The sequence below is a fragment of the Desmonostoc vinosum genome (assembly GCF_059505385.1).
In genome coordinates, this window is record NZ_JCACKM010000234.1 from 1 (window position 1) to 105,575 (window position 105,575).

The window sequence follows — 105,575 nt, forward strand, 5'->3', positions numbered from 1 at the left end:
TGAGGCGACTTGCATAAAATTTTACCCTTCAAAACTTTTCAAACAGCCTCTAATATAAAAACAAAAAGCGCTTTCAGAGAAAGCCGCTTTCATAAAATTACAACAATTAGATTTTTGTTTCTAAAATTAATTGAAGCTGCTACGTAACAGCATTTAAAAAGCTACCAAACATCAGTGCTTGAAATATTTGATAAGCTAATAATCATTCAAATTGCATCCCCGCGTCTCCCCTTAAGCGCGTCCTCCGAAGTTTGCTCAACGGGGGGAACCCCCGCACGCAACTTCTCTCCGCGTCTTTCTGAGGCAAAGGATTATGCAAGTTAAAGGCAGATTAGCTTATTCTCAGTAGCAGCTCAATTGGCAATATGTAATGTTTAACCAAATCTGCCACTGACGTAATCTCTAGTGTCTTCCTGCTTAGGATTGTTAAAAATTACTTCTGTTGAATCGTATTCTACTAAATAGCCAGTACGACCTCCTTCAGAGGTGCGAACGTTAAAAAAGGCTGTTTTATCAGATACCCGTGCTGCTTGTTGCATGTTGTGGGTAACGATGACGATGGTGTATAGCTCTTTTAGTTCGTGAATTAGTTCTTCAACGCGCAGGGTAGAGATGGGGTCTAGAGCAGAGCAAGGTTCATCCATTAATATAACCTCTGGCTGAGTAGCGATCGCTCGCGCAATGCACAACCGCTGTTGTTGTCCACCAGATAGGGAGGAACCGCTTTGCCGCAGTTTATCTTTGACTTCATCCCACAAAGCTGCTTGTCGCAGGCTCCGTTCTACCAATTCGTCAAAGTTACCTTTGTAGCCGTTGATTTTAGCACCGAAAGTAATATTGTCGTAAATTGATTTAGGGAATGGGTTAGGTCTTTGAAACACCATCCCAATTCGCCGACGCACTTCTACAGCATCAATGTCGGGTGCATACAAGTTTTTATCATAAAAATAAACTTGACCTTCTGCCCGAAATGACTCAATCAAATCATTGAGACGGTTATAGCATCGCAGTAACGTACTCTTACCACAGCCTGAAGGGCCAATAAAAGCTGTTACCCGATTTTTCGGGATATCTAGCCAGATATTCTGTAAGGCGAGAAACTTACCGTAGTAAACGTTGAGGTTTTCTGTGCGTAAGACGGTTCCAGTGTCGTTTACTGTGTCAATATTAGTAGCCATAAATGCTCGCTTGTGAATTTTAGCGGTGAAAATGCGCTTTTTAAGACTATTTGACTATGCTTTCTGGCGAGTTGCCCAGCGAGCAATAATACTTGTAATCAGAACCATCAATACTAAGATTAAAGATGCTGCCCAAGCTAATGACTGCCAATTTTTAAACGGAGAAATCGCATATTTGTAAACCAAGACAGCAAGAGAGGCTGTTGGTTGGAATATGCTATCTGGCCAAAAGTTAGAGAACAAAGCTGTAAATAGTAATGGTGCAGTTTCCCCAGATGCCCGTGCGATCGCTAGGGTTGCCCCAGTTACAATTGCTGGTAAAGCTGCTGGTAATACTACCTGACTCACTGTTTGAAAGTTAGTTGCTCCTAATCCCACTGACGCTTGTCGCAAATCTTGTGAGACTAACTGTAATGCTTCATCAGTAGTTCTGACAATAATCGGTAGCATCAAGATTGCTAGCGCAAATCCTCCACCTAAAGCTGAATATGAGCCTAGATTGAGTTTTACTAATGTCAAAACTATGATCCCATATGCAAATACCCCAGCAATAATCGAAGGAACTCCACTAAGAACGTTGGCAGCAAAACGTATCCATCTAGCTGTTTGAGCAGAACTAAATTCTGTTAAATAAATTGCTGCTATTATACCAAGCGGGATACTAATTAATCCCCCAATTCCTACCATTAGCAACGTCCCCAATATTGCATTACCAAAGCCTCCTCCTTTTTGTAGGGCTTTGGGTGGTAGTTCAAAAAAAACGCTGGGACTAAGACTGCTAAAGCCTTGAATCAAGACATAAGAAAGTACAGCCAATAAAGGCAACAGCGCTAATGCTCCACAGATAAATGCTACTACAGTCATCACCGTGTTAAATAATGTCCGGGGAGATGACGCAGAGCGAGTTAAACTGCGTTCAGGATAACTAGAAGTCATAATTCAATCCACAATTATGCTAAATTCGCTTGACTCTCAGAACAACCAACTCTGCTAAAACATTGACGACAAGCGTCAAGAAAAATAGAACTAAAGCGGCATACATTAAAGCTCCAACTTGTAGTCCACTGGCTTCAGCGAATTGATTTGCTAGTAGAGAAGAAATGGTGTTAGCTGGTGCGAAAAGTGAGATATTGATGTTATTGGAGTTTCCAATTAACATCGTTACAGCCATTGTTTCTCCCATTGCTCTACCAAGCGCTAGCATTACAGCACTAACGATACCCGAAAATGCAGCTGGAATCAGAACCTGCAAAATAGTTTCCCAACGCGTTGCACCTAGCCCCACAGATGCTTGACGTAAACTTGATGGTACTGAGATCAAAGCATCACGAGATATGGCTGTGATGATAGGCAAAGTCATAATTCCTAAAATGACTCCCGCAGGCAGCATTCCTGGCCCTGTTGGTGAGGTGCTAAAAATTGGCAACCAACCAAAGGAACCGTTAAGCCATTTTCCTAAATTGTTTAAAATCGGAATTAAAACAAAAATTCCCCAGACTCCGTAAACAACACTGGGAATAGCTGCAAGTAGTTCTACTAAAAACACTAATACTAGCCGTGCTTTTGAGGGAAGAAAATTCTCACTCAGTAAAACAGCAGTACCAACACCGATTGGTACTGCTATCAAAAGACCAATTAAAGAACTCACAAGAGTTCCGTAAATATGAGGTAGTACCCCATACTCATCATTGACTGGGTTCCAAGTACTTTTAACTAGAAAGGCGGCACCAAATTCTTGAATAGCAGGCCAAGCGCCGATTGCCACTTGCGCTGCAATCCATAATAAAGTGCCTGCGATCGCCAAAGCAAAAACTTTTGTGAGTAAAATAAAGCCGCGATCTAGCGACTTTTCTACTTCGGAGCGATTTTTAATCGCTGAAGATAAATTTTGAGCAGGTGCAGTCATGACTACCGACAGAAACAACTAAAATCTAAGAAAATGTGGGAGCAAGCTAAACTACTAGCATAATTTGTGCTTGTTTTTTTGAAAGACTTCAGCAACTTGGAATTTCAAATTGCCAACCTCATCAAGCCACATGTTTAGAGAAAGCATAAAATGACTATTGCTTGAGGCTATTTGCTGGCGCTAGGGCCATCGCTAACGGCAATTTTGTACTCTGGACTGATTTGATCAGCAGCAGCAGCCACTTTGGAAATTACATTTTTGGGTAGACGAACATAACCTAGCTTGGTAGCTTCATTTTGACCTTCATTCAAGCCATACTCAATCGCCACTTCTACTGCCTTGGCTTTGGCTGCATCTGGATATTTCTTGTAAACCATAACCCACGTGTAGGTGACGATGGGATAAGAATCAGCTCCCTCTGGATCTGTAATGAAGGCACGAAGATTCTCTGGTAAAGTTACTGATTCAAGTGTTTTAGATGCTGACTCGTCATTAGCAGTAATAAATTTACCACCTTTATTTTCTAAAGCAGCAAATTTGAGATCATTTTGTTTAGCGTAGCCATACTCAACATAACCAATAGAACCTTGGGTTTGTTGGACTTGAGCGGTAACACCCTCATTTCCTTTAGCACCAACTCCTACAGGCCAGTTGACAGTTTTACCTTCGCCGACTTTATCTTTCCATTCCGGATTAATAGCGCTGAGATGTTTTGTAAACACACCTGTAGTACCGCTACCATCGGAACGATAAACAACCGTAATGGGCTGGTTAGGAAGCTTAGCATTGGGGTTAGCGGCAGCTATTTTGGCATCATTCCAATTTTTAATTTTGCCTAGTAAGATGTCAGTATAGACTGCTCGTGGTAACTTGAGTTCTGGAACATCTGGTAAGTTGTAAGCCAAGACAATGCTGCCAGCTGTCATCGGCAACATAATCACGCCTTTATCTTGTGGAACTTTCTTGATTTCATCGTCTTTCATGGCAACATCGCTAGCACCAAAGTCCACAGTGCCTTTGATAAATTGCTCAACTCCAGCACCACTACCAACTGACTCGTAGTTAACTTGCAGGTTCGGATATTTTTTGTTTAAATCAGTAAACCAGGTTTGGTACAGCGGTGCTGGAAAAGAGGCACCTGCTCCTGTCAACTTGACGTTCCCGCCCAAATCTAACTTGGAGGGGCTAGAAGCTGTGGTATCTTTAGCTGTGCCAGAAGAAGTGTCCTTTGTAGTTGTATTGTCTGAAGCTTGCTGTCCATTACAAGCAGCTAGTCCGAGTGTCAGTGCTAACACTGATATTAAAGCTGTAATGCGGTTATTTTTTATTGTGCTGAGAGGTGGAAACATTGCTGTCAATTTTTTAGTAAATTTCCAGGTTAGCGTATCTAAGATACCCTTAAAGTGTAGTGAAGAAGGTAAACAAAAGGTTAACAAAATCAAAAATGCATACTTTTTTAAAGAAATCTTAAATATTTATTTTTGTCGTATTTGATATATTTTATACTTTTACTCTAGTGTTTTAGTGATAAATAGCACTTAATAAAAATCTTATTTACATATTTACAAAATTCACTTATTGGTGTATGTGAATGTCAGATGTGAAAGTTTATGTCAACAGATAAAAAAGTATGATATCTTGATATATTTAATAAGCTTTAGAAATTTAAAGAATACTTATTTTAGTTACAGAACCTACGTAATCTGGAAGCAAATATATAATTGCGAGGATTAAGTGATGCGATCGCTCAAACTCAAATAGAAATAAATTTAGCAACTAAACAAAAACACTGTGCATATTAGGCAGTGGGTCTCTTGTAATAGTTGAATTTTGTTTTACTAGATTAAGTTTAAGTTAAGTACCAAAAGTAAAGCTCAGCTTTACTCAAAAAATCAAACTACAGACTTTGAAGCTGAGATTTTTCCAACTAGAAAGCTACATGCTAAACAAACAATCTGCTAGCTCTTAAGATATCTGAATAATATTTGTGCAGATACTAAATATTTAATACTGACCGCTGTTAATTTTCTTTTTTGCCTTTCCCCTTTTGCTTAACATAATAGATGTTTGCTGCTTCTAATCAATTACTATGGTCTATGATTGGCTTGCTCCTGACAATGGGCGGCACATTTCTAGAAGCTTATGGTATTGCCTTACCCTGGAATTGGAGTAAGCAAGGAATTCAAATTTTTTCTCTAGGCGTAACTTTTCAAGTTGGTGCTGTACTACTCGTAGGTTGTTTGGGAGGTAAAAGCGCTGGCGCTCTCTCGCAAATTGCTTATTTAGTCATGGGATTAACTTTGTTACCTGTATTTGCTGATGGCGGCGGTATTGGTTACGTTAAGTTATCACAGTTTGGTTACTTGCTAGGCTTTATACCCGGCGCTTGGATTTGTGGCTTTTTCGCTTTTAAAGCTAGACCTCGATTGGAAACTCTTGCTTTTAGTTGTATTTGTGGCTTGTTAACTGTCCATCTATGCGGTATTACTTATTTGATTATTAGCTATATTTTTCAGTGGAAAGGTACAGAAAATCTACCCTTAGCACAGGCAATTCTTAAGTATTCTTGGTTTGCTCTACCGGGACAATTGGCTGTAGTCTGCTCCATTGCCCTGATAGCATATGTGCTACGACACTTAATGTTTTATTAGTCGTTAGTTCATAGTTCAGAGTCTGTAGTTTTATAGCAGTTCCCATCACATGAGGTACAGTCTAGTCTCTAATTTCTAGCCTCTAGCCTCTAACCTCAACGAAATGTACCTCACTCAAACAAGAAACGCTATAAGATTGACTGTTGAATCTTGACTGTTGATTTTGACTCTTGACTCTATAACTAATTCATGATGTTTTTATTCAAAAATCTCCTTTTTTGGGCTGCTGCTTTCTTAGCCGTTATTTTAGACCGACTAACAAAAAACTGGGTAGTAGGAGTGTATAAATCTTGGCCTTTAGAAAGCGTAATTGATCCCAAAACAGGCAATATTATATACAGGCATTCCCTACCATTAATACAAAGTATATTTCACTTTACCTATATTACAAATGATGGTGCAGCTTTTAGTATACTTAGTGGACGGGTGGATTTATTACGTTGGCTATCATTGGCAGTGAGTTTAGTATTGATAGCATTCGCATTGTTTGGCCCCGCTTTAGATCTTTGGGAACAGTTGGGTTATGGTCTAATTTTAGGTGGAGCTATAGGAAATGGTATTGATCGCTTTATGTTAAGCTACGTTATCGATTTTCTAGATTTTCGCTTGATTAATTTTGCTGTATTTAATGTGGCGGATTCATTTATTAGTATTGGTATTGTTTGCCTACTAATTGCTTCTTTTAAGAAAACACCGAATTCTAGCCGTAGGTCTCGCTAACCAAAATCTTATACTAATTCGTATTTATTAAGTGTAAAGCCTGGAGTTATCAACCCCAGGCTTTACACTTATGAACTAAATTTTTTTTAGTGCTAGATACAAGAACTTGAGCTATTAAACCTAGCGCTTTTTATCGCTGAGTAACTAATGCTGTCTATGTAATTAGCCAGATGCACCAATGATCTTTGATGGCAAGGTTATTATATTTCGCCCAAGCTTTTAATTACCCGTAGGGGAAGTATTTGGTACACCAGAGTCAGGAACTGTACCAGGAGAAGTGCTACCTGGTTCGGTAGTGCTGCTAGGGCTAGGCTCAGGTGTGGTTCCTGGTGTCATGTTGCTAGGGCTAGGCTCAGGTGTGGTTCCTGGTGTTATGTTGCTAGGGCTAGTCTCAGGTGTGGTTCCTGGGGTAGGAGTTACGCTACCAGGAATGGTGGTATCCGGTGTGGTTCCTGGGGTAGGAGTTACGCTACCAGGAATGGTGGTATCCGGTGTGGTTCCTGGTGTGGGAGTTATGCTACCAGGAGTGGTAGTATCCGGTGTGGTTCCTGGGGTAGGAGTTACGCTACCAGGAATGGTGGTATCCGGTGTGGGAGTTACGCTACCAGGAATAGTGGTATCCGGTGTAGTTCCTGGTGTAGGAGTTACGCTATCAGGATTGGTGGTTTCCGAAGGTGTACTTTCTGGTACTGTGGTGCTACCGGGAGTGGTGGGCGTAACTGCTGTGCCACCTGAACAACGGGAATTGAGTGGGTAATTTTTACATAGAATTCTTAGCCCTTCTTCTGAGAGCTGGAATTCTTCCGGTTTTTCCGTTGGCGAACTAGTGGATGAGTTATTGGATTCGGTGGGGGAGTTACTGGATTGGGCGACAGCAACACCGCCAGCGGTGAGCGCCAAGGATAGAGCTGTACCAATCAAAGACAGAGATTTTCCCTTCATTCTAAAATTAACCTCAACGGAACACTCCGCTTATTAAATCAGACAACAGAATTTATAAAATCTTCCTAAATGTAGATGTATAGATTTACTTCAGAATATGTGGATATATTAAAGCGGTAAAAAATAAATCCTTTGTTTATTGATCACTAGTTGCTAGAAATACAAAATTAAAGTATTAAATTTCTATGTTAAACTGACACAACTATGATAAAGTAAGCGTTTTAAGAAATAATATAAAATTGATACTTAATCTAGAAAGTAATCATCAATGATTACTGAAACTACGGAAAACTATTAATTTGAAAGTCAAAATTAAATCAACAATAATTCAGTACAGCCAATTTCTACTTTGGCTTATGAGTAAAATGGTGAAAGACTAGCTTCAAAGTTGTAAGCCGCTCGATTCTGCACTAGCAAAATGTGATGTAGATAGCCAATGAGTTCTCCCCAGCCCCCTCAAAAGCCACAAACGTTCCTTGGTCAACTGACTCAAGCAGTACATACTGTACAAGCCAGGGTAGATTTTTCCAAACTGGCGCTAAAACCAAATGCCAAAGTCCCAGAACTTTGGGTGCAGGATGCGGGGGCGGACAAAGCGGAGGTATATCCGCTGTTGGGCGATCGCTATAAACTAGGTCGCAGTTCTAAATCTTGCGATATCGTTATTCGTAACCCTGTTGTTAGCCAAACTCATTTGTCACTAACGCGGGATTCCACTCAACGCAAATCAGTTTTCGTCATCAAAGACGAAAATTCCACTAATGGCATTTATCGTGGTAAGCGTCGCGTCAATTCATTAGAATTGCGTCACGGCGATATTTTGACATTAGGGCCGCCAGAACTTGCTGCTTCCGTGCGGTTACAATATGTAGACCCACCACCTTGGTATGTCAAAGCCGCAACTTGGACTGGTTATGGTATTGGTGGTGCGAGTGCCTTACTAGCATTGGTAATTGGCGTTGAATGGTTGAAATTTTCTGTAAGACCTCTACCCACAGCCACTCGTGCGCCAGTAATTGTTTATGCCCGTGATGGTTCTACCCCATTACGCGAGCCTCGCACAACCTCCCACGTCGATATGAAGCGATTGGAGGATTTTGGCCCTTATTTGCCTGCTGCTGTGGTAGCCTCTGAGGATAGCCGTTATTACTGGCACTTTGGCGTCGATCCACTGGGAATTTTACGAGCCATATTAATCAACAGCCGCACTGGAGATGTCCAACAAGGAGCTAGTACTGTTACCCAGCAAGTTGCTCGCAGTTTGTTCCGTGATTATGTAGGTAGGCAAGATACCCTCGGACGCAAATTACGCGAGGCGGTAGTCTCCCTAAAGCTGGAAGCGTTTTACAGTAAAGACGAGATTTTACTAACCTACTTAAATCGGGTTTTTTTAGGAGCAGATACCTCTGGTTTTGAGGATGCAGCCCGATATTACTTTGAAAAGTCTGCGAAAGATTTAAGTTTGGCGGAAGCTGCCACACTAGTGGGAATTTTACCTGCTCCCAATGCGTTCGATTTTTGTGGCGATGGGCCGAACAAACTAGAAGCAGCTGAATACCGCAATCGCGTAATTAAGCGGTTGCAAGAGATGGGAAAAATTAAACAAGAGGAAGCAAATAGAGCTAGACGCTCTACTGTGCAAGTTAGTTCTAAAGTTTGCGAACAGCAAGCTAAAACGATCGCTCCCTATTTTTACAGTTATGTCTTTCAAGAACTCGAATCAATCTTGGGAGAAGGAGCGGCAAAAGAGGGTAATTATATCATAGAAACCCAGCTTGATCCCGCAATCCAAGCCCAAGCAGAGGTAGCATTACGTAATTCAGTTAACCGTACTGGTGCAAGTTTGAAATATTCTCAAGGGGCGATCGTTACCCTTGACTCTAGTACGGGTGGTATTTTGGCAATGGTGGGTGGAACTGATTATAAAAAAAGTCAGTTTAATCGGGCTGTTCAAGCCAAAAGACAACCAGGTTCCACTTTCAAAATTTTTGCTTATACTGCCGCTATCCAACAGGGTTTTTCCCCATCTAGAACTTATTCTTGCGCTCCCTTAACCTGGCAAGGCTTCACATACAAACCCTGCCGTGTCGGTGCTGAAACTAGCTTAGATATTGCCACAGGGTTGGCTTTATCAGAAAATCCAATCGCCTTACGAGTCGCTCAAGATGTAGGGTTAGATAAAGTGGTAGCGATGGCCCAGCGTTTAGGAATCAAATCTTCCCTCGACCCCGTTCCAGGGCTGGTATTGGGTCAAAGCGTAGTCAATGTTTTAGAAATGACAGGTGCTTTTGGCGCTATTGGTAATCGTGGTGTCTGGAATCCTCCCCACGCAATTAGCCGGATTTTAGATAGTGGTGATTGCAAAGACCGCAACGATATCAAAACCTGCCGTGTGATTTACTCCTTTGATCAAAATCCCGACGCCAACAAACGAGTACTCAGGTCTAGCATCACCGATGATATGACAGATTTAATGCGCGGAGTTGTTACCAGAGGTACTGGTAGAAGTGCTGCCATTGGAGAAGGGGAAGCTGGCAAAACAGGCACAACTAACGATAACGTTGACTTGTGGTTTATTGGCTTTATTCCCAGTCGGCGACTTGTAACTGGTATTTGGTTAGGAAATGATGATAATTCTCCAACCAGAGGCAGCAGTGCCCAAGCAGCACTACTCTGGGGAAATTATATGGGTAGGATTACAAGGTGAATTGGAGAATGGGGAATGGGGAATGGGGAATTTTCACTTGTCATTGATTATTCCCCGCGTCCCCGCGTCCCCGCGTCCCCGTGTCCCCAATCCCCAATCCCCAATCACTGATACCCTCGCCAAGGAGTTACTTCTAATTTCCCACTAGGCTTGAATATGACTTGGAAGTGGGCAAGAGGCTCTTTATTGTTTGGAGCAGCTACATTAGAGCCATAAATTTCTTGATATAACTTAGGCAAGGGTGTTTGTTTAGCATAATCATAGGCTGCGGGATTGAGCGTTTCATAATCCGTGAGCTTACCATCTTTATTAACTGCAACTCGATACCTTAAGTCTCCGGTAAAGGTAGGAGTACCACCCCATCTTTGGCGAACTGTACTATAAAGCTTTTGGTTGAGGCTTTTGATTGTATTTGCATCAGTAATTTTTGTCCCAATTACATCTGGTTTGCCAGTGTATCCTAACCAAGGACTAACTTCTGGCACACCTCTTCTAGTAAAGACTACTCGGAATTGGGCTATTGGTTCGTTAGCACCAAGAGCGCGTTTAGCAGGGTTGTAAAGTAAATTAGGTAAAGGTGTTTGGTCTACTGCCTCATTTGCTAACTCATTCACAGCTTTATAGCCAACGATCGCACCATCAGCAGCCACACCTACACGATAGACTAAATCCTGTTTAATTTGAGAGCGATTGATCCAAGCTGGATGAATTTGGTTCCAAAGTTGACGTTTTAAGAAGTGTAGCTGAGATGCATCAGTAATTTCCGGGACTGTCTTTAAAAGTGCTTCTAAGTCCTTAACTGCTGGTGTTGTAGTTGTGGTGGGGGTGGGGGTGGGGGTTGGTGCTGCTATTGGTGTTGTTTTGCCGATTGATGCTGCTGTAGTTGATGCAGGGGAAGATATCGGATTGGGTGTTGTCGAGCTAGTTTGCTCACTTGTTTGAGGCTGCGGCCGTACTTGGGGCGGAGGAATCAAGTTAAAGGCGATCGCCGCTACTGCTAAACTGGAGACTCCGATAGTAGCAGGCACTGCTTGCTTGAGTAATGCCTGGCTAGCGCCACCATAGCGCCTAGTAACTGGTTGCAGTTCTAGTGAAAGTTCAGGCAAAGTTTGAGTGTCAGCAAAAAACTGATCAACGGCTTCGATTAAGTCAAATAACTGTACTGTGTTCAAATCTAGTTGCGTGGATCTTTGAGCATAGCTATGAGGATTAGACTTAAAACCCTCTGGATTTCCCTCCGAATACACAACTAGCCTGTGTCGATTGCTACTAATTTTCTGAAATTCTACTAGCTCTGACTCTTGATTATGTGCTTGTGGGTTTGGGACACTACTGAGAAATTCTTGGGCATAACCGCTAACTGCTCTAACCAAACTTTCAAAAAATTCTCTTCCACCCGCTAAGGGTTGATAACCAGATAAACAGCATTCTGCATTTACTAGTATGGACAGTTCTGGGCGTAGTTCTTGAAAGTGTGCAGCTCTTGTAACATCGCTTAATCCTTCTAAAAGCAGCGTACAATTAGGTAGACTGTACTTACGTTGGATATTCATTCCACTTCACCGTCAAATAAACTGATCCAGAACCGCTGCATTCCAGCTGTACCAGTACAAAATAGTAATTTTCCTAATAGAGTTATCGCTAGATCATCCAATTTTTCATCGGAAGTTAACGCTAGCACGCCAGAACGTCGAGTATTCATCCGACTCTTAAAATGCGCTCTAAATCGCTCTAGGTAATTGGATAGCCGCAAATTCTGTTCTAATGGAATCTGCTTTTCATCCATTTGTTGATAAATCATTAGCAACTGGCGGATAACAACAGTTAAACGTCGCGCTATGTAGCAAGCAATGATCACCAAAGCTTTCGCTTCCATAATAGTCAAAGGGCGGCGCATATGCGCTCGTCGCAGCGGGTTAGAGCTACGCATCCGCCATAAATTTACTCTGTCCTTAATAATTCCTTTGAGATCCAACTCTTGAGCAAAAGCTAAAATCGCTTCCGAACCACCAAGCTCTAAAGCTTCTATTGCCAGTAAAATGAGGTCAATCTGCAACCGTGTTCTTTGGGGACATTCCTTGGTAGCGATCGCAGGATCTGGTAGAGTGTCCAGAATCATTGGTAGTGACTGAGAGGTTGGACTGTTGAACGGCGTTAAACTTGCGGAGACATTCATTCTATAAAATACCTTGTGCGGTTCCAACAGACTAGTACCGCTTTGTGGAATTCAAAATTCAAAACTTAACACCTCGGATACGCTCGGTGTTGACCTGAGCTTAGTCGAAGGGTCAAAATTCAAAAACTCGTAACTAAAAAGTTTTTGAGCTTTTGTCAGAATATATCTCTATTTCCACCGTGATGTACTAGGTAAAACAAATTTAAGATAGGCAGACAGACAAGAATATTCAGACTTGTATCGCCAGTAATATTACTTAATGTATACATGACTTACGCTTTCTGCTCAAAAGTTTCCGTATACTGAGACCAAAATTTTAAAGCATCAGTTAATCACCTCGTTTGCCAGTGCAATATTGTTTCTAGCTTGGTTTAAATTCTAATTATCGTCAATGAATGACAAAACTTTAGCGTTGAACCCCAGCGTATGACATTATAGTGTACGATTTTTCAGATAATGGGGACTGGGTACTGGGTACTGGGTACTGGTGACTGGGGACTGGGTAATTATCTATCTCCCTCATCTTCCTACTCCCTACTCCCTACTCCCCACTCCCTACTCCCCATTCCCTACTTTATGAATTTAAAATCTCTTATTCGTGAAATCCCAGATTTTCCCAAACCCGGAATTTTATTTCGGGATATTACTACATTACTACGAGATTCAGAGGGTTTGCGCTATACAATTGACTTTTTTGCCCAAAAATGCATCGAAGCTGAACTGAGAGCAGATTACGTTTTAGGGATGGAGTCACGAGGTTTTATTTTTGGTTCACCTCTAGCTTATAAATTGGGAGCAGGTTTTATTCCTGTTCGCAAAAGAGGTAAGTTACCAGCAGCAGTACACTCAGTTGAGTATGAACTAGAGTATGGTACAGATTGCTTGGAGGTGCATCAAGACGCTTTAGATCGAGGCAGCCGCGTTTTGATTGTAGACGATCTGATCGCTACAGGTGGAACTGCGAGTGCAACAGCAAGGTTAGTACAACAGATTGGCTGTGAACTCGTGGGATTTGGGTTTATTATCGAGCTACAGGATTTACAAGGGCGTAAACATTTACCAGATGTACCAATTATTACTTTGGTTGAATATTAGTCATTAGTCATTAGTCATTGGTATTGACCAAATAAAATTGGCAAAGGACAAGGGACAGAGGACAAATGACAACTACGAAAATTTCCTTAGAAACAAGTTGGAATTGGCTAATTAGGCTAGTCACAAGTGAAACTTTTATATACGTAGTGAAGCGGTTGTTGCAAGCGCTGCTGACTCTGTTTTTGGCGTCGGCAGTGTCGTTTCTAGTGATGCAACTTGCACCAGGGGATTTTGTCACTCAGTTAGAAGCAGATCCCAAAAAATCCAGAGATCAAATTAATGCTTTACGGAAATTTTGGGGCTTGGATAAGTCTTGGTTGGAACAATATTGGCTTTGGCTGTGGAATATTGTGTTGCGAGGGGATTTTGGCCCAAGTTTTTCTTACAAACGGTCAGTAGTATCTTTGTTATGGGAGCGAGTTCCGGCAACTTTGCTATTGGCGATCGCTTCTTTAATTATGACCTGGGCGATCGCCATTCCTTTGGGTATAGTCGCTGCGATTAGGCAAAATCGCTGGACTGATCGCATCCTACAGGTCATTAGTTACACCGGACAAGGATTTCCCAGTTTTATTACCGCCCTACTGCTACTTTTCTTTGCTCAAATCACCTCACCACTATTTCCAGTGGGAGGCATGACTAGCATCAACCACGCAGAACTCAATTGGTTTGGCAAAATTTTAGATATTGGTTGGCACTTAATTTTACCCACAGTTGCCCTTTCGATTACTAGCTTTGCTGGTTTGCAACGCATCACTCGCGGCGAATTATTAGATGTTCTGCGTCAAGATTACATCCAAACCGCACGTGCTAAAGGACTGCCAGAAAACCGGGTAATATATGTTCACGCTCTCCGCAATGCCATCAACCCTTTAATTACTTTGTTGGGATTCGAGTTAGCTAGTTTATTAGGTGGTGCATTCATTGCCGAACAATTCTTTAACTGGCCTGGTTTAGGACGATTGACTTTACAAGCCGTATTGGCTCAAGATTTATATTTAGTTATGGCTAGTTTAGTGATGAGTGCAGTTTTGCTGATTATTGGCAACTTAATTGCTGACTTGATGCTCAAAGCTGCCGATCCGCGTATTCGTCTAGAAGATTTAAATTAGTTGGTTGTTATTGGGAATGGGGAGTAGGGAGTGGGGAGTGGGGAATTGGATTGATATTGCTTATTTCTCACCCAACTTGCTCATCCCCCTCATCCCCCTCATCCCCCTCATCCCCCACACTCCTCATGCTGTCCGAAGTCTACTACCTGGTGCGTTCAAGAACTGATGGTCGTTACCTTACAGCTCGCCCTGATGCTTCGGCATCAGGTTATCTTTTGTTGTTTAGGGAAAACTTTGATGCGATGAGCTATCTCAATACCCATGCAGCAGAAGTGGCAAACCGCTTTACTGTAGAATCGATTCCTGGTACACAGTTGGGAAGTTTGCTCAAACGCTGGGGTTTTATTGGTGTAGGGATTGTTACAGACCCTTTATTACCCAAAGTCGATTTTTTGCAGCATGGTTAAAATCAAGTGAATAAGGGTGCGATCGCACAGGTAAAATTAGGTAATATTGGTGAATTTAGTTCATCACCATTGAATAACGTAGCAACTAACTTTAAAATTCCTTGTTCGCGTTGATAAACCTCTACTTGTTGCTTACGCCAATCCACAATCCAATATTCCCTCACTCCGCGTGAAGAGTACAGCTTTAGTTTAAGTTCTCGATCCCGCTTCTCATTCTCACTACCAACAGATAGTACCTCTACTACTAATTCTGGGGCACCAGTCAAATGTCCCGCCTCATCTAAAAGTAGAGACAATCTCTCATTACTAACCCAGACAACATCAGGAATCACATTATCATTGTCGCCAAAAATTACTCCTGGAGCCGTCACAACTTCTCCAAGACCAGTAGTTTGTGACCAAGTATCTAGGAAAGTGCTAATTCGGACACAGGCTTTTTGATGATTCCAGTGAGGCGCTCTGGTCACAAACAATTCTCCGTCAATAATTTCATAGCGGTTTCCGTTATCTGGAAACAGCTCTAAGTCGGCGGTAGTCCAGCGCACTTTTTCAGTTATCGGCTGGTTCATAAACCATCTTTTAGTTAGAGGATTTACCTATTTTAACTTGGACTGAAACGGGAGTGGGGCGTAGCCCGTGCTGAGTGAGTGTTATTTCTTCTCTGCCTCTGCCTCCCCAGTCCCCAGTCCTTACACCACTACCTTTTCTTTTTCTAAGCTCAACTTAGAACGCTTCACTTGCTCAGGAATCGCTACAGGATAATCTCCAGTGAAACAAGCAGAACAAAAACTATTGGTGTCTTCTCGCGTTGCCTGTAGCATTCCTTCCCAACTGAGATAAGCTAAAGTGTCTACTTCTAACTGTTTGGCAATTTCTTCTACAGACTTGGTAGCAGCAACGAGCTGATCCTGTGTATCGGTGTCAATGCCATAGAAGCAGGGATGAGTCACTGGTGGTGAGGAAATTCGCATATGCACTTCTATTGCACCTGCATCTCGCACCGTCTTGACCAGTTTACGGCTAGTTGTACCTCGGACAATAGAATCATCCACAATCACTACTCGTTTGCCATACAGCACATCTTTGAGGGGATTGAGTTTCATCCGAATACCAGACTCACGCATCGCTTGAGTAGGCTGAATAAAGGTTCGCCCAACATAACGATTCTTAATCAGTCCTTCCGCGTAGGGTATGCCAGAAGCTTGAGAAAATCCAATAGCAGCAGGTACACCAGAATCGGGCACTCCAAAGACAATATCAGCATCTATGAGGGATTCTTCAGCTAGTTGCCGTCCTAATCGCATTCGATAGCTGTACAAACTCTCGCTATTCATGATGCTATCAGGGCGGGCAAAATAAATCATTTCAAAGATACACAGTTTCCTTTGGGGCTTTTGACTCCAATGATAGGAAGCTAAACCTTCGTCGTTAATCCAAACTAATTCACCCGGTTCCACATCCCGTAGGTATTCTGCACCAATAATGTCTAAACCACATGTTTCAGAAGCGAGAACATACCGGACTGGATGATCACCCAAGGTACCAATCACTAGGGGGCGAATGCCATTGGGGTCGCGCACACCCATAAGACCGCTAGGAGTGCCAATTGCTAAGCTAAAAGCTCCTTGACAGCGGTTAAATGCCCGAATTGAACCTTCTAGCCAATCTGCACCAGCATTGATTTCTTGGGCGATCGCAAAAGCAATCATTTCTGAGTCTGTAGACGTAACCAAGTTACATTTATTCTTGAGCAACTCTTCTCGTAACTGTACGGTATTGACTAGATTGCCATTGTGTGATAATGCTAGTGAACCTAAACGAGTTTCGACCACAGCAGGTTGGGCATTAACTCTACGGCTAGAGCCGGTGGTGGAATAACGAGTATGACCAATGGCCAGATCACCAGGTAATTGGCTCAAATTGGATTCATTAAATACCTGTGACACCAACCCCATATCTTTGTGGAGGTGTACTTGATCTCCTGCAAATGTAGCAATCCCAGCTGATTCTTGACCCCTGTGTTGGAGGGCATACAATCCAAAGTAGGTGAGTTTAGCAACATCTTCTTTTGGTGCGTAGATGCCAAAAACCCCACAAGCCTCTTCTGGCTTATCAGGGCGACTTTCATGACTATTGATTGAGTCATGAGTTTGTTGAGAGTATTCATCCAAAGTGACGGGATGGATGGGAATCATGCTAGCTTTGCTCCTGGTGGGGGGTGTGTCAAGTCACCGGCATTGTGTTGATACATGGTCACAACAATCTTAATAAATTGTTAACCACACATTAAAACAGTACCGTACTTATGCTCAGCGATGCCAATATTTGGGAAATGGGGAGTAGGGAGTAGGGAATTGGGAATTGGGAATTGGGATTTTAAGAATTCTTTCCTAGTACCCAGTACCTAGTACCCAGTCCCCAGTCCCCAGTCCCCAGCCTTTACTCTCTCAAAACTTTTGCTAAACGTTCAGAGATGGCGTTGTAATAGCGATCGCTGATATCTTCGATCCTAACTTTGATTAGTGTTTGGTTATCAGTGGTCAAAACCACCAAACCAATGTCGAGATTACCAACTGTACCTATTTTTTGCCAGTCTTGCTCAAGATGTTCTTGTAAGTAGGATTCCCAAATTTCTTGTTGTTCTGAGGCTACAGAAACTACAATTCGCGCCCCACTTTCGCCGAATAGAATTTCATCAAGGCGTTGTAAATGATTACCCGAAATTTCTAAATGAATTTCGGCACCGAGGTTGCCAGCAATGCAACATTCTGCCAAGGTAACTGCCAATCCTCCCTCTGCACAATCATGAGCTGAACGTACCCAACCTGCACGAATTCCCTCGCGGCAAACTTGTTGTACACGGCGTTCTAAATCAAAATTTACCCGTGGCGGTCTTCCGGCGGCAATACTATGAATGGTAGCTAAATACTCAGATGCTCCCAATTCAATTTTAGATTTGGGATTGGGGATTGGGGATAATCCCAGTAAATAAATCACATCGCCACTTGCTTGCCAACCTTGACCGCAAATTTTTGTAATATCAGGAATCAGTCCTACCATCCCAACAACAGGGGTAGGATAAATCGGCTGTGGAACACCTTGGGAATCGAGAGTTTCGTTATATAACGAAACATTCCCGCCTGTAACTGGTGTTGCTAACTCGCGACAACCTTCAGCCAAGCCACGACATGCTTCGGCTAACTGCCAGTAACCAATGGGTTTTTCTGGACTACCAAAATTCAGGTTATCAGTTACTGCCAGAGGTTCTGCACCCACACAGCTAAGATTACGTGCAGCTTCTGCCACTACTGCCTTTGCTCCCTCATAGGGATCAAGGTAAACATAACGAGGATTGCAATCTACTGTAGCCGCCACCCCAGATTGAGGATTGAAACTTTCCCCCTGCTCCCCTGCTCCCCTGCTCCCCTGCCCTTCAAGGGGGCGTAGACGGACAACGGCGGCATCTGCACCACCTGGTAAGATTACGGTATTGTTTTGTACTTGATGGTCATATTGACGATAGACCCAGCGTTTAGAGGCGATCGTAGGCGTACTTAGCAAAGTTAAAAGGATATCGTTCCAACTTTGCAGGCGTCCCTGGATTTCAATACCAGTATTTGTACACTCAGGTAAGGAATCGGGTGTCCACTCCCAAGCTTGACGAGCATATTCTGGTGGTTCTGTCAATAAATCTCGATGGTAAAGTGGGGTATTCTCAGCCAACGCCTCAGCGGGGATTTCTGCTGCTACTTCCCCTCGGAAGAGAATTCGCACGATAGGTTCTGCAATGACTGTACCAGCGACAACAGCCTGAAGCCCCCAACGATGGAAAATGTCAATTAATTCCTGTTCGCGTCCTTTTTGAGCGACGAATAGCATCCGTTCTTGAGATTCTGAAAGCAGGTATTCATAAGGAACCATCTCTGTTTCCCGCACAGGAATCTTATCTAAATCCAGTTCGATTCCTACACCCCCTTTTGCGGCCATTTCTGATGTTGAACAGGTGATCCCTGCTGCACCCATATCTTGGGCGGCGACAACTGCACCTGTCTTGAATGCTTCCAGACAAGCCTCAATTAACGATTTTTCCAAAAACGGATCGCCTACTTGCACAGCAGGACGGTCATCTATTGACTCATTACTCAATTCGGCACTGGCAAAACTCGCACCTCCCATACCATCACGTCCGGTAGTAGAACCAACATACAGCACAGGATTGCCTAAGCCAGAGGCTCCTGATTTGACGATTTCTGCTGTTTCCATTAATCCTAGTGCCATGACGTTCACTAAAGGATTACCAGAGTAAGCCGGGTCAAAGTAAACTTCGCCGCCAACGGTGGGTACTCCGACACTATTACCATAGTGGGCAATCCCTGCTACTACACCGTGGAATAATCGTTGTGTTTTAGCATCTTCTAGAGAGCCGAAGCGCAGCGAGTTTAAGATAGCAATGGGACGCGCCCCCATTGTAAATATATCTCTGAGGATGCCACCTACTCCTGTTGCAGCCCCTTGAAAGGGTTCGACAGCCGAGGGGTGGTTATGAGATTCTATCTTAAACGCTAATTGCAATCCTTTTCCCAGGTCTACAACACCAGCATTTTCACCAGGCCCTACAAGGATACGGGGCCCTGTTGTGGGAAACTGTTTGAGTAAGGGGCGAGAATTTTTGTAACAACAATGCTCTGACCACATCACCCCAAACATTCCCAGTTCAGCTTTGTTAGGATGACGCCCTAAACGACGGACAATTTCTTCGTATTCTTCTGGCTTTATACCTTCAGCGGCAATTTCTTGGGCGGAAAAGGGAGCTTTTGAGGTAGCAGTCATGGAAGTAATGCACCAAGAGGACAGAGCATTATTCTATCGATTTACTTGCCATGGTTGTAGCGCGTTGTTCTCAAAGTTTCTGATCACAGTGCAATCAATACGACAAATGCGATCGCTCAGCTTCAACTCAAACCATAAAAACTTTGATGGCAAATTTTGTGTTAGAGATTGATTTTATAATCCATAGTCAAATTATCACTTGATCTTACGCAGAACTCTACCGCCAGCTATAAATTATTGGGGTAAATGCAGTTTAGCTGTAACAATCAAGTGATGAAAATCACAAATGTTCTTGATTAAGATCGCCTACCTACAATAACTAATTTGGCATAGTTATATACAACTGAACTCTAGCCGAGTCATTAATAGGGAACACACTAGTTGCCGACAGCTTTAATAACTGTCGGCTTTTTGTATTGGGAGGTCGTTTGTCATTGGTCGGTTGTCATTTGCGAATTACCCATAATCACCAGCTACTAGCCACTGACCAATAGCATAAAATTTCCCCACAACTGGTTAATAACTTGACAGAGATTTTGCCATAGCCACTACCAAATGTGGGGAAGTTATGATCAAATTAGAGATTTTATGGATGTCGAGTGTTAATGCCTTGTACTCACTCTTACAGAAGCAGAGTTCATGCTGGAACTAGCACACACTTTGGCTCAAGACATAGCTTGAGCGATGTAATCAAAGTAAGGTGCTGCTTCAGCAGCATCTTGTGCGCTTAGGAGGTCAAGAGAAGCTGTTTTGAGAGAATTGATTGCTTCTACCATTCCTGGCACAGGAACACCCAAAGAGTTATACATTTCCCGCACGCCAATCAAACCAATTTTTTCAATCGGTTCTTTATCACCAGCAAGTACGCCATAGGTAATTAGGCGTAAGTACCAGCCAAAATCGCGGACGCACAGAGTACGTTGACGTTCTCCATAAGCATTCCCGCCGGGTGCGATAAAATCAGGACGCTTCTGCCAAAGTTTTTTGGTTGCTTCCTGAACTATCTTTTTTTCGTTTTCAGCTAAGGTCGCAGCAATGCGCGTCCTTTGCTCGCCGGTTTGCAAAAATTCTTTGATACTCTTGAGTTCGCCACTGCTGGGATAACGCAGTTCGTCGTCAGCTTTGAGAATAACTTGGCTAATTACAGTCATGATTATTACAATCACGCGAAGAAATATTATCTGCTAGTTTAACGAGTCTGAGGTACAGAAGTGAAGCGATTTGGGGAAGATGAGGAAGCAGGGGGCAGGGGAAGAGAATAACTCTTGACTATCCCCAATCCCCAATCCCCAATCCCCAATCCCCAATCCCCAATCCCCAATCCCCAATAACAAATGACTAATACAGTTTGGCGACAGGGTGAATTAATTGAAGTTGCAATCACTGATTTGAGTGATACGGGCGATGGTGTCGGTCGCTGTGATCAGCGTGTGGTGTTTGTCGCGGATACTGTACCAGGCGATCGCGTTATGATCCGCTTGGTAAGTGTTAAACCTAAATATGCTCACGGTAAGCTTCAGCAAATTATCCAACCATCCCCTCACCGGATCAGACCTGGTTGCATTGTGGCTGATAAATGCGGTGGTTGTCAGTGGCAGCATATTGATTATGATTATCAGCTTGTGGCTAAGCGCAATCAGGTGATTCAGGCTTTAGAACGAATTGGTGGTTTTGTGCAACCACCAGTAGACCCCGTACTTGCAGCTGCTTCTGCTTTTGGCTACCGCAATAAAGCTACTTATCCTTTGAGCAAATCGGCAACAGGACAAGTACAAGCTGGTTACTATCAAAAAAGTAGCCATCAATTAATAAACCTGAATCAATGCCCAGTTCAAGACCTGCGATTAAATCCTTTGCTGGCTGAAGTCAAGCAGGACATCCAACAGCGAGGTTGGCAAATCTACAATGAACAGCGTCATCAAGGACAGATTCGCCATCTGAGTTTACGCATTGGACGACGCACAGGAGAAATGTTGCTGACTTTGGTGGTTAAAGATTGGAATTTGGCAGGAATTGAAAATCAAGCCCAAGCATGGTTAAAACGCTATTCTCAGTTAGTCGGAGTCTCACTCAATCGCAACCCTGAGCGCACAAATGCCATCTTTGGTGCTGACACTCGTTGCGTTGCTGGAGTTCCTTACCTACGAGAAAAATTCGCTGGATTAGAATTTCAAGTCCGCCCCGATACATTTTTTCAAATTTATACCGAAACAGCAGAAGAATTATTACAAATAATTCAGTCACAATTAAATCTTTTGGGGCATGAAGTACTAGTTGATGCATATTGTGGTATCGGAACTTTAACTTTACCTTTAGCAAAACAAGTACGCCAAGTTACAGGTTTAGAAGTGCAACCAAAGGCAGTAGAACAAGCAATAGTCAATGCTCAGATCAACGGGATAAATAACGTAACATTTCAAGTTGGCGCAGTAGAGAAATTGTTACCAAAAATGGGCACACTACCAGAAGTGGTACTAATCGACCCACCACGTAAGGGGTGCGATCGCGCTGTCATTGACACTTTACTGCGCTCGAAACCATCTCAGATTGTTTACGTCAGCTGTAAAGTAGCAACCCTCGCGCGTGACCTCAAATTACTTTGTCAAGAAGGGCAATACACTCTCACACGAGTACAACCTGCTGATTTTTTTCCTCAAACAGCTCACGTGGAAACTGCTGCTTTTCTGGTGTTACCACATTTGGGCTAGGATACTGAATCCTTTACAAAAGCTCAAATTTCAAATTTGTAGTCTATTGCATAATAAAAATGCTAAAATTGAATTAAGCTAAAAATAGAAATTCATTTTGTTTAAAGAATTCAAGTTGCATAGGCTCTTCAAAATATGAAGTAGATTGCACAAATTATCAGTCGGCAACTAACAAGAGTATCAATGTACTCTTTTGTATTTTAAGCATCTTCCATTAAGTTGCTAACTGTATTAGCAAATTAATTACAGCCGTTCTATGTTAAAGCAATTTAAACTCATTTATAGAGTCAATGCTCCCTAGCATTTTCACAATTTAGTTTAAAAGACGCAAGTTTGAAGGCAGCATGACCACCTCAATTTCTATCAGGGTGCCTGTTATAGCAAACTGATGTCTAGCTAACTGAAAGCTATGGGGTTTCTCTTGTGATTACCATTTCGCTCCGTCCGGTTGGACGATACTGGGGCACAATTAGTTTCGCCTCAACTCTCTATCTTTGTCCAATACTAGATTTACTGTTGGCAGAGATTCCAGCAAAGCTACAAGCAGAACTGCGGCTAGGACTTCAAGAAGCCCTGGTAAATGCAGCTAAACATGGTAATAATCTTGATCCCAGTAAAACTGTTGTAGTACGTTTTTCTCTTATTAATGATCAGTACTGGTGGATAATATCAGACCAGGGTAGTGGTTTTATTCCCGAATGCGTTTGTGATAGCGATCCCATAGACTATCTACCACCAGACGAAGCAGAAAGTGGTCGCGGTCTATCTCTGCTACATCAAATTTTTGATCAGGTAGAGTGGAACCGCAAAGGGACGGAGTTAAGACTTTGTAAACAATTAGAAAACCGCCCCAGGCTGTCTTTGAGACGGTGAGAGGGGAGTAGTGAGTGGTGAGTAGGCAGTAGGGTTAATCAGTATTAAACTGGTTTTTTCCTAGTTCTATTCTCCACTTATTTGCTTTGATGGGGGTGTAGGGGAAGAAAAAATGTTTCTTTAATTACAAATTACGCGCTTCGCAGCGGTAGCGACGTAGGAGCGTCATTACGAATTACGAATTATCTCCTTACTCCCATGTGTTGGACAAGGCGGGGCTGAAATAGACCGATTTAACCAACCAGCAGCTTGTTCTAATCTGGCAAGGGCTTCTTGTGGCTGATTTTTGAGGAGAAATACAATTGCTGCTGCTGCTTGTTCATTGGCGCGAGAATTGCGGTTAGACTTGAGGCGATGCCAATCATCAGGGGAAATGCTTAACCTCTCCATTAGGGCTTGGGCTAGTTCTAAGGTACTTAATTCATTTAGTAGAGTAGTTTTAGGCAATTGGGTAGGTTGAGACATATATTAGAGTCCTTTGTCCTTTGTCTTTTGACAAATGACTATTAACTGGCATTTTATCCTAGTTTACTACTTACTAAATGAAGCCGTCTAAACAATCGCACCCCTCAGAGGAAAACCAAGAACCAGATTTTGAACAAGAACTTGCACAAGTAGAGCGATCGCTTTCTTCTTTAAAAGAGCGTTACACTCAAGTACAACGCGATCGCTCCTTAAAATCAGAATATCAACAACACTTAAACAAACTCAATAAAAATAAACATCAGACGCCAGAAATCAAAGCCGAGTTACGGCAAATCAAGCAGCAATTGGAAGTGTTAGAAATAAACTTAGAAAGCCAGTTATTTTCTTGGGGTAGTCTCAAGGAACCTTTCTGGCAAGCTGTCCGCTTTGGTGGAATGGGCGTTATTATAGGCTGGATATTAAAATCCTGTACCGGGTAGATATGGTAAATCGACGAATTGCAGAAATATTACGAAGTGGTCAACCTGATGAGTCCCTGCAAGTTCAAGGTTGGGTACGGACAAAGCGTGAGTCCAAAGGGTTTGCTTTTATTGAAGTTAATGACGGCTCATCCTTGGCTAATTTGCAAGTCGTCATTAATCAAGATTTGCCAGATTATGAAGCTAGCTTGAAAAAGCTGAATACAGGTGCGGCGGTAGAAGTGGCTGGGGTGCTAGTGGCTTCCCAAGGTAAAGGACAGCGGATTGAATTAAAAGCACAGACGCTGAAAGTCTACGGTGAAGCTGATCCCGAAACATATCCCCTACAAAAGAAACGCCATTCCTTTGAGTTTCTGCGAACCATTGGACATTTGCGATCGCGGACTAATTCGTTTGGTGCAGTTTTCCGTGTGAGAAATGCCTGTTCTACAGCGATTCATCAATTCTTTCACGAAAGAGGCTTTTTGTGGGTACATACTCCAATTATCACTGCTAGCGATTGCGAGGGTGCGGGTGAACTTTTTAGCGTCACCAGTTTGGATCTCAAGAATATTCCCCGCACAGACAATCAAGCGATAGATTACACGCAGGACTTTTTTGGTAAACCCACATATCTCACTGTTAGTGGCCAGTTGGAAGCGGAAGTGATGGCGATGGCGTTTTCTAACGTTTACACCTTCGGCCCTACCTTCCGTGCAGAAAATTCTAACACTTCCCGCCATTTAGCAGAATTTTGGATGGTGGAGCCAGAAATGGCTTTTTGTGATTTGGAAGGTGATATGGATTTAGCTGAGGCGTTTCTCAAACATATTTTTAAATATGTGATGGAAACTTGCCCAGAGGACATGGAATTTTTCAATCAGCGGATTGATGATACTGTGTTGGCAACAGCTGAGAATATAGTTAATAATCAATTTGAGCGCTTGAGTTATACAGATGCGATCGCGCTTTTAGAAAAAGCTGATGTCAAATTTGAATATCTCGTGAGTTGGGGATTAGATTTACAATCAGAACATGAGCGTTATCTGGCTGAACAGCTTTTCAAAAAGCCTGTAATTGTTACCGATTATCCAGCGCAGATTAAAGCTTTTTATATGCGTTTGAACGATGATGAGAAAACCGTTCGCGCCATGGATATTCTTGCACCGAAAATAGGTGAAATTATTGGTGGTTCGCAACGGGAAGAACGGTTAGAAGTTTTAGAACGCCGTGTGATAGCGCAAGGAATGCAACCAGAGGATTTGTGGTGGTATCTTGACTTGCGTCGTTATGGTACTGTTCCTCACGCGGGTTTTGGCTTGGGTTTTGAAAGACTTGTGCAATTCATGACGGGTATGGCAAATATTCGTGATGTCATTCCGTTTCCACGCACACCGCAAAGCGCCGAATTTTAGTTTTCGTACAAAGGTGTAAGTTTTCTTTCCCAGGTTGAAGCCTGGGAAGAGAATCTCACAAGTTGTATCTCTAATTTATACTGCATGGGTTTATCAAGAAAAGTCAGAAAACTCCAAAAAAACAATTAGATTTAGCTTTGCAACGTAAACAGATATTGGAGGCGCAAGTATGACAGAAAATCCATATATTGGTTCTTCTTTTGATGCGTTTTTAGAAGAAGATGGAACATTAGATGAAATCAACTTAATAGCTATCAAGAGAGTGATTGCTTGGCAAATTAGAGAAGCAATGGCACAAAAAAAGATCACTAAAACAGCTATGGCAGAGAAGATGAAAACTAGTAGATCATCTGTTGATAGACTCTTAGACCCTGATAACCCTTCTGTGACTTTAGATACGATTGATAAGGCTGCCAGAGATTGGTAAGAAAATACGTTTTGAGTTAGTAGATATTGTTTAGAACAAAAAGTAGAGATTAAATTAGATTTAAATGTAGAAAAGCCTGATGAATAGAGACCTATAATCTTTATTTTTAATAAAACTTAATTTTAAATTTAGGATTTTAGATTGCCAATCTAAAATCCTAAATCAGAAAGTACTAATGCCTGGAGGTCACAATGGGTTTGATTTGACTTCAGATAGTCGCTTTACCCTGGAATTCTGAAGAAAAATATTCCCTATTGCAAGCGCCCTAATAACCCAACTGGACAACTCTAGGGAGAAATTTTTGACAAATTCACCTTGCAACCATAAAGCTTTGTAACTAAGTTATCAGCATTCAGCAGTCAGTTAAGCACCGAAAACCTGACGGCTGAATGCTAATAGCTATTTATGCCATTTGATTTTCAATCGCCCACCGTGCTAGTTCAGTGCGGTTATGGAGATTAGTTTTGCCCAACATATTGGACACATGGCTTTCAACTGTACGTTGACTAACGTTTAGTTCTTCGGCAATTTCCCGGTTAGCTAAACCCCTAGCAACAAACTGTACTACTTTCAGTTCGGTTGGGGTTAACTGCACATCGAAGGGAACTTGGATGCGGGAACCGTTTTCGCCTCCTTTGGCTTGGTGTTCTTTCCAACGGATGGTTTGCTTGAGTGAAGATTCTACTTGCGCTACGAGTTCTTCTGGCTCAAAGGGTTTGACCATGTATACATCAGCCCCTTTATTTAGCCCTTTGACTCGGTCTGCGCTTTGTCCTTTGGCTGAAAGGAAAAGAACAGGAATCCAACTGGTACGTTCATTTTGCCGGACTTGTTCTACAAAAGTATATCCGTCCATTTCCGGCATCATCACGTCGCAGATGATCATGTCTGGAACATCATGTTCTAAAATTTCCAGAGCTTCTCGTCCGTTTTCAGCGGTGATAACTTCATATCCCCGGAATTCTAAGTAGTCCTTCACCAGCAAGATGAGGTTAGGGTCATCATCAATCAATAGAAGTCGTTTGTGATCTTTCATGCTGGGCTCTTTCATAGCAGTGGCACTTGTCGCGCTTCGTTCCATCAATGTCTTGATTAGTTATCCTCTATGGTGGTTATTTGAGATGTTGTCGTTTCTCCCGCTTAACTTGCCTTTGCTACCTCGAAATCTCAAAAGCGGCGATCGCTTTTAACAAACTAGTAGCTCACTGGCGACAGTCCAGTAAGGATACGTAGAGCAGTAGTATTTATAATGCGCTATTATATATCGCTTTGAAAGTAGCGGGTTAAAAACACTGATTCAATAATAGTCCTTCTGGTTCACAAGTTAAGTATTGGCTTATGATGACCCTAGCCCAAAACCAACCCGCGCTTTCATCCGCATTACTACTGTACCTTATCCTGACTGAGGTCAAGCTTCTACGAGCTGTTCACAAGAAACTGGGGGAGTTTCTGGCAAAGGATGGATCAAAAATGCATGTTCTTCTACCACCTTATTGCCTATCAAGTGTTCTTGGATGATCCGCTCGATGACTTCCGGGTTTGCTTGGAAATACCAGACCCCATCCGGGTAAACAACCATTATCGGCCCAGAACTACAAACACGCAAGCAGTTGACTTTAGTTCTAAAGACATAAATGGGACGACCGTCTTGCGGCTGGTCGAGCTTTAGCTCTTTGAGTCGCTTTTTTAAGTATTCCCAGGATTCCAGACTAGCTTGTTTTGAACAGCAGTTAGCAACTGTCTGGTCAGCGCATATAAAAATATGTCGCTGAATCTTTGCCAGACCTAAAGCTTCTACGCAATTACTCAGGGCTTTACGTTCTAAAGACTTAGTAGTTTTGGGGATTGGATGGCTTTTCTGGATCACTGTGTTGTTACTCATCGAGCGGCTCCCTGATTACAGTTCTATAACAATTTCCCAGCTTTGCAAATAAAGTTGTCCATATAAAAATATTCGTAACTTATAGAAAAAAACCTGAAATATTACAATAATTAAGTATTTATACTTACGCAAATGAATAATTATAGAGTTCGGGAACCCGTACTACAGAGATTGTTGCCATTATATGCCGCTGTTCGGTAGATTAGCACTCAGGAGTTGAGAGTGCTAACTCTGGAGAAATTTTTTATGGCAGCTGTATCTCTGAGCGTTTCCACAGTTAAACCTTTAGGCGATCGCGTTTTCGTAAAAGTGAACGCCTCTGAAGAAAAGACCGCAGGTGGTCTTTATTTGCCCGATACCGCCAAGGAAAAGCCCCAGGTAGGGGAAGTAGTCGCCCTTGGCCCTGGCAAGCGTAACGACGACGGTAGCCGTCAGGAATTAGAAGTTAAAGTCGGCGATAGAGTGCTGTACTCCAAGTACGCTGGCACCGATATCAAGCTCGGCACCGAAGAATATGTACTGCTTTCTGAAAAAGACATTTTAGCAGTGGTTGCGTAAAGGTCATTAGTCATTGGTCATTAGTTGTTGGACGAAGGACAAATGACAAAGCGCAAAGTCTGGGCGCTGGCTTCCAGCGAACAGAACTTTGTAAGAGAGGACAAATGACAGACAAATGACAAAGGATAATTAACAATTATGGCAAAGCGCATTATCTACAACGAAAACGCCCGTCGTGCCCTAGAGCGAGGCATTGACATCTTAGCTGAAGCTGTAGCTGTTACCCTTGGCCCCAAAGGTCGTAACGTAGTCCTAGAGAAGAAGTTTGGCGCACCACAAATTGTTAATGACGGTGTTACCATCGCCAAAGAAATCGAATTAGAAGACCACATCGAAAATACTGGTGTGTCTTTGATCCGTCAAGCTGCTTCTAAGACCAACGACGCTGCGGGTGATGGTACAACCACGGCTACTGTTTTAGCTCACGCCATTGTTAAGGAAGGCTTGCGGAACGTTGCAGCCGGTGCAAATGCAATTTTGCTCAAGCGCGGTATTGATAAAGCTACCGCTTTTCTTGTAGACAAGATTGCTGAACATGCTCGCCCTGTAGAAGATTCTAAAGCGATCGCTCAAGTTGGCGCAATTTCAGCTGGTAACGACGAAGAAGTCGGTCAGATGATTGCCCAAGCCATGGATAAGGTTGGTAAAGAAGGTGTAATTTCCCTAGAAGAAGGGAAATCCATGACTACAGAATTGGAAATCACCGAAGGGATGCGCTTCGATAAAGGGTACATCTCTCCCTACTTTGCCACCGATCCTGAGCGGATGGAAGCAATTTTTGATGAGCCTTACATTCTGCTGACCGATAAGAAAATCGCCTTAGTACAAGACCTTGTACCAGTTCTAGAACAAGTAGCTCGTGCTGGTCGTCCTTTGGTGATTATCGCTGAAGATATCGAAAAAGAAGCTTTAGCAACCTTAGTGGTTAACCGCCTGCGCGGTGTGCTGAATGTGGCTGCTGTGAAAGCGCCTGGATTTGGCGATCGCCGCAAAGCTATGCTAGAAGATATCGCCGTGTTAACTGGTGGTCAGCTAATCACTGAAGATGCTGGTCTCAAGCTGGAAAATACCAAGCTGGATATGCTCGGTAAGGCTCGCCGCATCACCATTACCAAAGACAACACCACAATTGTTGCTGAAGGTAACGAAGCTGCTGTCAAAGCTCGGATTGACCAAATTCGTCGTCAAATCGAAGAAACTGAATCTTCCTACGACAAAGAAAAATTGCAAGAACGTCTAGCCAAGCTAGCTGGTGGTGTTGCAGTGGTGAAAGTGGGTGCAGCCACTGAAACCGAAATGAAAGACAAAAAACTGCGCTTGGAAGATGCTATCAACGCTACTAAAGCTGCTGTTGAAGAAGGTATCGTTCCTGGTGGTGGTACAACTCTAGCTCACCTCACCCCTCAACTCGAAGACTGGGCGAATGGCAACCTCACCGGTGAAGAGTTGATTGGTGCGTTAATTGTATCTCGTGCCTTACCCGCACCTTTGAAGCGGATTGCTGAAAATGCTGGTCAGAATGGTGCTGTAATTGCTGAACGAGTCAAAGAGAAGGAATTCAACGTTGGTTACAATGCCGCGACAAATGAATTTGTTGATTTATTTGACGCTGGTATTGTTGACCCCGCTAAGGTCACTCGTTCTGCTTTGCAAAATGCTGCTTCCATCGCTGGCATGGTGTTGACAACCGAATGTATTGTAGTGGACAAGCCTGAGCCTAAGGATGGCGCTCCTGCTGCGGGCGCTGGTATGGGTGGCGGTGATTTCGATTACTAATTCTTTATAATCTCCTATTGCTTGAAACAGCTGCTTCCTAGTGGAGGTGGCTGTTTTTTTGAGGTGCTACGTCACGGGCAATTTTTCACTTAATATTAAGTAATTTTGCCATTAGTGTATACAAAGTTTAATTTTTTAGGCTATTGGTTAACATCTTATCGCTTTTTGGAAACAGAGCGATCGCTTGCTCTTTTGCTCCCATATATTAAATATTGATTCTTGAGTCGTGCAGAAACATACATGAGCGAAACTCATACCACACCCCTACACACCCTGAACCCTTTAAACAGATTTTCCAATAGAGCAGAAGACTATGTAAAATACCGTCCAAGTTATCCAGCAGCAGTAATTGATATTATCTTGAAAGATCTACCTCCAACTTCGCAACTTTTAGCAGCAGATATTGGTGCGGGTACAGGTATTTCCTCTCGATTATTAGCAGAACGTGGAGTAAATGTTATTGCTATTGAACCAAATGCGGCAATGAGAGAAGCTGCTGCACCTCACCCTTTGGTAGAGTTTCGTGATGGAACAGCAGAATCTATCCAAATACCCGATCAATCTGTAGATATAGTTACTTGTTTTCAAGCTTTCCACTGGTTTAACCCAGAACCGACTTTATTAGAATTCCGCCGCATTTTGAAACCATTAGGACGTTTAGCAGTAGTTTGGAATAACCGCGATCAAGAAGATGCTTTGACTGCCGAATATAGCCAAATTGTACGTACAGCATCTAATAATCACCCAGCAGAATCGCGGATGCAATCTGTAAAACCGCTGTTAGCAACTCCCTATTTTGGGAATATTCGAGAATATACATTTGTTTATAGACAAGAGTTAGATTTAACTGGATTAATTGGCCGAGCAATGAGCGTTTCTTATGTGCCGCGTGAAGGTTTAATATATGAACAACTTATTCATAATTTACAGGCTTTATATCAAAGCTTTCGTGATGAATGTGGTTTTATCTATATGGTTTATCGCACGAGCGTACATCTAGGTGAACTAAAGAATTTGTGAAATATTTTTCTCTTGGCTGTTATTAGTCATTTGTCATTACAAAGGACTAATGACATGATAAAGATAATTTTTATAACTCAAGTATAATTGCTGTAGCATAATTAACAAATAACGGTCAAAAAAATTTACTTTTCTTCCCTAAGACTCAATGAGTTCACCATCTTCTCGCTCTGACAAAATTTTAGTTGTCGATGACTCTCCTGATAACGTGTTTTTGATCAAAACTATTTTGGAGGAAGAAGGTTATATAATCAGTACGGCAGAAAATGGTATTTCAGCCTTGGCACAACTGCAAGCATCGCCTTGTGACTTAGTTTTGCTGGATTTGATGATGCCAGGCATGGATGGTTACGAAGTCACCAAGCACATTCGTGGAGAGATGAAATTACAGCAATATATCCCGATATTGCTGATTACTGCTCATGATGCGCCCAATGTTGCTAAAGGATTAGATTTGGGTGCTGATGATTTTATCCGCAAACCGGTGACAGTAGACGAGTTGTTGGCACGGGTGCGATCGCTTTTGCGGTTGAAGCATAGCATGGATGAACGTGATGAAATCGCCCGTCAGCGAGAAGATTTTGTCTCTCGTCTCACCCATGACTTACGCACCCCATTGGTAGCAGCCGATCGCATGTTGATATTATTTCAGCAAGGTGCGTTAGGAAACTTATCACCGCAAATGCAAGAGGTAATCACGATCATGGCTCGTAGCAATACTAATTTGCTATCCATGGTCAATACCTTATTAGAAGTTTACCGCTTTGAAGCAGGTCGCAAAACTTTAGCATTTCAGCCAGTTAATCTCGTCCAGTTGTTAAAAGAAGTCACTGGAGAATTAACACCCCTAGCTCAAGACAAAAAATTGCTTCTCAATCTAGATTTTACAGAAGAGTCCAGCACTAAAAAAGTGATGGGCGATCGCTTAGAACTGCATCGCTTATTTACTAATCTGATCGGTAATGCGATCAAGTTTACTGAAATTGGCTCTGTAAATATCCGTCTTCACTCTCAACCTCAGTTTAATAAAAGTTATTTGCCTCGATTTTCTCTTAATTTCCATGCTGATGACTACCTGAGTATCGAGATAGCTGATACAGGGCCAGGTATTCCCCCTGAAGAACAAATCACTATCTTTGAAAGGTTTCGTCAAGGTAGTCACAATAGTTCGGGTAGCGGTTTAGGATTATACCTTTCTCGCAGGATTGTTGAGGCACATCAAGGCACTATTTTGCTCGATTCAGAGTTGAATAAAGGTAGTGTATTTATTGTGCTTTTACCTATTCAATCATGAGTAAAATAAATGATTAATACTGAATCGTCAAATATTACTGAGATAATTCTTAGCCAGCGGAGTTTTTTTCAAACAGGCAAAACTAAAGATATTGCTTTTCGCCTTGAACAACTCAAAACTCTCAAGCAAGCAGTCACCCTGAATCAACAGGCAATCACTCAAGCTTTACAGGCAGATTTAAATAAACCAGAATTTGAGGCTTACGCTACAGAAATTAGCGTTCTTAAAGAGATTGATTATGCAATCAAACATCTCAATACTTGGACTAAGCCTAAAAAAGTCCCTGTTTCGGTAGAATTTTTTTACTACTCAGCCAGAATTTATCCAGAACCATTAGGAGTTGTTTTAATTATTGGTGCTTGGAACTATCCATTTAATTTGAGTATCTCACCTTTGGTTGGTGCGATCGCAGCAGGTAATTGTGCAATTATTAAACCTTCAGAATTAGCCCCTCATACCTCCCATCTCATTGCTGATCTCATCACAAAATATTTCGATTCAGCTTATATTGCAGTGGTAGAAGGAGGTGTCGAAATCAGTCAAAAACTTATTGCAGAAAAATTTGACCATATCTTTTTTACTGGTGGTACAGCTATCGGCAAAATCATTATGGGGGCAGCAGCACAAAATCTTACTCCAGTTACTTTGGAATTAGGTGGTAAAAGCCCTTGCATTGTAGATAATGAGATTAATCTCCAACACACTGCTAGGCGAATTGTTTGGGGCAAATTTATCAATGCGGGACAAACTTGTATCGCTCCTGACTATCTTTTAGTTGATCAAAAAATCAAAAAAGATTTAGTAAATGAGCTACAAAAATGCTTAAAAGAATTTTATAGCGAACAACCATTTAATAGTCCTGATTATGCCAGAATTATTAGCCAAAAACACTTTGAACGTTTAGTTAATTTCCTCAAAAATGGAGAAATTATTATTGGTGGTGAAACTAACCTTTCAGAGCTTTATATTGCTCCTACATTGATTGATCATGTCTCTGTGATTGATCCAATCATGCAAGAAGAAATCTTTGGCCCCATTCTGCCGATAATTGAATATACTGACATTGCAGAAGCGATCGCCTTGATTAACTCTAGACCAAAACCTCTAGCTTTATACCTATTTTCTCAAAACAAAAAACTGCAAAACTCGCTTTTGCAGGAAACCTCATCTGGTGGGGTGTGCCTCAATGACACAATAGTACATTGTGGTATCTCATCTTTACCGTTTGGTGGCGTAGGGGATAGCGGTATTGGTAGCTATCACGGCAAAGCTGGTTTTGATACCTTTTCTCATTACAAAAGTGTAATGCAAAATTCTTTTTTACTCGATTTAAAATGGAGATATGCCCCCTACAAAGGCAAATTATCGCTGCTCAAACGATTCTTGGGTTAAAAGACGCTGGCAAGGCGCGTCTCGATTAAAACCCAAAAGCACTGCTGTAGCGTTCTTCTGCCCAAGGTTCGCCACGGCTGTGATAGCCATTACGCTCCCAAAAACCGAGATCTTCACGTTCTAAAAACTCTAAACCATTAATCCACTTGGCACTTTTCCAAGCATAGAGGTGAGGGACAACTAACCGCATCGGGCCGCCATGTTCCGCTGGTAATGGTTCATCAAAGACTTTAAACGCAAAAAAGTTTTCTTCTCGTACAAAGTCTGCCATTGAGATATTGGTAGTGTAACCGCCATAGCAATGTTCCATAATGTAGGATGCTTTGAGATTGATCTCTAGCAGACTCATAAAGTCTATGACTTTAATTCCAGTCCATTTAACATCTAGTTTTGACCAGCGGGTTACACAGTGAAAATCTGCTGTAAATTCGTGTTGCGGAAGCTTCATAAAATCCGCCCAAGTGAAAGTAGCAGATTTCGCCAAACCCCAAACTCGAAATTCCCATTCGTCAGTACTGACTTGTGGAGTTGCACCATAAGTTAATACAGGAAAGCCCTTGGCTAAATGTTGTCCTGGAGGAACGCGATCGCCTTCTTCTTTATTTGGTTTCTGAAAAAATTTTCCTAGCATAATCGTAGAAAAATTAATTTTACAATGTGGTTACAAGCTTTTTTACTAAGCAATAAAAAGCTAGAATAATTAGCTAATTTACTCTTTATCTGATTAATTTACCATCAGTCATAAGTAATAAGGTGATTTCTAATTAAAAAAATACCCATGATGACGAGTTTCGACTCCGCTCAACTCTCGACCCCTTAGTTGGTTGAGTGAAGTCGAAACCAACGGTTCTAGTAAATTCTTTCCTAGAAATTACCTAAGTAATAAATTATTAGTTTTACGAATTGCAAATTACCAATTTCTTAAAACATTTTCATCATGTCATCAGGAAAGCCAAGAATAATTTTATATTTTGATAGCCAGAAACTTGAACAGCTACTTGCTGCTCAAATCTTCAATGCTGTTCATGCTTTCCTGAGTTGGTAGTTATGATTCTTCTTCCTCTTCTTCAGCAGCAGGATAGACAAATGTAGAGCGTCCAGACAAAATAGATTTGCCTAAAGAGAGAGCTTTTTGAGCTTCAACAGCAGCTTTATGTCTCCAAGTAGCCCGGCGTTTATCTCTCTTTGACTTAGATGTTTTCTTCTTTGGAACAGCCATGGTAGCGGATATCGCAATTTTTGACAACCTTTTTATTCTAAGTCATGAAATGGGGAATGGGGAATGGGGAATGGGGAATTGGGGAATTGGGGATGGGGACACGGAGACGCGGGGACGCGGAGAAAATTTCTCCCTCATCCCCCTCATCCCCCTCATCTCATCATTTAGCTGGTGCTGAAGTCGAGGTTGTAGGCTGTCCAAAGTACAGTAATGCTCGCGCTGTTTTGAAGTAAGTCGCCCAACGTTGAGCATCAGGACGCGATCGCCATTGGGGGCGACTAACTTCTAATGCCAAAACTGGTGCGATCGCTCCCTGACTCTGTACGGATACGATAATTGAAACATCTGTTACTAAAATATCTTGGTCAAAGCTGCGTTGAGTAGCTGCCCTCGCAACCGCTTCCGCCCTCCGCAACATGGTTTCATAATTTTCCTCGCTCAAGCGATCAATTGCTAAGTCAAGTCTGGCGGTGTAAGCTCGCACAATTCCAGGGGCGATCGCTTCTGTCAAAAACCAAGTAGGAACAGGAGATAAGAGTAAAACTGCTAACGGAATTATCCGGATCTTTGTGGCAATTTGGCTAATAACTGATAAGGGAATGATCGATGATGGTTGGTGAGCAGAACTTTTGCTCATGACCTTGTAGCTCCTTACTGATGATTTGTACTTGAAATTAGGTGATAGTATTTTCCGAACTTTTAACGTAATAAAAACTACATCTTACTTTAAGGTTCGATGAGAATCACCAAGACTACAAGACACAGGTTAGCTTTGTTTTTTTAACAAAGCCAACCGCAATTTTAAGCAAGCAAACAATAACCGACAAAGAGCGGGATGGTAAACTACTGGGCGATCGCGATCGGCATCAATCAATATCAGTTATTTCAGCCTTTAAGTTGGGCCCAAGCCGATGCTGAAGCGCTAAAGAATTTTTTGGTGACAGAGGCAGGTTTTGTACCCGAAAATTGTCTGCTGATGACGGATACTGCGCCGCCAATTGGGGATAGATCTACTTATCCAACTAGAGAAAATATTTTGCTGTGGCTAGAGGAGTTGACAGCAAAACGTTGGCAACCACAAGACCATCTGTGGTTTTTCTTTAGTGGTTATGGTGTCAATTACAAGGGAAAAGATTATTTGATGCCGATGGAGGGAAACCCCGAACTTGTAGCTGAGACTGGCATAGAAATGCGATCGCTTTTGCAAAGTTTGCAACTTGCTAATCTAAATGTTTTGCTACTACTCGATATCAACCGGGCTTTTGGCACTCAAGCGGATGCTCCTGTTGGCGAAGAAACAATCGAACTAGCCCAAGAACTACAATTAGCGACCATTCTCTCTTGCCAACCAGAGCAATTTTCTCATGAAAGTGGCGAGCTAGGCCACGGATTTTTTACAGCAGCATTGTTAGAAGCTTTGCGCTCTGATCATGGTAGCAGTTTGGCAGATCTAGAAAGCTACCTGAGCCAGCTAATGCCAAAGTTATGTCAGCATCACTGGCGTCCTGTTCAAAACCCTGCCATTATCATCCCTTCACAGCAGCAAGCAATCTTGCCGCGATTGGCAGAAGAAAACGACTTTGAGCCAGAGCCAATTATTTATCCAGAAGAATCTTTTGCCATTGTGCGTGCAGCTCCTTCTCTGGATGACAATCCCCCCAACAATTCAGCAGTGCGAGCTGTAGAAACTACTATTAGCCAATCTTCACCAGAGACGAAAGCTCAAAATTTATCAACAGAGATTAAAAATCCTCCAAATCAAGAAGTTGTTTTAGAGTCAAGTTCTGAACCAGATAACAATCCACCACAGGAAACTTCCTCGGAGTCGAGTCCCAAGGGAAGATATCTCCCTTCTTCTCCTCAAGCTTATGTTTCTCGAGCGCCATCAAATCAACTAAATACCCCATTGTGGCAACAGTTTATTTTGTGGGGTGGCGGCACTATGATAGTGGTGGGTTTAATGACAGTAGTGTTTCTTCGCAATCAAGCCAGTTTTAGAATTAACGATAACTTGAGAACATCGCCTAATAATGCGACTAGCGATCCTGATGTGGTAAGAAATTTACCCAATAGCCGATCTGTTGAAGACACTCCACCTCGTCAACCAAGAAATCAATCTAATAAGCGCATACCTAGTAATCCTCAATTTCAAAAGCGCAATCAAGCGGTGTTAGATTTAGCGAAGATGTCATTGAGACAAACTCAGGCTAGTGATCTGAGATTAGCGATCGCCACAGCAAAAAAAATTCAGCCTGGTGAACCACTCTACGAACAGGCTCAGGAAAATATCAAGATTTGGAGCCGGATGATTTTAGATTTAGCTGAAGGTCGCGCTCAGCAGAGACAATATGCTTATGCGATCGCTGCCGCACAGTTAATCAGCAAAGATGAACCATCCTATGCCAAGGCACAAGCAGCAATTAACCAATGGCGGTTAGAAGCTAAGCAATATGTCAGCAATAAAACTTTGCTAGATGCAGCTAACGCCTTGATAAAACCTGGGCAGGCATCTAGCTATAATCGGGCGATCGAAGTTGCTAAAAAAGTACCGCCAAATCAACCAGGCTATGATACTGCCCAGAAATCGATTAATAAATGGAGTGAAAGAATTCTGGATTTAGCCAAGAATCGCGCTAACGAAGGTAATTTCCAAGCAGCGATCGCCACTGCAACTTTGGTACCAGAAGTGACAGCCGCTTATGAAGATGCTCAAGATGCCATTCAAAAATGGCAGGACAGAAGAAGTCGAAATTAGCAGTCAATAATCAACCGAATAATTCGTAATGACGCTCCTACGTTGCTACCGCTGCGAAGCGCGTAATTCGTAATTCGTAATTTCTGGTTTCAAGCCCTCAGTTGCAAAGTTCTGTTCGCCCTTGACGTTGGCGAAGGCAGGCGCTCGAGAGCGAGTGCGTCTCGCAACGGGAGAAGACTCGCTCTAAGCGAATCTATGCCGTTCGCCCTTGGCGTCTTTGTTAGGAGAAGGCTTTACGCTACGCTAACGCCGCAAGCCTGCGCTCAGACTTTGCGCTTAATTTATGAATGGGTAATAATTACGAATTACGAATTGCAGGGTAGCGACTTGACCAAGTATCAACAGTAGTGTGAGATGTCCTCACCACACTCATCAGCTAGATAACACATGGCTCGAAAGCGTAAGCCAACTACTTCTTCATAAAGAGGGTTGAGCTTGCACATTGGCGGAATGTGAAATATGGTTTTCCCAAATAATTTGACATCACGCTCAAAGGGACACTGAGACGGAATCAGTTTGCATAAGCGATGAGCTAAGTGGCGATCGCGAACTTGAATGCTATCTACTCGCTGGCGTAAGGGTTGGAGAATATTCCAGTAGGATTTGGACGCAGAGTGGTTTCGCTGGTTTAAATTAACTTCACTAGTCTCTGATTGATTAATAGAAACCCAGCTGGCCAGAAAAATTTTTTTTGCGGTATTATCGAATACCTTCATGATTAGTCCTCTGTATTATTGAGGGTATTCACCTTTACGGTGAACATATACAACATGGAAACTTCTTTTCCCGGAAGAATCTTCTCCTGACTCAAATGCAATATGATATTTAGGTAGCTACCTAAATCGGAACCTATTTATTACTACGTCAAGTTAATCGCAATTTCCTGGGGATCGGTAGTGTAGTTATACCTATCTTGTTCATATCTTGACCCAAGTTAAATTCTAATAAAGACATCTATCTTTGGGTAGGTTCCATTGTAACATTTACGAAAATTAATATAAGAGAAATCTAAAAATAGTTTTGTTAAGTATAAGTACTTATAATTAATTACATATACCAACTTAATAGTTGTAGAGGCTGCTGCTGATTTAGGTTACAAGGTCACTTTTTGGGAACATCTGCGCTTTGGCGTGCCACTAACGCTGTGTACTCTCGTTCTGGCTTATCTTTGGATTCAGTGAAAAGGGATAGATATGGCATCATGAGAAAAGAGTCGAGTAAATCACATGATTCTAGTGTGGAATAACTCTATGACATCTCTTTCAGAAATCGAAGCTGCGATCGTCCAACTTTCAGAATTAGAAGCACGTCAGCTTGCAGATTGGCTACAAGGGTACTTAAATGATGCTTGGGACAAGCGAATAGCAGCAGATGCTAAATCTGGTCATTTGGATAAATTAATTCAGCTAGCTGAAGCTGATATAGATGCAAACCGCGTTAAGGCGCTTGATGAAGTCCTTGACAACCTCTGAATTCTGGCGTTCATATGCTGCACTTCCGCCTGAAGTGAAAGAACAAGCAAAAAAAGCCTATCGCCTGTGGATGAAAAATCAATTTCATCCCTCTCTACATTTTAAAAAAGTTGGTAATAATTTATGGTCTGTTCGCATCAGTATCGAATATAGGACATTAGCCCTAAAAAAGGGAGAAGATTTCTACTGGATTTGGATTGGAACACATAACGAGTACGATACGTTAATTGGGTAAAATACTCAGCAAGCAGCAACTAGCCTTGATTAACATCTACCTCCATGCAAAAACGCAAAGACAAACTCTGCGTCTTTGCGTCTTGGCGCGAAATTTTTCCTTTCCTACGATGCAACCTGTGCAGCGGTACGAGTCCGTCGTCTTCTGCCATCAGCAACTTTTACAGGCGGTTCTTCAGGAATTTGCATCAACAAAGTCAGAGATGGTTGACATTGCAACTCACGACGAATAGAACGCGCTAACTCTCGCTCTAAAGTCTCTTGCAATCCACCCCAGTCTACCTCAGATTGCTCACCATCTAAAGAAGCAAACTCCGACCAACGCACGCCTAATATTTCTTCAATCCGCTGTTGTACCCACTTTTGTAGCAGCGATCGCTCTATACTTGTGACGACACCACGCAGATGAATTTCTGGTTTGGCCATCAATTTACCACTCCAATCGATGGCGGCGGCAATTGTGACAATACCTTCCTCTGCCATACGTTGCCGTTCTTGCAGTACTTTAGCGCTGACCATGCCAGAACTAGAAGTATCTACTAGTTCGATTCCAGATTGAACTTTATCAGTTACCCGAATGGCGTCTTCTGTTAATTCAATCACATCGCCATTCTGAATAATTACCATATTCTCAGCGGGGACACCCATACTCTGAGCCGTTTCCGCGTGCTTCACCAGCATCCGATGTTCACCATGAACCGGTAAGAAGAACTTAGGACGAGTTAAGGCAATCATCAGTTTTTGGTCTTCCTGACAACCGTGACCAGAGACGTGAATTCCTTTTTCCCGACCGTAGACGACTTTTGCACCCTGAATCATCAGTTTATCAATGGTGTTGACGACTGCGATCGTGTTGCCGGGAATCGGGTTAGCAGAGAAGACAACCGTGTCTCCTTGACGAATTTTAATGTGAGGGTGTTCTTTGTTGGCGATGCGAGTCATTGCTGACATTGGTTCGCCTTGCGACCCTGTAGTCAAAATCAGCACACCTTCATCAGGAAGACTGCGGACGACATGCAATGGTTGGAGCAGGTTATCTTCACATTTGATGTAACCGAGATTGCGAGCATGAGCAATCAAGTTCAACATGGAACGACCGACAACTGTCACTACCCGGTTGTGCTTTCGCGCCAACTGTAAAATCATGTTGATCCGATGCACGCTAGAAGCGAAGGTAGTAACGAATAATCGCCCAGTGGCTTGGCTAAATACTCGGTCAAGATTAGGGTAAACTGAACGCTCTGAGGGTGTAAATCCTGGGACTTCGGAGTTAGTCGAGTCACTCAACAAGCAAAGCACACCTTTTTCACCGTGTTCGGCTAACCTTTGGATGTCAAAGTTCTCACCATCTACTGGAGTGTGGTCAAATTTAAAATCTCCAGTGTGAATAACAACACCTATAGGAGTATGAATAGCTACAGTAAAACTATCAGCAATTGAGTGAGTGTTGCGAATATATTCTACTAAAAAGTTTTTACCAATCCTGACCATATCACGCGGTCGGACTGTTTTTAGTTCTGTGCGATCGCGCACTCCTGCTTCTTCAAGTTTCCCTTCTAGCATTGCCATTGCTAGTCTTGGGCCAAACATCACAGGGATTTCAAATTGCTTGAGGTGAAAAGCAATCCCACCGATATGATCTTCATGACCGTGGGTAACGATCATACCTTTAATTTTGTGGCGATTTTCTCGTAGATAAGTTGTATCTGGTAATACAATATTTACTCCGTGCATCGCCTCTGTCGGAAAGGCCAAGCCTGCATCTAGTAAGATGATTTCGTCATCATACTCAAAAACACATGTATTTTTACCAATTTCGTGTAAACCGCCCAATGGAATAATTTTCAGGGCGGAGTTAGCTTCGTTTTTAGCCATTTTCTCCTGAGATTGTTGTTTTAAGTTAATCGGTTGATAGTTAGCGATCTTGTAGTAATAAAAAACACTAGCTGTTTGTTAAATCAGTTTGAAAGCAGCCAAGTTTTAATTCAAATGTTCAATTGTTTGTGCAATAAAATTGACTTTACATCAAGGATTCATAGTACATTTATCAGTTTAAAAGCAGGTATTTCAATGGCAATCTGGTAACAATTATGCCCATTTTTTATATCTATCTTTAGAAACTAGCCTGTTGCCAGCGCTCAATTAATTTGGTGCTTAGGTTAAACTCAGTTCTTTGAGAACTGCCTCTAGCTTTTGAGTGACTCCATCCTCAGCATCACAAAGCGGCGGACGAGTTGAACCTACTTCCCAACCCTGAAGTTTCAGCGCTACCTTAAGTGGTATGGGGTTTGTCGTGATAAATAAAGCTTTAAATAACGGGAAGAGTTTCAAATGTATTTCCGTAGCAACTTGAATTTTACCCGCACTAAAAGCTTGAATCATCTGCTGTAGTTGGTTGCCTACCAGATGAGAAGCCACACTCACTACACCTTTTGCCCCGATTGCTAACAAGGGCAAAGTCATGTAGTCATCACCAGAGTATATCTGGAATTGTTTGGGTGTCAAGCGGCGAATTTCGCTAGCTTGGTCTATATTACCAGTGGATTCTTTGATGCCAACAATGTTGCTAACCTCAGCTAACCGGGCAACTGTTTCTGGCTGGAGGTTTTGTCCGGTACGACCGGGGACGTTATATAACAACATTGGAAGGTCGGGACAGGCTTGTGCTATTGCCTGAAAGTGCGCTGCCAATCCCGCTTGCGGCGGTTTGTTGTAATATGGAACAACTTGTAAGGAACCATGTACTCCTATCTTAGCTGCTTTTTGGGTTGCAGCGATCGCTTCTTTTGTGGAATTGGAACCACATCCCGCGATTACTTTAGCTTTTCCTGCTACTGAGCGCAACACCTCAACAAATAATTGATATTCCTCCTCCCAACTCAGCGTAGGAGATTCTCCTGTTGTGCCGCATACCACCAATGTATCTGTTCCGTTATCAGCTAAATGTGCTGCCAGTTTTGCTGCGACATCGTAGTTAACACTACCGTCTGCTTTAAACGGCGTAATCATAGCGGTTAAAACACTGCCAAAATCTCCCACCCTTTTTTCACTCCTAATTTCCCTCTTGATCTTTAATATCTGGTGGATTCCTATTGTAATAGCCTATTTCCAAATTGCTTGTTTTGTTTTGTCATTTGTTCGTTGTCGGTTGCCAATGATTTCTGAACTAATGACTAATAACTACTTGAGCCGATTTAAGTAAACTTTTTTCTACCAATAATTCAGCAATTTGGATTGCGTTTAATGCTGCACCTTTACGGATTTGGTCGCCACACAACCATAGTTCCAAACCGCATGGATGAGAAATATCTTGACGAATTCTACCCACTAAAACCTCATCTTTACCAGTTGCTTCAATTGGCATGGGAAAATAGTTCATTTGCCAATCTTCTACTAATTTTACTCCGGGGGCACGACTTAAAATTTCTCTTGCTTCATCTGGATTAAAAGGTGTTTCAAATTCTAGATTAATTGCTTCTGAATGGGCGCGAAGTACGGGAACCCGTACACATGTAGCAGTTATTCTTATCTGCTGCGTACCAAAAATTTTTCTGGTTTCGTTGACCATTTTCATTTCTTCTTCACAGTACCCCAAATCGTTTAATGGAGAGTTATGTGGGAATAAATTAAACGCCAACGGATAGGGCAACACCTCGGCTACTGGTGGTTGTCCTTGTAATATAGCACTAGTTTGGGTTTTGACTTCTACCATTGCTTTTGCCCCGGCACCGCTAGCAGATTGGTAGGTTGAGGCGACAATGCGCTGTACTGGTTTCACTTGATGTAAGGGCCACACCGCGAGAGCCATTAATATTGTTGTGCAGTTGGGGTTGGCAATAAGTCCTTTGTGGTTGGCTGCGGCTAGGGGATTCACCTCTGGCACTACTAGGGGTACATCTGGGTTCATCCGAAAGGCGCTGGAATTGTCAATTACTACTGCGCCTTTTTCTATGGCTACTGCTGCCCAAGTTTTGGATATGGAACCACCTGCACTGGCTAACACTATATCTACACCTTCAAAGGCCTGATCGCTCACTGGCTCTACTAATATATTTTTTCCTTTAAAAGGCAGCGATCGCCCCGCACTCCGTTCTGATGCCAACAACTGCAAATCACCAACTGGAAAATTGCGACGCTCCAGTAACTCTAGCAACTCTGTGCCTACAGCACCAGTTGCCCCCAAAATAGCTACACGATAGGATTTTGACAAACTAATTTCCTCCTTTAAGAGGCTATGTGCATTTTGAAACAATTTACAATTTACGCATATTTAAATAGCAAGACTGGTCATTAATTTAACTTGGGATATTCTTAATTTTTCTATTTATTTTATCTCTTTATATAGTTTGGCTATTTTTAAGTTAAGTAATGTTGCAATTTACAATAATTAATGCTCAATTTTTTAATCAAAATAAACTATGTGTTGTTTTAGTATACAACAAACCGCCATTTGGCATAAATTATGATGATATCTGCACCCCAGCGCTCTCCAAGCTTGCGACATATCAAGTTAGCAGGCACTTATCTTGCCTGTAATATGGATGATCAAGGCAATGAATGTACTATGATCCAGTTAGATTGGACTCAAAACAGCGAGAGTGCAAGCTGTGCAGCCAGCAGCTACGCGTCTGTTCACAAGGTAACTATAATCCGATAGTGCAACCGTTAATTAGTCAGAACTGCTGGTTGAAACCAGAATATCATGGTCTGAGCCAGATTATGCTCAATCAATGAGTCTCAATCAAACAGTGCTGAGTCGGATTCTTACTCATGACTCTGCATTGAGAATACTCCTTAAAGATAACCAGGACTGATTACTAATTGTTATTGAACTAAAGTGTCAAGTTCTTTGTCATTGGCAGTAAACTGGATCTCTGCCTAAAGACGACCATCTATCTCCTTCTATGTTTAGGATTTGATGATATCTTGTGGTCATCTCCTATACCTGTAAGAGACATCAAGCTATAAACGCGAAAAATTGCGTCTTGTGTGTACTCGGAGTTTAAAATACCAGAAAACAGAGACAAAGCATGAAAGTTACCCAGGAAAAACTTCCCGCCAGCCAAATCGGGTTGGAAATAGAGATTACACCCGAAATTACCAAGCAAACTTACGAACAAGTTATTAGAAACCTAGCCAGTAGTGCTAATATTCCTGGGTTTCGTAAAGGCAAAGTGCCTCGGCAGATATTGCTACAGCGGCTAGGAATTACGCGAGTTAAGGCTACAGCACTCGAAGAACTTATCCAAGATGGTATTGAGCAGGCAGTAAAACAGGAAGCCATCGCCGCAATTGGTCAACCACAATTGCGTTCTTCGTTTGAAGATTTGATTAATAATTATGAACCAGGAAAACCTTTAACTTTTTCTGCGGCGGTGGATGTGGAGCCAGAAGTAAATTTAGTACAGTACACTGGTTTGCAAGCTCAAGCTGAGGAAATCAAGTATGAGGTATCCAAGGTAGAAGAAGTTCTAGAAAAGGAACGTCAAGAACTAGCAACACTAATTCCTGTCGAAGGACGTGCAGCTCAAATCGGTGATGTTGCCGTAGTCGATTTTAAAGGAGTACTGGTAAAAGCTGAGGGAGAAGACGAAACAACCGAACCAGAACCAATTCCAGGTGGAGAAGCGACGGATTTTCAAATAGAGTTACAAGAAGATAAGTTTATTCCCGGTTTTGTCTCTGGCATAGTGGGTATGAATCCTGGAGAAACCAAAGAAATAGCAGCTCAGTTTCCTGATCCATATGCTAGCGAAGAATTAGCTGGAAAAGCGGCTCTATTCACGGTGACAGTCAAAGAATTAAAGGAAAAAGAATTACCAGAGTTTAATGACGACTTTGCTCAAGAAGTCAGCGATTTTGAGACTTTGGAGGAATTGCGAACTTCTTTAGAAGAACGATATCAAAAAGAAGCTCAAGATAAGACCAAAACGAATCAGCACGAAGCCTTGTTAACAGAACTGCTGAAGCACGTAGAGATTGACTTACCTACGACCTTAATTGAGCAAGAAGTAGATGCAATGCTCACGCAAACAGCAATGCGGCTTTCTCAACAAGGACTAGACATCAGAAAATTGTTTACCCAAGATATTATTCCGCAATTGCGCGAGCGATCGCGTACAGAGGCAATTGAACGTCTAAAACGCTCTTTGTCCTTGCGGGAAGTAGGTAAACGCGAATCCATCGAAGTGACACCACAAGAAATTCAAGCTAAAGTGACAGAACTTTTACAGCAATATTCAGAGCAAGATATTGATGAAGAAAGACTGCGCTCAGCGGTGGAAAATGAACTCTTAACCGAAAAAATCATCGATTGGTTGCTAGAACACTCATCAGTGGAACTTGTACCCGAAGGTTCCTTAAGTACCACAGAAACAGAAGCAGAAACAGAAACAGCAGATGAGGTGACAGAATTAGATGCTGTAGCTGCTACACCCGAAACAGACCAAACAAGCACTGAAACCGCAGCACCCACAGAATGAGCATGAAAAGTCCCATAGCCAGCAATCAACTAGTCCTGATCAGCGTGACTATTGATTGAACTTGCTAGAGTATGGGGATATAGAGGAAAATCTCGGCTTTACACTCTTATCCCCTCACGGCCTTTTCTTTAGAGAAATGGGTAAGCTGAAAAAGAGGGAAATAATCACTCTGAAGACTTTCAGGTGAAAACTTAGTCTAAAAAAGACAAAAGAATTAAAAAATCTTCAACAAACGAAGGTACCGATTCCCGTCTCGGCTTGATACTGTATTAAACGAGAGCAATTTATATGAGGCATAATGGTTAACACGTAGCTCAAACAAAAATCCCATCCATTAAAAAGGCAGCCTCCGCCCACAATGATGGTTTTACTGACGCTGCTTGCACCCTGTCCTAGTAGTTATCAAATGTTGTTGTATGCTTGTATCGCATTCGGGAAATTACCCAATCAGCAGTTTGAGTCGAATCAACATTCACTCCCAGTTGAGCAGCCCTAGCAACATCGTGCCGATGGTGGTAGAACAATCAGGTATGGGAGAAAGAGCTTTTGATATTTACTCCCGTCTTTTGCGAGAACGAATTATCTTTTTGGGTACACCAATAGATGATGCGATCGCCAACTCAATTGTGGCTCAGTTGTTATTCTTAGATTCTGAAGACTCAGAAAAGGACATTCAATTGTACATTAATTCTCCTGGTGGTTCGGTCTACGCAGGGATGGCAATCTATGATACAATACAGCAAATTCGTCCCGATGTTGTTACCATCTGTTTTGGACTAGCCGCGAGCATGGGAGCATTTCTATTAACGGCAGGAGCTGCGGGTAAACGCATGTCTCTACCCGACTCCCGGATCATGATTCACCAACCTCTTGGTGGCGCTCAAGGTCAAGCCATTGACATAGAAATTCAAGCCAGGGAAATTCTTTATATTAAGGCGAAGTTGAATCAGTTGATGGCCCACCACACAGGTCAGCCTTTAGAAAGAATTGAAGCCGACACTGAGCGTGATTTATTCATGTCGGCAGAAGAAGCGAAAAACTACGGTTTGATCGATCAAGTTATTTCCAGGCAAAATCTTCCCACAGCAGGGGAAAACGTCACCATTCTGAAATAAGAGGCTGGTATGTCTAAGTACGACTCCCATTTAAAATGTTCATTTTGTGGTAAGTCTCAAGAGCAGGTGCGTAAGTTGATCGCAGGGCCGGGAGTCTATATCTGCGACGAGTGCGTGGACTTGTGTAATGAGATACTAGATGAGGAGTTACTGGACACGAATGGCGCGGCGTCGCAACCAGCACCAAGGTCAGAACCACCTCAAAAACGCCGTTCTCGTTCTGCTAATCTCTCCTTCAATCAGATACCCAAGCCGCGAGAGATTAAAAAATACCTAGACGAACACGTCATTGGACAAGACGAAGCCAAAAAAGTGCTTTCAGTAGCGGTTTATAACCATTACAAGCGGCTCGCAATCATTCAGTCTAAGAGTAACGGTAAAGCCGGAGTTGATGATGCAGTAGAACTGCAAAAGTCTAACATTTTGTTAATTGGCCCAACTGGCTGCGGCAAAACTCTGCTAGCGCAAACTCTAGCGAAGATTCTCGATGTACCCTTTGCTGTTGCTGATGCTACGACGCTGACGGAAGCCGGTTATGTCGGGGAAGATGTGGAAAATATCTTACTGCGACTCCTGCAAGTAGCAGATTTAGATGTAGAAGAAGCGCAACGAGGAATCATCTACATCGATGAAATTGACAAGATTGCCCGCAAGAGTGAGAACCCCTCAATTACACGCGATGTCTCTGGTGAAGGTGTGCAGCAAGCTTTGCTGAAAATGCTAGAAGGGACGATCGCTAATGTACCACCCCAAGGAGGGCGTAAGCATCCCTATCAAGACTGCATCCAAATTGATACCAGCAACATCTTGTTCGTCTGTGGCGGTGCCTTTGTTGGCTTAGAAAAGGTTGTGGATCAGAGAGTTGGTAAAAAGTCAATCGGCTTTGTGCAACCAGGAGAAGGCCAAACAAAAGAAAAGCGAGCTGCTGACACTCTCCGTTATCTAGAACCAGATGATTTAGTGAAATTTGGGATGATTCCAGAATTTATCGGACGAGTGCCAATGGTGGCGGTAGTAGAACCGCTGGATGAAGAGGCATTAATGGCTATTCTCACTCAACCACGTAGCGCCTTAGTCAAGCAGTACCAAAAACTGCTGAAGATGGATAATGTGCAGTTAGACTTCAAACAAGAGGCCCTAAAAGCGATCGCTCAAGAAGCTTACCGTCGCAAAACTGGCGCGAGAGCGTTGCGTGGTATTGTAGAAGAACTCATGTTAGATGTCATGTACGAGTTACCATCCCGTAAGGATGTAACCCGCTGCACAGTAACAAAGGAGATGGTCGAGAAACGATCCACTGCTGAGTTGTTGGTGCATCCATCTTCATTACCGAAGCCAGAATCAGCATAATGGTCATTAGTCATTAGTAAGAAAAAATGACTAATGACAAAGGATAAAGGACAAAGCACAAAGTTCTGATCGGAGGAAACCTTCAATCAGAACTTTGTAACAGAGGACAAGTCACAAATGCCTTACATTGATGTTCGTGGTGTTGAACATTATTACGAGTGGATGAAAAAAACATCTGGCACTTTGGTAAAGCCAGTGATGGTTTTTATCCATGGTTGGGCCGGTTCGGCTAGATATTGGAGAAGCACAGCTAATGCTTTGGTAGAAGATTTTGATTGTTTACTCTACGATTTGCGAGGATTTGGGCGTTCCCACGGTCGGCCAACCATAGTCCAAGCTAGCGAGTCTGTGGTTGAGTCCGAGACACCACAAGAGAAATCTGAAGCAATTAAAGAGTTGACTTATGAGTTAGAGGAATACGCTGAGGATTTGTTAGCTTTGCTTGATGGGTTACATCTCCAACGCGTTTATATTAATGCTCACTCGATGGGGGCTTCTATCGCTACATTATTTTTCAACCGCTATCCCCAGCGAGTAGAACGCGGGATTTTAACTTGTAGTGGGATTTTTGAATACGACGAAAAAGCTTTTGCGGCATTTCATAAATTTGGTGGCTATGTAGTTAAATATCGTCCCAAATGGTTAAGCAAAATCCCGTTGGCTGATCGCATGTTTATGGCGAGATTTCTGCATCGCTCGATACCAAATTCCGAACGACAGGCGTTTTTACAAGATTTTTTAGAAGCAGATTATGATGCAGCGCTAGGTACGATTTTTACTTCTGTGTGTAAGGCTCAAGCTGAATTGATGCCTGAAGAATTTGCTAAGTTAACGGTGCCGACTCTGCTGGTGGCGGGAGAGTATGACAAAATTATCCCCGCCGAGATGGGACGTCAAGCAGCAGCGCTAAACGACAAGGTTGAATTTGCGATGATTCCGAAGACGGCGCATTTTCCGATGTTGGAAGATGCTGTCAGTTATGTGCAGCGAGTGCGAGAGTTTTTGCAGGTTCCTACTCTTAAACCACAGGCGGTTTGATTTTTTCAACGCAGAGTCACGCGGAGGTTTTATCAGGTGATTAGGTGTATTTCCCTAAGCTCTTGTCTTCCCATCTTGCTTCTGTCTCTTCTATCTTTGGGATAATTAAATTAAACCTAGTTCTCGTTTGAGTAGGTTGATGGAGTTAGTACCGATGTAATTTTCGACTTTAATCAGCTTGGGTGGACGAATAATATCGTCAGCGGCAGCATGTACTGCTGCTTGTAGCATTGCAAAACTGGCTTGATCGCTGATAATCACTTCGGCTCGCTTGACCATTGCTAGCAGTTTATAATTATCTTTGGGTTGGCAAGTCATCACTAATAGTTCGTCTCCTCGCAAGCCGTGGAGGATGACTTCTGCTTGGCGACCAATCCCAGAACTGAGGCTAACTATACCGACACAATTATCTTTTGGCAGGTTTTTGAGCAGGTTAATTTCTTTGCTGTAGTCGTAGATGTCAAGAGGGATGACGCGTACAGCTTTCGGAGCAGCGATCGCTTCTACATTGCCGATAAAATATCTACTTGTAACTACGGTGGCAGAGGTAGTTTTATCTAGCACCGCTGCTAATTCTTCCATTGATACCAACTGGACTGGTATTTTTAAATATTGTTCTAATTCATACACCATTAATTCGCCTGCACCGAGGTCTTGAGACGGAACTGCTACTAGTACGCGGGCACTACAACGCAAGCGCCAGTCAACTTCCGAGAGAAATATCTCCCGCGCTTGATTGAGCGAGCAGCCTTGAGCGAGGAGTTCATCAAGTGCCTGCTGGACAACTTTATATGCTTCGGGATTTTGGTTGAGAATTGCTGATTGCAGCCTGCTACCACCCTCATGACCTTGAGCGCGGACATAAATCCCGGAACCAGCTAGGCTTTCGACTAAACCGTCTTCTTCTAGTTGGCGATAGACTTTGCTGATGGTATTACGGTGTAACCCGGTCTGCATCGCCAACGCGCGTGTGCTTGGTAATTTGTATGCTGGGGGATATTGCCGGGAAGCGATCGCAAACCGAATTTGATTAAATAATTGGGTTGATGCGGGGATTTCACTGTCTGGCTGAATACGGAATTGAAGCATCACCAAATCTCCTGTCTACTGGTAGTGGTTGCTTACCAGCTACGTCTACACATGTTAAATAATTCGTAATTCGTAATTAAGTTTTGTAATGGGGATTTAGCGCAAAGTCACCAGGGGGTTTCCTCCGATCTGATGGCAGTTGTTCATGGGGGAAACCCCCAAGATCACACTGCCTCAACTTTGTAAGACAGACCCCTACACAAAACTTGCCAACTATAGAACCGGGGGACTTAAACCCACGGAACATGTTAAATATGTTATTCCTGCAAGAAATTTATCTCAGAGAAATTTCTCATGCGATCGCCTTGAGTAATCGATAATTTGATTGAAAATAGCCCGTAGACACTGGCATAGTTATAACAAATAATCACACAGGGCTGGTAACAATTATTATGACAGAGCAAGCGATCGACACTACAACGATTAAACTTTTGCAAGATAATATTCATATAGCTGCTTACTTGGCACACCCAAAACAACCAGGTACTTATCCAGCAGTGGTGGTTTTGCAAGAGATTTTTGGTGTTAATGCCCATATTCGGGAAGTTACCGAAAAAATTGCCAAGGAAGGGTATGTAGCGATCGCACCTGCACTCTTTCAACGTCAAGCTCCTGGTTTTGAAACTGGCTATACCCCGCAAGATATCGAAACTGGTAGAAGTTATGCCATGCAAACTCAAGCATCAGAGTTGTTAAATGATATTCAAGCAGCCATAGATTATCTTAAAACCCTGCCCGATGTCAAAAAAGATGGTTTTGGCTGTATTGGTTTTTGTTTTGGTGGTCATGTAGCATATCTTGCTGCTACTCTACCAGACATCAAAGCTACTGCTTCCTTCTATGGTGCCGGCATTACCACCCGGACGCCAGGAGGTGGCGCTCCTAGTGTGACGCGAACACCAGAAATAAAAGGCACACTCTATAGCTTCTTTGGTACAGAAGATGCCAGTATTCCTCTAGAACAAGTCAATGAAATTGCAGCAGAGTTAGAAAAATACAAAATTCCGCATCGTGTGTTTCGCTACGATGGAGCTGATCACGGATTTTTTTGTAACCATCGTGCCAGCTATAATCCTAAAGCGGCAGCCGATGCTTGGGAGCAGGTCAAACAACTCTTTGGTCAACTGAGCTGAGACTGGGGTCTTTGTTTGTCATTTGTTATTAGTAAGAACCAGTGACAAATGACAAATGACAACTGATGCTATCAGTTCAAATAACAATTTATCTTCAAAAGTCATGAATTCCGAATCGAAACGTTCTCAAACAGCCAATTCGTCATTTACGATGGACGATTTTGCTAAAGCATTAGAAAAACACGACTACCAGTTTCAAAAGGGACAGGTTGTACATGGCAAAGTGTTTCAACTTGACCATGATGGAGCCTATGTTGATATTGGTGGTAAGTCGTCGGCTTTTCTTCCTCGTGATGAGGTTTCTTTGAGAGCAGTGACCGATTTATCGGAGGTTTTGCCATTACAGGAGGAACTTGAATTTCTGATTATCCGCGAGCAGGATGCAGAAGGTCAAGTTACTCTTTCTCGCCGACAGCTAGAAATTCAGCACATTTGGGAAAAATTAGCGCAGATGCAGGAAAATTCCCAGACTGTACAAGTGCGAGTTACGGGTGTCAATAAAGGTGGTGTAACTGTAGATTTTCAATCTTTGCGGGGGTTTATTCCGCGCTCGCATTTAAGCGAGCGTGATAATTTGGAAGCACTTAAAGGCCAAACTCTCACTGCTGGCTTTTTGGAAGTAAACCGCAACACCAACAAACTCATACTTTCTCAGCGCTTGGCAACTCGTTCTAGCAATTTCAATCAGTTAGAACTAGGTCAATTGGTGGAAGGTAAAATCACTGGTATCAAACCTTTTGGTGTGTTTGTAGATTTAGATGGTATTAGCGCCTTACTTCACATCAAACAAGTCAGCCAAAAGTTTATTGAGTCACTAGAAAAAGTGTTTCAAATTGGACAGCCAATTAAAGCTGTAATTCTAGATTTGGATGAAGGTAAAGGTCGAGTAGCTCTTTCTACTAGGGTTTTAGAAAATTTCCCCGGTGAAGTGTTAGAAAACATGGACGAAGTAATGGCTTCGGCTGAGGCTCGTGCTAATAGAGCTGCTAACAAAGTGTCTGAATAGTAAAGACGCACTATATTATATATGATGTAAAGACGCGCCATGGCGCGTCTTTTTAACTAATGAAGTTCAGTTCCATCTTGACGAAGTAAATAGCGATCGCTAATCAATTTCAACACTACTCTACCTGTTTCTGGATGCGTTCTTTCAATTAAAGGTTGTACAACAACACCTTCCATGATGCAGTTGGCACTAAGTACACTATCAGCATTATTAAACTGAGATACTGATTCCCAACTATAAGCACCAATATAAAGTACAGGCACTCTCGGTAAAGCAAATTCCTCGCAAAACGCTACAAAATCACTGTAATTGAGGAACTGATTACCACGACGTACAGCAAATATTGCAATCCCAATTTTGCCACCTTTCAAGCCGTATTTAATATCTTGCACGCCGTATATCTCCCCAAAAACCTGAGTATTTGCTGGGAGTTTATGTAAGGCATTATTTTCGTTATATGCACGAACATACACCAAATTTTGGTTCGTGGGGCTGTTTTTCCAAAAGTAATTGTGGCTACCAATTTTTGTATTGCCGTCAGCGTCTACTAAAACGGTGAAGTTAGTTCCATGCAACTTTTCTGTGATCACAATTTCTTCACCTGCTATCAAAATATCTTTGTATCGCTTGAGGTTTTCTGGACTGGGAAATTTGTAATGTCCAATATGACTTTCCATTTCTCCACTCATGCCTTGAGGGATTGGATATTCATATTTTGTGACACCAAAATAATCGGTATAATCATCCCCAATTTGACCTGTAAAGTCATCATTTACAGGAATGAGCAAACCTTCAGAAAAAATTCCTCGCAGTTTGGCAGCACGTAGTTTTTTAGAGTAGTAGTTATGAATACCAAATTTATCTAAAAAATCCTCTGAAATCACGCTATCAATTGGAAAGTAAAAAGCTAAATCTCCCGGTTTAAAGCTACTTTTAGCTGTGATTACTTGATACGCCATCCCCTCAAAAGAGGCAATATCTAACCTATCAGCATTGGGGTGAGGATTAACACTATTAATTTTGACTACTTCAACTTTAAAAATACTCATTGTTTATTTATCTCCTTTGATAATAAGGATTTATATAAGCTGTTCCACATATAACTTGCATAATTAGGGCGGGCAAGATGCCCACCCCACAAGAGTTTTATTTAATTTGATTATGTAATTTAGATGTTTTTTAGCTTAATAGACTTCTTGCATAAATACTTTAATGTTGTTGAATAACACTGTGAAAAGCTCACGCAAAGGCACAAAGGCGCAAAGAAGAAAACTAAAAATTGAACTTTTGCAAGAGACTCCATGAACTGCGTTCACAAGGAACTATAAAAATATTTCTTCCCTACTCCCTATTTTTAAGGCAGGTCTAATGTAGAGTGCGTCAGTTCGAGAAACTCTTAAAAACCCAAAAAACTACTCCTAATAACTATTTTCTGTAGTTATAGTACCCACAATTTCATCATTCATTATTTTTCATCAGACACTGCATAATAAATTTGATTTCTTTCTTATTACACTGTCGTTTACTAATAGCGTAGATTTTTCTGCCGTATTGCTGTCGAGCAGTTTCATAGTTAATTACGGCTTTGAGTAGAACATCAAAAGCTAACTGTGTTGCTGGAAAGTCTGCCAATGTAATTAAGTACCAGATATCATTCAATAGATGATACTGATGATATGGGTCTAAAATAACTAAATTATTACGCTTGATTTCTGGTTGATTTGGGATTTTTTCAATTTGGCAAAGAATCATTTGCTCAGGATGAACGTAAAGTTGCTTTCTCCATCGCCAATTAAATTCACCAAGTCGATGTTTATGATTGTCTTTTCTATAGGGAATACCATCAATTAATACTACATTTAATTCTACAAAATCCCATACATGAGAGAGGATATGTTGTCCGGAGAGAGTCGTTGCATTAAGACGATAGGATAGTTCGCTGTAAACGTTATTCCAAGGTTTTCCAACTTGAGAACGTAGCCAGCGATATAGTGGCCCTAAATGGTCAGAGAAATATTTAGTTTTTCTTCTAGGCTTTAATAAATAAGGACATAGAAGTCCGTCTGTACTAGCTTCATAGGTGATTTTTTCTAGAGCTTTTTTATTACCTGTTACACTCTTAAGACTTAACCTTCTACCACCACGAGGACGTTCTATGACAATTTCATTTAAACGGTGTTCGCTCATTATTCCGGTTATTTTATAAGTTGATATCTGCTGATATAAATAAATATTTTTTGTCAGCTTAATTGGGCACAAGCTCTAAAAATGAACTTGCGATCGCCAATCTTTTATTTGCTAACAATAGTTTGATTACACTTATATGCTACATAAATACTACATAAATGTCAACATGAGCTAATTGTCTGTGGAGAGAAGCTTGTTTAACTGTTTGGGATTATAGATTTTGTGAGGCGATTCCCAAAGATAATACTTTTTGTATCAAGGGTGAGCATATCTATATAGTTATATTGAGCGAAAAAGCGCGTTTAATAACGTCGAAATAATTTCTCAATACTATGTTAAAAATTTATTGATTACGCGATCAGTAGTAAGTAATATAACATACTACATCATAGAATACTGATAGCATTAGATGCTTAACTGCTAAAAAGGCAAATAATTTTAGCAATAGTCTGAAAACCAATTATTTGATTTTTCTATATGAAGTTATTATGAACACCTTGATAAAATATTCTGTAGTTTTGCGTATAATCAAAGGGTATCTGCTGAGCCTATCAGCCAGGGGCTTTTTTAGACCAACGCTTTTTAGATGTAAAAGATTATTGATTAAAACAGGTGCAAAAAACGAGCCAATTCTAAATGAGCGTGGTGGGATTGCTTACGGGAAGCCTTTCGTTGTTTATCAGTAAAAGCGATAAATTGCAATAAAATCTTCTGGAGAAGAGATGTATTTGACACATTCATTCATGAATGATGAAAAAAAGCGAAGCTCTCAACAGCCTTTGATTTTAGCAGTGGAAGATCATGACGACAGTCTACTGCTGATTAGTTATGCCCTTGAGTCACTTGGTTGTAGATTTATTTGTCAAACAGACAGTTCTGCAACGTTACTGGTTGCTAAAGAGTATCAGCCAGACTTAATTATGTTGGATATTTTATTACCAGGTCTGAGTGGTATTGATGTTGTAGGTCATTTAAAGCGAGAACCTTTAACTTGCGAAATTCCAGTGGTTGCAGTTACAGCTTTAGCAGGTAGAGAAGATAGAGATTTGCTGCTGAAGGCAGGATTTAATGATTACATCAGCAAACCTTATATGATTGAAGACTTAGAAACAATGATTCACCGTATGCTTCCTGGGAAACTCAATCCCCTTTCAGCTTTTGAGCTATGTCAGGATTGGCAGATAAGTTAATGTACGTGCAAGTTGCACATTCTGTGATTAAGACTGTCATTTGTCATCATTCATTTGTGTTTACAAAGGACAAAGCGTAAAGTTGAGCTAGTCGTTTGAGACAGTCTGGTCTTAGGGGTTTCCATGCCACTTGTAACGTTTGGGGGAAACCACAAGACCGCAATGGCTACCCAGAAGGAACTACATAAAAACTATCCTTCTTTAGGGAGTTTTACAGTAAATACGCTACCTTTGCCATGTTCAGATTCAACCTGAATGGTTCCACCATGCGCTTGAATAATTCGACTCGATAGATGAAGTCCTAAACCACTGCCTGAACGCTTGTTTCTACCTTGGCGAAATCGCTCGAAAATTCTTGCTTGATCTTCAAGTGCAATTCCATATCCTGTGTCTTCTACTTCAATTGTGACCCAATCTTGATAATTAGGATTAGTCGATGTCTCAGAAATGCGGATTGTGATCCCTCCGGTATCTGTAAATTTGATCGCATTACCAATGAGGTTGTTTAGCACTCGTCGTAATTCCAGCTGATCACCCATAATTGTGCCTGAATCTAACTGATGAATGTCTATTTTGAGGCTTAAATTCTTCTCAATTGCCAACGGAGATAGTTCGCTGACTACTTCTTGGGCGATCTCTGGTAAATTGCAACTCTCGTAGTTTAAAGTTTTTTTACCAGCCTCAAAACGATAAACTTCTAGCAGAGTATTGACCATTTGCATCAAATTTTGATTGCTGCGGATCATGACAGCAACTGCTTGTTTCATTTCTGGCGAAATCTTGCAAAAGGTTTCTTGTTCAAATAGGTACAACATGCGATCGGCAGCTACCAAGGGGGTTCGCAAGTCATGAGTAAGACGAGAAACAAAATCTTCTCGTTGACGTGCCATCTTTCGCTGTTCGTCAAGACTGTGCTTGAGGCGTAAAAGCGATCGCACTCTTGCTAATAGTTCATCAGTATCAAAGGGTTTACGAATAAAATCATCAGCACCAGCATCTAAACCTTCCACAACGCTAGATTCATGAAACGCAGTAATCAGCAGAATGGGAATGTAGGAAAGAGCAGGGTTACCACGAATTCGCCGTGTAACTTCATAACCATCCATCCCCGGCATCATCACATCTAGCAAAATTAGATCCGGCGGAGATTGTTCAATTTGCCGCAAAGCGCTAACACCATCTGAAACTAAGTCAATCTCATAGCCCTCACTTTCTAAAATCGTTTGCACTAGAATGAGGTTATCTCGAGTATCATCAACGGCGAGGATACGGTTAATTTTAGGATTTTCTACAACAGACATGACTATTTAACTTATTTAACTTTGATCCTGTTTTTTAAAATTAATTTATGTTTTGTAATTAGGATATTTCTTTAAAGATTTACCTGATTGCAAAGTTGAGAGATGAGGATTCTGAGCAGCACAAAAAATTTCTTCCCCATTCAAGTTTAAACTGGGATGATCAATACCTACATTTGGTGATGTTACTTGGCGCGGCAATTCAATTCTAAATAGTGAGCCGACCCCTAGCTGACTTTCAAGGAAAATTTTGCCGTTCATCATTCGTACTAGCGAATCTACAATTGCTAAACCTAATCCTGTGCCAGGGTATTTACGAGTGATGCTTTGATCGACTTGTCGAAATGCTTCAAAAATATGTGTAAAATCTCTAGGAGCTATACCAATACCTGTATCTCGAACAGTAATTGCTACTCGATTTGCCGGTAGTTCCTTGATTTCAACCCAAACCTCTCCTGATTCTGTAAACTTAATCGCATTGGAGAGGAGGTTGACTAAAATTTGCTTAACACGCACTGGGTCATTAAATACCAAAGTATTTTGTAAATCTATTTGTACTAACAAAGATAGCTTTTTTGCTTCAGCTAAAGAACGCATTTCAGCTACAGTAGTATTTATTACCTTTGAAATATCAAATATTTCTGCTTTTAAATCTAATCGTCCTGTCTCCAGTTTAGAAAAATCAAGAACTTCATTTAGCAGCATCAGTAAATGCTTACCATTGTTAAATATTCGCTCCACCATATCTGTTTGTTGATGGGTGAGTTGCCCAAACTTGGGACGCAATAAAATTTGAGAAAATCCAATAATTGCATTCATTGGAGTTCTTAATTCGTGAGACATGGTTGCTAAAAACTGGGACTTAAACCGTGATGCCTCTAATAGCTTCAAGTTCTGTAATTGGATTTGTTGCCGTTGTTTCTCCAGTTCTTGATGCTTACGAATTAATTGTTCATGACTTTCTCTGAGTTGCTGGTTTGTCAGTTCTACCTGCTTTTCAGCCCGATAAACTCGAATAGCGTTCCGGACAACTCGTAACAATATCTCTGAGGATGCTGTAGATTTAGAAAGATAGTCAGTAGCACCAGCTTTGAGCAATTCAACAACAATTTCTTCATCTGGTATAGTTGTTAGAACCACTATCGGAACTTGAATTTCCCAAAAACGTAACTTTTGGATTATTGTCAGGGCATTTTGGTCTGGTAAGTGATAGTTGAGAAAAACGCAGTCGTAATTGGTATTTCTGAGAGTTGATATCGCATCAATACCGTTACTTGCTTCAGATACTTCCATATGTACACCTGATTGTACCAGGGCACAATGTACTGCCACGCGTTCTGCTTCATCCCCGTCTACAACCAGAATTTTCAGCGTCTGTTCCATCGGTTTTTATTTTCGCTGTCAAATATAGGTTGATGCATAACATTAATCTCTTGTCAAACTATTTAATTAGATAATCTGATATTTTCGGACATTTCAGCTCCAGCTTTGATTAACTGGGGCATCTCGTGTATCACCCAAAACTTGCTGAGCATTGCTATTATCTCAACAAACTTAGTGAAGTTTACTGACTTTAAGATATATTTAGGATATTTTCAGATATAAACTTCCACTCAGATTTGGTGCTGATATCTTGGTTTCAGGTTATCATCACAACTACAGGAGTTGCTTACCATTGGCAACCAGAACATATTTCTAAAAAGATTTCGATGCTACCGAATCTTTGGTTTAATTTAAATCAAACAAAATTTAGCCTTGTTTTAATTAGGTTTCGCAAGGCTAACAGCTTTTGCTTCACAGGCGGATAATCTTTCTAGCCCTTATTGGGCTTGACTTATAAAGTAAATCGGGTTGGTGATATTAACTTTATAGATTACCCGCTTGAGATTCATCACCTTAACTTTGTTGTCCTCCAATGGTGGTATTAGGTTAATCACTTTGTTGGCTTCTGATTCCGGTTAATCTACTAGAGTATCGAAATTAAAATCGTAGCTAATAACCAACAATTAGTAACTAACCGGCTGCAAATGACTAGTCTGCCATTGCAGACGGAGCCGCTATAAAGTAAAATAAAACACTTTATTGAGCTTCAAAACAATTGTAAATGAGTAAGTAAGCGTCCGTCCTCAGTCATTAGTGAGAGTTGCACACGAACATTATTTATGAGTGGGAGTTGCACACAAACATCTTGGATCACAGACTTGAGCAGATAATTTTAGTGGCTTTGAGATTTAGACTAGACTAGTCTAGCTCTGTTTTTTCAGGGCAAAGATAACTTGATAAGGGTTAAATGCCATTTGATTTAACTCAAGTAAATCTGATAGATTTAAATATCTGGTTATAAGTAACTTAAAACTACAACTGACTTGAACGCTAAGTAACAGCAAGATATTGAATTTTTCTCCAAAAAAAATAGCAAATATCTTGTGAATAGAAAAATTACAATCTAAATCTAAATAATAGACGAAAAATTGGCTAATATCTCAAAAATTCACAAGTTTTAGCTAAGTAACTATACATCTGTAGCTAGATTTTTATCAATACACCGACCTGACAAAAGATATGATTGATTATTTCTATCGGTGGATGCACTCATGTTCTAATATCATCTATCTTTGGTTTGGGAAATAAAAGAAGTCACTTAATAAATGTCATAGTTTGACAGACGCAATCAGCCAAGAGTGAGTGTAGCAATGAATGAAATCAGCATTATTTTAATTGAAGATCATGACTTAACGAGGATGGGACTACGAGCTGCATTACAGTCTCACAGCGGATTGAGAGTGATCGGTGAAGCAGCAAATGCTACCCAAGGGCTAAAACTTTTGGAAACAGCTAAGCCAGATGTAGCTGTTGTGGATATTGGCTTACCTGACATGGATGGTATAGAACTCACCCGTAAATTTAAGCGTTATCAAGCTGAAACAGGAAACTCGGCAACAAAAATTCTCATCCTCACAATGGATCACACAGAGGATGCTGTATTGGCTGCTTTTGCCGCCGGGGCAGATTCTTACTATATGAAAGAAACAAGTATTAATAAATTAACAGAGGCAATACAAGCAACTTTTGGTGGAAACTCTTGGATTGATCCAGCGATCGCTAATGTAGTATTACGGAAGATGCGGCAAGGTATACCAGGAGAAGTTCAAACCTCTGATAAGCCGAAGACTGTAAAAATAGAAGCCCTAGCAACAGAATACGAGCAAGTTTTGGAAACTTATCCCTTGACGCAACGGGAACTCGAAATTCTAGAGTTAATTGTTGCTGGGTGTAGTAACGGACAGATAGCAGAGAAACTCTACATTACTGTTGGTACAGTCAAAACCCACGTTCGTAATATTTTAAACAAACTCTGTGCTGATGACCGGACTCAAGCGGCGGTTCGGGCGTTACGTTCGGGGTTAGTTGCTTAGTTGGGGATGTGGTTACTTGGCGGTAGTTGAATCTCGACTTCGCTCGATTACCGCGTAGCCGAAACTCACCAATCGGGAGAATAAAAACTGATAACTGATTCATCCCAATCTTTCTTGCAGGCAATCAGCAATTCGCCGTGCTGCTCCTGGTTTGCCCATGCGTCGCATACCATTCTCTGCAATAATTTGTAAACTGTCGGGATTTTGAAACAAAGATTGCACTACACTCGCAACTGATGCTGGTTGTTCGACGATAATTAAGGATTCTCCCAAGAGCCGACTTTGAGCTTCAGCAAAGGAAGGGTTATATTGGGGCCCTTGACCAGGAATGGCGATCGCTGGTTTCCCTAAGCCGATAAACTGTTCTGTAGCTGTTCCTGCTGTGGCGATCGCTATATCTCCTAAATGTAAGCAGTCATTATAAGAGTTTTGTGTCAGTACAAGATATGCATTTTTTTGTGTAAATGTCAAGCATTGAGAATCACTCAGAGGAATGGGAGATTTGGAGTGTGGTCGCCAACCTTGAGATTGAACAGTTTGAGCTAAAATTTGCGAGTCTAAATCGGGAGCTATCGCACCTAAGAACACCACCATACCAGAAGCATAAAACACTGAGTTGCGTTCTTGAACGCTTGCTATTAGCGCAGACACAGCAGCCATTATCGTCTTCCAGTTTTGGTATGCCTCGCTTGGACGTGAACCAGGTAAAAGAGTCACGATCAAAGGTCGAGTTAACTCTTGTTGTCGTGTGTCCTCACTATAGAATTGTTGGCGTGTAAAAGTTGGTTCTAGACCATCCATCATGGGATTACCTAAATCAAAAGCTGGAATTGACCATTGTTTTAAGATTTCTGTAGTCAGCGCATCTCTAGGAAAAACTGCTCGACAACGGTGACGACTCATCAACCAACGTTCCCAAGGATGATAGATTGAGCCAGAAAAGTTTTCCCAACGAGCAGCTTTTGAATTGCGTTTGAGTAATCCGACTTCATCTCGCACATAATATTCTGATTTTGCCGTGCCCACAAAAGCATAGTTAGCACCGCTAAAAGTAGCAAACAATAGCGGTACAATATCTCCTACGGCTAAGATAGCTCTCTTGTTGCCTAACTTTTTTTGGGAACTTACCCAACGACGTATAGCTTTAATTTGAGTTAAGGTAAGTTGCAGCAAACCTCCTTGCACATCTCGCATAAGTTGGCGTCCATCCATATAAATGAAACCACCAGAAGGCATAGTGCGTACTGAACCAATCAATGGGATACCCAACCGTTGATAAGCGCGTCCTTCACCCACCAAAGGCAAAGCAAAAATCTCTGGTGGGTTTAATTGTCGTTGGAGTTCCTGCAAAATACGGGTTGCGATTATATCTTCTCCATGACCATTACTTAAAATCAGTAACCGCAGACGAGAAGTTGCAGATAAATCAGATAAATCACTCATAAATTGAAGAAGTGAATAGGGAACAGGGAACAGGGAACAGTTTTTCCTATTTCCTGTTCCCTATCTAGGAGCAATACCAATTCACAATGACGGCGAAGTGCGTAGGTAGTTCATCTAACTTGCACATCTTTTCGTTTAGGCAGTCAAAAGTCAAGAGTCCAGAGTCAAAAACATCGAATTACACGAATATGAGGTATTGTGTTTGCTGACTTTGCCTCAGCTTTGGGTTCTGGTAAGCTAAAAAACATCTAAATTACATAATCAAATTAAATAAAACTCTTGTGGGGTGGGCATCTTGCCCGCCCTAATTATGCAAGTTATATGTGGAACAGCTTAATACCGTATTGGGAGACCTTGCAGGCGTGCGTGATAAACCAGGATATGATTTTGGATATGGGGGCGGCGTGCGCGTAGATTCGCTACTGGTTTAATCAGGGTGACTATGGCATCAATGACCAAGGAGAAAGCCGAGTGCATCAGTTCTCACTCCTGCCTACGCAAATAATTTCATGAATCAAGTCAAATTTCTATAAATTATGGAAACTACAACTAAAAAGCAAGCATTAATCAAAGCAATTCATGAACAGTTAGAACTGGCTTATGACGATACTTTGCAAGAAATTTTGGAATTACTAAAAATTCGTAAACAGGAAGACGAAGAAGATGAAATAGACTTTGAAGAAGGATTAAGAGATATTGCCGAAAACGGTACTTTAACTTGGGAAGAACACCAGCAATAAAGTGCATGACATATCAAGTAGAAATTTCTTAAAGCAAGCCTTTCTATGGATGTATTAATTACGAATTACGTTAGCGCAGCGGTAGCGACGTAGGAGCGTCATTACGAATTACGAATTAACATTAAACCCAGCCTTGAGTTTGACCATCAGTAAGATTCCGCTCTAATTTGTAATATTCTCGCTGAGCTGCTTGCAACAAATGGCTCATTCGCACGGGTTCTGCTGCATCTGCGGCGAGAAAAGCAGCGTTTAAAGCAATATTACGGATATTTCCCCCTGCGATACTCAAATTCGCGAGTTTTTCGATGTCTAAGCCATCTGTGGGTGTTTGGGGTGGAAATATGCGTTGCCAAATCTCTGCGCGTGCTTTGGAATGAGGGAAAGGGAAAGCAACAGAAAATCGGATGCGTCGCATAAAAGCTTGATCGATGGAGTCTTTGAGGTTAGTAGTGAGAATCGCTAGACCTTGGTAAGCTTCCATGCGCTGGAGTAAATAGCTGACTTCCACATTAGCATGGCGATCATGACTATCTTTGACTTCAGTTCTTTTACCAAACAGAGCATCTGCTTCATCAAATAGCAATATTACTCCCCCGGCTTCGGCCGCATCAAAGATACGCTGTAAGTTCTTCTCTGTTTCGCCAATGTATTTACTAACTGTTGTACTTAAGTCGATGCGATATAAATCTAGACGAAACTCCCTAGCTAAGACTTCAGCTGCGAGGGTTTTGCCTGTGCCGCTTTGACCATGGAACAAGGCACTGATGCCTAATCCCCGCTTGCCTTTTTTGGCAAAGCCCCACTCCTGGTACACCTTGACACGTTGGCGCAGATGAGTTGCAATGTCTTGCAGAACTTGACGATCGCGATCGGGCAATACCAAATCATCCCAGGTAGCGTGAGATTCAATTCTTTGAGCTAAATCATCCAACTGGGGACGGGCTTGGACACGGCAAAAATCCCAGAGTTGACTAGCTAGGGAGTTGGTTGTTCTTTCATCCTCTTGCATAAGGGTCAAGCTAGGCAATGCTTTGCTATTTCCATCTTCAAGCTTGACTTGGGAACTGTGATTCTTAAAATGTAAGCAGGCCGCTTGGATAATCACAGGAGAAAGTTTAAACTGAGTAGCGATCGCCTCAACTTGACTATGCAAATTGTCAGCAATATCACCCAGGTGGGTTTGCCAGAGAGTAAGTTGTTCTTGATAGCTGAGGGCAGGGACATCAAAAGTGACGAGAGGACGCTGGTGTTGTCGCCAACGTTCTTGGCTACTGACAATTAACAAGGTGCTGATGCCTTCAATAAACTGGTTCAAAGATGCTGTCCGTGTAGATTCCGTTGATTTGAGAGTATCGCAGTCAAGCAACAGCACGCTGTTAGTTAACATCGCTTCTCGACACCAGCGTTGCAGCAAATGATAACAATCTTCAGGAGTTACAGGCAGAAAATCAGCACACATCTGCATCAGGTTGTATCCCAACTGATGACAAGCAGTTGCCACAATCGACTGCTTAATAAAAAAATCTCCACCGCACAGTTGGAAAATTGGCAAGTGAGCAGAACCACCACTCTGCACCCAAGTGGCAGCGATTTGGTCAGCCAATTGTTGTTGCGATGGAGGCAGAGGAATATTCGTAAATCTCTCTATTGAAATCTTCTGGACAACACCAGATAATCTCGCATCAAGGGCAGGCTCACCCAAAAGATAGCAGAGAATACGCCGATCAATCCGCAGGCGTGATTGAGCCAGCGATGGCCCATCGCTAACTTCAATCAACTGCCAGCGCCATAGAGGAGATTGGGGTGATAAGACACGGAAATTGGGCTGAGAAAAAACTACAAAAGCCAACCCGAAGGTAGGATAGTTACGGTTACAGGGTGCATGAGCTTCCGCACAGAGAATTTCAAAGTTGGGGTCGAGTTCCATGCCCATACACAGCATTAAAATATCGCGCTCAAAGGCAGAGAGTTGAAACAAAGAACAGATTTGGTCAAGAGCAGTCGGAGCATCTTGTTCAGCCGCTAAAAATTCTGGTATGGGGGAAAAATCATCCTCAACTGACAAGTTTTGTAAATGGGCAATGTATCCCTGGAGAGCTTGACGCACACGCTCAACAGCGGTGAAAACATGGTAAATATTAGGTTGAAAGGCGTGAGGGTGTGCAGGAATATCCATTGCTTTCTCCGAAATCAGCGCAGAGATAGATGAAAAAATACCATAATTACTAAAGCTTGTAGCAATGATTATATCTAGCCTGGTATTGCATCTAAACTTTAAGCATGTAATACAAAATATTTCCTCATTACTACTGCAAAGTCTCCAGGAGGAGGCATATGTATAAACCGCCGCAAAAACACAGTCTTTCTAGAAAATCATCCCCTATCCTCAAAACGAGAAAGAATCAGTATGGGACAGGCGATTTTTCTACGCAATCACAAGAGTTAGAGACCCCTCTACCTGTGCAAAAACAACCAACTTACAACCGGGCGGGGGCAGATTTGCTAGCGGCGAAGATGATCAAGAATCAAAACTCGCCAAAAATAGCACACGCATCTGAGGGAGCAGTATTTAAAGAACCGTCTCAAATTATTCAAACCTCCCCATCACTTCCAAAGCAACCAAACTTAGTATCTCAAGTTACCAAGTCTTACCCATCTGACCATGACTGCCGGATACAAATGTATGGAGATAAACATGAGATCGATTCAGCATTTAACGTTTGGAAAGACCTCGAAAATGTTCTTGAAATGGCGAATTATTCCGCTGAGGGAAATCTAGATGACCCCATATCAAAGCGATTGTTTGGAGAACGAGAAGAAGAAGGATTTACTGGCTGGGATGATTTTATTAATGATTTGGCCGAGAGTCTTCGAGATCCTAACAAGGATGCTGAACCACAGCTTACAAGACAACTCTATGAGCAAGTAAAGCAATCGTTAAAAACAAATAAATTCATATATAGTTTCAACTATTTGCAGCAAGCTGTTCTTCAGGGTGGGCTAACTAAAGCAAAACAGCAAATAAATAAGCCTAAACCAGACCCTAAAAAAAAGAAATTTGAAACGCAAGCATATGAATCAAAATATAAAAATTGGAACCCACCGAAACCTCAATTACCAGACAGAGATAAACGAGAAGATTTAGGAGATGTAGGAGAAAAACAAACACAAGAAATATTTGATAAATTCTTGCCTGCGAACTTCATTGAGTATAATGGGCCTTTAAAACTTGATCAAGTACATGGAGTTGATCATGGTGTGCTATTAAAACCTCTACCTGAAGATGAAGCAGCATTAGAATTTCTTACCGAAGCTGCTAATAGTTCTGGACAAAAATTTGACCCAAATAAGCGAACTATCCTCATAGCAGAATCTAAAACAAATACTAGTTCTGGTGCTTTTAAACAACTCTCAAAACTAGATTTTGACGATATGCAGGAAAATGCTGCCAAGAGGCAGAAGAATAATCCAGCTAAATATACAGGAGTAAATCCAGATATCTTTGAAAAATTCAGCAAAGCTCAGGGAGAAGGAGCAAATATTATTAAAATTGAATCGAGAACAACCATCCCTGACACAAGAAAACCTATAACAAACTTAGTAACTTTGGGAGAAAAAGAAAAATCAGAGAAAGATCTGAAACAAAAACAACCATTTTTTTCGTATAGTGCCAGCAAAGCTGTTAGTCAGTATGCAGTATCATCGACTGATGTCGGCAATGTAGCAGAACAGTTAGTAGTTGATGATTTAAATAAAACATATCAAGGAGAATTAATAGATTCCAAAGTCAACGGAAATCAAGGTTTGGACATGATTTATTGGAATAAAAAGAATAAATTAGTTTATGTAATAGAAGTAAAAACAGATAAATCACAACTATCAAAGGATCAAAAAGATCCAGACAAATATATAGAAAAATGTATAAAACGGGCGTGGAGCAGCAAGCAAGAGAAAATGATGGAAGTAGCTCTCGCAGTAGAGAAGAAAAAAATCAACTCTGCGAACAAATTCATCGAATGGCTCCAAGATAGCGGCTGTGTAAAACCCATGGTTGCTTGGGTAGATTTAAAAAGTAGAGAAATCATATACGAGGACTGGATAAAATTTTAGCGCGATCGCACTTGATTTTCTCTGCGAACCTCTGCGTGACTCTGCGTTAAAAACATTAACCTCTGCTTTTTATCTAAAAAATCTATCTAAAGATAGATGTATTTTATTATAGTTTAAGGTGATAGAAGAGCGATCGCCCCTCAACTCACTTCATGACGGAGAAACTTAACAACCCTTGACCATGCATCAAGGTTAGTTAAGGAAAATGTCAATGTATTATGAAAAAAACAAAACTGTTACCATAACTAGGGGTGTAGGGAAACCTCGTCACTAAATCAAAAATATAAGAAACTTTTTTCAGCAGTCCTCTCAAAACTTAAGACTCATAACTCGAAACTCCTTATGTTAGCAGGCACAACTTTACAAGGTGGAAAATATACCCTACTCCAGGAAATCGGGCGGGGTGGCTTTGGTATTACGTACAGAGCTAAGCATCATTACTTAGGTCAAGATGTAGTGATGAAAACCATCAACGAACGACTGCGACAACATCCTGATTTCGCCAAGTTTGAGCGCCAATTCCAAGATGAGGCCAGAAGGTTAGCTACTTGCGTTCACCCAAATATTGTGAGAGTCAGCGACTTTTTTGTCGAATCTAGGCTACCTTACATGGTCATGGAATACATTCCTGGGGATACCTTGGGAGATGCATTTGTCTTGCCAGGAATACCATTACCAGAAGCGATCGCCATTCATTACATCCGTCAAATTGGAGCAGCATTGCAGGTAGTACACAATAACGGTTTGCTGCATCGCGACGTCAAACCAGATAATATTATCCTCCGCCAAGGAACTCAAGAGGTAGTGCTAATAGATTTTGGTATAGCGCGGGAATTTAATAGTGGGGCACGCCAAACTCATACAGGGTTAGTTTCTGAAGGTTATTCCCCCATTGAGCAGTATCTCTCGCAAGCACCACGCACACCAGCAACAGATATTTATGGTTTAGCAGCAACCTTATATGCACTGTTGACAGCCCAAGTTCCCATCCCAGCCCTACTGCGCGATCGCGAGAAAATGCCCTCTCCCTGCGAACTACAACCCCATCTCAGCGCTGCTGTCAACCAAGCAGTCATGCGGGGGATGGCAGTGGAATCTCGCCATCGTCCAGCGTCAGTTGCTGAATGGCTGAAATTACTACCCGGAAATCGAGTCGATGTGACGCCACAACCTGGATCTAATTATCCAGTGCCAACCATCAATTTATCTGCACAGCAACCAGAAAAGAAAATTCCCCAAAATCACATTCAGGCAAAATCATCAAGGAAAGTCACCGCATCAGCTAAAAAATTAGGCTCTCAAGTATTAATTGGTGCTGGTGTCGCTGTTGTTGCTGCTACAGCGGGTTTTGGCATCACTAGCCTACTCCCCAAATCTCAGCCCCAGCCAGTTGCAAAACCAACTTTTGAAAAACCTCTGCAAGAACCTGCTGCGAAAGTACCTGACACTGATACTACATCTTCACCATCGGCGAAAGAGACTAACACCACTCAAACTAGACCTGTCTCCACTTTCAAACGGCGTCAACGCAATCGCCCGATTCCTCAAGAAGAATCGACTACCACTCAAAACACTACAAATACCACAGAGCGATCGCCAAATCGCGATCAATCTGCAACCGCACCTAAAGTTCCACCCTCACCCTCGATAGTACAAAAGCTACGAGCAATTCGAGCATCTCGTAAGGCTGTACCTACACCCTCACCACGCAGTGTTTTACCTCCTATTCGCAAGGATTCTAACTTGCCTCAACCGGAAATGATCCCAGCAGTACCTCCTGAGGAATCACAACATTCAGATCCTTCGGCTGTAGTAGTACCAACCAGAGAAGAATAGGGACTTTCAATTAAATAATTCGTAATTCGTAATGACGCGACGCTCCTGTGTCGCTAACGCTAACGCTATCGCGGACTCGCTACCGCTTCGCTAACGCTAACGCTAACGTAATTAAGTTTTGTAATGGTGATTTAACCCCATTACAAAACTTGCTGGTTATGGAACCGGGGGACTTAAACCCACGGAACTGGTTAAACGGGTAACTCAGTAATATTACGAATATTTTCTAATATTAAATTAGAGCAAGTACGTTTAATTAAGCCAGTTAGCACATTACCAGGGCCAATTTCCACAACTCGCTGGATACCACTAGCTGATAGTTGTAGAGAAATTTCTCGCCACCTAACTGAGCCAGTCATTTGTTGACTCAGGCGCTGCTTTAAGATTTCTGCATCAACAGCTGGAACTGGTTCTACATTAGATAATACTGGTACAACAGCTGTTTGAAATTCTGTAGATTCTAAAACTTCTTGAAATTCCACAGCCGCAGTTGCCATTAGGTGAGAGTGAAATGCCCCAGAAACTTTTAAGGGTATAGCACGCTTGGCTTTAACTTGAGACATTACCGCTTGTACAGCATCGGGAGTACCAGAAATTACTACCTGTGCGGGACTGTTGTCATTTGCCAATACGACATCGGGTGTTTGGGCAATGACAGTTTCTAACTGTTCGCGATCAAAGTTCATTAAGGCTGCCATTAATCCACCTGCGGCACTATCCATCAGTTCTGCACGACGTTTCACCATGCGTAACCCCGCAGACCATTCAAAGACACCAGCAGCGTAAAGGGCAACATATTCTCCTAAACTGTGGCCTGCAACTAAATCTGGTTGATGTCCTCGTTCTCGAATGATGTCGGTGAAAATACTTTCCACTACATACAGACATGGCTGTGTGTACAGTGTCTGTGCTAACTTTTCTTCGTTTTGACAGATATCTGTGATAGACCAGCCCAAAATCGTTTCAGCTTCAGCAAATTTATCCTTAGCGGCAGGTATATCTAATAAATCTGTTCCCATTCCCAGTACTTGAGAACCTTGTCCGGGAAACACCCATGCGGTTTTAGTCATTGGTCATTTGTCGTTTGTCATTGGTCATTTGGGGCTGGGGACTGGGGACTGGGGACTGGGGACTGGGTAAAAATTTACTAATTCCCAATTCCTCGTGGGCTGAGCGAAGTCGTTCGCGGAGCGTCTCCGACAGGAGAAGCCCAATCCCCAATTCCCCGTGGCTGAGCGAAGTCGTTCGCGGAGCGTCTCCGACAGGAGAAGTCCAATCCCTATCTTCCCCATTGAAAAATTGCTGCACCCCAGGTGAGGCCGGCACCAAAGCCGGAGGTAGCAATGATGTCGTTGGGTTTAATTTTACCTTGCCGCACTGCTTCATCTAAAGCTAAGGGTATGGAGGCTGCTGAGGTGTTGCCGTAATGGGCAAGATTACTAATTACTTTATGTTCTGGAATATTTAAGCGTTGGGCAACGGTATCCAGAATCCGCTGATTGGCTTGATGTAATACTAACCAATCGATTTGGTCAACGCTGAGGTTAGCTTGAAATAAGGCTTTATCAATGATTTCTGGCACTTTTTGAGCAGCAAAGCGGTAGACTTCTTTGCCGTTCATGTCTATGGGTTGGTAAGTGCCTTGAGCAACTTTTACCCCTGGAAGTAGTTCTCTTGGCGTGGCTTGATATGGGAGGTTGAGACAGCCGTTTTGAGTGCCGTCACTTTTAAGTGCAAATCCTAGCAAGCGATCGCACTTGGAAGCTTGCAATACTACCGCTCCTGCACCATCTCCAAAGAGTACACAGGTACGCCTATCTTGCCAATCTACCCAACGAGAGAGGATATCCGCCCCTATCAACAGTACATTTTGATAAACTCCAGTTCTGATGTATTGGGCGGCTGTAACTAGTCCAAATATAAAGCCTGAACAAGCAGCTGTTAAGTCAAAGGCTACTGCTCTGATGGCTCCTAATTCTGCTTGAATTTGACAAGCGCTACCAAACAAATCGTCTGGGGTGGAAGTCGCCAGCAGAATTAAATCTATTTCTTCTGCCTTGATGCCTGACGCGGCGATCGCCTGTCTGCTTGCTTCTGAGGCGAGTGATTTTAAAGACTCTGTTGGTTGTGCTAGTCGCCGTTGACGAATTCCCGTTCTTGTGGTAATCCATTCGTCTGAGGTTTCAACTAACTCAGTCAGTCTTTGGTTGTGTAGAGAAGTTGCGGGTGTTGCCGAGCCACTTCCAGTGATTGCTATACCTAAATTTTGCACTCCTAGTCTCCCAAGCTATCAGCTTTTTGTCCCTTGTCCTTAGTCATTTGTCTTTTGTCCTGACATACAAACAAAGGACAAATGACTCATGACTGATAACTGATGGCTAACTGCTTTCGTGCTGTAGCACTTGATATTGGGACTTAATTCTTTGCAGTACCTGGTTATCAACAGCGTCTTTTGCCATGCGGATGGCGTTAAAAACCGAAGGTGCTTGTGAGCTACCATGGCCAATAAAGCAGACACCTGCAACGCCTAACAGTAGCGCCCCACCATGTTCTGCGTGATCCATCCGTTGCTTAATGCGTTTGAGATTTGGCTTTAAAAGTGCCGTGCCAATTTGACCACGCAATCCTTGGGGTAACTCTTCCTTGAGAATTTGTAGGATTGCTCCTCCGACAGCTTCGGCAAATTTCAGTAATACATTGCCAACAAAGCCGTCACAGACGATTACATCAAATTGACCGGAAAGTACGTCTCGTCCTTCAGCGTTGCCAATAAAATTTATTTGAGTATTTTCGCGTAGCAGTTGGTGAGCGCGAACGGCTGTATCATTGCCTTTACAGTCCTCTTCACCGATATTTAATAAACCTACTTTGGGTTCGGTTGTTCCTAATACAAATTGACTGTAAGCCGACCCCATGACAGCAAACTGTTCCAAAAATTTTGGGCGACAGTCTACATTCGCACCGACATCAAGAATTAGCACTTGCTTGCCAGCAATGATCGTGGGAAACACTGTACCGATTGCTGGGCGGTCAATTCCTGGTAATCGTCCTAATTTTAGCAAAGCTGCTGCCATCGCTGCCCCAGAGTGCCCAGCAGAAAATACAGCATCTGCTTGCTGTTTCTTAACCAAATCCATGGCTACATTAATGGAGGCCTTGGGTTTGCGTCTGACGGCATTTAAAGGCTCATCGTCCATTGCGATCGCTTCTTCGGCAGGGACGATCTCTACTTGCCTCAAATTTGTTTTTGATGGCAGGGCGGCTTCAATTTGTTGGGGATCGCCAACCAACAATACTTTCACACCTAATTCTTCTCGTGCCCGCAGTGCGCCAGCAACGATTTCCCCGGGTGCATAGTCCCCTCCCATTGCATCAATTGCAATCCGTACACAAGTCGATTCCATTGCTTGGAGCTTCATAGAAACCTTACAGATTTTACCAGATGGCGACGTAGTTTTATTACTAAATAGGGAATTGGGAATGGGGAATTGGGAATTGTCATTTGTCATTCTCTGCGTCCCCGCGTCCTCTTGTCCCCGCGTCCCCGCGTCTTCCTCATCCCCCGGTCACTGAGCATACCCTTCTCCTTTGGAGACGCTAACGCGAACGGGATCTTGCTACGCGTAGCGTCTCCAAAGGAGAAGTCGAAGTGCATCCCCTCACTCAGCCCTGACTACTGGGAACTCAGTACCCAGTTAACTAGTGTACGAACACCATAGCCTGTTGCCCCTGCGCCGTTGTAACCATTTTCTTTATCTGTCCAAACTGGGCCTGCTATATCTAAGTGTGCCCAAGCAGTATCTTTAACAAACTGCTTGAGGAAAAGAGCCGCAGTAATGGCCCCACCTGGACGTGGGCCAGTATTTTTCATATCCGCAATGCCAGATTTTAATCCTTCAAAATATTTTTCTTCCATTGGCATTCGCCAAATCTTTTCGCCAGCTATTTCAGCAGCTTTCTCTAGTTGGGAGGCTACAGCATCATCAGGAGTAAACAAGCCAGCAATGTCATCTCCTAATGCGATCACGTTTGCACCTGTCAAGGTAGCTAAATCAACGATCGCATCTAGTCCCAATTTGTCAGCAAACACCAAAGCATCTGCAAGGGTCAAACGCCCTTCAGCGTCGGTGTTGTTGACTTCGATCGTTTTGCCGTTAGATGCTTTAAGAATGTCTCCTGGGTGCATGGCGTGACCGCTAATCATGTTTTCAGTCGCCGCCGAGATAAAGTGAACTTCTACTTCTTCTGGTTGGAGTTGAGCAATGGCTTTGGCTGCACCCAAGGTGGCAGCTGCCCCACCCATATCGATTTTCATGGTTTCGATGCCGCTACCAGCACCTTTGATGTTGAGTCCACCAGAATCGAAGGTTAAACCTTTACCAATAATTGCTAGTTTCTTTTTGGGTGTACCTGTTGGTTTGTAAGTCAGGTGAATAAACTTCGGTGGCAAATCAGAAGCTTGAGCAACTCCCAAAAAAGCACCCATGCCCAACTTTTCACAGTCTTCTCGTTCGAGAATTTCCAATTGCAAACCGTGATCTTTGGCGATCGCTTGGGCAGTTTCCGCTAAAGTAATTGGTGTTACTGCATTAGCTGGTGCTGCTACCAATTGCCGTGCCAAAATTACCCCTGAAACGATTTGGTTAGCGCGGTTGAGCGCTGCTTCTTGTCCGTCAAATCCCAGGAAATCTACTGATTCAATTTGTAGCCCTTTATCTTCTGGCTCTGATTTAAAACGATTGTCCTGATAAAGCGCTAGTTGCACACCTTCAGCCATAGCTTGGGCAGTTGCTGCCGGGTCATTGTTCCATAATGGAAAACTGAACCCTAAAGTTTTGCTTTTTTGTTTTTTGGCAACCCTAGCCACAGCCGCCACAGCACGACGAATATTGTCTAGTTTTAGTGCATCCGGTTTACCTAAACCTACCAAAATTACTTTCCGAACTTGGCTACCAGCAGCTAAACGAGTAGAGATAGTGCTGTTGGCTTTCCCCGTGAATTCCTCTTCAGCAATCAGTTCTTTTAAGATTCCGCCAAACTTTTCATTGAGAGTAGCCAATTCGCCAGTTAACTCTACTGCATCTTCAAATAATCCAATTGCCAAACTATCACCCGCCCACTCTAGCAAAGGCGTATTACTCGGTTGAATTACCATTTTGAGATTTTGTGTAAGTATTCCTTCTTGTACCAGTATTGCTCAAAATTCCTTTTTGATCTTAAGGGAGTGGGGAGTGGGGAGTGGGGAGTGGGGAGTGGGGAGTGGGGAGTGGGGACTGGGGACTGGGGGAGACGCGGAGACGCGGGGACGCGGGGACGCAGAGAATAATCAATTACAAATGACAATTCCCAATTACGAATTACGAATTACGTTAGCGTAGCGGTAGCGAGTCCTCGATAGCGTTAGCGTTAGCGACGCAGGAGCGTCGCGTCATTACGAATTACGAATTACCCATGTCAAATTTGTTAGCGATCGCAGTAATCACTTGTTGTTCAATGGGTGTAGTCTGATTGTCAAGTTTGGCAATTCTGTAACACTGGGCTAATAAGGGGATGGCATAATCACGATTAAGTTGATTAACCCTTTTATGTCACTCTCGGAAAGTAATAATCAAAGCAAGATTCTGAAACTTTCATCCAATCTAGCTTTGAGCCTTTATTTTCTAACAGTAACTAAAATTTATAACCAAAAGCTTAAAACTAAAGCTCCAAAAGGCTTTCAGCGATAGGCTTCTCCCAAACTGACAAAACAGGGTTAAGCAGTGTATCTAATGGCATAGGTGATTTGATGTTTTGAGCAATGGCATCCAAGCAAGTAGAACTGAGGTTTAAAGCTTGCAACTCTGGTAAGATTTCCGACCATGTTTTCTCTGGATGACTGGCAAGGATCATGTGGACTAAAATTTGATCCATGATGGCTTTTTGAGCGATCGCTGTTTCAAGATAATCTTCACTTTGAGCTTTCAACTGTGCTAGTGTCTTTTTGGAAGTCAGGGAAGTTGCAGCATCGAGTTTGGCTTCATAAAATCGACAGGCAGCGTATCCTAATGAATAAATCATTGTCGCATTTGAGCTGGCGGCGATCGCTGCACCTGCAAAAGGCACGTTTCGCAGCAAGCCTAACCCAGCGGCTTTCAAAAGACGCCCACCACCCAATGCCAGACCAAAAATTGCTAAAACTTCACCTTTACGGGCCGGATCTTTTAAATCTAGTCCATAAAGAGAGGCAATCTGATAAAGCATTTCTGATTGCAATTTAGTCGTTGCTGCCAAATCAATTGCCAATAATGCGATCGCTATTCCTGGCAAAATACTACTAGCAAGCCCAATTCCCCCTGCTTGGGTTGCTTTTTCCACCATAATGCGGTGAGCAAGTTGACTAGGTGATTCTTGAGGATACTTTTGCTTGAGTTTGTTTACTGCTGCTTCTGCTTTTTCCAAATCAACATTGTCAGCAGCACCAACTAACCAATTGAGATTTAATACTCCAGATAGTTTTCTAATCAACCAATTTTGGCTGAGGTTATTTACTATCTTGCCAGTGGTTTGAGTTGCCTGCTCAATTAACTTGTGTGTTTGTTTGGCGGCGGTATTTCCTAATTCGCCTACAGTCAGAGCGAAAAACTCTAATAAAGATAGTTGAGTCCTGATTTCTATTTTTGATGCTTCTTCTTGAGGTTTAGGTGAGTTAATTGATTGGTTCACCTCTATTTTTTCTTGGGATTTGTCTACCATTGCCTAATACCGATCACACAGCCTTTCTATCCAAATTTGTAGCGAAAATAGAAGTGGCTTGACATCTTTCTATAAGCACAAGCTTGAGAATCGATAAGCTAAAAAACATCTAAATTACATAATCAAATTAAATAAAACTCTTGTGGGGTGGGCATCTTGCCCGCCCTAATTATGCAAGTTATATGTGGAACAGCTTAGATGGTGACTAAATAGCTATGGCTCTATCGTACTTGTTATGCTAAATAAACACTTTGTTAAGAGGGAACGCTTAACAGGGAACAGGGAAAAGAGTAATCTGAAAAAAGAATATGAAAAAATAAACATGTTTTTCCTTGCCTAGCAAGCTTTATAAGCTTTTTAAGTCCCAACTTAAGCATGATAAGTATTGAAGAACCATAGCTATTTTGCTAAAGACTATCTGGATCAATATTTAGTTCTCTAAGTTTAGCTGCTAATTTTTGTGCTTTTTCTTCTGCTTGCTGTTGAGCTGCTTCTGCTTGCTGTTGAGCTGCTTCTGCTTGCTGTTGAGCTGCTTCTGCAATTCGTCGTGCAGTTGCTTCTTCTTCATGGCTTAGGAGTGTTTGACCTGTAACTGAATCGTAAAAGCGCAGTTTTCCCGCTTCCAATCTTAGCTCTAGCTGCAAAACTTCACTACTTAGAGAAAGTGTACCATCTGGCATGGTATTGTTTTCCACTGGTAAATAATTACCTTCGAGCAAGCGTAAACCTTGGAGTTGGGGATTAAGATAATCCCCAGTCGGATCATATTGAAAATATTCACGCACTCCTAGAAAGGCATAGATTCCTTTTTTGGCACCTTGGTCTCTGCTGCGAGTGGTTTTTGAGGTAATCTCTAGAACAAAGTCAGGAGTTTTATTGTTTTCTTGCCAAGTTTTGTAAGAACGGCGTTCCTTGTTATCAATTCCGAATATTACAAATACATCTGGGGCTACAACTGATTCTGGATTACCCTTCTCATAATAGATAAAAAGATTACCAGAAACGTATACATTAGGACAATTTTGAAAATAAATGCCTAGTACATCAACCGCATATAACAGATATTTTCGCTGGAAATCACCTTCTGCCAATGGCTTACCGTCCTCATCTGGATACTCAATGGGAGTAATAGGATAATATTCTACTGAGGTTGTCATGGTCGGATACCTCAACTTGATTGGGGTAAATTCAATTTAGCATCTGAATTATTCAACTAACCATAGCTAACTAATCAAAACGCGATCGCCATGACTAGGAGGTTGTGAAATCACCAGAAATTCTCAATTGCGATCGCCTTCATTAAATATTTGATGAGCAACATGAGGAGAAACTTCTACCCCTTCGTGCTTAAAAATAACTTGTCGATAACCACCGATTTCTAAAGTTACTTTTCCAGATAAGATAAAGAAAAACTGCTGCGATCGCTGGTGATAATGTCTCAGTTCTGATGTTCTCGGTGGCATAAGTTCATGAATTACGCTCAACTGTGCTTGTTTAAAAGATGCCAACCATGACAATTACTACCCCATAAATAATGTTCAGCAGTTTCTTTACTAATCATGTTATGCATATTTATGTACTTTCGTTTTCCTCTCCAGAGTTTTTTAATTGGTATTCTGCGATCATCTCATCTAAACTTGTAGGAAACTCCCCATTCTTAACTTTATTTGTAAATACTCGATAACAATCTTTTTTATCCCCTTCTTTGTGAGGAAAACCCAACCAAAGAATAATAATAATTTTTTGTTCTTTAAATGCTCTAAAAAATAATCTATATCGTTCTGGTAGTCCCATCTTTTTGAGACGACCATATTTATGTAAGGGTTTTTGTAAAACAAAATATGAAGCAAAAGGATCTTGAGGAATTTTTTCTTTAATTGCAATATTAAGCGCTTTTAATAATTTTGTATCTGCATGTATAATAAATTCTTCTTTAGATAGCTCACTTTGTAAAATACGCACTTTATCACGCAATTCTACCCATTGTTCATTAAACAATGGGTAGAAGAAAGTTTGCCATCCATTACAAGTGAAAGCAGCCATTAATCTAAGACTACATCAGTAAGTAAATCGTCTATTTCATCACTCATCTCTTGAGTATAAGGAACAAGCCGAGAAGGATTTTGCATAGCATCCTTCATCAAAAAGTCAAGAAAAAGGCTCATTATAATACTCTCTGCTTCATCAGCTTCGTCAACATCATCAGTTTCTAATCGAACCAAAAAAGTGTTATTTGACAATACCTCAATATAGCCTGACGCATTAGCTAAATGAGGATAATCTTTAGAAAACGCACGAGGTAAGCGAAATCCATTTTGATTCCCTACCTTTGCATGAGTAATAGGATAAATTTTATTAGCCATAAGCAAGTCCTTTGTTATGCATCTAAATTGCACATTAACTCGTGATGGTTGTCATTATTATTTATAAAGGACAAATGACAACCTTTACAGAAAATTATGCAATATGTAAGCGCATCAGCGTAACAAACTAAATTAATGTTATAACATTAATTATAACATTAATTTAATATAAAAAAGACAGGCTGTTGACCTGTCCCAAAAGTGATGATATAGCAGAGAATTTAGAAATTCATTTCCGCAGCTTGAACTCTTTCTACTTGCTTCTTCTTCAGCACTAACATAACTTGAGCCAACATTACCAACGCGACGAACGCAATTAGTCCTTTAACTCTTCCGGCGTCTTGCAGGACAATTTCGGCATCTTGTTGACCGAATCCACCAACGTTGGGGTTGTTGGTTAAAGCATCACCAGCTTTAACTGCTTGTCCTTCGGAAACAATTAATTCTGGCCCGGCAGGAACTTTATCAGTCACAGTTTCACCAGCTTCGCTCTGGATGCTGACAGCATATTTGACGTTACCGTCTTCATCTTCTTCTTTGGCGATTTTGGTAATCGTGCCAGTAGCAGAAGCGCTATAGACTGAGTTGTTGCTCTTTTCGCCAGTGGGGTAAACTTGTCCGCGTCCGCGGTTGCCACCTACGTGAACTGAATATTTACCAAATTGGATGTTTTTATCGGTTGCGGGATTAGGAGATAGAACTGGGAAGACGATTTCTTGATATTGTTCACCAGGCAAAGGCCCAACAATAACGACGTTTTCTTTGTCTTCGCTGTAGGTTTGGAAGTAGGTATCGCCTACTTCTTCTTTCAGTTCTTCAGAAATGCGGTCTTCAGGGGCGATTTTGAACCCTTCGGGCAGCATTAACACAGCACCGACATTCAAGCCTACTTTGGAACCATCAGCGCCTACTTGCTGCAAGCTGGTGTCATAGGGGATTTTCACCACAGCTTTAAATACAGTATCAGGTAGCACAGATTGAGGAACTTCCACTTCTGTTACCTTGGCTGCCAGGTGACAGTTAGCACAAACAATCCGCCCAGTTGGTTCGCGGGGAGTTTCGGGATAGGTTTGCTGTGCCCAAAAAGGATAAGCAGCAGCAGCTTGAGGGAAGGCTAGATCGCTGATGCAGAAAATAGTCACAGTAGCGATAGCTATGAGCAATGTATTTAAAATTACTCTAGCATTGCGAGTTAACCTCGCTGTTATGGAAGCGTTTCTCATCTCTATAAGGCAACGATTGAGTTAGTCATTGGGAGCCACTACGTTGGGGGGTTTCCCCATTGAACTAAGTGGCGTTCATTTGTCATTTGTCATTAATCACTTGTCATTAGTCAAGAATTTATTTGAAACTCTTGACTTCAAACTCAAAACTAATAACTCAGCACTGCTTACGCCCACCAAGGTTCTTCACCTGTGCGGAAGTCGGTTTCAGTCCAAGGGGTGAGAACGATTTTGTCGTCGTCTGTTTTGGCATGGCTCAATGCCAAAGACTTGGGTGCCGGGCCCCGGACAACTTTACCAGTGGCGTCATACTGAGAACCATGACAAGGGCATTTAAATTTGTTCTCAGCAACGTTCCAAGGAACAACACAACCTAAGTGAGTACAGACGGCGTTAATACCATAATCAACGATCGCCTCTTTGCTTTCCACCACAATATAGGTAGGATCACCTTTGAGACCTTGAACTAGAGAGCGATCGCCTGGATTACGACCCTCCAGAAATTTACTGACGCTAACATCGTTGCCTAATTCGTCTTTTGCCGTTGTACCGCCACCTGCACCACCGCTAGCTGGTGGTATAAAGTACTTGACAACGGGATACAATGCACCCAGAGCTACTCCAGTGACTGTCCCAAAAGTGAGCAGATTCATGAATTGCCGACGCCCCATATCGGGCACGTCCATTGATTCAGAAAATTGAGCCATAATCTACGCGCTTTTTGTGTATTTTGTTAAGCATTTTGACAAGATTACTATGACTTGAGCAACTCTTGCCTGAGTCGAAATGCTAACCTCTACAACGATGCCTGATTTCTGTGTTCCAAGATATTTATGGCATCTTTATCTGTTAGCATTACATTTCTTTATATCCTTATCATACTGGAGTTACGGAACTTAACATCATAACTAAATGTAAAATCTAATTGAGAAAAGCTATGACAGGACAGGAATTACGCCAACTGTTGCTAGATAAGTGGGGATATTCTTACGACGTGCAGTTTCGGCGGACACAAGGGAAAATATTTTTGCAAGTCATGTGGAAATATCTAGAGCAAGCTTCTTTCCCTCTGAGCGAGGCAGAGTACCAAGAGCATCTTGATAGCGTTGCCAATTATCTTCATGCTTTGGGTGGAACAACACAAGTGCAAACATTTATTACCCAAACACGCGATCGCCCCCGACTCGGCAAAGCTGTGAGCATTCCTCTCGATTTGGGTGAACGTTCTTCAGAATGGATATTATAAATAATTTCACGTAGAGCTTTGTATTTTGAGATTTGTTAGTAATATTTTTAATAGCAACCTGCTTAATTTATTCGCCTAAATATTTTGTGAGTCATGATTACAGATCAACTGGATTTGCGATCGTCTTCACTTATGCAACCAAGGTAATTTGCAAATTCATCATCCCAAGCCACTAACTTAAAGCTATTGCGCTACATTTGACTTAAACAGCCTTGGATATTCTGCTAGCTTGAACCTCACGAATTTTTTCGGCGCAAACCAATGTAATCCAATCTTGACGATTAATCTTTTGCTGTTGGCACTCTGCATCAATACTTCGCAATAATTCCAACGGAAAGGCAATACTAACTTGTTGCTTTGCTTGAAAACAACCTGTGAAATGCTCAGAAACATCTTCTCCCGAATGAGCTTGTTGAGCAATTTCTTCAATATCTTTAATCTCATTAGACTCGCTGTTCAAAATCATCATAACTAATAGACATTGAGCAAAAACCCTTATTTATTGTCTATTCCCATTCCCCATTCCCAATTTCCCGTTCCCAATTCCCTCATTTCCCCGTAAGTTTAACTAATCCAATACCACCAAAATAAAGCCCTAGCACTGCTCCCGCTAAAAGACTTTGGGTAAGGGGGTCTGTAGAAGGTGTGAGAACAGCTCCTAAAACTACTCCGCCTATAATCACATAACGCCAACCAGCAAGCATTTTCTCAGAAGAGACAATTCCCAAATTACCAAGCAAAAGTTGGATGATGGGAATTTGAAACGCTAAACCAGTGCTGAATAACAGCAACAGCACAAATTCAAAATATTTGTCAATTGACCATAATTGCTCCACTACACTTGCACCGTAGCTAATGAAGAATTTCAAAGCAGCAGGAATCAGCAGCAAGTAAGCAAATACTAATCCCCCAGCAAACAGTACACTTGACCCTAAAACCACAGGTCCCAACAAACGACGTTCGCGGCGAGTTAGTCCTGGTAAAACGAACTGAATAAGTTGGTAGAGAATAAAAGGACTAGAAAGTACCAAGCCGCTGTAGCCTGCAACTTTTAGGGAGACAAAGAAATACTCTCCAGGAGCGAGTTGTAGAAACTTTACTCCTTGAGCGGGTGCTTCTAGTAGCTGGACAATTGGCTTGACGGCAAAGAAACAGCCGATAACACCAATTGCTACAGCTATCAGCGAGTAAAAAATGCGTTGTCGCAACTCTTCCAAGTGGTCGAACAGGGACATTTCGACCTCATTCGGCAACTCATCAAGAGAATCACCTTCTGAGTTGCCGTCTTCTTCTTGGTCAATATCAGGATTGTTGATGGTATCTAGATCTTGTGAAGGTGTCATGAGTCAGCAATTGGGCAACATTTGTTAACTATTTTATCTGGGAAGCAGCTACGCAAGATAGAACCTCTGGTTTAGTGTCGGCATGATGATGTGGTTCGACTCTGCGGTAGTTGAATCTCGACTTCGCTCGATTACCGCGTAGCCGAAACTCACCAACCAAGGGATGAAGGGCAGGGGAGAAAATAATTAATTCCCAATTCCCAATTCCCCAATTTTGATCCGGTTTTTGAGGGTTGCGCCTGCATAAGTTAGTAGAAAGCCATCTTGTAGGCAATACTTATCCGAAAATAAGTGGAACCAATGAGTTACAAAACAAGTCTCTGCGTATAGTAGCATTGCGTAAATTGACACAAAATCAACATACAATGCTCAGTTTTTAAACTCCGGTTCATCAAGGTGGCATCTCAAACGTAGCGCAATCGGAAATTTTTACTGAAATTTGTATGAAGAGGACAATTTGCATTGGTCTGGTGGCGTTGCCTGTTTATCTATACAATGGCGAGCCAAGCTTGACTAGTAGTAGTCTGCCAATTTTCCAAAACCAACTCCCTATTATAAGTACTCTGGTTACACGTAGCACAAATATTCGTTTACCGAGAGTACCATGGCAAATATCAGCCAGAGATGACCAAACCGAGGACTGTCTTCGCATTGGTACTTGCAAGGATTAAATAAGCTGTTGGACATTTAAGTTGCAGACTATTAGCTTAGTTTCTGGGGTTGGAAATTTTTGTTAAATAAAAACTTACGCATTTATCGAATACTAAATATGCGTATTAAATCACTTCTGAAGTGTGAAATGTTCTTGTTTTAATATGTATGCGGTTTTCTCCCCCAGTTTCCTTAACTCCCCTGCTCTTTTCTTTGACCTTAGTGTATCTTCTTCGGTTAGCACCATCACCGCCACCCATAAGGGCAAGGTGCGAATGTCTCCCAACTCATTTAGACGTTATGTATTTGCAAATACCGCGATCGCTAAACTAAAACGCAGATTTAATGGTTTCTGGTTTTCGACCTAGCACGTACCAGGTAGTGAGTTCATCCCATATTCCTTGTTCAGTTTGCAGTGCTTCTAGTTTTGCTGCAAATTCAGCTTGAGCTTTAACTAATTGTTCTGAAGACAGTTGTGAGGAAAAATTACGATATTTTTCTAGATGTGAAAAAGTATTTACTTCCCAAGCTGCTTTTGCTTGTTCTAAACTAATATACTTACCATGCTGCTCAATTTGAGTTTCTATAATGTCAAAGCCAGTGTCTACAAATAGGCTTTGGAATGTTTCAAGTGTGCCGATTCGATTACTCGGCTCTAGAAAAACATTATATTTTTTACAGACTTCTTGCAACACAATATATCCAATATATGCTGTATCAGCAGGTGTATGAATGCCAATTACCCCACCAGGTTTAAGAAATAAATGCCAACTCTCTAATGTGGCTCTTTTATTCTCTATCCAAGGAAATACGTTGGCACACAAAACTCGGTCAAAAGTATTAGCAGCAAAATCAAGCGATTCGGCATCTGCTAATTGAAACTCTACATTACTTAAACCTAGTGCTGCAACCTTAGCTTTTGCTAATTCCAACATTTTACTAGAAATGTCTATACCGACTACTCTTCCTTGATCTCCAACGATCTGAGCAGCTGCGATCGCCAGATGACCTGTACCTGTGCCAATATCTAAAATATACTGCCCAGAGCTAGGTTGAGAAAATTCCCAAAGATGTTGACAAATTTGCCAATGCCACTGGCTATCATCATAGGTTAGACTTCTGCGATCGTATAAATCTGCTATTGCTTGTTTGTAATTATTGAGGTTAAGTTTTTTAGTCATTTTTTTAGCAGGTTGCGATGATGTAGAAAAACTAGTGTTAAATTTTACTTATAATTACCAAGGCTCTGCAAATATTCTTTTTTCACAAATAAAAAAGATAGATGATATATGGAAATTCTGTTTGATTTTTGAAAAAATCAGTGCATCACAAAAAGGCTTCTTCCCCACTCCCCACTCCCAGCTAATTGTGAGGTTTTGTAGTGGCTTTGGTCTTTACTAAAGCACTAAAGTGCTTACTATGAACTTTTCATCTAGAAATGAGGTAAAACTGTACTCAAGATTACCTTTTTGCAGGTAGGATATTTTTAATATTTATAAAAGTACCCAATTTGATATTAGAAGTTTAGCAGTTTGTACTTGTAGTAGTATTGTTGCTTAATTAATAAATGTTAGCATTGCCGTGTGGAACAGAAAATACAATACTTAAACAATCATCCGGAATGCTGCTAGTTGAGTTAGTAGTCTTCAGAGATATGTAATGAAATCAGGCATAAATTCTCTAAAAAAATGTGTTGAAATAGTAGGTTTTGTTTTTGATTACTCGTTGAATTAATTCGATTAGATATGCTCCTAGATTTAGAAAGATTTTATCAGGCTTGCAATCCGAGCAGACCTCTAATGATAGGAAATGCTAGCGATCGCAGGTACTATATTGATTTTGCGACGGTGCGGGGTGGCAAAATCATTGAAGCTTTGCAGCGTACTATCACTCGGATATCGCCGGATGCACCCACCTGTCAATTATTTACAGGTCATCTCGGCTGTGGAAAATCGACGGAACTATTGCGGCTGAAGGCTGAATTAGAGGAACAGCAGTTTCATGTTGTTTACTTTGAGTCCACCCATGTCCTCGAAATGGCAGATGTGGATGTGACTGATATTTTGTTGGCGGTTGCCGGTCAGGTGAGCGAAAGTTTAGAGGCAATGAAAATTCGCCTCAAACCCAGCTACTTTACTAAGTTATTTAGTGAAGTTGTGGATTTTATGCAGACGCCAATTGATCTGGGAGTAGAAGCAGAGTTATCTGTTGGGATTGCCAAAATTACGGCTAAGACTAAAGAAAGTCCACAATTGCGAAGACGGTTGAGAGACTATCTAGAACCGCGCACACAAAATATTTTGCAGTCGATTAATAAAGAACTGCTTGAGAGTGCTAATAAACAACTCAAAGCTTTAGGAAAGAAAGGCCTTGTAGTAATTGTTGATAACCTGGATCGAGTCGCGATTCGACCTTTACCATCGGGGCGATCGCTGCCAGAATATTTATTTATCGAGCGGGGTGAGCAGTTACGTAAACTGCATTGTCACATAGTCTACACGATTCCTTTGGCTTTAACTTTCTCCAACGATAGCGCCGAACTCCAGCATCGCTTAGGCGGTGGTGTCGCGCCGAAGGTGTTACCGATGATACCTGTACGTCTCCGTTCTGGGGAGATTTTCAACGAAGGGTTAGCGCTGATGCAACAAATGGTTTTAGCTAGGGCTTTTCCAGACATTTTGCCGAGCGATCGGTTAGGCTTAATTACAGAGTTGTTTGATAGCCCAGAAACCTTAGACCGACTGTGTTTAATCAGTGGTGGTCATGTACGAGACTTATTAGGACTGCTGTTTGATTGTCTGCGAGAGCAAGACCCACCTTTTGAGCGCGAATGTGTAGAATTGATGATTCAAAGACAGCGGGATTACCGAGCCAACGCCATCGATCCTCATGAGTGGGAATTAATCTTTCAGGTGGTACAACAGCAAAGGGTAGGCGGTGATATAGAATACCACACCTTATTGCGGAGTTTGTTTGTATTTGAGTACCGCGATCAGCGAGGAGCTTGGTTTGCCGTCAATCCAGTTTTAGCAGAGACGCAAAAATTTAAATCATGGTTGAAGGACAAGAACAAGTAGATATAAGAGCTGCTAATGAACGCGCTTTGCGGAGTTTGGGAAGAGCGATCGCTTTTTCTGGCGGTCAATTTTCCGTAGTTTTGGTGTGCTGCAATTACAGAGTTTTGCAAGAGCGAATGTTGCAACGACTCGAAGAATTATCTTCAGAAACATCTCGGTTTCTGAAGTTAGTTTTACCCAGTAATGCTAGAAGTCTTTATACAACGATTCATTTACAAATACCAGAACAAGAACATCCTTCAGCATTGATGATTTTAGGTTTAGAGTCAGTAGATGGACTAGACGATCTATTAAGTTCAATCAATCATATTCGTGACGAATTTCGCAAGCGTCACCCATTTCCGATGGTTGTATGGGTGACTGATGAAGTATTACAAAAAGTGTTGCGTATAGCACCTGATTTTGCTAGTTGGGCGGCTACACCCATTCGCTTTGAAATGACAACAACAGAGTTGTTGCAATTTCTACAACAAGAAACAGATTCTTTGTTTGCCAAAGTTTTGCAAAATGATATTCCCCAAAACAAAGAACCTAGAGTTAAAAGTTATTACGCCACTCTAGAACAAGTTTGGGAACATAGTGATGAACTCCACTTTGCCATCAAAGAATTGCAAATCCGTGGCATTACTTTAGAGCCAGAATTAAATGCTAGTTTGCAGTTTGTATTTGGTTTAGATAATTATGTTTCTAACCAAATTCATCCAGCTTTAAATCATTTTCGGCAAAGCTTACAAGTTTGGCAAGGGGAAGCGAGGAGGGATGAGGAAGACGCGGAGAGGGAAAATATCTCCGTGTCACCGCGTCCCCGTGTCCCCGCGTCCTCTTCCCCCACTCCCTTCTCCTTTTCTGCTCCCCCAGCACCCCCAGTTTCCTCGTCTTCTCCAGTGCTGCGACAGGGGGTTTTGCTGTTTTATATAGGTTTATGTTATTGTCGGCTGGCTGAACAAAATCAGATAGATAATTACCGTCACTGGGATGCAGCTAAATCTTGTTTTCAGCAATGTTTAGATATTTTAGAAATAGCTCGGCGTACAGATATTGTTGCTGAGTTTATTGGTCAACTGGCTGAAGTTTTGCAACATTTACAACAGTGGGAAGAGTTGCAAATTGTTGCTCAAAAGTCTTTGGAGTTGCATCAAGCTTATGGTAGTCAAATTCAACTTGCTTGCGATTATGGTTTTCTTGCTCAGGTAGCTGTGCAAGAGTCACGGTGGGTGCAAGCGAGTATTTTAGCTCATGTATCGCTGCTGAAATTAGGTGAGGCACATAAACAACGCGATCGCAATCTTCACCAATATTTATTTCCGTTATTATTGGCGCAAGTTTATTATTTAGTTTTGGCGAAAGCTCAACGCAATTTGGGTGAGCAAAAAGTCGCTAATGAATATTTAGAAAAAGCTGCAAAAGAACTACCAGGCGCTTTAGAAAATAGTGCCCATCAATATGATGCCCATCGTTATATTCGCTTGCTGCGGAGATTGCGATCGCTTTATTTTGAGGAAGGTAGATTTTTAGAAGCTTATTACATTCGCCAAAAACGACGCTCAATTGAGCAACAATATGGTTTTCGGGCTTTTATTGGTGCAGGGCGCTTGCAACCTCAAAGACAAGCGACAAACCCGGCGTTAATGTCACCATCTGGAAGTAGCAGTGTTGCTTTAGAAATTGCTGCTTCTGGGCGCGAACGAGATATTAATAATCTAATTGGCAGAATTAGCCGTCCTGACCAAAAGCTGACAGTAATTCACGGTCAATCAGGGGTAGGAAAGAGTTCTACCGTGACTGCTGGCTTAGTGCCAGCATTACAAAATCGGGCAATTGGCGATCAAATTGCTGTACCTGTAGTTTTACAAGTTTATACCGATTGGGTGCAAGCTTTAGGCAAATCTTTGAGTAAAGCGATGTCTTATATCAAGATAGAAACAAAAGCTTTGCTCGACTTGACTGCACCTATTACCATTGACGACATTTTGCAACAATTACAACAAAATGCGGATAATCATTTAATTACAGTTTTAATATTTGATCAGTTTGAAGAATTTTTCTTTGGTTATAGCGATCGCTATCAAAAACAAGCCTTTGATCGATTTATTAGCAATTGCCTCAATATCTCTTTTGTGAAAGTCATTCTCTCTTTACGCGAAGATTATTTACATAGGTTGTTAGAGTTTAAACATCTTTCGGATTTAGAGGCAATTAATAATAATATTCTTGATAAAAGTATCCGTTATCAATTAAATAATTTCTCGCCAGAATACGCGAAAGCGATTATTCAAAAATTAACAGAACGTTCTCAGTTAAACTTAGAGGATATTTTAATTGATGCTTTAGTTAAAGATTTATCAACAGAACTAGGAGAAGTCCGTCCCATCGAATTACAAGTAGTTGGGGCACAGCTGCAAGATGAGCGCATCACTACTCTAGAGCAATATCAGCAATATCGACCCAACAAACTCATTGAAAGATATATTAAAGAACTGATTAAAGACTGCGGCCCAGAAAATGAACGGGCAGCTTTACTCGTTTTATATTTATTAACTGATGAAAGCAATAAACGGCCTTTTAAAACTCGTGCTGAATTAGCAACACAGCTAGCAGAATTAGAAGATGCAGCCAAATTAGAATTAGTGTTAGATATTTTAGTGCGCTCTGGATTAGTAGTATTATTTCCCGATGTTCCTGAACGTTATCAACTGATTCATGATTATTTAGTAGACTTGATTCGCTACTTACAACAACAAGAATCGAGCCTACAAGCACAACTTAACCAGCTACGTAATAAAGTGGATCAAAGTCAAGCTGAGATTGAACGACTCAAGAGTGAATTAAGACAAAAAAAGCAGCAAGCCAAACTAGTAGATACTCATCCCCAGCAGAGATTAGATTTAGTCACAGAATTACGAGAACTACGCAAGCGCGAAGAACTTAGTCAGTTAGAAATTGAGCAATTGCGGTCTGAATTGAAGGAAAAAGAATTAACAACTCAGCTAGCAGAAAGCCAGAGAAAACAAAGGCAAAGTGAAGCACGATTAAATCGTTCATTAAAAATTGCGCTGGGTGCTTCTGTTTTAGCCATATTGGGGTTGAGTGTCTCTATAGTTACGGCTATAGATAGCGAAATCAAAACCCTGAGTGCATCTAGCGAAGTCTTATTTGCTTCACAAAAAGGTATTGATGCTTTAAAGGAAGGCTTAAAAGCAGGTAAAAAACTACATCAATCAGTTTGGGTAGATTCACTGACGAGAGAACAAGTACAAACAGCGCTATATCAGTCAGTCTATGGAGTGAGAGAGTATAATCGCTTAGAAGGACATATGTCCAGTGTAAATAGCGCTACATTTAGCAGCGATCGCTCTTTGATCGCCTCTGCCAGTGCAGATATGACAGTTAAACTCTGGGGTCTGAATGGGAACTTACTCACAACATTGTCAGGACACACAGATGTAGTGAATAGCGTTAGTTTCAGCCCTGATAGTCAAATTATTGCTTCTGCCAGCCAAGACAAAACGGTAAAGTTATGGAATCGCCAAGGTCAAGAAATTGCCACTTTCACAGGACATAACGATGTAGTGAATAGTGTTAGTTTCAGCCCTGATGGACAAATTATCGCTTCTGCAAGTACTGACAAAACAATAAAACTATGGAATCAACAGAGAAAATTGCTCAACACTTTGCAAGGACATAGTAAAGCAGTGTTGGGTGTTGCTTGGTCGCCTGATGGTCAGACTATCGCCTCTACCAGTGCTGACAACACAATCAAGCTGTGGAATCGAGATGGAAAATTGCTCAACACTTTGCAGGGTCATTACGATGCGGTGTTGGGTGTTGCTTGGTCGCCTGATGGCACAAAACTTGCCACTGCAAGTTTAGATCAGACGATTAAATTGTGGAGTCGGGAAGGAAAGCTGCTGAGAACTTTATCGGGACACAGTGCTGGCGTCACCAGCGTTAGTTTTAGCCGTGATGGTCAAACGATCGCCTCAGCAAGTACCGATGAAACACTTAAACTCTGGAGTCCTGAAGGTGCAGTGTTAGGAACTCTCAGAGGACATAGCGGTTGGGTTACAAGTGTGAGTTTCAGCCCTGATAGTCGCACCCTGATTTCTGCTAGTCGAGATAAAACTGTTAAACTCTGGCGATGGGACGATGTACTGCGGCGAAATCCCCAAGCTGATAACGAAGATTGGGTGACAAGCGTGACTTTTAGCCCAGATGGTCGGATATTGGCGGCGGCTAGTCGAGATAAAACTGTAAAATTATTAAGTCGAAATGGCAAACTCATCAACACCTTCAAAGGACATCAAGGTTCAGTTTGGGGTGTGAGTTTCAGTTCTGATGGTCAAGCGATCGCCTCGGCTAGTAAAGACAAAACAGTCAAGCTTTGGAGTCGAGACGGTAAATTAATTAACACTTTGTCTGGTCATACTGATACCGTTTTGGGTGTAGCTTGGTCGCCCGATAGGCAAATCGCCTCAGCGAGTAAAGATAAAACTATTAAACTCTGGAGTTATTCAGGTAAATTAATTAACACATTCCAAGGTCACACTGATGCAGTCAACTGGGTAAGCTTTAGCCCTGATGGTAAGTTAATCGCCTCAGCTAGTGATGATAAAACGGTGAGAATCTGGAGGATAGATGGTCAATTACTATACACATTAACTGGTCATAGCCGCCGAGTCAATGGGGTAGCTTGGTCGCCCGATGGCAAGACCATTGCCTCGGTAAGTATCGATAGTATAGTGAAACTCTGGAGTCAGGACGGTCGTTTTTTAGGCAATTTGGCGGGGGATGGCGATAATTTTATTAGCGTGAGTTTTAGCCCTAATGGCAAAACTTTAGTTGCAGCCAGTGATGATAAATTAAAGCTGTGGAGCCGAGAAGGGACATTATTAATGGCTTTGAAAGGTTACAAAGATGAGTTAACCAGCGTTAGTTTTAGTCCCGACGGTATGACTTTGGCAGCAGGCAGTGCCAATGGCAAAGTAATTTTTCGGAATTTGGCAGATATTAAACTAGAAAATTTACTTAACCAAGGTTGTGAATTATTACACGATTATTTACAGACTAGCCCAAAGGTGACAAAGAGCGATCGCGCTTTGTGTGCTGGAAGATAGTAATTCGTAATTCGTAATTCGTAATTCGTAATTAACTGATGTTTGAGCAAGTTATTTTGCAGGGATTTACGGCAAACTGTCATCATTATTTGTTGTCATATTGATATTTGTTGCCTAAAGCTCTTTAGTTACTAAAAGGTTGTTACGCTAACTTTTGATACACATCTCTATATGTAAATTTAGTGAAATTACTAGTAAAGACTAAATTCTCTGTGAGATATGAAAAGTACAGTAAACCAATGAAAAAACTTTTGCTTGGTTTGATTGTTTTTCTAGCTACAACAAATTTATTTGGTTCTTCCGCGCGATCGCAACTCCAAAATATTAAATCTCACAAACAAGTGATCAAAGCCAAACTTGTAGCCTCAGAAACTAAGCGTGACACTCAGTTAGAAGCCGCGCTTCGCCGTCAATATCCAGAATCTGAGAATGAGGAAAAACACTACTCCTACAACAGAGTTGATTTGAACGGTGATGGGCAACCAGAAGTATTAGTGCTTTACCACAGCCGGAGATATTGTGGCTCTGGTGGTTGCCCAGTACTAATCTATCAAAAACGTGGACAATCTTATCGGTTGATTACAGAATTTGCCGGAGGAGTTCCGGTTGTTGTTACCAAGCAGAAAACAAATGGTTGGAATGATTTAGTTGTACCAGGTTCAAAAAGTTATAGCTTGTTGCGTTTTAATCGTCGCAGCTATTTTGAAGATATTACTGTGCGTGCAAATGCAACAATTTCTGGAACTGGGTTTATATACGATGGCTACTCCAAGCCTGGTATAAAGTTTTAGAAATATTTTCAAGGTTTAAATATTCGTAAGGATAACTGAGTTATGAGCAACGATTCAAATAAATACATTAGAAAGTATAAACAACTTTTTACTCCACCAATTTCTCTTTTAAAAGTTAGTAAAAATTCTGACTTTTATCCATCAAAGATACTACTTGGTACATTTCTTGCCGTTTCCTTTAACATGGCTGCTGTAGCTTGCCCAGAGCAGAATATAGAGAGGCAAGATTTCTCAAAAGCAACTACCAAAATACTTGTAGAAACAAGCGATGGTAAAAAGTTTAGCTGTTGGTCTGAGTTCCTAAAATCTCCGGGCTTTAAGTTTCAAGGTTCTAGATATGATGTTGCGATTCATTGTCACAAAAGCCTCACAATTTACTCTCATCTAGATGAGATTTATGAGGTAATTGTTGATGATGGTGGAGATAAAAGCGAATATAAAGCAGACTTTTTAGGCGATAAATACGAATGTAATGCTCAAGGAGAAACTATGATTAAATCTTGGATTTACAAGCGTGGAGCAAACGTAATTAAACAAATGGGTTATAGTTATACTCCCTACAAATGGTGAGGTTTTTGATAACAAGATGATAACGGTTATGCAATCATGATTGCTCAAACAATCTAGTGCTGTTCTACTGTTATAATGCTGTTTACTTTTTAATAGCGATCGCGCCTAGTTTTGGGGGAAAATTCTGATTAATTGCAGCAATATCGCTTCCAAACTTTGCAAAGCTGCATTAGTAGTTCTTTGATGCTCCTCAAAATTACGCTGATGCCGTTCTGAACTCTCCTAAGAAATACAGGTAATAGGGAAGAAACAAAAAGAGTGTTTCTTTCGCCCTTCCCGTAGGTGCGCCTTCGTTGGAAACTTACGTAACTATGCCCAACAGCTTAGGAGCATTCAACTTTCGGGGGTTTGCAATCTTGCGTAAATAATGACATTTAATTTGCGCTTGTAAACTTTGCATTCCTCTGTTTGAGATTTTTAATTTTATTATACATATCTGCGTATTTTACCCTTGTTACTGATGTCACGCTATATATCTCATTTTTTACTAAAAAATGCTCTGGCAAGGCGGGAAATAGCCTTCACTTAATCTTCAAAAATATTTTCGTATATATACTATGTATTTTTCTAGTAGAAGAAATCAAAATTGAGATTACAGGGTAGAAAAAAGCAACTTATATCTGACAATCTGTTGTGGTCAACACTAAGCTGTTACACATTTAAATTGCACATCAATTGATGAGGTTGTCCTTTGTCCTTAGTAAATAAAAATGACTAATGACCAATGATGGTCTACACGGAAAATAGTACAAATGTAGGCGCATTAGCTTATTCATATATAAGACCGGATGAGCTTGATTCTTTTCTAAGTGATTGGATTGATCAACCCAGCTTTTCATAGCTAGGTTTCCAGAAAATATCGATTTTTATTCTCTTGAGATTTTTAGAGGTTTATTACTATAATGCTGCAAAAATTATCTTTAGCTGTACTGGGAACAACTGTTGTAGTCATGAGTGCAAATCCAGCTAGCGCCGTGACAATGCAAGTCAACAGTGGTATGTTTTCTAGCTACTCTGATGCCAAAACTGTCACCTTTGACGATGGCACAGCAAATGATCCCAATGGATTTGTTACTTACTCTAATATTACTACTAACATTGTTCAAGGTAGTGTCGCTAGTCAATATGCTTCACCTTATGGGGATGATACCAAATTCTTAACAATTGCTCCATCAGGTAGTGGTGTTGCAGGCGACAGTGATTTTGTGAATATTAAATTCAAAGAAGCCATTAATTACTTTGGTTTTTATGCAGGCTCATTAGATAGCTACAACTATATTGACATTTATAGCGGTGGTCAGTTGTTAAAGACTTTTAGTGGTGCAAATGTACCAACTGCTATAGCTGATGGTAGCTGGACTAGCTCTGAGGCTAATATGTTTGTTAATCTTGTAGGTGAGGCAGACGAGAAATTTGACCAAGTTGTAATGCGCTCAAACGGTATTGCTTTTGAAACAGATAACCACGCCTATAGACTAGCCGGTCAGAGTGTTCCTGAACCTAATGTGATGTTAGGTGTGTTAGCAATAGGTGCTTGTGGTATTACTTCACTCTTCAAACGCTTACAACATTAAGTAACAGTGAAACGATGAAACGATAAATTTATTTGTCTGTCTCAGAATTTACAACTGCTATGTGTGTAACCCACATAGCAGTTTTTTAGTTTAAGTGTTCTTTTGTGGTACGAACAATGCTTTATTTGCTACAAGGAAAATTATCGCCGCTTGGGATTACTGCTGCGTCGAAGTTCACGTTTTTCATCTTCTCGACGACGGCGATCGCGCCAATCTGATAGCGTTAAATAACCAACACCACCAGTGACTGCTACCAACAGCACTAAAGCAAACAAAGCCAAAATACTCAGGAATGGATTTTCCACGATACCTCTACAGTCCGTTGCGTCCCCAAACTACCATTGCAATTGACCAAGTAAACACAACCAGCAATGATACCCAGCCTAGTGTCAGAATTTCCATAGTCCCACTTTTTTATTTACAAAACGTCTCTAATATTTATCATACTGGGAATGGGGAACTCGGGGCCCCCGCTCCCAGAGGGAGTAGGGATTAGAGGTAATAGGGAATTGGGACGCGGAGAAATTTTCTCCCTCATCCCCCTCATCTCTTTCGTAAGCGAATTACCAAGCTTCTTCAAGACTCAGCGCTGGATACACTGAGGAAGTATTCTAAAATATGTTCGGGGTTTAAAGCAGAATTCTACAATTTTTCTGTTCTTCACCCAATCCCCAATCCCCAGTCCCCAATCCCCAATCCCCAGTCCCCAATCCCCAATCCCCAGTCCCCAATCCCCAGTCCCCAATCCCCAATCCCCAATCCCCAGTCTCCAATCCCCAATCCCCAATCCCCAATCCCCAGTCCCTATGAACTTCCGTGAAGAGTTTAAATTACTGCTCCGTGCGCGTTATCCCTTGATTTATATTCCCACTTATGAAGAGGAACGGGTGGAAGCGGCTATTCGGGAAGAAGCAGCAAACCAAGGTAATCGTCCAGTGTATACCTGGGATTTTGTTGATGGCTATCAGGGCAACCCTAATGATGCTGGGTTTGGTCGTCGTAATCCGCTGCAAGCTTTGGAATTTGTGGAAAAATTACCAGCTGCTGCACCGGCGGTGTTGATTTTAAGAGATTATCATCGGTTTTTAGAGGATGTGGCGATCGCTCGCAAACTCCGCAATTTTGCCCGCCTGCTCAAGTCTCAACCGAAAAACCTCGTTTTATTATCGCCGCGCGTGGCAATTCCTGATGACTTAATGGAAGTTCTTACAATCTTGGAGTTCCCTTTACCTGCTGAAAGAGAAATTAAAGCGGAAGTAGAACGTTTGTTAGCTGCGACTGGCAACTCTTTGACTGGGAAAGTTTTAGATGATTTGGTGCGCTCTTGTCAAGGACTTTCAATGGAACGTATTCGCAGAGTTTTGGCCAGAGCGATCGCTACTCACGGAGAATTACAACCGGAAGATGTAGACTTAGTTCTGGAAGAAAAGCGCCAAACTATCCGCCAAACCCAAATTTTAGATTTTTACCCCGCAACTGAGCAAATTTCCGATATCGGCGGACTGGATAACCTCAAGGATTGGCTGATTCGGCGGGGAGGTTCATTTACTGAACGGGCACGTCAATATGGATTACCTCACCCCCGTGGTTTAATGTTGGTGGGGATTCAAGGAACTGGTAAATCATTAACAGCAAAAGCGATCGCCCATCACTGGCATTTACCTTTATTACGTCTAGATGTGGGACGGTTATTTGGTGGTTTGGTAGGTGAGTCGGAATCTCGGACTCGCCAAATGATTCAAGTGGCTGAAGCCCTTGCTCCCTGTGTATTGTGGATTGATGAAATCGATAAAGCCTTTTCGGGGCTGGGAAGTAAAGGTGATGCGGGCACTACTAGCCGCGTGTTTGGTACTTTTATTACTTGGTTAGCTGAAAAAATCTCACCTGTGTTTGTTGTTGCCACTGCTAACGATATCCAAGCTTTACCCCCAGAAATGCTGCGTAAAGGGCGGTTTGATGAAATTTTCTTTGTGGGTTTGCCCAGTCAGGATGAGAGAAAAGCTATATTTAATGTGCATTTGTCTCGACTACGCCCCCATAACCTCAAAAGTTATGATGTGGATAGGCTAGCATACGAAACTCCTGATTTTTCCGGGGCTGAGATTGAGCAAACTTTGATTGAAGCGATGCACATTGGATTTAGCCAAAATCGAGATTTTACAACAGATGATGTTTTAGAATCTGCGAGTCAAATTATTCCTTTGGCACGAACGGCTGTAGAACAAATTCAGAAACTACAAGAATGGGCTGCTGCTGGTAGGGCGCGTTTAGCCTCGAAATACAATCCTTTAAGCGAACGCCTCCGGCACGCTACGTGAACGCATTCAGCGACAGTTGCAATAATGGTGAGTATAGAGTCAACGGTCAGTAGTTCATAGTCTCAGAGTTTTTGACCATTGACCATTGACCATTAATCATTGACTATTGACTATTGACTGTTAACTATTGACTAATTATGTTATCTAATTTACTTAAGTTTATACTCGGTTTCTCGCTGGCGATCGCTGTGTTAATGGGTACGGGGTTTGCCACTGCTCTTTATTTTATGAATCGAACCGCCATACCACCGGCTAAACCCATTTTTGCGAATGATAATCCCCAAGCGAAGGGTAAGGATACAAAACAGGCTAAGGCAGAAACTACATCTAACCCCAAATCTGAGGCTCAGGCTGAATCTTCGCCTACCTCTACCAAATCACCTGAAGCTACCCCATCGGCAAAACCATTACCATCAGGAGCTTATCGAGGGCGCGTTAGTTGGTCTGAAGGCTTGATTTTACGCTCAGAACCAAGGCAGGAAGGTCAACGTATTGGTGGAGTGGCTTTTAATCAAAAAATTATCGTTTTGGAAGAAAGCAAGGATAAAACCTGGCAAAAGATCCGTATCGAAGATGGTGAGCAAGAAGGTTGGGTGAAGGCAGGTAACACCCAAAAAGTTGATGAACAAGAGGAAGCAGAAAAACCAGAGGAACAATAGACGCGATAATTGAGGAGACTTACGGAACTCACACACTTTTTCTATGCCCACACAAGAACAACTTAAAACAAGTTTCATCCTGAGCTACTGGACTACAAAAATGTATCTACCAATATATTTAGTAACTGTTGATAAGCTAAAAAACATCTAAATTACATAATCAAATTAAATAAAACTCTTGTGGAGTGGGCATCTTGCCCGCTCTAATTATGCAAGTTATATGTGGAACAGCTTAGACGTACAAAAAATATTGCTTTTTTGGCTGGATAAGAGTTAGAGATAATCGTCTATCCCAACGGCAATTGGAGATTTGTATGAGTAACAAACCTGATTTCAACACTTTATCTCGTGCTGAACTTTGTTCATATATTCTTGAGAATAGAAATGATGAATAAGCTTTAGAAATCTATTTAAATAAATTTCAAAATCCAACCAGCCCAATACACCCAGCACCAAAAACAATTGAGGATTTAGAATCTTTTCCAAATTTACATCAGGAAGAAATCGAACGCCGTCATCACGCCTAGCCACAACCAAGCAAAAGTCCTTCTTTGCGTTCTCTTCTCTGCGTCTCTGCGCCTCTGCGTGAAACAAAAAAATATTTATGCAAGAGGTCTATTATTAAGGGTCATGTGTTTGCTCTGGTGACATGCTAAATCATTTGATTTTTATCTGATGGCAGCAAAAATTATTCAGCCAATAAAAAAGTGATCATTTAATTGTTAATTTTTGTAAACTTAAGGTCTTAGATACTAGAAACCTGATATCTAGATAGCTAAACTAACTAAGAGTGCATCTGTACTGTTATTTATTTAAAAGTAGATGTGGCGCTATAGCCTCGATGATCCCAGTACAACTTATCCTCAAAAACTTCCTTAGTTACCGTGATGCAACTTTAGATTTTCGTGGTTTGCATACGGCTTGTATTTGTGGTTCTAATGGCGCGGGTAAATCTTCCCTCTTGGAAGCAATTACTTGGGCAATTTGGGGCGAAAGCCGTGCTGCTGCTGAGGATGATGTCATCCATGCAGGCTCAAAAGAAGTTCGGGTTGATTTTACTTTCCAAAGTAACGAACAAAAATATCGGGTGATTCGCACACGAATTCGGGGTGCTAGTAGTGTCTTGGAATTTCAAATAGAAACACCTTCAGGCTTTCGCCCTCTCACTGGCAAAGGAGTCAGGGCAACGCAGGATTTGATTCTAGAACATATTAAATTGGATTACGATACTTTTATCAATTCTGCTTACTTGCGTCAAGGTCGTGCAGACGAATTCATGCTCAAGCGCCCCACTGAACGCAAAGAAATTTTAGCAGAGTTGTTAAAGCTCAACCAATACGATGAATTAGAAGAACGGGCAAAAGAATCTTCGCGGCAGTTTAAAGCACGGGTTGAGGAATTAGAACGTTCTTTAGACTCGATCAAAGTTCAACTGCAACAGCGTGAGACAACCCAAGCGCAAAGAGACGAGTTAGAAGCTGAACACAACCAATTACAACAAGTACAAGCTTTTGACACTATTCAATTACAAAGTTTACAAGTGGTGCAGCACCAGCGCCAAGGCTGGGAGCAACAGTTGAGCTTTGTCAGGCAGCAGTACCAAAATCTTACCCAAGATTGCGATCGCCTCCAACAAGAGCAGTCAGCAATTGGTAGTCAGCGAGCAGATTTAGGGGCAATCTTAAATCGGGAAGCTGAGATTAAAACCGGATATACTCAGTATCAAAATTTACAATGTCAAGAAGAAGCCTTTGCTACTAAATTTGAAGCATACACCCGTGCTGGGCAGACTCGCCAACAAAAGCAACAACAACTGCTCAAACAAATCCACGAAATCGAACGGCAACTACAACAAGCCCAGGCTCAACTAGAAGCTTTGGGGCAACAAGAGCGCGAAATTCAGCAAACTCTGACAAAATCAGGTGAAGTAGAAACGGCTTTAGCACAGCTAGCCGCCGCACGTCGCCATGTTGCTCATTTAGATCAACTACAAATGCAAGTGGCTCCTTTGTTGCAACAACGAGCAACTTTACAAAGCCAACTAGATCGTACCCAAGCTGGTTTAGTAGCACGACTCGAACAACTACAAGCTACCGAAGATCAACTGCAACGCACCTCACGCCGTCAACCACAACTCCAACAAGCGGTAATGGATGTAGCAGTGCAAATTGAGGAGTTGGAGAAAAAACGGGTTTACCTGCAAAGGGTACAAGAAAAAGGACAAGAAAGGCGTCACTTCATTGAACGTCTGCAAGCACACCAACGAGACTATGAAAAATTACTAGGAGAACTAGAGCAAAAACTGCAAATGCTCCAGAATCCTGATGCGCTTTGTCCCTTGTGCGAACGCCCACTAGATGAACACCACTGGAACCGCGTGGTGGAAAAAACTCAAGTTGAGTTACAAGATACTCAAGGGCAATTTTGGGTGGTGCGAGAACAAATGGCTGTTTCGGACAGAGAAATTCAGGTACTGAGGCAGGAATACCGTGAAATATCGCAACACTTGGCAGCTTACGATACCTTGCGCGAACAACGGGGACAGTTGGCAGCCCAGTTAGAAGCAACAACAGATGTCCAACAACAATTACAGCAAATCGCCCACGAAAAGCAGCACTTAGAGCGATCGCTACAAGCTGGTGATTACGCGCCCAATCAACAAGCTGAGCTACAACAGCTCAATCAATATCTGCAACAACTCAATTACAATGAACAAGACCACGCTTTGGCTCGTAGTGAAGTAGAACGCTGGCGCTGGGCAGAGATTAAACAAGGGCAGATTAAGGATGCTACAAAGCGACAAACACAATTAGCTATTCGCAAACCAGAGTTACAAGCCACTATTACTCAATTACAAACCAGAATTAAGCAAGAGGAAATAGATTCTGATTGTGCCAAACAAATCGCGGCACTTGATCGCCATATTGCTGAGATTGGCTACAGTTCAGAGCAACACAATAATTTACGTCTGGCTGTTAAGCAAGCTCAATCTTGGCATTTGCGCTATCAACAATTGTTATCGGCTCAGCAACAGTACCCCCAACTGCAAGTAAGATTGCAAGAGTTGGAGAGTTCGAGAAATGCCAGATTAACTGAACGGCAGCAACTTGCAAATCAAATCGAAAGTATTGTCCAACAGCTAGAAGCAACAGCCAATCCCACAGCCCAAATCCAAGCTATAGAGCAACAGCTGGCAATACGTAGGCGGCAACTTGATGAGCAAATAACCAAGTTGGGACGTTTAGAACAACTGGCTCATCAGTTGGAAACGTTGCAAATTCAATATGAACAACAGCAGCAACAACTACAAGCTGCGAAAAAACAACATCGTATTTATCAGGAATTAGCGCAAGCTTTTGGTAAAAATGGTATCCAAGCACTGATGATTGAGAATGTGCTTCCGCAACTAGAAGCGCAGACAAATCAATTACTGTCTCGTCTGAGTGCTAATCAGTTACATGTACAATTTATTACGCAAAAAGCCGGACGCAGTGGCAAGTCAACAAAGAAAAACGCCAAGCTGATAGACACATTAGATATATTAATCGCTGATGCCAGAGGCACGCGAGCTTATGAAACTTACTCTGGTGGGGAGGCATTTAGAATCAACTTTGCTATCCGTTTAGCTTTAGCGAAATTATTGGCACAACGAGCAGGAGCAGCATTGCAATTGCTGATTGTCGATGAAGGGTTTGGTACCCAGGATGCTGAAGGATGCGATCGCCTGATTGCAGCCATAAATGCGATCGCTTCTGATTTTGCTTGCATCCTCACCGTTACTCATATGCCCCATCTCAAAGAAGCCTTTCAAGCCCGAATTGAAGTTAATAAAACTCAGCAAGGTTCACAACTGCATCTGTTAATTTAATAATTTGTGTGCAAAAAAACAGAAAAACTCAAAAAGCTTAAGTTCCATCTCAAAATCTAGATTTTCACTGGTAAAGATGGTTCAAAATTGGCAATTATGACCAAGTAGATGGTTATTATATGCTTACTTGTTTTGATAGAAATAGCATATTTATAACGATTGAGAGTTAGTACAAGAAACAACAAATAAATACGTGTGTTTACCAAGTTGATTGATTGCAAGTTTTTAGACTCAGGCTGTGTTGGTATCAATAACATGAGTCCAATATACCCTAAACTTTCATTACGACTTCGTGGTACTTGTATTTAATTTAACACGATTTTTGCTGATGTATAAAATCTGTCATTATAATAATTAGAAAATTTTTTACTAAATTATAAAAACAGAGTTTAAATTAACTTTAAGAAAGGAGAAAAATAATATTAAGATCTAAAAAAAGTTTCAATATCCCTAAATAAAAAGCAAGTGCTGAGCAATTACTAAAAAATATATAAACATAAAAATCATAAATCATATAATAAAGCAGAGACTACAATGGTACTGTTGATGCTTGGTGTATTTACCTGCTTAGGAGCAAAATTCCTCGCCCTATGTATCTCCAAATCTCTATGGTCACTAAAAAATATTAACTTTGACAAAGTTAGTAAAAACGACAAAAGTAAAGCGAAAAAAACTCGCAAACGGACAAAAAGAATAGCTCTAAATTCTAGCGATCGCTACCTAGATGCACTTGTAAAAGTAGAAAGTTCCCTACTAACTTTTGATGGTAGTACCAATTGCTACATAAAAGTTTTGCAAATTTTAGGAAAAGTTTGCAGAGCTAATCGGATTTATATATGTGAAGTAAATAATCATGAAAATGACAATTTAGAAATTCATCCCAAAGCAGAATGGTGTGCCAAAGGTATGCAGTTGCGAAGTGACAACTTTTGTTGGCAAAACCTTGCTGATAAATGTTTTTCACATTGGTTACACAGACTAGTAGAAGGCAACATCATTACCGACGTAGTGACAGAATTTAGTAAATCAGAACGTGAGATTTTAGAACAGCAAGGTGTAAAAACGATCTTGACTTTACCAATCATTGTCAAGGATCAGTTTATAGGTTTTATTAGCTTTGATGACTGTATAGTAGCGCAGGCTTGGGAAGTGCAAGAAATAACATTTTTGCAAGCAGTAGTGGGTGCGCTATCCTTGGCAAATGAACGCTTGTTAGTAGAAGATGCAATACAAACAGTCATTTTCCAAAATAAAAATTTTACTTCTCAATTGGAAAACACCATCTGGGAGCGTACTGCCAAATTACATGCAGAGATTGCAGAACGTCAGCGTGTACAAGCTGAACTAGAAAAACTTTTGTCTTTACAACAAGCAACCCTGGAATCTGCAAATGATGGGATTTTATTGCTAGATAGTCAAGGCAAAATTACGGGTTTTAATCAAAAGTTTATCCAAATTTGGGGTATTCCTGAGTCGTTGATGAAGTCAGGAAATTACAAACAAGCACTCAGAGTAGCACTAAAACAGTTAGAAAAACCCAGAAAGTATCTTGCCAGAATTAAGGAAATATACCTGACTTTAGAGGCGCAAACTGATGATAGTAATGATGCGATCGCATTTCAAGACGGGAGAGTATTTGAGCTTTATTCTCAACCGCAGTGCTTTGAAGGCAAAATTATTGGTAGAGTTTGGAGTTTTCATGATGTTACTGCCTACAAGTATGCAGAAGCCAAAATTCGTTATCAAGCTTCTCATGATTCTTTAACAAATCTACCTAATCGATTGCTATTCAATGAACAACTTGCAGAATCGTTAACACAAGCTTGTCAAAGTGGTAAGAATTTAGCTGTTTGTTTTTTGGATTTAGACCGCTTCAAAACTATTAACAATACATTAGGTCATGTTGTCGGTGATCAATTATTGCAAAATGTCGCCCAACGTCTCACAACATGTCTGCGATCGGGTGATGCCATTGCCCGTTGGGGTGGTGACGAATTTATCCTAATTTTACATGAAATTAGTGATGCTAAAGATGCTGCTTATATTCAAGAGCGGATATTAGCAGCTTTCAAAACTGGATTTAATATAGAAAATCACTGCCTGCACATCAGCGCTAGTGTAGGAGTCGCTCTCTATCCCATCCATGGAGAAGATGCAGAAACCCTAGTTAAACATGCTGATGCTGCACTGTATCGTGTTAAATTACAAGGACGCAACAACTATCAAGTTTATAACTCGGCTATCAATTCACACACTTCAGAATTATTAATCTTAGAAAACAGTTTGCATTATGCTTTAGAACGGCAAGAATTTGAAGTTTACTATCAACCACAAGTTAAGACTAGTACGGGTGAGATTCCTACGATGGAAGCTTTACTGCGTTGGCAACATCCTGAACTAGGTTTAATTCCTCCAGAAAAATTTATTCCCCTTGCTGAAGAAACGGGATTGATTGTTCCCATTGGCGAATGGGTTTTAAGAACTGCTTGCGCTCAAAATAAAGCTTGGCAAGAAACTTTTGGCTTATCATCACTATCAGTAGCTGTTAACCTTTCGGTAAGACAATTTAAACAACCCGATTTAGTTAATATGGTGGCACAAATTCTATCAGAAACTAAATTGAAACCCCATTATTTGGAACTAGAAATTACCGAAAGTGTTGCTATGCAAAATATAGCTTTAACCAAAGCCATTCTGAGTGAATTGTGTAATCTTGGTGTTTCTCTCTCCATTGATGACTTCGGTACTGGATATTGCTCTTTAAGTTATCTCAAGAATTTTCCTATTCATTCATTAAAAATTGATAGATCTTTTGTGCGCGATTTAACTAGTGATACTAACGACGCTGCTATCACAACTGCAATCATCGCTTTAGCTCACGGACTCAATCTTGCAGTCGTTGCTGAAGGAGTAGAAACTGAAGAACAACGTAATTTATTACGAGTTATTGAATGCGAACTCATGCAAGGGCATCTTTTTAGTCATCCTGTATCTGCTGAGGATGCCTCAATATTATTAAGAAAGTGGAAATCTCACAAAATTAATACAACCTATCTAGTTGCGTAGCAGTCCCCAGTACCTAATCCCAAGTCCCTTTGACATTAAAGGAGTCAGGATAATTACATATCCTGACTCCTAACTTCTTGCTTAACGAAGCAAAATTGTATCTATTTCAATCTACTTATTTGCTTGGCTCTAATCCCAATCGGGGATTTGTGCATCTTCACCACCAATACCGATGCCGGTATTATATATTTCAGCATCAGTAAGATTGAGGTTATTCATTGATGCTCCATACACATTTGAATCGTTGATTGTAGCCTTAGTAAAATTAACCCCATTGAGATTAGCTTGCTTGAAGTTGACATTAGTCACAAACGCGGATGTTAAGTTAGCGCCTTTCAAGTTAGCACGAGTGAGATCAGCACCTTCAAGATTGGCTCCAGTAAGGTTGGCTCCTTGAAGATTAGCTCCTCTCAAGTCGGCACCAATTAAATGAGCGCCACTGAGGTTAACTCCTGATAGGTTGCACCGATTACATTCCCCAGTTGAAAACAGTTTTTGTAAATCCTGCGGATTCTCTGCTTGAACCGAGCCAGAGAAAAAGAGGGGAGTTGCTAAGGCTATGGCCGCTAGTAGCTGGAGTTTCATAATTTTCCCCCTTTATAATCAGTATTGCGTCCGTTCTTTCCCTCACGGCTCTATTATCTCACTAAACTGCTTGATGATTGTAGATTGACCTCACAATTTGGTTGTGATATGAAACCAATATTATGAAACTACCAAAAATATTATTTGCGCCCATTTTAAGCTGTTTTTGACCAAAAAAGTCTAAAAAATAGCCACTATTAAATTAGTGTTAAAATTCTTAACGTGTTGCACTACTGGGCAGAGATTGCCTAGATTTTATAAGTATTTGTACTCTGTTAACCTGCCATTTTTTTCTTTATCATTCCTGGCGGTAAAAAATCGGAAGTTAGCCAAACAGATTAGTCATGTAGCATGGGATAACTTCCTCACCATGTTGGAGTACAAAGGGGATATCTACAGTTGTGAAATACATAAGGATAACAGAAAGTCTCGCATGTACTGATTAACTAACTCAGGCTGTTCTTGCTGTACCCAATGACTACAATTAGGTATATATTTAATTTGCAGATCTCTAACATAAGCTGCCGTACCGTAGGTTAATTCTTTACCTAGTGCAGCATCATTTTCTCCCCAAATCATCAATGTTGGCACTTCCAAAACGCCCCAATCTTGATTGAACATTTTCTGCTGAAAGATATTGCGGTAGTAGTTTAACATCGCGGTAATTGCGCCACGTTTGGCAGCAGCATTTTTGTATGCATCAATATCTGCTGGCGAAAATGCATTTTTATTAACTGCCATTCCTTTAAGTGCCATTTCAATAGCTCGATAATCTAAAGATTGTAAGAGTAGTTCTGGCAAAAATGGTAGTTGAAATAGGAAGATATAATTACTACGTAAAAGTTGTTGTGGAGTGCGTAAACTTTGGGCAAACTTGGCTGGATGAGGTAAGTTAAGTACGATTAATCGTTCTACCAGATCAGGATATTGATAGGCGAAATTCCAAGCGATCGCACCACCCCAATCATGTCCTACTAATACACATTTTTGATATCCTAATCCTTGAATTACTCCCTTAACATCTGCGACAAATTCATCCATAACATAAGCTGATTGCTCTTTTGGCTTATCACTATCGTTGTACCCACGCAAGTCAAGAGCAACAACTCGAAAATCTTTGGCAAATTCTTGTATTTGATGCCGCCAAGAGTACCAAAACTCAGGAAAACCATGCAACATCAACATCAAGGGGCCTTCTCCTTGAGTGACATAGTGTAAATTAATTCCGTTGGTGGGGATAAATTCGTGTTTCCAGGAAGTTTCGACTACAGACATAATTAAATAATTCGTAATTCGTAATTCGTAATGACGCGACGCTCCTGTGTCGCT

The 105,575-nt window shown here is 41.6% G+C and carries 90 protein-coding genes and 1 pseudogene; 45 read left to right on the forward strand and 46 right to left on the reverse strand.

What is annotated here, in order from left to right; genetic code table 11:
- Positions 1-374 precede the first annotated feature (374 nt).
- From pstB to pstS, 4 genes are all read right to left on the reverse strand, one after another.
- Positions 375-1,178, reverse strand: coding sequence for a phosphate ABC transporter ATP-binding protein PstB (gene pstB / locus AC5JMF_RS26750; protein ID WP_495798742.1), 804 nt, complete (start codon positions 1,176-1,178; stop codon positions 375-377).
- A gap of 54 nt (positions 1,179-1,232) precedes the next feature.
- The gene (gene pstA, locus AC5JMF_RS26755) at positions 1,233-2,114 is read right to left on the reverse strand and encodes a phosphate ABC transporter permease PstA (protein WP_495798743.1); all 882 of its coding nucleotides are present in this window, start codon (positions 2,112-2,114) and stop codon (positions 1,233-1,235) included.
- Between the two features lie 19 nt (positions 2,115-2,133).
- Positions 2,134-3,084, reverse strand: a complete 951-nt coding sequence (gene pstC / locus AC5JMF_RS26760) for a phosphate ABC transporter permease subunit PstC (RefSeq protein ID WP_495798744.1) — start codon at positions 3,082-3,084, stop codon at positions 2,134-2,136.
- Between the two features lie 167 nt (positions 3,085-3,251).
- A complete protein-coding gene (gene pstS / locus AC5JMF_RS26765; RefSeq protein WP_495798745.1) occupies positions 3,252-4,433 on the reverse strand; it encodes a phosphate ABC transporter substrate-binding protein PstS in 1,182 nt (393 codons plus the stop codon).
- Between the two features lie 714 nt (positions 4,434-5,147).
- Between pstS and AC5JMF_RS26770 the strand changes: the two genes are divergently transcribed.
- A complete protein-coding gene (locus tag AC5JMF_RS26770; protein WP_495798746.1) occupies positions 5,148-5,735 on the forward strand; it encodes a biotin transporter BioY in 588 nt (195 codons plus the stop codon).
- Between the two features lie 189 nt (positions 5,736-5,924).
- Entirely contained in the window at positions 5,925-6,455 is a 531-nt protein-coding gene (gene lspA, locus AC5JMF_RS26775; protein ID WP_495798747.1) for a signal peptidase II, read from the forward strand.
- Positions 6,456-6,674: 219 nt separating this feature from the next.
- Here lspA and AC5JMF_RS26780 read toward each other — a convergent pair whose 3' ends face one another.
- Positions 6,675-7,397, reverse strand: a complete 723-nt coding sequence (locus AC5JMF_RS26780; protein ID WP_495798748.1) for a hypothetical protein — start codon at positions 7,395-7,397, stop codon at positions 6,675-6,677.
- 436 nt (positions 7,398-7,833) lie between these two features.
- On the opposite strand from AC5JMF_RS26780, the gene AC5JMF_RS26785 reads away from it, so the two are divergent.
- Complete coding sequence (locus AC5JMF_RS26785) at positions 7,834-10,104, forward strand: transglycosylase domain-containing protein (RefSeq protein WP_495798749.1); 2,271 nt, start codon at positions 7,834-7,836, stop codon at positions 10,102-10,104.
- Positions 10,105-10,208: 104 nt separating this feature from the next.
- Here the strand turns inward: AC5JMF_RS26785 and AC5JMF_RS26790 are convergent, their stop codons facing one another.
- Together AC5JMF_RS26790 and AC5JMF_RS26795 are read right to left on the reverse strand one after the other, a co-directional pair.
- Positions 10,209-11,657 (reverse strand): DUF4335 domain-containing protein, encoded by a 1,449-nt coding sequence (locus AC5JMF_RS26790; RefSeq protein WP_495798750.1) that lies wholly within the window; start codon positions 11,655-11,657, stop codon positions 10,209-10,211.
- Positions 11,654-12,280, reverse strand: a complete 627-nt coding sequence (locus AC5JMF_RS26795) for a DUF3038 domain-containing protein (protein WP_495798751.1) — start codon at positions 12,278-12,280, stop codon at positions 11,654-11,656. Before AC5JMF_RS26795 ends, AC5JMF_RS26790 begins: the two co-directional genes overlap by 4 nt.
- A 576-nt stretch (positions 12,281-12,856) precedes the next feature.
- Here AC5JMF_RS26795 and AC5JMF_RS26800 point away from each other — a divergent pair.
- The 3 genes from AC5JMF_RS26800 (at position 12,857) to AC5JMF_RS26810 (ending at position 14,894) form a co-directional block, all read left to right on the forward strand.
- A complete protein-coding gene (locus AC5JMF_RS26800) occupies positions 12,857-13,375 on the forward strand; it encodes an adenine phosphoribosyltransferase (protein WP_495798752.1) in 519 nt (172 codons plus the stop codon).
- Between the two features lie 65 nt (positions 13,376-13,440).
- Positions 13,441-14,487: an ABC transporter permease gene (locus AC5JMF_RS26805; protein ID WP_495798753.1), complete on the forward strand. Its 1,047-nt coding sequence runs from the start codon at positions 13,441-13,443 to the stop codon at positions 14,485-14,487.
- Positions 14,488-14,612: 125 nt separating this feature from the next.
- Entirely contained in the window at positions 14,613-14,894 is a 282-nt protein-coding gene (locus AC5JMF_RS26810; protein WP_495798754.1) for a hypothetical protein, read from the forward strand.
- Positions 14,895-14,896: 2 nt separating this feature from the next.
- Here AC5JMF_RS26810 and AC5JMF_RS26815 read toward each other — a convergent pair whose 3' ends face one another.
- The 4 genes from AC5JMF_RS26815 to AC5JMF_RS26830 form a co-directional block, all read right to left on the reverse strand.
- On the reverse strand, positions 14,897-15,463 hold the full coding sequence (locus AC5JMF_RS26815) for a Uma2 family endonuclease (protein WP_495798755.1): 567 nt from the start codon (positions 15,461-15,463) through the stop codon (positions 14,897-14,899).
- Positions 15,464-15,583: 120 nt separating this feature from the next.
- Positions 15,584-17,089: an amidophosphoribosyltransferase gene (gene purF, locus AC5JMF_RS26820; protein WP_495798756.1), complete on the reverse strand. Its 1,506-nt coding sequence runs from the start codon at positions 17,087-17,089 to the stop codon at positions 15,584-15,586.
- Between the two features lie 244 nt (positions 17,090-17,333).
- Positions 17,334-19,724 (reverse strand): phosphoribosylformylglycinamidine synthase subunit PurL, encoded by a 2,391-nt coding sequence (gene purL, locus AC5JMF_RS26825; protein WP_495798757.1) that lies wholly within the window; start codon positions 19,722-19,724, stop codon positions 17,334-17,336.
- Positions 19,725-20,389: 665 nt separating this feature from the next.
- The gene (locus tag AC5JMF_RS26830) at positions 20,390-20,875 is read right to left on the reverse strand and encodes an allophycocyanin (protein WP_495798758.1); all 486 of its coding nucleotides are present in this window, start codon (positions 20,873-20,875) and stop codon (positions 20,390-20,392) included.
- A 183-nt stretch (positions 20,876-21,058) separates the two neighbouring features.
- On the opposite strand from AC5JMF_RS26830, the gene rlmD reads away from it, so the two are divergent.
- Complete coding sequence (gene rlmD, locus AC5JMF_RS26835; RefSeq protein ID WP_495798759.1) at positions 21,059-22,432, forward strand: 23S rRNA (uracil(1939)-C(5))-methyltransferase RlmD; 1,374 nt, start codon at positions 21,059-21,061, stop codon at positions 22,430-22,432.
- A 423-nt stretch (positions 22,433-22,855) separates the two neighbouring features.
- A complete protein-coding gene (locus AC5JMF_RS26840; RefSeq protein WP_495798760.1) occupies positions 22,856-23,305 on the forward strand; it encodes an ATP-binding protein in 450 nt (149 codons plus the stop codon).
- Positions 23,306-23,473: 168 nt separating this feature from the next.
- Here AC5JMF_RS26840 and AC5JMF_RS26845 read toward each other — a convergent pair whose 3' ends face one another.
- Complete coding sequence (locus AC5JMF_RS26845) at positions 23,474-23,770, reverse strand: DUF6439 family protein (protein WP_495798761.1); 297 nt, start codon at positions 23,768-23,770, stop codon at positions 23,474-23,476.
- Between the two features lie 77 nt (positions 23,771-23,847).
- Between AC5JMF_RS26845 and AC5JMF_RS26850 the strand changes: the two genes are divergently transcribed.
- The 4 genes from AC5JMF_RS26850 to AC5JMF_RS26865 all read left to right on the forward strand — a co-directional run bounded on the left by AC5JMF_RS26850 (position 23,848) and on the right by AC5JMF_RS26865 (position 26,031).
- Complete coding sequence (locus AC5JMF_RS26850; protein WP_495798762.1) at positions 23,848-24,210, forward strand: sll0565 family protein; 363 nt, start codon at positions 23,848-23,850, stop codon at positions 24,208-24,210.
- A gap of 2 nt (positions 24,211-24,212) precedes the next feature.
- Positions 24,213-25,604, forward strand: coding sequence for an asparagine--tRNA ligase (asnS, locus tag AC5JMF_RS26855; protein ID WP_495798763.1), 1,392 nt, complete (start codon positions 24,213-24,215; stop codon positions 25,602-25,604).
- A gap of 80 nt (positions 25,605-25,684) precedes the next feature.
- A complete protein-coding gene (locus AC5JMF_RS26860) occupies positions 25,685-25,777 on the forward strand; it encodes a type II toxin-antitoxin system RelE/ParE family toxin (protein WP_495798824.1) in 93 nt (30 codons plus the stop codon).
- Entirely contained in the window at positions 25,774-26,031 is a 258-nt protein-coding gene (locus AC5JMF_RS26865; protein WP_495798764.1) for a helix-turn-helix domain-containing protein, read from the forward strand. The genes AC5JMF_RS26860 and AC5JMF_RS26865 overlap by 4 nt, the downstream gene beginning before the upstream one ends.
- Before the next feature lie 403 nt (positions 26,032-26,434).
- Here AC5JMF_RS26865 and AC5JMF_RS26870 read toward each other — a convergent pair whose 3' ends face one another.
- Positions 26,435-27,112 carry a response regulator transcription factor gene (locus AC5JMF_RS26870; protein ID WP_495798765.1) on the reverse strand — a complete coding sequence of 226 codons (678 nt, stop codon included), beginning with the start codon at positions 27,110-27,112 and terminating at the stop codon, positions 26,435-26,437.
- A 327-nt stretch (positions 27,113-27,439) separates the two neighbouring features.
- Positions 27,440-27,913 carry a (2Fe-2S) ferredoxin domain-containing protein gene (locus AC5JMF_RS26875; RefSeq protein ID WP_495798766.1) on the reverse strand — a complete coding sequence of 158 codons (474 nt, stop codon included), beginning with the start codon at positions 27,911-27,913 and terminating at the stop codon, positions 27,440-27,442.
- Between the two features lie 246 nt (positions 27,914-28,159).
- Here AC5JMF_RS26875 and groES point away from each other — a divergent pair, with 246 nt between their 5' ends.
- The 5 genes from groES to AC5JMF_RS26900 all read left to right on the forward strand — a co-directional run bounded on the left by groES (position 28,160) and on the right by AC5JMF_RS26900 (position 33,953).
- Entirely contained in the window at positions 28,160-28,471 is a 312-nt protein-coding gene (gene groES, locus AC5JMF_RS26880; protein ID WP_495798825.1) for a co-chaperone GroES, read from the forward strand.
- Between the two features lie 138 nt (positions 28,472-28,609).
- Positions 28,610-30,247 (forward strand): chaperonin GroEL, encoded by a 1,638-nt coding sequence (gene groL / locus AC5JMF_RS26885; protein ID WP_495798767.1) that lies wholly within the window; start codon positions 28,610-28,612, stop codon positions 30,245-30,247.
- A 240-nt stretch (positions 30,248-30,487) separates the two neighbouring features.
- Entirely contained in the window at positions 30,488-31,267 is a 780-nt protein-coding gene (locus AC5JMF_RS26890; protein WP_495798768.1) for a class I SAM-dependent methyltransferase, read from the forward strand.
- 148 nt (positions 31,268-31,415) lie between these two features.
- Positions 31,416-32,561 carry an ATP-binding response regulator gene (locus AC5JMF_RS26895; protein ID WP_495798769.1) on the forward strand — a complete coding sequence of 382 codons (1,146 nt, stop codon included), beginning with the start codon at positions 31,416-31,418 and terminating at the stop codon, positions 32,559-32,561.
- Positions 32,562-32,570: 9 nt separating this feature from the next.
- Positions 32,571-33,953 carry an aldehyde dehydrogenase family protein gene (locus AC5JMF_RS26900; protein ID WP_495798770.1) on the forward strand — a complete coding sequence of 461 codons (1,383 nt, stop codon included), beginning with the start codon at positions 32,571-32,573 and terminating at the stop codon, positions 33,951-33,953.
- Positions 33,954-33,978: 25 nt separating this feature from the next.
- Here AC5JMF_RS26900 and AC5JMF_RS26905 read toward each other — a convergent pair whose 3' ends face one another.
- The 3 genes from AC5JMF_RS26905 to AC5JMF_RS26915 form a co-directional block, all read right to left on the reverse strand.
- Positions 33,979-34,584 carry a sulfite oxidase-like oxidoreductase gene (locus AC5JMF_RS26905; RefSeq protein WP_495798771.1) on the reverse strand — a complete coding sequence of 202 codons (606 nt, stop codon included), beginning with the start codon at positions 34,582-34,584 and terminating at the stop codon, positions 33,979-33,981.
- A 414-nt stretch (positions 34,585-34,998) separates the two neighbouring features.
- Complete coding sequence (gene rpmF / locus AC5JMF_RS26910; protein WP_495798772.1) at positions 34,999-35,172, reverse strand: 50S ribosomal protein L32; 174 nt, start codon at positions 35,170-35,172, stop codon at positions 34,999-35,001.
- Positions 35,173-35,332: 160 nt separating this feature from the next.
- Positions 35,333-35,809: a hypothetical protein gene (locus tag AC5JMF_RS26915; RefSeq protein ID WP_495798773.1), complete on the reverse strand. Its 477-nt coding sequence runs from the start codon at positions 35,807-35,809 to the stop codon at positions 35,333-35,335.
- Positions 35,810-36,007: 198 nt separating this feature from the next.
- On the opposite strand from AC5JMF_RS26915, the gene AC5JMF_RS26920 reads away from it, so the two are divergent.
- Positions 36,008-37,927 carry a caspase family protein gene (locus AC5JMF_RS26920; RefSeq protein ID WP_495798774.1) on the forward strand — a complete coding sequence of 640 codons (1,920 nt, stop codon included), beginning with the start codon at positions 36,008-36,010 and terminating at the stop codon, positions 37,925-37,927.
- 338 nt (positions 37,928-38,265) lie between these two features.
- Here AC5JMF_RS26920 and AC5JMF_RS26925 read toward each other — a convergent pair whose 3' ends face one another.
- Complete coding sequence (locus AC5JMF_RS26925) at positions 38,266-38,643, reverse strand: Mo-dependent nitrogenase C-terminal domain-containing protein (RefSeq protein WP_495798775.1); 378 nt, start codon at positions 38,641-38,643, stop codon at positions 38,266-38,268.
- Between the two features lie 342 nt (positions 38,644-38,985).
- Between AC5JMF_RS26925 and AC5JMF_RS26930 the strand changes: the two are divergent.
- The 3 genes and pseudogenes from AC5JMF_RS26930 to AC5JMF_RS26940 form a co-directional block, all read left to right on the forward strand.
- Positions 38,986-39,108 (forward strand): annotated as a pseudogene (locus tag AC5JMF_RS26930) (anion transporter); the annotation flags it as partial.
- Positions 39,109-39,177: 69 nt separating this feature from the next.
- Complete coding sequence (locus AC5JMF_RS26935) at positions 39,178-39,399, forward strand: hypothetical protein (protein WP_495798776.1); 222 nt, start codon at positions 39,178-39,180, stop codon at positions 39,397-39,399.
- Positions 39,377-39,634: a ParE family toxin-like protein gene (locus AC5JMF_RS26940; RefSeq protein ID WP_495798826.1), complete on the forward strand. Its 258-nt coding sequence runs from the start codon at positions 39,377-39,379 to the stop codon at positions 39,632-39,634. Before AC5JMF_RS26935 ends, AC5JMF_RS26940 begins: the two co-directional genes overlap by 23 nt.
- 104 nt (positions 39,635-39,738) lie before the next feature.
- Here the strand turns inward: AC5JMF_RS26940 and AC5JMF_RS26945 are convergent, their stop codons facing one another.
- From AC5JMF_RS26945 to AC5JMF_RS26955, 3 genes are all read right to left on the reverse strand, one after another.
- Positions 39,739-41,508 carry a ribonuclease J gene (locus AC5JMF_RS26945; protein ID WP_495798777.1) on the reverse strand — a complete coding sequence of 590 codons (1,770 nt, stop codon included), beginning with the start codon at positions 41,506-41,508 and terminating at the stop codon, positions 39,739-39,741.
- 279 nt (positions 41,509-41,787) lie between these two features.
- Positions 41,788-42,672 (reverse strand): 4-hydroxy-tetrahydrodipicolinate synthase, encoded by an 885-nt coding sequence (gene dapA, locus AC5JMF_RS26950; protein WP_495798778.1) that lies wholly within the window; start codon positions 42,670-42,672, stop codon positions 41,788-41,790.
- Between the two features lie 127 nt (positions 42,673-42,799).
- Complete coding sequence (locus AC5JMF_RS26955; RefSeq protein WP_495798779.1) at positions 42,800-43,843, reverse strand: aspartate-semialdehyde dehydrogenase; 1,044 nt, start codon at positions 43,841-43,843, stop codon at positions 42,800-42,802.
- Between the two features lie 820 nt (positions 43,844-44,663).
- Here AC5JMF_RS26955 and tig point away from each other — a divergent pair.
- The 4 genes from tig to AC5JMF_RS26975 all read left to right on the forward strand — a co-directional run bounded on the left by tig (position 44,664) and on the right by AC5JMF_RS26975 (position 49,618).
- Complete coding sequence (gene tig / locus AC5JMF_RS26960; protein ID WP_495798780.1) at positions 44,664-46,115, forward strand: trigger factor; 1,452 nt, start codon at positions 44,664-44,666, stop codon at positions 46,113-46,115.
- A 416-nt stretch (positions 46,116-46,531) separates the two neighbouring features.
- A complete protein-coding gene (gene clpP, locus AC5JMF_RS26965) occupies positions 46,532-47,230 on the forward strand; it encodes an ATP-dependent Clp endopeptidase proteolytic subunit ClpP (RefSeq protein ID WP_495798781.1) in 699 nt (232 codons plus the stop codon).
- A 9-nt stretch (positions 47,231-47,239) separates the two neighbouring features.
- A complete protein-coding gene (gene clpX / locus AC5JMF_RS26970; protein WP_495798782.1) occupies positions 47,240-48,580 on the forward strand; it encodes an ATP-dependent protease ATP-binding subunit ClpX in 1,341 nt (446 codons plus the stop codon).
- 117 nt (positions 48,581-48,697) lie between these two features.
- A complete protein-coding gene (locus AC5JMF_RS26975; RefSeq protein ID WP_495798783.1) occupies positions 48,698-49,618 on the forward strand; it encodes an alpha/beta fold hydrolase in 921 nt (306 codons plus the stop codon).
- A 105-nt stretch (positions 49,619-49,723) separates the two neighbouring features.
- Here AC5JMF_RS26975 and AC5JMF_RS26980 read toward each other — a convergent pair whose 3' ends face one another.
- Positions 49,724-50,707: a GntR family transcriptional regulator gene (locus AC5JMF_RS26980; RefSeq protein WP_495798784.1), complete on the reverse strand. Its 984-nt coding sequence runs from the start codon at positions 50,705-50,707 to the stop codon at positions 49,724-49,726.
- Positions 50,708-51,099: 392 nt separating this feature from the next.
- On the opposite strand from AC5JMF_RS26980, the gene AC5JMF_RS26985 reads away from it, so the two are divergent.
- Entirely contained in the window at positions 51,100-51,840 is a 741-nt protein-coding gene (locus tag AC5JMF_RS26985) for a dienelactone hydrolase family protein (protein ID WP_495798785.1), read from the forward strand.
- Between the two features lie 103 nt (positions 51,841-51,943).
- Positions 51,944-52,846 (forward strand): S1 RNA-binding domain-containing protein, encoded by a 903-nt coding sequence (locus tag AC5JMF_RS26990; protein ID WP_495798827.1) that lies wholly within the window; start codon positions 51,944-51,946, stop codon positions 52,844-52,846.
- A gap of 56 nt (positions 52,847-52,902) precedes the next feature.
- Here the strand turns inward: AC5JMF_RS26990 and AC5JMF_RS26995 are convergent, their stop codons facing one another.
- Both AC5JMF_RS26995 and AC5JMF_RS27000 read right to left on the reverse strand, forming a co-directional pair.
- Entirely contained in the window at positions 52,903-53,895 is a 993-nt protein-coding gene (locus AC5JMF_RS26995) for an RNA ligase family protein (RefSeq protein ID WP_495798786.1), read from the reverse strand.
- 409 nt (positions 53,896-54,304) lie between these two features.
- Positions 54,305-55,033 (reverse strand): hypothetical protein, encoded by a 729-nt coding sequence (locus tag AC5JMF_RS27000; RefSeq protein ID WP_495798787.1) that lies wholly within the window; start codon positions 55,031-55,033, stop codon positions 54,305-54,307.
- Between the two features lie 722 nt (positions 55,034-55,755).
- Here AC5JMF_RS27000 and AC5JMF_RS27005 point away from each other — a divergent pair.
- Complete coding sequence (locus AC5JMF_RS27005; RefSeq protein WP_495798788.1) at positions 55,756-56,223, forward strand: response regulator; 468 nt, start codon at positions 55,756-55,758, stop codon at positions 56,221-56,223.
- 191 nt (positions 56,224-56,414) lie between these two features.
- Here AC5JMF_RS27005 and AC5JMF_RS27010 read toward each other — a convergent pair whose 3' ends face one another.
- Positions 56,415-57,524: a sensor histidine kinase gene (locus AC5JMF_RS27010; protein WP_495798789.1), complete on the reverse strand. Its 1,110-nt coding sequence runs from the start codon at positions 57,522-57,524 to the stop codon at positions 56,415-56,417.
- Between the two features lie 45 nt (positions 57,525-57,569).
- Positions 57,570-58,904, reverse strand: a complete 1,335-nt coding sequence (locus AC5JMF_RS27015; protein WP_495798790.1) for an ATP-binding response regulator — start codon at positions 58,902-58,904, stop codon at positions 57,570-57,572.
- A gap of 239 nt (positions 58,905-59,143) precedes the next feature.
- On the opposite strand from AC5JMF_RS27015, the gene AC5JMF_RS27020 reads away from it, so the two are divergent.
- The gene (locus AC5JMF_RS27020) at positions 59,144-59,329 is read left to right on the forward strand and encodes a hypothetical protein (protein WP_495798791.1); all 186 of its coding nucleotides are present in this window, start codon (positions 59,144-59,146) and stop codon (positions 59,327-59,329) included.
- A gap of 885 nt (positions 59,330-60,214) precedes the next feature.
- A complete protein-coding gene (locus AC5JMF_RS27025; protein ID WP_495798792.1) occupies positions 60,215-60,937 on the forward strand; it encodes a response regulator in 723 nt (240 codons plus the stop codon).
- 99 nt (positions 60,938-61,036) lie between these two features.
- Here AC5JMF_RS27025 and AC5JMF_RS27030 read toward each other — a convergent pair whose 3' ends face one another.
- Positions 61,037-62,380, reverse strand: a complete 1,344-nt coding sequence (locus AC5JMF_RS27030) for a lipid-A-disaccharide synthase-related protein (RefSeq protein ID WP_495798793.1) — start codon at positions 62,378-62,380, stop codon at positions 61,037-61,039.
- Positions 62,381-62,916: 536 nt separating this feature from the next.
- On the opposite strand from AC5JMF_RS27030, the gene AC5JMF_RS27035 reads away from it, so the two are divergent.
- Positions 62,917-63,120: a hypothetical protein gene (locus tag AC5JMF_RS27035; RefSeq protein WP_495798794.1), complete on the forward strand. Its 204-nt coding sequence runs from the start codon at positions 62,917-62,919 to the stop codon at positions 63,118-63,120.
- A gap of 121 nt (positions 63,121-63,241) precedes the next feature.
- Here AC5JMF_RS27035 and AC5JMF_RS27040 read toward each other — a convergent pair whose 3' ends face one another.
- Positions 63,242-65,296: an ATP-binding protein gene (locus AC5JMF_RS27040; protein ID WP_495798795.1), complete on the reverse strand. Its 2,055-nt coding sequence runs from the start codon at positions 65,294-65,296 to the stop codon at positions 63,242-63,244.
- A gap of 158 nt (positions 65,297-65,454) precedes the next feature.
- Here AC5JMF_RS27040 and AC5JMF_RS27045 point away from each other — a divergent pair, with 158 nt between their 5' ends.
- On the forward strand, positions 65,455-67,230 hold the full coding sequence (locus AC5JMF_RS27045; protein WP_495798796.1) for a hypothetical protein: 1,776 nt from the start codon (positions 65,455-65,457) through the stop codon (positions 67,228-67,230).
- A 342-nt stretch (positions 67,231-67,572) separates the two neighbouring features.
- A complete protein-coding gene (locus tag AC5JMF_RS27050) occupies positions 67,573-69,066 on the forward strand; it encodes a serine/threonine protein kinase (protein ID WP_495798797.1) in 1,494 nt (497 codons plus the stop codon).
- Positions 69,067-69,257: 191 nt separating this feature from the next.
- On the opposite strand, the gene fabD is transcribed toward AC5JMF_RS27050, so the two are convergent.
- The 11 genes from fabD to petC form a co-directional block, all read right to left on the reverse strand.
- A complete protein-coding gene (fabD, locus tag AC5JMF_RS27055; protein WP_495798798.1) occupies positions 69,258-70,136 on the reverse strand; it encodes an ACP S-malonyltransferase in 879 nt (292 codons plus the stop codon).
- Between the two features lie 209 nt (positions 70,137-70,345).
- Positions 70,346-71,338: a beta-ketoacyl-ACP synthase III gene (locus AC5JMF_RS27060; protein WP_495798799.1), complete on the reverse strand. Its 993-nt coding sequence runs from the start codon at positions 71,336-71,338 to the stop codon at positions 70,346-70,348.
- A gap of 106 nt (positions 71,339-71,444) precedes the next feature.
- Positions 71,445-72,470 carry a phosphate acyltransferase PlsX gene (plsX, locus tag AC5JMF_RS27065; protein WP_495798828.1) on the reverse strand — a complete coding sequence of 342 codons (1,026 nt, stop codon included), beginning with the start codon at positions 72,468-72,470 and terminating at the stop codon, positions 71,445-71,447.
- Positions 72,471-72,739: 269 nt separating this feature from the next.
- A complete protein-coding gene (locus AC5JMF_RS27070; RefSeq protein ID WP_495798800.1) occupies positions 72,740-74,221 on the reverse strand; it encodes a leucyl aminopeptidase in 1,482 nt (493 codons plus the stop codon).
- A 542-nt stretch (positions 74,222-74,763) separates the two neighbouring features.
- The gene (locus AC5JMF_RS27075; protein WP_495798801.1) at positions 74,764-75,798 is read right to left on the reverse strand and encodes a hypothetical protein; all 1,035 of its coding nucleotides are present in this window, start codon (positions 75,796-75,798) and stop codon (positions 74,764-74,766) included.
- A gap of 407 nt (positions 75,799-76,205) precedes the next feature.
- Entirely contained in the window at positions 76,206-76,955 is a 750-nt protein-coding gene (locus AC5JMF_RS27080; RefSeq protein WP_495798802.1) for a Uma2 family endonuclease, read from the reverse strand.
- 123 nt (positions 76,956-77,078) lie between these two features.
- Positions 77,079-77,306, reverse strand: coding sequence for a cupin domain-containing protein (locus AC5JMF_RS27085; RefSeq protein WP_495798803.1), 228 nt, complete (start codon positions 77,304-77,306; stop codon positions 77,079-77,081).
- Positions 77,307-77,370: 64 nt separating this feature from the next.
- A complete protein-coding gene (locus AC5JMF_RS27090) occupies positions 77,371-77,841 on the reverse strand; it encodes a type II toxin-antitoxin system YhaV family toxin (protein ID WP_495798804.1) in 471 nt (156 codons plus the stop codon).
- Complete coding sequence (locus AC5JMF_RS27095) at positions 77,841-78,161, reverse strand: hypothetical protein (protein ID WP_495798805.1); 321 nt, start codon at positions 78,159-78,161, stop codon at positions 77,841-77,843. Before AC5JMF_RS27095 ends, AC5JMF_RS27090 begins: the two co-directional genes overlap by 1 nt.
- 221 nt (positions 78,162-78,382) lie before the next feature.
- Positions 78,383-79,384 carry a cytochrome f gene (petA, locus tag AC5JMF_RS27100; RefSeq protein WP_495798806.1) on the reverse strand — a complete coding sequence of 334 codons (1,002 nt, stop codon included), beginning with the start codon at positions 79,382-79,384 and terminating at the stop codon, positions 78,383-78,385.
- A 167-nt stretch (positions 79,385-79,551) separates the two neighbouring features.
- Positions 79,552-80,091, reverse strand: a complete 540-nt coding sequence (petC, locus tag AC5JMF_RS27105; protein ID WP_495798807.1) for a cytochrome b6-f complex iron-sulfur subunit — start codon at positions 80,089-80,091, stop codon at positions 79,552-79,554.
- A 230-nt stretch (positions 80,092-80,321) separates the two neighbouring features.
- Here petC and AC5JMF_RS27110 point away from each other — a divergent pair, with 230 nt between their 5' ends.
- Positions 80,322-80,630 carry a DUF3067 family protein gene (locus tag AC5JMF_RS27110; RefSeq protein ID WP_495798808.1) on the forward strand — a complete coding sequence of 103 codons (309 nt, stop codon included), beginning with the start codon at positions 80,322-80,324 and terminating at the stop codon, positions 80,628-80,630.
- Between the two features lie 202 nt (positions 80,631-80,832).
- On the opposite strand, the gene AC5JMF_RS27115 is transcribed toward AC5JMF_RS27110, so the two are convergent.
- The 3 genes from AC5JMF_RS27115 to AC5JMF_RS27125 form a co-directional block, all read right to left on the reverse strand.
- Positions 80,833-81,099, reverse strand: coding sequence for a hypothetical protein (locus AC5JMF_RS27115; protein ID WP_495798809.1), 267 nt, complete (start codon positions 81,097-81,099; stop codon positions 80,833-80,835).
- Between the two features lie 79 nt (positions 81,100-81,178).
- A complete protein-coding gene (gene tatC, locus AC5JMF_RS27120; RefSeq protein WP_495798810.1) occupies positions 81,179-81,973 on the reverse strand; it encodes a twin-arginine translocase subunit TatC in 795 nt (264 codons plus the stop codon).
- Between the two features lie 980 nt (positions 81,974-82,953).
- Positions 82,954-83,805 (reverse strand): class I SAM-dependent methyltransferase, encoded by an 852-nt coding sequence (locus tag AC5JMF_RS27125; RefSeq protein WP_495798811.1) that lies wholly within the window; start codon positions 83,803-83,805, stop codon positions 82,954-82,956.
- Between the two features lie 564 nt (positions 83,806-84,369).
- On the opposite strand from AC5JMF_RS27125, the gene AC5JMF_RS27130 reads away from it, so the two are divergent.
- The 5 genes from AC5JMF_RS27130 (at position 84,370) to AC5JMF_RS27150 (ending at position 93,750) form a co-directional block, all read left to right on the forward strand.
- Entirely contained in the window at positions 84,370-85,701 is a 1,332-nt protein-coding gene (locus AC5JMF_RS27130; RefSeq protein ID WP_495798812.1) for a P-loop NTPase fold protein, read from the forward strand.
- Positions 85,677-90,815, forward strand: a complete 5,139-nt coding sequence (locus AC5JMF_RS27135; protein WP_495798813.1) for a WD40 domain-containing protein — start codon at positions 85,677-85,679, stop codon at positions 90,813-90,815. The genes AC5JMF_RS27130 and AC5JMF_RS27135 overlap by 25 nt, the downstream gene beginning before the upstream one ends.
- Positions 90,816-91,054: 239 nt before the next feature.
- On the forward strand, positions 91,055-91,606 hold the full coding sequence (locus AC5JMF_RS27140) for a COG3650 family protein (protein WP_495798814.1): 552 nt from the start codon (positions 91,055-91,057) through the stop codon (positions 91,604-91,606).
- A gap of 42 nt (positions 91,607-91,648) precedes the next feature.
- Entirely contained in the window at positions 91,649-92,176 is a 528-nt protein-coding gene (locus tag AC5JMF_RS27145) for a hypothetical protein (protein ID WP_495798815.1), read from the forward strand.
- 902 nt (positions 92,177-93,078) lie between these two features.
- The gene (locus AC5JMF_RS27150) at positions 93,079-93,750 is read left to right on the forward strand and encodes an Npun_F0296 family exosortase-dependent surface protein (RefSeq protein ID WP_495798816.1); all 672 of its coding nucleotides are present in this window, start codon (positions 93,079-93,081) and stop codon (positions 93,748-93,750) included.
- Between the two features lie 140 nt (positions 93,751-93,890).
- Here the strand turns inward: AC5JMF_RS27150 and AC5JMF_RS27155 are convergent, their stop codons facing one another.
- Positions 93,891-94,055 carry a hypothetical protein gene (locus tag AC5JMF_RS27155; protein WP_495798817.1) on the reverse strand — a complete coding sequence of 55 codons (165 nt, stop codon included), beginning with the start codon at positions 94,053-94,055 and terminating at the stop codon, positions 93,891-93,893.
- A 7-nt stretch (positions 94,056-94,062) separates the two neighbouring features.
- Entirely contained in the window at positions 94,063-94,152 is a 90-nt protein-coding gene (gene petN, locus AC5JMF_RS27160; RefSeq protein WP_012408302.1) for a cytochrome b6-f complex subunit PetN, read from the reverse strand.
- Between the two features lie 404 nt (positions 94,153-94,556).
- Between petN and AC5JMF_RS27165 the strand changes: the two genes are divergently transcribed.
- From AC5JMF_RS27165 to AC5JMF_RS27190, 6 genes are all read left to right on the forward strand, one after another.
- A complete protein-coding gene (locus AC5JMF_RS27165; protein WP_495798818.1) occupies positions 94,557-96,068 on the forward strand; it encodes an AAA family ATPase in 1,512 nt (503 codons plus the stop codon).
- Between the two features lie 137 nt (positions 96,069-96,205).
- Positions 96,206-96,727 (forward strand): SH3 domain-containing protein, encoded by a 522-nt coding sequence (locus AC5JMF_RS27170; protein WP_495798819.1) that lies wholly within the window; start codon positions 96,206-96,208, stop codon positions 96,725-96,727.
- Between the two features lie 43 nt (positions 96,728-96,770).
- A complete protein-coding gene (locus AC5JMF_RS27175) occupies positions 96,771-96,878 on the forward strand; it encodes a DUF6888 family protein (RefSeq protein ID WP_495798820.1) in 108 nt (35 codons plus the stop codon).
- A 163-nt stretch (positions 96,879-97,041) separates the two neighbouring features.
- Positions 97,042-97,122: a DUF6887 family protein gene (locus tag AC5JMF_RS27180; RefSeq protein ID WP_495798829.1), complete on the forward strand. Its 81-nt coding sequence runs from the start codon at positions 97,042-97,044 to the stop codon at positions 97,120-97,122.
- Between the two features lie 446 nt (positions 97,123-97,568).
- On the forward strand, positions 97,569-100,595 hold the full coding sequence (gene sbcC, locus AC5JMF_RS27185) for an exonuclease subunit SbcC (protein ID WP_495798821.1): 3,027 nt from the start codon (positions 97,569-97,571) through the stop codon (positions 100,593-100,595).
- 534 nt (positions 100,596-101,129) lie between these two features.
- Entirely contained in the window at positions 101,130-103,661 is a 2,532-nt protein-coding gene (locus AC5JMF_RS27190) for a bifunctional diguanylate cyclase/phosphodiesterase (protein WP_495798822.1), read from the forward strand.
- A 129-nt stretch (positions 103,662-103,790) separates the two neighbouring features.
- Here the strand turns inward: AC5JMF_RS27190 and AC5JMF_RS27195 are convergent, their stop codons facing one another.
- Positions 103,791-104,246 (reverse strand): pentapeptide repeat-containing protein, encoded by a 456-nt coding sequence (locus AC5JMF_RS27195; protein WP_495798823.1) that lies wholly within the window; start codon positions 104,244-104,246, stop codon positions 103,791-103,793.
- A gap of 393 nt (positions 104,247-104,639) precedes the next feature.
- Positions 104,640-105,521 (reverse strand): alpha/beta fold hydrolase, encoded by an 882-nt coding sequence (locus AC5JMF_RS27200; RefSeq protein ID WP_495798830.1) that lies wholly within the window; start codon positions 105,519-105,521, stop codon positions 104,640-104,642.
- Positions 105,522-105,575 lie beyond the last annotated feature (54 nt).

Coding starts and splice junctions, on each gene's coding strand:
- pstB (WP_495798742.1), bottom strand. CDS start 1,178: ATGGCTACTAATATTGACACAGTAAACGACACTGGAACCGTCTTACGC.
- pstA (WP_495798743.1), bottom strand. CDS start 2,114: ATGACTTCTAGTTATCCTGAACGCAGTTTAACTCGCTCTGCGTCATCT.
- pstC (WP_495798744.1), bottom strand. CDS start 3,084: ATGACTGCACCTGCTCAAAATTTATCTTCAGCGATTAAAAATCGCTCC.
- pstS (WP_495798745.1), bottom strand. CDS start 4,433: ATGTTTCCACCTCTCAGCACAATAAAAAATAACCGCATTACAGCTTTA.
- AC5JMF_RS26770 (WP_495798746.1), top strand. CDS start 5,148: ATGTTTGCTGCTTCTAATCAATTACTATGGTCTATGATTGGCTTGCTC.
- lspA (WP_495798747.1), top strand. CDS start 5,925: ATGATGTTTTTATTCAAAAATCTCCTTTTTTGGGCTGCTGCTTTCTTA.
- AC5JMF_RS26780 (WP_495798748.1), bottom strand. CDS start 7,397: ATGAAGGGAAAATCTCTGTCTTTGATTGGTACAGCTCTATCCTTGGCG.
- AC5JMF_RS26785 (WP_495798749.1), top strand. CDS start 7,834: ATGAGTTCTCCCCAGCCCCCTCAAAAGCCACAAACGTTCCTTGGTCAA.
- AC5JMF_RS26790 (WP_495798750.1), bottom strand. CDS start 11,657: ATGAATATCCAACGTAAGTACAGTCTACCTAATTGTACGCTGCTTTTA.
- AC5JMF_RS26795 (WP_495798751.1), bottom strand. CDS start 12,280: ATGAATGTCTCCGCAAGTTTAACGCCGTTCAACAGTCCAACCTCTCAG.
- AC5JMF_RS26800 (WP_495798752.1), top strand. CDS start 12,857: ATGAATTTAAAATCTCTTATTCGTGAAATCCCAGATTTTCCCAAACCC.
- AC5JMF_RS26805 (WP_495798753.1), top strand. CDS start 13,441: ATGACAACTACGAAAATTTCCTTAGAAACAAGTTGGAATTGGCTAATT.
- AC5JMF_RS26810 (WP_495798754.1), top strand. CDS start 14,613: ATGCTGTCCGAAGTCTACTACCTGGTGCGTTCAAGAACTGATGGTCGT.
- AC5JMF_RS26815 (WP_495798755.1), bottom strand. CDS start 15,463: ATGAACCAGCCGATAACTGAAAAAGTGCGCTGGACTACCGCCGACTTA.
- purF (WP_495798756.1), bottom strand. CDS start 17,089: ATGATTCCCATCCATCCCGTCACTTTGGATGAATACTCTCAACAAACT.
- purL (WP_495798757.1), bottom strand. CDS start 19,724: ATGACTGCTACCTCAAAAGCTCCCTTTTCCGCCCAAGAAATTGCCGCT.
- AC5JMF_RS26830 (WP_495798758.1), bottom strand. CDS start 20,875: ATGACTGTAATTAGCCAAGTTATTCTCAAAGCTGACGACGAACTGCGT.
- rlmD (WP_495798759.1), top strand. CDS start 21,059: ATGACTAATACAGTTTGGCGACAGGGTGAATTAATTGAAGTTGCAATC.
- AC5JMF_RS26845 (WP_495798761.1), bottom strand. CDS start 23,770: ATGTCTCAACCTACCCAATTGCCTAAAACTACTCTACTAAATGAATTA.
- AC5JMF_RS26850 (WP_495798762.1), top strand. CDS start 23,848: ATGAAGCCGTCTAAACAATCGCACCCCTCAGAGGAAAACCAAGAACCA.
- asnS (WP_495798763.1), top strand. CDS start 24,213: ATGGTAAATCGACGAATTGCAGAAATATTACGAAGTGGTCAACCTGAT.
- AC5JMF_RS26865 (WP_495798764.1), top strand. CDS start 25,774: ATGACAGAAAATCCATATATTGGTTCTTCTTTTGATGCGTTTTTAGAA.
- AC5JMF_RS26870 (WP_495798765.1), bottom strand. CDS start 27,112: ATGGAACGAAGCGCGACAAGTGCCACTGCTATGAAAGAGCCCAGCATG.
- AC5JMF_RS26875 (WP_495798766.1), bottom strand. CDS start 27,913: ATGAGTAACAACACAGTGATCCAGAAAAGCCATCCAATCCCCAAAACT.
- groES (WP_495798825.1), top strand. CDS start 28,160: ATGGCAGCTGTATCTCTGAGCGTTTCCACAGTTAAACCTTTAGGCGAT.
- groL (WP_495798767.1), top strand. CDS start 28,610: ATGGCAAAGCGCATTATCTACAACGAAAACGCCCGTCGTGCCCTAGAG.
- AC5JMF_RS26890 (WP_495798768.1), top strand. CDS start 30,488: ATGAGCGAAACTCATACCACACCCCTACACACCCTGAACCCTTTAAAC.
- AC5JMF_RS26895 (WP_495798769.1), top strand. CDS start 31,416: ATGAGTTCACCATCTTCTCGCTCTGACAAAATTTTAGTTGTCGATGAC.
- AC5JMF_RS26900 (WP_495798770.1), top strand. CDS start 32,571: ATGATTAATACTGAATCGTCAAATATTACTGAGATAATTCTTAGCCAG.
- AC5JMF_RS26905 (WP_495798771.1), bottom strand. CDS start 34,584: ATGCTAGGAAAATTTTTTCAGAAACCAAATAAAGAAGAAGGCGATCGC.
- rpmF (WP_495798772.1), bottom strand. CDS start 35,172: ATGGCTGTTCCAAAGAAGAAAACATCTAAGTCAAAGAGAGATAAACGC.
- AC5JMF_RS26915 (WP_495798773.1), bottom strand. CDS start 35,809: ATGAGCAAAAGTTCTGCTCACCAACCATCATCGATCATTCCCTTATCA.
- AC5JMF_RS26920 (WP_495798774.1), top strand. CDS start 36,008: ATGGTAAACTACTGGGCGATCGCGATCGGCATCAATCAATATCAGTTA.
- AC5JMF_RS26925 (WP_495798775.1), bottom strand. CDS start 38,643: ATGAAGGTATTCGATAATACCGCAAAAAAAATTTTTCTGGCCAGCTGG.
- AC5JMF_RS26935 (WP_495798776.1), top strand. CDS start 39,178: ATGACATCTCTTTCAGAAATCGAAGCTGCGATCGTCCAACTTTCAGAA.
- AC5JMF_RS26940 (WP_495798826.1), top strand. CDS start 39,377: ATGAAGTCCTTGACAACCTCTGAATTCTGGCGTTCATATGCTGCACTT.
- AC5JMF_RS26945 (WP_495798777.1), bottom strand. CDS start 41,508: ATGGCTAAAAACGAAGCTAACTCCGCCCTGAAAATTATTCCATTGGGC.
- tig (WP_495798780.1), top strand. CDS start 44,664: ATGAAAGTTACCCAGGAAAAACTTCCCGCCAGCCAAATCGGGTTGGAA.
- clpP (WP_495798781.1), top strand. CDS start 46,532: ATGCTTGTATCGCATTCGGGAAATTACCCAATCAGCAGTTTGAGTCGA.
- clpX (WP_495798782.1), top strand. CDS start 47,240: ATGTCTAAGTACGACTCCCATTTAAAATGTTCATTTTGTGGTAAGTCT.
- AC5JMF_RS26975 (WP_495798783.1), top strand. CDS start 48,698: ATGCCTTACATTGATGTTCGTGGTGTTGAACATTATTACGAGTGGATG.
- AC5JMF_RS26980 (WP_495798784.1), bottom strand. CDS start 50,707: ATGCTTCAATTCCGTATTCAGCCAGACAGTGAAATCCCCGCATCAACC.
- AC5JMF_RS26985 (WP_495798785.1), top strand. CDS start 51,100: ATGACAGAGCAAGCGATCGACACTACAACGATTAAACTTTTGCAAGAT.
- AC5JMF_RS26990 (WP_495798827.1), top strand. CDS start 51,944: ATGAATTCCGAATCGAAACGTTCTCAAACAGCCAATTCGTCATTTACG.
- AC5JMF_RS26995 (WP_495798786.1), bottom strand. CDS start 53,895: ATGAGTATTTTTAAAGTTGAAGTAGTCAAAATTAATAGTGTTAATCCT.
- AC5JMF_RS27000 (WP_495798787.1), bottom strand. CDS start 55,033: ATGAGCGAACACCGTTTAAATGAAATTGTCATAGAACGTCCTCGTGGT.
- AC5JMF_RS27005 (WP_495798788.1), top strand. CDS start 55,756: ATGTATTTGACACATTCATTCATGAATGATGAAAAAAAGCGAAGCTCT.
- AC5JMF_RS27010 (WP_495798789.1), bottom strand. CDS start 57,524: ATGTCTGTTGTAGAAAATCCTAAAATTAACCGTATCCTCGCCGTTGAT.
- AC5JMF_RS27015 (WP_495798790.1), bottom strand. CDS start 58,904: ATGGAACAGACGCTGAAAATTCTGGTTGTAGACGGGGATGAAGCAGAA.
- AC5JMF_RS27025 (WP_495798792.1), top strand. CDS start 60,215: ATGAATGAAATCAGCATTATTTTAATTGAAGATCATGACTTAACGAGG.
- AC5JMF_RS27030 (WP_495798793.1), bottom strand. CDS start 62,380: ATGAGTGATTTATCTGATTTATCTGCAACTTCTCGTCTGCGGTTACTG.
- AC5JMF_RS27035 (WP_495798794.1), top strand. CDS start 62,917: ATGGAAACTACAACTAAAAAGCAAGCATTAATCAAAGCAATTCATGAA.
- AC5JMF_RS27040 (WP_495798795.1), bottom strand. CDS start 65,296: ATGGATATTCCTGCACACCCTCACGCCTTTCAACCTAATATTTACCAT.
- AC5JMF_RS27045 (WP_495798796.1), top strand. CDS start 65,455: ATGTATAAACCGCCGCAAAAACACAGTCTTTCTAGAAAATCATCCCCT.
- AC5JMF_RS27050 (WP_495798797.1), top strand. CDS start 67,573: ATGTTAGCAGGCACAACTTTACAAGGTGGAAAATATACCCTACTCCAG.
- fabD (WP_495798798.1), bottom strand. CDS start 70,136: ATGACTAAAACCGCATGGGTGTTTCCCGGACAAGGTTCTCAAGTACTG.
- plsX (WP_495798828.1), bottom strand. CDS start 72,470: ATGGAATCGACTTGTGTACGGATTGCAATTGATGCAATGGGAGGGGAC.
- AC5JMF_RS27070 (WP_495798800.1), bottom strand. CDS start 74,221: ATGGTAATTCAACCGAGTAATACGCCTTTGCTAGAGTGGGCGGGTGAT.
- AC5JMF_RS27075 (WP_495798801.1), bottom strand. CDS start 75,798: ATGGTAGACAAATCCCAAGAAAAAATAGAGGTGAACCAATCAATTAAC.
- AC5JMF_RS27080 (WP_495798802.1), bottom strand. CDS start 76,955: ATGACAACCTCAGTAGAATATTATCCTATTACTCCCATTGAGTATCCA.
- AC5JMF_RS27090 (WP_495798804.1), bottom strand. CDS start 77,841: ATGGCTGCTTTCACTTGTAATGGATGGCAAACTTTCTTCTACCCATTG.
- AC5JMF_RS27095 (WP_495798805.1), bottom strand. CDS start 78,161: ATGGCTAATAAAATTTATCCTATTACTCATGCAAAGGTAGGGAATCAA.
- petA (WP_495798806.1), bottom strand. CDS start 79,384: ATGAGAAACGCTTCCATAACAGCGAGGTTAACTCGCAATGCTAGAGTA.
- petC (WP_495798807.1), bottom strand. CDS start 80,091: ATGGCTCAATTTTCTGAATCAATGGACGTGCCCGATATGGGGCGTCGG.
- AC5JMF_RS27110 (WP_495798808.1), top strand. CDS start 80,322: ATGACAGGACAGGAATTACGCCAACTGTTGCTAGATAAGTGGGGATAT.
- AC5JMF_RS27115 (WP_495798809.1), bottom strand. CDS start 81,099: ATGATGATTTTGAACAGCGAGTCTAATGAGATTAAAGATATTGAAGAA.
- tatC (WP_495798810.1), bottom strand. CDS start 81,973: ATGACACCTTCACAAGATCTAGATACCATCAACAATCCTGATATTGAC.
- AC5JMF_RS27125 (WP_495798811.1), bottom strand. CDS start 83,805: ATGACTAAAAAACTTAACCTCAATAATTACAAACAAGCAATAGCAGAT.
- AC5JMF_RS27130 (WP_495798812.1), top strand. CDS start 84,370: ATGCTCCTAGATTTAGAAAGATTTTATCAGGCTTGCAATCCGAGCAGA.
- AC5JMF_RS27135 (WP_495798813.1), top strand. CDS start 85,677: ATGGTTGAAGGACAAGAACAAGTAGATATAAGAGCTGCTAATGAACGC.
- AC5JMF_RS27140 (WP_495798814.1), top strand. CDS start 91,055: ATGAAAAAACTTTTGCTTGGTTTGATTGTTTTTCTAGCTACAACAAAT.
- AC5JMF_RS27145 (WP_495798815.1), top strand. CDS start 91,649: ATGAGCAACGATTCAAATAAATACATTAGAAAGTATAAACAACTTTTT.
- AC5JMF_RS27150 (WP_495798816.1), top strand. CDS start 93,079: ATGCTGCAAAAATTATCTTTAGCTGTACTGGGAACAACTGTTGTAGTC.
- petN (WP_012408302.1), bottom strand. CDS start 94,152: ATGGAAATTCTGACACTAGGCTGGGTATCATTGCTGGTTGTGTTTACT.
- AC5JMF_RS27165 (WP_495798818.1), top strand. CDS start 94,557: ATGAACTTCCGTGAAGAGTTTAAATTACTGCTCCGTGCGCGTTATCCC.
- AC5JMF_RS27170 (WP_495798819.1), top strand. CDS start 96,206: ATGTTATCTAATTTACTTAAGTTTATACTCGGTTTCTCGCTGGCGATC.
- AC5JMF_RS27175 (WP_495798820.1), top strand. CDS start 96,771: ATGCCCACACAAGAACAACTTAAAACAAGTTTCATCCTGAGCTACTGG.
- AC5JMF_RS27180 (WP_495798829.1), top strand. CDS start 97,042: ATGAGTAACAAACCTGATTTCAACACTTTATCTCGTGCTGAACTTTGT.
- sbcC (WP_495798821.1), top strand. CDS start 97,569: ATGATCCCAGTACAACTTATCCTCAAAAACTTCCTTAGTTACCGTGAT.
- AC5JMF_RS27190 (WP_495798822.1), top strand. CDS start 101,130: ATGGTACTGTTGATGCTTGGTGTATTTACCTGCTTAGGAGCAAAATTC.
- AC5JMF_RS27195 (WP_495798823.1), bottom strand. CDS start 104,246: ATGAAACTCCAGCTACTAGCGGCCATAGCCTTAGCAACTCCCCTCTTT.
- AC5JMF_RS27200 (WP_495798830.1), bottom strand. CDS start 105,521: ATGTCTGTAGTCGAAACTTCCTGGAAACACGAATTTATCCCCACCAAC.